Here is a 115,343-nt window from a genome sequence, read left to right as displayed (position 1 = left end):
TCGGTGATCCATAAAGGAACGATATCAGCAGCTGGCGCAACGGCTGCAATATCTTGAGCTTCAGTTAAATGACCTTGAGCCTCAATAGAGCCTTTGACTAGTGAAGGCGCTGCAGGATCTGCAAACAGTGGCGTAGCGCTTTGCGCTTGCGGCTCAGGCTGCTTAACGCTGATATTGGCTGTCACCTGTAAGGGGAGCATATCAAGCTCGACGGTTTCAGCATCATTGAGCACTACAACCTGCCTAATCACATTTTGCAGCTGCCTAACATTGCCAGGCCATTGATAGTTCTTGAGGCATTGCCTTGTCTCTGCGCTAAAGTGCTTGAACTGCTTACCTTCCTCTTTGTTGTATTCTTTTAGCAACTTAGTTGCCAACAGAAGAATATCTTTGCCACGCATCCTTAACGGAGGAAGCTCAATAGGGATCACGTGCAAGCGGTAAAAAAGATCTTCTCTGAAACGACCCGCTTTAACTTCATCCCACGGTGCTCGATTGGTGGCACTGACAAAACGTACGTCAACTTTCTCCTCTTTGGTACCACCGACTCGTTGGAACACTCCGGTCTGAATAAAGCGTAACAATTTACTTTGCAGCTCCAGATCCATCTCGCAAATTTCATCAAGAAACAAGGTGCCATTGTGAGCTCTTGTGGCTGCACCATCACGATTAGCCACAGCCCCAGTAAATGCACCTTTGGTATGACCAAAAATTTCACTTTCGATTAGGTCTTTAGGGATTGAAGCACAGTTCAATGCGACAAATGCTTCATCTCTACGGCTACCAGCATGATGGATGGCATTGGCGCACACCTCTTTACCAGTACCACTTTCACCCACAATAAATGCCGACGCTTTACTGTTAGCAACGCAATCTATCGTTTTATAAACCGTTTGCATCGCTAGTGACTCACCAACGAACCCCATGTAATGTGGCTTAGGCAGGCTGCTCTCATACTTGGCGACCAAATTAACCAGATGACGCTGCTTGAGGGCATTTCTAACTGTAATGGAGAGGCGTTTTGCATCGAAAGGTTTAACAAGAAAATCGAAAGCGCCCGCTCGCATCGCATCAACCGCGAGATCAATCGTGCCATGAGCGGTGATCATAATAACGGTAATGTCTGGGTATTTTTTTTGAACGATATCAAGAATATCCATACCAGACATATCTGGGAGTTTAATATCCAACACCAGTAGATCGGGTTGCCATCGTTTTAACTCGTTCAGTGCATCCTCACCATGGTTTACATGAGTCACTTTAGCACCGTCCGCACGAAGGTACTCTGTATATAGTGCTCCAAGCGACATGCTATCTTCTACCAGTAACGCGGTAAACGAGCTAGTTATATCCATATAGAAGTCAACCTATTGATAAATTTAAAAAAGCCAAAAACAGATAAGCTATCATAACGAGTGTGGCAGTAGATACCAAGGCCTGCTAGTTAAGTCTAGCAGTTATTAGCTAGCTTTCTTGTCACCTCTTAGAGCCTTACAAATAACCTATTTATTTAGCATAGTTTTAGGTTAAGCGAGCCTTAAATACCTGTAAAGTTTGCTCCCCAATATCAATGACATTATTCAATAATTGAGATAACTGGCTAACATCCCCAGCCTTAGCACTCTGCTCAAGTGATTTAGCCGCCACACTAAGCGCCTGTGCACCAAAACTTCCCGCACTGCTTTTAAGTGTATGAGCCTGTATGTCGACCTCATCTAAATCACAATTTCCTAACGAATCATAGGCATTCAATAATGACTTTAATACAGTGAGCCTCTCTTCAGCCTCATTGAGGAATACGCTAAACATTCTAGCCATAGCATCCTCTCCTAACATACTTGAAAGCTCTATTAATGTCGCTTCATCAAGGATATTGTTAGACGGATCATCATCAGTACTATTTATTGCTTGTTGCCCAAGTTCATTTTTTTCAATCACGTTTATCTCTCCAGCTTGAGAAGATATTTTGTCAGGCTCTGTATTTATTGTAGATGTAACCGGAGAGCTGAGGACGACTGTCTCACCAATAATTGCTTTGCTGGTATTTAGAATACTCTGCGCTTCTTCTTTAACCTCTAAAAAACTATCGCCACTTTCCTTGGCTATTGTTTTCGCCTCAGCCATCCAATAGTTAACCGCTTTTATCAATTGTGCTCGATTTACAGGTTTAGGGACAAAATCTCTCATCCCCGCATTCATACACAGATCTACATCCTCTTTTTGCACATTAGCGGTCATCGCAATAATAATCTGCTGTGGATTGTTCAATAGGATATGCTCTGTTGCCTCAACCCCATCCATCTCTGGCATCCTCATGTCCATTAGGATCAGTCCATACTCTTTCTTGGCTGCCATAGTGACAGCCTCTTTGCCATTATTAGCAATTTCAACACTAAAACCGGCCTTATTGAGCAACGCACTCGCCACGATCTGATTCGCGGGGCTATCCTCAGCTAATAAAATGGGCAGTAGCTGACGGTTTTCGTTACTTAACCCCTCTTCAATTGCTGCCACATCATGACTAAAACGATGTTCACCGCTCAACATTGCCAACATCATATCTCTACTAAGCGGTTTATTAACGACTTGCTCAAGACCAACTTTAGCCAACAACTTTGACGCTTCAGGCACAACAACAGTCATTAACGCCGCCATCAACCCCTCTTCATTAAGGTAAGATTGTTTAATCTTTTGAGCTTGCAGTTCTGTCAACTCAACAAGACTGTGTTCGTCAATCAGCACTAAGCTAAAACGTCCTTGTACATTTACATTATTAAAAATACTTTTGACACCATCGACACAAATTGCGCTAACGCCATATTGACGATATTGTTTTTCAAATAATCGACAGTAAGTTGAGTTATGGTGGACTAACAATACTCTTGCATCAGTAGGCATTTGGCGTGGCATTGATAACTCAGCTTCTTCTAACTCTAATTTAACATCGAAACTAAAGCAGCTTCCTCGCCCTTGTTCACTGCGTACAGCAATGCTCCCTTCCATACGAGTAATAAGCTCTGCACAAATGGCGAGCCCAAGCCCGGTGCCACTGTAGTTTGTGTTGTGCTCGTCATGCACTTGGCTGAATTCTTTAAATAGCGTGAGCTGTGCCTCCTCTGAGATCCCAATGCCTTGATCTGTTACCGTACAACAAAGCTGAGCCTTGCCTTGCTGACTTTCAAGCAACCACATCTCTACTGCTATGCAGCCACCAGAAGAGAACTTAATCGCGTTATCAACTAGATTTTGTAACACTTGGCGTAAACGCTGACCGTCTCCAATGAGGCTCTCTGGCACATTACAGTTCACAAAGCTAGCTAAGGTAATGCCCTTATCTTGCGCCTTGGGCGACAAGATCTGTAACACCTGAGTGACTAACTTAGCAGCAGAGAAACTACTTTTCTCCAGCAACATTTGCCCCGCTTCAATTTTTGAAAAATCTAAAATATCATTGATAGTACTCAGCAGTGCGGTTCCTGCTTCTTTAGCAGTATTAGCGTAGATCCGCTGTTCCTTATTCAGTCGAGAATCAAGTAATAGATCAACGCTGCCCAGCACTGCATTCAGTGGTGAGCGAATTTCGTGACTCATGGTGGCTAAAAAGCGTGACTTAGCTTTACTGCCCTGTTCTGCTTGCTCTTTTGCCAATTTAAGCTGGGTCTCGTATTCCATCCGTCTTGAAATATCACGGATAAATGCAGTTAGCAGCATCTCTTCACCTAATTGCACTGGGATTAGAGTTAGCTCAATAGGGAGCAGCTTACCGTCAAAGCGAGTAGCAAATATTTCAGTAGCATTTTTAAACGCCTTACCGGCACCTGTAAGGCGATACTCCTCTAAAATCTCCCGAAAAGTGGCTCTTGCTCCCCCTTGAAATAGGCAAGTCTCCATTCTCTCGCCCACTAATGCACTTGAGTGTGCTTGAAACATCAAACACGCTGAATCATTGACCTCTTGGATTTCACCAGTAATATCGATAGTAATCAATCCATCCTTACTGCCCTCCAATGTGGCTAATAAGATTGACTCTGTGCGTTGAGCTGCGACTTGCGCCCGCTTAACATCACTAAGGTCTTTAACTAAGCCTAAAAATAGTAATTCGCCATCGAGTATCATTTTCGAAATCGATAGCTCAATAGGAAACAGTTCTCCCTCTTTATGCTGTGCCATTAACTCTCGACCTTTCCCAATGATTTTAGACTCGCCACTATCGAGGTATTTACGAATATAAACGTCATGCATTCCGCGCTCAGCTAACGGTAAGAGCAAAGATACATTTTGGCCAAGTAGTTCACTGTCCTTATAACCAAATAGGCGGCTTACTGCGGGGTTAACTTCACTTATCTCTCCATGAGTATTAATAATGATATAGCCATCCAAAGCCGTGCCTAATATTGTACTAAGGCGGGTATTTGCATTTTCAAGTGCGTGGGTTTTTATATCTATTTGCTCAACCATTTGGTTGAATGCATGAGCCGCTTGACCGATTTCATCCTGAGAGGTTACGGGCACTTTAACTTGCTTCTCGCCGGAAAATACACGAGTAGATGCAGATTTTAATTGCAGTAAGTTGCGCGTCAAATAATGGCCTAACAACCAAGAAAACAGCGCCACTAGCACCATCTCCAATGCGGCGATCAACAGGAACTGTTTGGTCGCATCGGCAATAAAAATATCCAGTTTTGAAATCTCGACCCCAAGCTCTACTCGACCATAAACAATTCCAGACTCAGCAACCATGGCCTCTATGTCCAGAATCCCGTCATCGACAGTCGTGACATTACTGTCCCTGGCCGCCAAATGGACTCCGCTATTCGCCCCGGCAGTCACCAACAGATCATCACGATTAAATACATTGACATATAAGACCTGGTTAGTCGAAATAAGCTCGTTTGCGAGGTTGTTCAGCGTTGAAAGGTCTGTGCTCAATACCGCATCTTTTGCGGCAGCAGCAAACAAAGATGCCGTCGACTGAGCACGCTTCTCAATTTCAGACTCATTAGATGACTTTAAATAGTCAATACTGGTATACACCAACAGCATTAACAGTACCCCTTCAATAATGGCAATACCCAATATTGTTTTTAACCGAAATGACATTAGTTCTCCTCCTGTTTAGGAGCATCCTCATCCGTCTGAATCGATAGTTGATCAAGCTTAAGTGCTCTAACATCATTCCAGTCACTATCAGCAGCAATTTCAAAACGGTTAAAGCCAAGACTATTTAACAATGACAATCCCTGTTCAGATTGAGAAAGAGCCACTAGCTCTGCGGTTAGCTCTTTACGGGCGGCTTCAGAGACTCGAGGGTGCACAGCAATCGCGTGGGGAGTATATTTAGGAGTGGTCCAAAGGATCTTTAACTTAGATTGAGTCTCAAGCGGTAAGTTATTAAAAGTTCTGCCCACACCACCACCCACCTTAAATAGTCCTTTCGATACCGCCATATAAACGGAGTCATGGGAGCCAACATACTTAGGTGTAAAGTCGATGCCACGCTGTTTTAAGTTAGCCCTAGGGATCATACTGGCAGCAAATGCTCCTGGCGCAGGAAACGCAATGGTCTCTCCCGCTAGCGCCTCTAAATCTTGAAAACTCGCATCTTTAGCGACCACGATAATCCCTTTAAGCTTTTTATCTTTCTCCTTAACCAACGCCTGATAGCCCTGTGACTGATGAAACTGAGCGTAATGATGGGGGTTCATATAGGCAACGTCATACTCCCCGGTCGCGAGCCGATCCTCAAAAGTGGGAATATCTGGCGCGGTTGCAAAACGCAACTCAAGTTTTGCATTTTGCGACACTTCTTTAAGTAACGGTCCCCAAGCTTTAGCAAGTGTACTTGCCGCTTGCTGTGGAACAACGCCAAATACGAGAGTCTCTTTAGGCTGACTGGCTACGGATTCTTCAGCGCTAACCCCGGAAGAAAGCGGCATAAATACCACAGCAAAGATAGACAACAGGCTAAAAACCGCAGAATTTCTACGGCACATAATGATATTTCTGACCTTGTCGTTAAATAAATGCATGCCACTCCCCTCAATTAAATTCAATTCATGTTTTTACAGAACTGAGCAATAACTACGCCAAAAATAAAAGTGGTCCAGAGTAAAAAATAAACCCTATAAATACTATATATAAAACAATTAGATGTAGTGTTCAATCTGGTTTTATCAATATGGCACTTCTATTTTGCAAAATGCAATTTCCCAATGAGTATTACTATGTCTAAAAGAGGTTATGGAATGGCAATAGACAAGAAAGCCAAATAATTCAAAACGTTATCATCGAGCATAAATACAGTGGCATAACGTTTGCACTTTTAACTTTCATAGCCCTACAAAATGTGAACAGATTGATGAAGGTATCAAACAGCGCACAAACGAAGCACTCTCTTAGTATCATGCTTGTCGAAGATTGCGATAGCGAACGCTGCTTGCTAAGTGCCTTGGTGACGGCAATGGGTCACCATAGCGTCGATTTTTCCAATGCGGAATCGGCAATTGAATACCTTAAGGCCCATCACGTTGACCTAGTGATCACCGACTGGATGATGCCCGGTATGAGTGGTATTGAATTGTGTAAAATACTCAAGCAATCATGCGATAACCCATACACAATACTCCTTACGGGAAATAGTGAAAATACACATATTGTAGAAGGAATCAATTCTGGTGCAGACGACTTTGTAGCGAAGCCCTTTAATAGTGCGGTGTTAAAAGCCCGAATCCATGCTGGGGTACGAATAATAGAGATGCAGTCCCAATTATCACAGAAGAATAAATCACTAAATCAGATGCTATTAAAAGAGCAGCAATACTTAAATGTCGTTAAACAAGACTTAGCATTGGCGGCGCAGTTACAACAAGCATTACTGCCCAATAACTGCCAACTCAGCCAACAATGGCAAGTGACTTGCGAATTTAAACCTGCCCATGATCTCGCTGGTGATATTTTTCAGTGCTTCAATATTGACGACCAACATATTGGTTTTTATCTACTCGATGTCAGTGGCCATGGCACCGCCGCTTCTATGCAAAGCTTTACTTTAGCGCAAAGCTTAGCCAACAACCAAGACGCATGGCAGGCCTTAGATGTGTGCCAGTTAATTAATACGCTCAACCGTGAATTTGACGACCCACAAAACAGCGGCCGTTTTGCCACTATGATAATAGGCATTGCAAATGCGGTCACAGGTAAGGTTGAACTGGTCAATGCTGGTCATCCAGCACCTATTGTGATTAGTCCACAACACGCCTATTTTGCCGATCAGCTACAGCTAAACATTGCAGCACAACTACCATTGGGGATCCGCAAAAACTACCAATACAGCAGTAGTCAGTTATTTTTATCTCAACATGAACATCTACTGCTCTATTCTGATGGGATCTATGAGTGTCGCCACCCAAAGCATGGATTTTTCGGCCAAGAGCGACTACTGAAGATTATAAACGATGCTAGAGAACTCTCGCCCGGTTCTTTGCTACACCACTTAACCCATAGCTGCGACTTATGGCAACAACAGCAAGCTCAAGATGATATCTCTCTGATGCTTATTTCAAGTCAGTCACTAGCCAGTTTAAACCAAACGCCTATTCGCCGTGTGCTTGCTTAGCGTAAAATGAATTTCAACAAGGAATTACCCTATGAATAGTCTACAGATAAACCTTAACAAAACACTATTAGCTAAGCATTCACTGTGCTTAGAAGTCGATCAGTTCATGCTACAAAATCAAATCAGTTCATCACAAAGATTCAAGGTAATCACCTGTATACTCGAAGCCGTGGCGAATGTCATTAACCATTCAGCCAGCAGCTCAAAAGAGATAATATTAATCTTACACAGCGGCGACAACAAAGTGATTGTCGATTTACTTGATAATTCTCCGCTGCATGGCAACAAATCTCCACTGCAATGTCCAGATACTAATGAACAATCAGGTCGCGGTTTATGGATAATGCACAACTGGATGGACAGTGTCAGGGTGCAAGAGTCTGTGGCGGGAACTCACCTGCAACTAAGTTTATCAACCCAATGATGCGCTCAATACTCGAACTAACTCAAGGATCAATAGTTGAAAAATATGCTGTGTTTATGCTCACGATTAAGCACATGAAAGCGATACACAGCGTATTAACCAGCACATTACAGTACCCTAGATAATTATCCGCTGCTAATCCCGTCGAACTCCAGCTTAACCTAGATTTTCAATCTGCTCATTATGCTTTGCATTTTAAGAACTCTGCGTTAGCAACTAAATCCCTATATGCAAAGAAACATACTTAACCAATATAATACAACAACTTAAGAACTGGCATTAGAGTTGCACTGTATAAAGCAATGTTAATAAATCCGAGTGCTTATTAGCAATAATCTCTAACAGCATTTTAAGGAGCTTAAAATGAAATTCTCCCAACTCGCACAGAACAACGCATGCAAAATCACCTTGCCAGTTGAAATGGTAATGACCCAAACACCAACATTACGTGCTGCAATTTTACAGCGAATAGATATGGGGATGACCCAGTTAGTTATCGATCTACACCAGGTTAATTATATCGATTCAAGTGGTTTATCTGTATTGATTTCAGCTCTCAAAAAAGTCGAAGAGCACGATGGCGAAATTGTATTGCTCTCACCAACTTCCGGCGTCCGTGCACTTATCGAACTTACCCGCCTGCATCAGGTGTTTTCTATTTATGAAGATGAAGCAGCGGCAATTGACTACATATGCAATGAACTTGTTAGCTAACAAGTTAAGCATTAAGGATAGCGCTATGAACCCCAATCACAGCACGAACTTTTCAAGCACCTCTCATAGCAGTAAAAAGCAAAAGGATGCAACAAAGTCGATAACAGATGCGCCACAGTACCAGGGATTGACGACATTGCTAATCATCACTCTAGCAGCCTTATTATCTGGCTGTGTACTGCCACATCATCCAGAAGAGATTGATATCTGTGACAACGTGGATGACGACATGACACTGTGCCACTTCTACCCTAGCGACACGCCTTATATGCGCAGCAAAATCAGTGAACGAGCACCTAAAAATATAACTCAAAAAGCCAATGACCCTATGGGTACCACTTGGTTAATGGATACCGCTCAAGCACAGCAAGCATTGCATTTGCCGCAAAATATTCGTTTATCAGTAGGCGATAGATTGAAAGTCAATGTACTCAATGGTGAAGAGTTTAGTGGCAATGTAGAGGTCAATAATGATGGTTATATCTATCTGCCATATCTGCAGCCCATTCATGCTAAAGGGCTTGATGTTCAGCAACTATCCGCAGCAATAAGCAAGCACCTTGTTGAAGAAGATTTCATGCTAAAAAATAGTGTGCGACTCAGCATAACCCCACTCAAGTGGGCCCCCGTTGAAGTGACCGTCTCAGGTGGGGTGTTTGAACCAGGGCAGCATCAGATCAACAAGAAAACAGATACAGAGATCATCGATGACGATGGCAACCACAGTGGTGATCAAGCATCAGAAAGAAGTATCGCTGCAGCCCTAAGAGCCTCTGGTGGTGTGCGCCCTGATGCTAATATCAGTGAGGTCATGGTGATTCGAGAGCAGTATAGCTTTAAGCTCGATCTATCAGGTGTGATCCACGGCTATCCGGTGCCAACCATGACACTTATGTCTGGCGACCACATACATGTGCCACAGCATGATTATTTTGATGACGCGTTAGCAAGACCGTCACAAATTACCGTGCCAGGGATCCGGGTCTTTTTATCCAACCTAACTCAACCAGCGAGCAGTAACTCGCAATCGGCAGTAGATACCGATGCGACGCGCTTTCCCTATGGCACTCGCCTCCTTAATGGCGCAATTGCCGCAAACTGCGTCGGCGGCGCTCAATCAACCAATGCCAGCCGTCACCTGCTATTAATCACCAAAAATCCGTTAACTGCTGAAGTGGATGTGATTGAGCGCTCAATGGACTCGCTTATCCGCAACTCTTGGGTAACTGGCATGAACCCTATACTGATGCCTGGTGATGGGATTGCTTGTTATGACTCACGAGTTACCAATATGCGTGAAATTGCTAGAACCGTTACTGAAATACTGGTTCCAGCAACTTTATTAGAACTGCTTTAACAACGAGTTAATAAAGGAGGCGACTATGAAAAATCAACAATTAAGACCTCTACTTTGGCTTAAGCGCCTGTTCGTAGATGGTAGTCAAATGCCAGTTAAAGAGCGAAGAGATGCGTATCTAAAAATGAACTTTACTCTGCTTGCTTCTGTTTGGCTCCTAGTTCTGCTTTTTGTTCTCTTAAGTCCTAGTCGTTATGTCAGTAATTGGACCCTTATTTTACCAGGTGCTGGCGCAGGTGCCGTGGTGAGTTTAGACAATGTCGGCCAAGCAAATAGCTCGGTGAGTTCACCTTATTTGAGCTCAGCAATCGATCCCAGAATAAATTACAAGTCCATTGCCACCAGCAAAACACTTTTAAATGCGGCGGCGAAAACCATGAATATAAAGAACAGTGAATTTACTAAGCCAAAATTGAAACTGCCAAATCAAACCGGTTTAATGCAATTTAGCATCAACTCAACCAGTGCCGAAGATGCGCAGCAGCGTGGCTGGGCTCATTACCACAGCTTACAAGCACTGCTTTCACAGCTACGAAATGACGAAGTACAACAACGCGAAGATGCTATTCGTGTGGGAATGGCAAGTTTTGCCAATAAGGTCAGCCTAACACAAAGCAAGCTGTTGGAATTTCAATCAGAACATGGGCTTGTTACACTCGACCAGTTTAAAGAGCTCGCATTAACTATGGAGCGCTTAAGACACAACCGAGTCAACCTCGAGTCAGAGTACCAAGGCGTCATCGCCAGTCAAAAAATGCTAGAAATACATCTGTCACTCACCCCTAAACAAGCAGCGGGGCTACTGACACTCAAAAATGATCAGTTGTTTCAACAGCTACTTATCGGCTATACCAATGTCACCGCAAAACTGACCGAGTATTCAAGCCGCTATGGCAAGCGTCATCCACAAGTGGTCACTCATAGAGATGAACAGAAATCCATCCTTGCCGCGATATCAAAGCGTTGCATGGTATTACTGGGCTACACTGATAAGCGTCTAATGCTAATGCTATCGGCTGATGATTTAGATGGTCGTGCGCAATTGATGCAACAGTTACTCACACTGGATACACAGGCAAAAGGGTTAAAACGCCAGATAAGTTCACTATCGCAGCAGATCCATGATTGGGACCATCGTTTATATGACAGCAATGATGATGCGGCAAAGCTTGAAGATCTTCAAAGAGAACACCAAGTTGCAACAGCGGTATTTACTTCGGCACTGGCAAAAATGGATGTTGGTAAGGCCGATATATATTCTTCGTTTCCTTTGGTACAGTTAATGTCTGCGCCAACATTAGCCGAGTCAACGGATAAACTCGCCATCTTACTGGCGCTCGTCGGCGGTATTGCCGCATCGATATCAATCATCGCAGGGATGGGAATGCTATGGATCCGCAAGCCTATGCTCCAGAAAATTCTGACGAACGCCTAGTTTGGTATGCCATCACCGGCACCTACCTATTTTGGTTTTTAGGTGCCATGTATGTGGTTGCCCCGGTGGTTGGCTGGATACTCCTGTTAAGGCTGGTAAAAAGAGCGGCACTTAAGCAACAGAATTATGTTGTTTCTCATACTCAACATTTCTGGGTAGCAGCGATGTTGCTGATGCTACTGGCGCTGGTGATTGGTCATCTCACTGAAGGGCTAGGGCTTACCAAACTCATCAAGTCGAGTATTGGTTGGGCTAAAGGCTGGGCACTGTTAGCCATCTTCCCACTCATCGGCTCGCTGAATATCCGCCCGCAATTAATCTATCGAGCAGGCTGCATCGTATGTAAACATACGCTTATTTTACTGCCCATTTTTGTACTCGCTTGGGTATTGAAACTGCCTAGTACACTTTACACCTCCCCTTTAAGTATCATTGGTGGACCAGGCCCTGAGTTTTTCAGTGTCAGTCTCTATGAGCTCGATCCTGGTAGCGGTGCACCCAGATGGCGATTATTTACCCCTTGGGCGCCAGCGCTAGGTATGATGGGGAACCTATTCTTTATCTTTGCCACTCAAGAGCGATCAAAACGCTTCCGCTTCTACGGCTTTAGCGGCAGTTTAAGCATGGTTCTACTGTCGCAATCTAGGCTCGCTTTCGTTTGCTACCTACTGCTTGCGGGCTTTTTCATGTTCATCCGCTACTACCGTTCACCTTGGTTATATTTTGCGGCAAGCCCCGCTTTACTGCTACTAGGATTAACAGGTCATAGTGTGATCGAAAAAGTAGAACAAACCATATATGCCTTTAAAAATGCCCGAGCAGGTTCCACCCGAGTACGCCAAGAACTCGCAAATATTGCGCTTGAGCGCTGGGCTAATGAAGCCATTTTTTGGGGCCATGGTATCGTTGAAAGAGGTCCACACTTGGTAGAGTACATGCCTATTGGTTCACATCACACTTGGTATGGTTTACTGTTTGTTAAAGGATTAGTCGGTGCTATGGCGCTCGCCTCAGCAATGCTAGTGACCATTATTAGCCTGCTGCGTTATATCTTTAGCAATAGCATTTCGGCTGTCGCTATTGCCATTATTTTACAACTATTCTTATACACCTTCGGCGAGAACTTAGAGATTTTGGCCTACCTATTTTGGCCAGGCCTAGTCATTGTTGGCATTGCACTTAAGTACAATAAATCTGAGTCCAAAACCGAACTTAAAGCTGAGGCTGATTAAAACCCGGCTATCACCACATTGTTCATTTTGATTCGCAATTTGCGACTACCGCTACCACTCACACACCACCAAGTTAACACCACCATTGCCAGTCGTAAAACACTACCTAATATCAAAGGCTTACGACCGAATCCCCGCCTATAAAAAGTTGGCATGATACCTGTAATATTCAATAGGTAACAGTCGATAACTAAGGCCACTCAGAAATTTTTTAAGGCCAAGCATCAGTGATTAGTTAACAGCAGTGACAGTGGACGTCTATTAAAGGCTGTCGTATTCATTAACAACCTCATATCAGGTGGTTTTATGCAAACGATATTACAACTAAAAAGCACCATTGCCACCTTATTCAGTAGTGCGTTGGGCAAGAGCCTATTTTGGTTGGGCTCAGCTCAGGTGCTCGGCCGGATAGTACGTCTCGGGGCGAGCATTATCATCGCTCGCTTGCTCACTCCAGAAGTGTTTGGGCTGGTGGCCATTATCCTCACAAGTTTCGAGATTATCTGCACTCCAACTCGTAGAATTTCGTCAGCCGCATTGATTCAGATGGATGATAACAAATTCAGTCATGCGCTAACCAGTGCCAATAAAGTGAACTGGTTAGCCGCTATCACCGCCTTCGTTGCCATGAGCTTACTCAGCTGGCCGCTTGCCATCTACTACGATGACATGCAGCTCATACTTCCTATGATACTCATGGCAACAAGCTATTTGTTACTCCCCTTTGGCATGCTTTATGCCGCGCAAAATCTTCGACTCAACCGCATGAGAGTAGTCGGCCGCGCAGTACTTTGGCAAACCGTTTTTGATGGGATGTTAACCGCAACACTCGCTTTACTCGGGCTCGGGATCTGGGCAATTATTTTGCCTAAAGTAATTGTGATATTTGTTTGGATTGGGGTTCATCGATATCACAACCCCTTGCCCGGGGCTTCTTTCAAAAATACAACACGACTCAAGAAAACTCGGTTACACGGAGCTACAACAGCCACTAAGCCAGATACTCAGCCTCAATCAGCAAGATTCGGCTTAGCCCCGCAAACGGCTGAGATTTTTAAGTTTGGTATACATGTCGGCTTAGGTGACTTAGCCATCGCCATGCGGCAGAATATCGATTACATACTAGTGGGTTACTTTCTCGGCATAGAAGCATTAGGAGTCTACTTCTTCGCCTTTAATGCCAGCTTAGGCATTAGCCTTGGGCTTATCCAAAGCTACGGCACTGCACTATATTCTCACCTATGCCAAAAAGGCCACGATACCGAGAGTCGCGAGACTAGCCTGCAAGGTAAGTACTTTCAATCGCTCAAATTTATCATGTTGCTCACCGTGCCCCTTATAACATTGCAAGCTGTACTAGCACCTTTTTATCTGCCATTGATCTATGGTCAAAAGTGGCTAGATGCAGGTGCCCTACCTATTTTCATCTTGCTTTGCTTAAGCGGCCTATTTCGTCCACTTGGTGAGGCTGCGAGCCAATATTTAATTAGTTCAGGTCAGAGTAAATACAACCTTATCTGCAACAGCATTTTTACGCTGATGCTGGCAGTGACCATAGCACTATCCAGTTTTTCAGGACTTATCGCTGTAGCTCTCGGCATTTTATTGGTGCACCTAGTTGCTATGCCCATCTTCACTATTTATCTCAAATTCACACAACAGCCAACAACAGATAAATACTCAATAAACTGCAATAAAAAAAGTCGGTTAATGCAGACAATCCCCAAACGCTCTCGGGAGACTCACTATGACTACTAATGACCAATATACCAAAGCGACAGCGGCCAAAGTATCCGTTGTCATGCCTATTTACAATGTTGAAGCCTTTGTAGAGGATGCAATCAAATCCGTGCTAGCTCAAACCTTTAGTCATTTTGAATTGATTCTAGTGAATGATTGCTCACCTGATAGTAGCCTTGCACTTTGCCAAAAATTTAAAGACTCACGTATTCGCATCATCAGCCATGAAGTGAACCAAGGACTTTCTGCAGCACGTAATACAGGGATCCGCCACGCTATTGGTCGCTACGTTGCTTTTATTGACTCTGACGATATGTGGCATCCAGAAAAACTCGCTCAACATGTGCTGCATTTAGACAATGCTCCAGAGGTGGGGATTAGCTTTTCTCGTTCGGTGTTTATCGACTATCAAGGCAATACAATCAATGTTTTCCAGATGCCACAGTTAACAGATATAAATGCGAGTGATCTGCTCTGTCGTAACCCTGTCGGTAACGGCTCTGCACCAGTTCTACGCCGTGAAACCTTGTGTGACATACGTTATCAAGCACTAAACAAACGCCATCCACACAGTTGCTATTTTGATGAGAATTTTCGTCAATCAGAAGATATTGAATGCTGGCTTAGAATTGTTGCCACCACCCATTGGAAAATGGAGGGCCTACCAGCGCCGCTAACCTATTACCGTCTTAATAACCAAGGTTTATCCGCTAATTTTCAAAAACAGTATGCTTCATGGGAGAACATGATCAATAAAGCCATCCACTATGCACCAGAGCTGCTAATACAGTACGAGAATCGCGCCAGAGCCTACCAATTGAGGTACCTCGCAAGGCAAGCCATACGTAATCATGATGGCAAAGAAGCCGTTGAGCGGATAAAACAAGCACTGAAAACCTCACCATCAATCATCAGACACGAGACAGGGCGTACTATCGCCACGCTTGCAGCGGCTTATCTGTTAAAGCTATTACCGAAAAGCACTTATAAAGGTATTGAGTCTATGGCGCAATCCGTACTGGGACGTATGCAACGAGCCAAAATATCGAAAGACGGCGTAACACCTGAGTTGATGAAAAACCTGTAAATAACATCCCTTATATCTATATTAGCCATCGCACCTAGTGCTTTGGCTAGCCTTTTTCTTAAACACTTATCCCCGAATCACACACCCTAGAATAATTTGCAACGCGCAATGCAGGATGCAAAAAACATTTAGATTAGTTTTAAAAACATCAACGAAAACTATCTATCTCACTGTATTTAATACAAATATCACCTTTGGCCTATAACCTGCAAAGTTATGACTAACGTTAGCATTAACAACAACTATTACTAACCAGCTTTAGCAGTAGATAGCAGTCACTACATCACGCGACAAACATTGAGGCCGATTATGATAAAACCACAAACGCGCCCCACCAGCACAGCAGTTTTGGCAATTCGTATTGTTGATCTATTCGCTGCTAGCGTAATGATAGTCATCACCAGCCCATTGCTCGTTTATGGCCTACTCAAAAGCGCAGTAGCAAATATAAACGCATTTGAATTAGTGTTCATTTATGGCGCAAATAATAAGACAGTCGGCCTCTACCAGTTTACCTATTCAGGGAAGTTTAAGAGCTTGCCTGTGTTGATTAACTTGCTCAGAGGTGATGTTAGCCTGCTCGGTAAAAAGATGGAGTTTGCCTTTGAAGCAACAGATACAACCAGCAAGTTGTTTAGTCGAAGCGAGAAAGAGCAAATTGTTCAGGATTTAGCAACCGCATCACTTAAACCAGGTCTTAGTTCGATTGAGCAGATAAATAGCGCCACCGGGCTGAGCTTTGAATCATCACAACGCTCACTATTAAAGGCACATAGCAGCTTATTCAACTACCTTTCAGCCTTAATCAGGGGCATATTTGTCACTACTCTCACCCGCAATTTCATGCCCCAGATTAAACATAACAATGGACCAATATCGGTATTTGGGATCTCCTTGGATAACTGGACTCTGAGCGACCTATTAAACGATATCAAACAAGCCTGCCAAGCAAATAGTAGCGTCAAATTACAGCAATACAGCTTTGTTAATGCCGACTGCCTAAATATTAGTTGTCACAACGAGGCTTACCGCCGCAGTTTAAAACAGAGCAAACGGATCTTTGCCGATGGGATTGGTGTAAGACTGGCGTGTCTCTCAAAGGGCCATCCACTTAGAGACAACCTAAACGGCACAGATATGTTCCCTAGATTATGTGAATTAGCGGCAGAGCAGCAGCTATCAATATTCCTATTGGGCGGCGAAGAAGGTGTTGCCGCGGCTACGGCGGAAAATATGCTGCAACATTATTCAAACCTAAAGATAGCTGGTGTCCATAATGGCTACTTTGATATGAGCGGCAATAGCGAAGAAAACAACCAGATAGTAGCCCAGATTAATCAGTCAAATGCAGACATACTGCTGGTTGCAATGGGCGCACCACTGCAAGAGAGATGGCTCGAAGATAACAAGCCGCAATTGAATTGCAGTGTGGGGATTGGCGTAGGAGGCTTGTTTGACTTTTACTCTAACCGGATCAAACGCGCTCCTCTATGGTTGAGACAGATGGGCATGGAGTGGAGCTATCGACTGCTGCAAGAGCCTAGTCGAATGTGGCAACGCTACATCATAGGTAATCCAACGTTTATATTTAGAGTTTGGCGCGAGAACCGTCAGCTAAACAAAGTTCAGGCTGCGCAGCCAAAAACGGTTAAAGCCAAAACCAACATTAAATACACACCAAAATTTAATGTCAAGCAGGCAAACACACGCAGAGCGATGCACAACATGCGTAGGCGGCTAAACCGCTTTACTAAGCGCCTGTTAGACATCACCATTTCTGCGGCTTTACTCGTCCTATTAATGCCATTTTTTATCATTTTATCGCTGCTGATCCGTATTGAATCGAAAGGCGCAGTGTTGTTTTGTCAAACCCGAGCGGGACGTAATAACCAGCCGTTTACCATGTGGAAGTTCCGCTCAATGTACCAAGACGCCGAGCAAAGACTGACGGCAGTACAAAACGATAATGAGATGCAGGGCGGCGTGTTATTTAAGATTAAGCATGATCCGAGGGTCACACTCATTGGCAAGTGTATTCGCAAAACGTCAATTGACGAACTGCCACAGCTCTGGAATGTACTTAAAGGTGACATGTCGCTTGTCGGCCCTCGCCCCGCGTTAGTCAGTGAAGTTCAACAATACAGTCAACATGATAGAAACAGGCTGATGATTAAACCTGGGATCACTTGCATTTGGCAAGTCACAGGTCGCTCAAATATTCCGTTTAAGCAACAAGTCGAGCTCGATATCGATTACATCTACCAGCAATCAGTCACAGCAGATCTTTGGCTATTGATAAAAACTATCCCTGCGGTGCTGTTCGCCCGCGGCGCATATTAGGAGCTCAGTATGCAAGCAATCATATTCGCCAACCGTAGCGGCAATGAACTAGCTCCCTTAGATTCACATTACTGCCCAGCACTGCTGCCAGTGGGTAATAAGCCTGTGATTGAATTTACCCTTGAAGATCTAGCCGATGCACAAATAAGCAAGATTAGGATTGTTATTTCGACTCAGTCAGCGCAGATAGAGAAGCTCATAGGTAACGGAGAGAAATGGGGCTTAGAGGTTGAATACTTCCTAAGTCGTGAACAAGAAAATGTATCAAGCGTTTTACCACGACTATCACTAAATCCAGATGAGACGACTCTATTAGCTCGTGCAGATATACTAAGAAGCCCGTGCATAAAATCATTTACTCAGTTCAGTAAGCAGATGAATAATAACCATGTTATTGCTAAACAGGCTAACCAAAACGCGGGCTTAATGTTACTTCCTGGCGCTAGGCATTTCACCGAAGATCTCGATTGGCCGTTATCAGATTGTCAACTTAGAAGCAATGAGCAGCAAAGCATCATCCAAGTCTTGCACGGTGACTGCTATATGCTTAATAACTTACAAGATTATATGAACGCCAACCAAGCTTTAGCGTCAGCAAAATTAACGGGAATAAATCCTAGGGGGCGTTATTTTAGCAGCGCAGCAAAAGAAAACGGCTTCTATGTTGGCGCCAAAACAAAATCAGCCTCACTCACCGTGCATAATGCTTGGGGGGTTATTGGTAACAACACTTGGATAGATGAAAGTGTTGATATGCAACAAAGCATTGTGGTCGGTAAAAATTGCTTGGTTGAGAAAGCTTGCAGTCTAAAAAATTGCCTTATATTGGACAATAGCTACGTCGGTCAAGGGCTCAATGTTACCAATACAATTATCAGTAAAAGTTTACTGATAAAACCTGAAAGCCAAGGGCACTTAATACTTGAAGACCCTAGTATTATTTCAGAAAACTGCAACTTCAATAGTACTCAACAGCAGAAGCAACAAACCACATTCATCGATAAGCTACAGGCCTTTGTATTATTTTGTTTAGGGCTGATTTTCGCGCCACTACTGCTGCTGCTGTCCTTTTTAGCCCACCCTAAAAGACCAATAATGAGAGAAACTCTTTTTTTCCAGGGCGTTAAGAGAAACAGCTACCGCTGGAATATCAAACTGTTATTCATCGCTCGCTTGCCGCAGCTCTATTGGGTCATGACTGGGAAAATAGCCCTATTTGGTGCCAGCCCATTTGAGCAAAAAATAACAACAAAAGACCTGCTAGAACACGTCGAGAAGCCCTCATTACTTGGCCTGTACGGGCCGTTGCAGTTGGTTATTGATGAACAAGCGCCGCTCGAAGAGCGGCTACTCATTGAAGCTGAGTACCTCTGCACTGACCAACGGAGTAAGTACTGGCGGTTAGTCGCCAACTCCTTATTAGGTAGACGCAAGCAGCCCTGTGCATTGACTAACAAAATACCTAACGACACGGCACCAAGCGACAACACACCTTAACAAGTAGATAGCCAATAGCTTGATTAACACTATTTCAGTGAGGCACTTACTACTCCTTATAGCCATTTAGTACAGAGAAAATAAGAGAGAACATTATGAAAACAATCATTACTTACGGTACGTTCGATCTATTTCACTATGGCCACGTTCGTCTATTTAAACGTCTTAAAGCCCTAGGCGACAAACTAATTGTGGCAGTATCAACCGATGAGTTTAATGCGCTAAAAGGTAAAGCGGCATTCTTTAGCTATTTGCAACGGGCCGAAATTGTAGAGGCATGTAAATACGTAGATATGGTGGTACCAGAAACTCATTGGCAGCAAAAAGCCAAAGATATCTGCAAGTACGATATCAGTATTTTTGCTATGGGAGATGACTGGAAGGGTGAATTTGATGAGTTATCAATACTGTGCGATGTTGTTTACTTAGACAGAACGGGTGAGATCTCATCCACAGAGATAAAAAATAGCCTTGCGGACCGAGGGGCTCCAAAAAACCAACTAAGTAATGGTACTGATGGCAATAGCTTGGATAACATCGACAACAAGGCCGGTAAATAATGCAACGCTCTTTAAGCAATAATGCGCTGCTTTGGCTGAAAGCCTGTACTCGAAAGCTGGTATATCAGCTATCGAAGCTGCTTCCCCGTAACCCAAATAAAGCGGTGTTTGGTAGCTACAAAGAGTTATTTTCAGATAACAGTAAGTACCTTTACAAGCATTGGCAACAACAGGCATTTATACGTTGTATTTGGATCTCTGGTAATCAAGACGTTATCAAACAACTGAATGGAAATAAGCAAGAAGCGTATTACCGCTGGTCTCTACTTGGGATCTACCATGCACTAACTGCCAAATACTATTTCTATAACAGTTACATCGGCGACATTAATCAATGGCTTGCTGGCGGCGCGATTAAGATAAACCTTTGGCACGGTTCGCCAATGAAAAAAATTGAGTTTGATATCGACAATGGCCCCATGGCAGAAGTATTCAATCCTCAAGGCCGTTTGGCTCAATTTAAGCAATCAATGCTTGCCCACCAGCAACATGTAAAACCGGACTTAATGCTAAGTCCAAGCCCTTTAATCGATACCCTATTTTGCAGTGCATTCAGGCTTGAAGCGTCGCAACTACAACGCAGCGGCAACCCAAGAACGGACTACTATCGCACCGAAACAAATCAACAACGGTCATCGCAGCAAAAACAAGCTCACTCAAAAGAGCTAGCAGCGCTTCGCCAACAAATCCAAAGCAAGCAGTATCAACAAGTCATCTTGTATGCGCCCTCATGGAGAGACAGTTACCAAGGTGATAACCCATATCGCAATGCATTTGACTGGCAAGCGTTATCCCTACATATACAACAACATAATCAACTGTTTCTACTACGGCTGCATCCCAATGAAGCCGCGCTTGCAAAGCAGTTTAGTCATTACCCTAACATCATTAATATTTCTACAATGGGAGATGTTTACGGCCTACTTGGTAATGTTGATCTTCTCATCACCGATTACTCTTCTCTGTTTATCGATGTATTACCACTAAATATTCCCGTTAGCTTTTACCTGTTCGACAAAGTCCATTATCAACAAAATTGCCGCAGTATGTATGGCTACGCCAACTCAATGCCTAATATCGGCCCAGAAAGCCTTAGTTTTAAAGAGCTACTAACGCAACTCCAGCCAGCATCAATCAACCAACTAACAACGCAATACAAAGAGCCTTATTTAGCAGTAAGTAAGATGTATTGGGGAGAATCAACCACAAGCTCGTTTAAAGTGCTTGAGGACTGGATCAAAAGTCGTCACTAACTTAGCTTCCAACTCTTGCAGCCAGTTCTAGCGACTAAGTTTAGAAGAGCCGCTATCTTTATCCGACAGTATTGGCAGAACACTCTTTGATAACGGCCAGTCAATCCCTATGTTTGCGTCATCCCAAGCCACGTGTCCTTCATCTTCTGGCACATAGTAATCGGTGCACTTATAGATAATGTCAGCATACTCACTTAAGGTTAAAAATCCGTGAGCAAATCCGGGCGGAATATACATCTGCAAACGGTTATTAGCTGACAAGACTTGCCCGACCCATTGACCAAACGTTGCGGAATCTTGACGAATATCAACCGCCACATCAAAAATCTCACCACTAACAACCCGGATCAACTTGCCTTGAGGTTTGCTTTTTTGAAAATGTAAGCCGCGTAACACATGTTTTGCAGAGCGACTCATGTTCTCCTGAACAAAATGTGGAGCAATCAATCCTGCTTCAGCAAACAATATCTTAAACTCGGACTCACGGTAAGTTTCCATAAAAAAGCCGCGCTCATCGCCAAATACCTTTGGTTCAATTAACAATACATCGGCAATAGCAGTGGAGATAAGCTTCATCAATCAACGTCCTTTACTGAATTAATAAGTGAGTAATGCGTTAGGTAACGCATTGAACAGATGAGAGGCAAGAATATACATCCAATCACCGACATCAAGCCAATTTTATTTACGCTATAGTGAGTGCGTTCAACACATAAGAGGAGCTAACCCTGAAAATAATCCATCACGGCGCAATCAACGGTGTCACAGGCTCATGCCACCAACTGGACATTAATGCTCAATCTAGCATACTCATTGATTGTGGATTATTCCAAGGCGCGGAAACGGCAGGAAAAACAGCGATTGAGCAACTGCCGATAGAGTTTGATATCAGCAATATTCACGCATTGATAATCACTCACTGCCATATTGACCATGTCGGCAGAATACCCTATCTACTGGCCGCTGGTTTTAATAAACCCATCTATGCCACCGTTGCGACTGCAGCGCTTTTGCCGATGGTGATTGAGGATGCCTTAAAAATTGGTGTCACTCAAAACCACCGCATAATAAAGCTCTACCTAAAAAAGCTTAACCAGCTCATTAAACCGGTTGAATATAACCAATGGTTTAGCTTAGATTTCGACTCGGTGTCTACTAGGGATGTCTTACCTCAAACGAATAGCGCTGCAGATGATATTCACCAAGCTGACATTACGTTAATAGAAAGCCCTCAAGTACAAAGCATTCATATAGACAGCCCCAAAATACACAGCAGCTATACCCAAGCGAAAGCCAAATTCAGAACCGCTGGGCATATTTTGGGCTCTGCCTATGTTGAGATAGAACTGTCTACAGCCTCCATAGTTCGAAGTGAAATAGAGCATAAGCCTAAGAATATACATAAAGCTAACCATAGAGTGGTATTTTCAGGGGATTTAGGTGCAACTCACACACCACTACTTGCCAGTCCTAAAAGTCCGTATAGAGCAGACACATTGGTGATAGAGTCAACATACGGCGATAAAAACCATCAAGGACGAAAACAGCGCAGCGAGAGCTTAAAAAAAGTAATAAAAAAGTCTGTAGCTGATAATGGCGTAGTATTGATCCCAGCCTTTAGTATTGGCCGTACCCAAGAGTTACTTTACGAACTTGAGCAGCTTATATACCGATACCAAAGTAAGAATGAGATGTGGCAACAAATAGAAGTCATCGTCGACTCGCCCATGGCTGCAAAATTTACCGAGCGCTATATAGAATTTAAGACATTGTGGGACAAAGAAGCCAAGCAGAGATTAAGCCAGCACCGACACCCTTTAGACTTTGAGCAGCTTTACACTGTAGGCAGTCATCAAGAACATTTAGCCACTATCGAATACCTCAGTAAACGTAATAAACCTGCAATCGTCATCGCCGCCAGCGGCATGTGCACTGGCGGAAGAATTCAAAACTACTTAGCTAAGCTGTTAGGCAATCCTACCACCGACATAATATTTGTTGGTTACCAAGCTACTGGGACCACAGGGCGAGAGATCCAAGCTTATGGCCCCAAAGGCGGTTACTGCATCATAGATGGGAAAAGAGTCGATATAAAAGCAGGCGTGCATACAGTAAGCGGTTACTCCGCCCACGCAGATCAACGTAACCTAGTTAACTTCGTCAAAGGTATGCGAGTTAAGCCAACGCTTATACGTATAGTTCACGGTGATAGCCAAGCTAAAAGTGCATTGGCTACTGAATATAAAAAGTTACTACCAGATACAAAAGTCGAGATAGGAAAATAGCAAACAGCGTAGAAAACTTACAAAACACAGGCTAGCGGGACAACGTATTCCCTCCGTAGGTTGGGCTTTAGCCCATCATTTACCCCTCTATGTAGGTTGGGCTTTAGCCCATCAAACATCATAATAAAATATAGTCACTGACGGCATAAATGCCGACCTACAATTGTAATACCGACCTACAATTGTAATACCGACCTACAATGCTAAATATCAATCTACAATTGAAACGCAGACCGATAAATGATCATCGCAAACGCCAATATAACCAATTACCCTGCAAGCCAACTGAAAACCAGTCCTCCTGTAGGTTGGGCTTTAGCCCATCAATAGTCACAATTGACCGTCCCAGTGACGGCATAAATGTCGACCTACAATTGTAATACCGACCTACAATGCTAAATATCAATCTACAATTGAAACGCAGACCGATAAATGATCATCGCAAACGCCAATATAACCAATTACCCTGCAAGCCAACTGAAAACCAGTCCTCCTGTAGGTTGGGCTTTAGCCCATCAATAGTCACAATTGACCGTCCCAGTGACGGCATAAATGCCGGCCTACAAACTCAAAATGTAAAACGACTTACAAATAAATAGAATTCCAATACGGATAATCACCAATACGGTTAACTATTCCCTTTCTTAACGGGTTAGCCACTATATAGCGACTTATTTGTATCCTGTCATCTTCACGACGTAAAGCACGATCATAAAATGAGGATTGCCACATACTTCCACTTTGATTAGCGATTTTGTTAATAACAAAACTACTCGCTCCTTTCAAAGCCCCTACCGTTTTAGATAACTCAGCTCCAGCGTTTAATCTTAGTAATCCATGAAAATGGTCAGGCATCAACACCCAAGTTAACCATTTACTATTATACTGGCGTTCATTTAAATCAATCTGCAAACAGAATGTACGAGCCATATCAACGTCGTTGAAAAAAGCCAACCTATCTTTTGTATTAAAAGTGATAAAATACTCACCGCGCTCCTGAGAAAAACGCCCTTTCCTTAAGTCACTCCATGACATAGTTCATCTCCAAACGCATTACCCTGTAGGTTGGGCTTGAAACCAATAAACAAAGTCCCCTTGTAGGTTGGGCTTTAGCCCATCAATCAACACAATAAACTATAGCCACTGACGGCATAAATGCCGACCTACAATTGTAATACCGACCTACAATGTGAAATATTATTCTACAATTGAAACGCAGACCGATAAATTATCATCACTAACACCAACATAACCAATTACCCTGCAAGCCAACAGAAAGACACTCCCCTCTGTAGGTTGGGCTTTAGCCCATCAATCAACACAATAAACTATAGTCACTGACGGCATAAATGCCGACCTACGAAGAAAGGCCTCTCCCTATCCGTCCAGCTTTATACTCCACCACATACCACTCAACAGTTTTTCTTATTCCAGATTCGAATGTTTCTTTAGCCGCCCAACCTAATTGCTTTTCAATCTTGCTAGCATCGATAGCATATCTAAGATCATGCCCAGGCCTATCTGCTACGAATGATATTAAGCTAGCAAAACCATTAACTTGATTATTTCCCCCGAGCTTTGAACTCGGATTTTCAGGCACTAGCTCCTCTAAAATATCACAGATGACTTTAACAACATCGATATTCTCTTTTTCGGAGTTTCCACCAACATTATAAGTTTCCCCTAAATTTCCTGCTGTCATCACCAGATAAAGAGCACGAACATGATCTTCTACATATAACCAATCTCTAACTTGCGTACCTAGTCCGTAAATAGGAATTGGTTTACCAGCTAGTGCATTCGTTATAGTTAGCGGGATTAGCTTTTCGCTATGTTGGTATGGACCATAGTTGTTAGAACAATTTGAAAGCACTACTGGTAATCCATAGGTTCTGTGCCATGCCCTAACAAGATGATCTGCTGCAGCTTTACTCGCTGAGTACGGTGAACTTGGTGCATAAGGAGAAGTCTCAGAGAACTGTCCAGCTAAGGGTAAATCTCCATATACTTCGTCAGTTGAAATATGATGAAACCTAAAATGTCTTTTTTTATCACCCTCTAGCTGTGAATAATAATCTCTACATGCTTCAAGTAAGGTAAAGGTACCAACAATATTTGTTTGTATAAACTCAGCCGAACCGCTAATGGAGCGATCAACGTGACTCTCTGCTGCTAGATGCATGATGGCGTCAGGTCTATACTTATTCAGTGTATCTAGCATTAGCTTGCTATTACAAATATCACCCTCGACAAAATGGTAACGCTCCTCATTCTCTAGGTGAATTAAACTTTTGGGAGAACTCGCATAGGTCAACTTATCAACATTTACGACATCATCTCGTGTCTCTTCTACTATCAATCGTATTAATGCCGAACCAATAAAGCCTGCACCACCAGTGATTAAAACAACCAAGTTTATCCCCTAAAATTTATAAATGTTTCCCTATATCCCAGAATATAGTGCTGATAAGTATATTCTGTTTTTACAACATTCAATATAAGAAGGTGATTAGGTTATTATATTGCTGTTCATTAAGAGCAGTATGCAATCAAAACATGCAAGATTATCCACATTATGGAAGAAAAGCTTATCTTCTCAAGCATAAGCATTTACCCTGTTGGTTGGGATTTAGCCCATCAATCATCATAATTGATCATCCTAGCTGACGGCATAAATGCCGACCTACAATTGCAGTACCGACCTACAATGCTAAATATCAATCTACTGACGGCATAAACGCCGACTGATAAATGAGCATCGCAAGTGCCAATATAACTATTTACCCTGCTGGCCAACAGAAAAATAGCCCCTGTAGGTTGGGCTTTAGCCCATCAATCAACACAATAAACTATAGTCACTGACGGCATAAATGCCGACCTACAATTGTAATACCGACCTACAATGCTAAATATCAATCTACTGACGGCATAAATGCCGACCTACAATGTGAAATATTATTCTACAATTGAAACGCAGACCGATAAATGAGCATCGCAAGCGCCAATATAACCATTTCCCCTGCTAGCCAACCGAAAGCCCCCCTCTGTAGGTTGGGCTTTAGCCCATCAATCATCATAGTAAAATATCGTCACTGACGGCATAAATGCCGACCTACAAAAAGTAACCGTACAATCAATCATACTTACCTATGGTTAAACGCTCCCTGTAGGTTGGGCTTTAGCCCATCAATCATCATAGTAAAATATCGTCACTGACGGCATAAATGCCGACCTACAAAAAGTAACCGTACAATCAATCATACTTACCTATGGTTAAACGCTCCCTGTAGGTTGGGTTTTAGCCCATCAATCATCATAATAAAATATCGTCACTGACGGCATAAATGCCGACCTACAATTGTAATACCGACCTACAATGCTAAATATCAATCTACAGACGGCATAGATGCCGACCTACAGTTGCAATACCGACCTGCAATGCTAAATATCAATCTACAGACGGCATAGATGCCGACCTACAATTGCAATACCGACCTGCAATGCGAAAACCCGAACTGATAACGTAAGTGACGATCTTAAAAAATAACGAACAATATTCCGAGCCTGGAAACAATTTAAAAGGCAAAAAAAAACCAATAGCTAAGCTATTGGTTTTTTTTAATAGGTATTTATACCTTGGTCAGATTAACCGCCAGTGCCGCCACCGCCAGTTCCGCCAGTCCCACCTGTTCCACCGGTTGGTGGCTCAGTTGGATCATCAGGCTCTTCTGGTGGGTTAGAAGGGCTAGGATCTGGAATCACGATATCAGCAGGAGGCTCTGTTGGGTCATAGTCAGGATCCGTTAAAGTGTCTAATTCCTTAGAAACTTCTTTCACCTCAACATAGATCTCTTCGCCAGCGTCATTCACTGGGTAATCAGGGTAAGAAACCAAAACTGTAGCTGTTAAGTTGTTAGCTGCGGTTGCAAGATCTGCAGGGTCTGCTTCAGGGTTAGCAACTAACGTATCAGATAACACAACATTCGTTGCCGAAATCAAGCTAAATAGCTCGCTCTCACCTGATTCTTTAATTTTAGCTAAGCTGCCTTCTACATCTTGTAAGAATTCAGTAACAGAAATCCCAGATACAGTAGTCAAATCACCAAGACCCAACGAGTTTAAGACTTCTTGTGCTGACGACTCATCATATGGTGCATCACCCAAGGTATCTGCAATCAAAGTTGAAATTGGAGATGCCGTAATTCCTGCGCCGCTAGCTGAAGCTAAACCCGTTGGAATTTTGTAAGTAACGTCGCTCATGTCTTTACCGTTTGAGGTATCAACAGCATTTTGAGTTGGTAAAAAGGTAAACTGACACTTTTCAGGGTTAGTAACAACTTGAAGGTCAAAAGTTACCTCAAGAGTAGTGTTACCATTGTAGTCAGTTTTATTGAGCGTACCGCTCGTACCGTCTTCACAAGTGTAGTTTGAGTCCATTCCCCAAACAGCTCCGTCAAACGCTTGAAGCGAAACAGACTGTTTAGGCGGTAGATCATTATCGTCACTACAACCTGCTACAAAGCAAGCTGAAATGCACAAGGCTAAAATTTTATATTTCATTGAAATCCCTTAAGTCAATGTTGTTATTCGCAAGCTACAATAGCTTAACATTTTATGGGTGAATTGATATAGCTCAAGCAACTAAACATATAATTTAAATCCAATTTAACCAGAATTGCACAGCTGCGCACTGTAACATATGGGTAAAATGCCAAAAAACGTGTTTAATATTCAGCTTGATCTATTGCGTAGGTAGCAACGGAACTTGACCGTCGCAAAATTAACGGAATACTGGAGTATTGTTTTAAGCCACCATCTTCATTACACAGCTCAATACTCTCTAGCTGGCGCTGTCAATGAAATTTAGTTAAGCAGTAAAAACTTTCTACATACTAAGTTTCTACTGCTTCGATAACGTCAGATACATCTACAAGCAACGCTTGAGCTATGAAGCACTACAAACTATAGACCGCTCTATATTTTGTCATTAATACCGATCACGATTAAAATATGCTTGATCCAAATTATGATACAACGAAGGCTCTTGCCCACTGTTACCGCTAATATAGTTTGGCTTACCTTTCTCTGCTATCAATGTTTCCACATAATAACTCCACTGCTCAATCCCCTTAACTTGGAAACCATATTTGGGATTCATCGACTTTTTAAAGTTAAGTGGTACTGAGAAGCCAATAGCAATGAAATCTTCCTCTTCACGGTCATCAAACTTTGTACGGCGATACTTTAAACCGACCTGCACATTGTCAAACCAATGTAATGACCTAAGCGTAAAGCCCTTATCGCCAGCCCAATACTGACCAGCAGTCAGCTCTACATCCCAATTTAACGGCGAGTAACGGTAGCGATACTTCATTAAAATAGGCTGATGGTTAATAGTATAAGGCTGGCTACCAGATACTTTTTCGTCAAAATCACCTGCTAATAAGGTAACCCGGTGTAAAGCATTATCACTTTGCCAGCGAGTCTCATTCAATAAACCATCGGAGTTACCGTAAATACGACCGTATGAGAACTGAGTAAATACATTAAGGGGCAATGAAAATGCTTGGTGGAATAAACGGCGATCTATGCCCTCATTTATACCAAAACTATTGCGGATGTATTTGCCATCTTCAAAGTCGTCAGAACTGGCAATGGTGTCAGACATATATCTAAAGTCGACCAAAGCACCTGGCCACAAAGACATTTGCGCATTAAGACTCATCACTAATTGGTAGTCAAATGCGCCATATTCAGTACCGACTAAGCTAGCAAGGGCCGGAGCAACAATCAGCCTAGGAACAAAGTGACTACTGGACTCATTTTTAACTAGCCAGTCAACATTATCGTTAACAAACCAATTAGAGACCAGATTGCTATCTTTAGCGCGTTTATAGCCACTAATATCTATCTCTTTATTGTCAGAAAAATCAAGTGTGACAGTTTTAACCACTAAGCCAAAATTAGTCATATTAATGCTAGCTTTGGTATGTAAATGTTCGCTAACCAGCTGTGCCATTACTTGCATGGCGTCATCTTCATTGCGGTTATAAAGATTATTCTCAAATTCAATCACTAACCTGTTAGCAATAAAATCATCAAAACCGATACTCACCGATTCAAAACCATAATCCGCTAAGAAATTAGCGAATGCATTAAGATCAGCCTTAGTGATCACCGAATCTGCTTTATGCTGCAAAGGCTCACGCACGATTGGCTGGTAACTTTGCGCCGTAGCGGCTACTTGAGCCTCATCATCTTTAGCTTCTATGCTTGGCTTAATAGGCGTAGCAGAACTAGCTTTAGGAGTTACCGTTGCAAGCGTTGACTGACTCGCTTGCTGCATCAACACCTTAGTTGATTTGCGCGGTGGAGTAGAGCCCATCGGGATAGTTAAGTTAAAGCTAAACCACTCATCTTCTACGTTATGTTCTTTGTCGCTGCTGTATAACTGCGCCGCCGCAGACACTTGCCAACCTTGTGGTAACCACTCTTGTGGCATAAACAACTTAAGCCCAGCATTGACTGCATTTGCATCATACTCAGCGGCTACTTGCAGAAAATCTACCGGCTGGTACTCAACAGAGCCAAACACGCCATTCATATAATCAAACGCATTATCTGATTTAGCGTAACCTACACTCGAACGAACACTACCAAACTGACTTAAATCAAGCTCTTTAGACGCACTAATATAATAAGCTTCAGAGTAAACCGCTGAGCCACCAATATCTTGGCCGCCCACAGCAAGTTCAAACCAGTTTTCAGGTATAAAAGGAATTTTGTATTTGAACGAACCAGACAAATCTCTAAAGCCACCACATCCCGACTCGCTATAGCAGTTACTAGACCACTCTTTTGTACCGAGTCTGCCTACAACTTCCAAATTAGGTAGTACACCAACGCCAAATTTTAAATCTGTTGCTTCTACAAAGCCGTCTCGGTCGAAATAGTTATCGCTATAACTAAAGGCGAAATCACCGTAATCTACCACTGCCGCATTAGGGGTGTTAAATACACCTGTATAGGCTTGCATAGAGTAACTATTATGTAGGCGGCTTGAATCAGACTCTGATGACGCTGCAGCGGAATTATCCTCCGCTTGACTAGCGCAAACAAAAGATGAGCTTATCGATGCTAAAATTATTATCGTTATTTTATTGAGGTTCATTAAAAATCCTAGAAAACTAGTCAATCAAAAATAATGGCTAATACAAAACTAATACTCTAATAGTTAAATAAATCTAAATAGGATGTGCAATCATCTAATTGCCACTAGCCTCTGGCAGCATATAACCAACATACTTACTGTGGCCTACTAGAAATGCACACTTGAGTGAATGCTCAACCATGGCTAGCGCTTGAATGAGAGTTTTAAGCAGCCGTCATTTCTGTTGTTTGAGCTAAAGACATTGCGATGTCACCTGCTAATAAGTATTAGTAGCTCAACAATAAACAGTGAGCCATCGCAACGGTTGAAATGAGTAATTTGTTAACAGCTAAACTTCAATTAATCCGTTAGAAAGTTCCGAAATTAACCCTGTTTACGCAAGCAAACTGACTATTTTTTCAGAGTTGAATTTGTTTAAAGTCGACTGTTTAAATACTAGATCGCAAATACCATCTTTAGGTACAAATCCCGTCGGTGTAGAAAGCAAAATCTCTCTAATTTCTTGATGATCATGGCGGTGGCATGCATGATCTAACCGACTTAAAATCATCGAGTATTGACTCCAAGGCAAAGAAAGCTCGTTGGCAGCCATAATACGCTCATGCTCAGTGCCCACAACATCATCACCAATGAGCAACTCTTCATATAGCTTTTCACCTGGCCTTAACCCCGCATAAGAAACCTCGATGTCACCATCTGGGTTTTGATCATCTTTAACAGTAAAACCGCTTAAATGAATCATTTTAACTGCCAGATCAACAATCTTTATTGGCTTTCCCATATCAAGTACAAAGACATCTCCGCCTTTACCCATAGCACCTGCTTGTATAACTAATTGCGACGCCTCAGGAATCGTCATGAAAAAACGCGTGATATCAGGATGAGTAACGGTAACGGGGCCATTTTTAGCAATTTGTGACTTAAACAAAGGCACTACCGAGCCCGAAGAGCCTAATACGTTGCCAAAACGCACCATACAAAAGCGAGTACGGTGAGACTCTTTTGCCAATGCTTGCAGAGCGAGTTCGGCCATACGCTTAGTCGTACCCATGACATTTGTAGGCCTAACTGCTTTGTCTGTTGATATAAGAACAAAAGTTTCAACGTGAGCTGCAATAGCGGCTTTAGCAGTATAGAGCGTGCCAAATATATTATTACGTACACCTTCAACAACGTTATACTCAACTAATGGTACATGTTTATAGGCTGCGGCATGATAAACGGTCTGCACGCCAAATGATTCCATAATCGCCTGTACACGATTTTGTTTTTGTACAGAACCTATTAATGGTAATACCTCTAGCTCAATATCCAAAGATAAGGCCAGTGCAGATAATTCTCGATCAATCGAGTAAAGGCCAAACTCTGACAGCTCAAATAATACAAGCTTTTGTGGCTTTAGCTTTAATACTTGGCGGCAAATCTCAGAGCCAATAGACCCACCTGCACCTGTGACCATCACCACTTTATTGGTGATATTACTGCACATAAGCTCGTGACGCGGAGGCACAGCTTCCCTACCTAATAAGTCGTCAATCTCGACTTCTTTAATATCTGAATATTGCTTTTTACCACATACGAGATCAGACATACCCGGTATAGTTAAAATCTGCACCGCTAATGGTTCTAGTTTTTTTAGAATACTCTGTCGCTGGCTTCTACTGGCACTCGGTAAAGCCAGTAATACTTTAGTTGCAGACTTTTGCTTGATCAGTTTTCTTATAATCGTAGGCGAATGTACGTGCACTCCCTGTATTATATTACCCTGTAACGATTCATCATCATCGACAAACGCAAAGGCGTGATATTCGTGACTTTGATTAAGAGACGTTAATAGTTGGCGACCACTAACCCCAGCCCCATAAATAATGACAGCCTCTCCCTGCTTTTTATTGCCGTTGCCAATAACAGAGCGAATAAGGAAGCGAGAACCGCCAATAAAAGTAAACGCAAAAAAGGAAAAAATAATCGGAACGGTTCGGGGAATCGTCCACTCAGCATAGTAAGATAAAATAACTAATGAAGTTGCAGCAATCACAATACCAATAATAATGGCAGAAAGTGCCTGTAATCCCATATAACGAAGCACTGCTCGATACAGCCCTAAACGTACGAAAGCAAAAATACTAATAGGTAAAATAGCCGAGATTAATAACCAATTTTCAGGTACTGTTAAAACGGCGAAAGAGTCCAGTCTGGCGAACATGGCTAGCCAGAAGGAAAAAACCAGAAAAATCATATCCATACAAACGCTAAAGATACGTTTATTGCGCCTTTTAAGCGCAAATAAAACTTTTAAAGCAGCCATAAAAAACATCCATTTAGTTTAAAACTTACTACAGGTCCATCTGAGTGCTTAACAGATTAAGACTTATCAGGATAGGATGCAAATAATACCACACGTCAAAATTTTGACTAGAGTCAATCCCACCAAAAACAACAAAAATACGCAGTTATTCACACTAAACGCTCTGTATTAACAAACCCAAGTGTTACTAGCGGTAAATTGGTCACCATTCCGCCATTAAGCGGTGTAGATACAAAGTGCCTTTTAGTTACCTTGCTAATCTTTAACTGGATAATCGAGCAGGAAGTTAAGTATTTGCTCAACACAACCAAAGCTGGGCAATATGTCGCAAAAATTACTTTTAACCAGCTAAATACTCCAGACCAGTCACTACCAATGAAATTTAAAACTACATAAGCTGAATTGACTTATGCTTTACTGTAATAAGTTTCTACAGCTTTGATGAAGCCAGATATATCCTCTACCGCAAGGTTATTAATGCCTGCTGCTGCGGCTCGTCCTCCGCCAGTGTTAAACTGACTACAAACGTCACCTGCGCCCTGTTTATTGGTTAAAGGGGCGCGCAGCGAGGCGGTATAGCTGTTATCTTTATTTTCCGTCAAAACAATGTGTGCTTTATCTGGCGAGTTGTTAGCCAGTAAGTTGCCATATACACCGCTGATCCTGCGCGCCCATGCAGCATCAGCAAGCTCATACACAGCTACGGTTTCGCTTGAGTAACGCGACTCTACAGCTAAAGCGTTATTCATATCTGCGGCATAGGCCGTTTGCAATTTATGGTATGGCGAATGAATATCAGCGAGAACCTCAAAAGGAGACTCGTATGCGAGCAGAGCGGAAAAAAGCTCTGCAGGATGAAAATGTAAGTCTTCAAAAACGGCGCCATAGCCGTTGTAGTTAATTAACGTTCCTAGTTCTTTAAGCAATTCTGCTTGATGTGTGCTCAAGTCCGCCTTTTCCGCTAAATCATCAGCAACTTTAATTAAATTGTCACCATAGGCCGCAGTAATCGCCCACAAATGAAACTGACCTTGCAATAAGCGGTCAATAATTAAAGCAGTACAAGTATCTGGGTTTAAATCGATATGTGCATCTAAATTTTTAGCGTCGGCAATAACACCTGAGCGATGATGATCCGCGTAAAAAACATCAACCTTATTGGCCAGTAACTGCGCCAGCGCTGCACTGTTTTTCTCCATCGAGATATCCAGCACGGTTACATTTTTTGCAGTATCGCAAGGTACTTGTTGCAGCAAAGCAATATCACGTTTAACCCCAGTGACCAACTCATTGTCAGCTGGCGACGCCAACCGCAGCTGCAATAGTGCGATAATGCCGTCTGCATCACCATTAAATACATCGTAATTCATTTCATTCCCTTTAAAGCGACTTTTTTATTGCCAAAAAACCGCTCAAATGCAAGTAATCCACTACTTGTTTAGCACACTCTTCAATGCTGTGTCGCTCGGTGTTGATATGCACCTCTGCTGATTCAGGTGCCTCATAAGCCGAGTCAATGCCCGTAAAGTGCTTTATCTCTCCCGCTCTGGCTTTTTTATAAAGCCCTTTAGGATCTCGTTGTTCACAAACCTCAAGTGGCGTGTCAACAAACACCTCAATAAACTGCTTTTCAGGCAGCTGTTCCCGCACCATGGCACGGTCTGCAATAAATGGCGAAATAAAAGCCGTAGAGACTATGAGCCCTGCATCTAAAAACAATTTTGAAACTTCACCAATACGGCGGATATTCTCAACTCTATCAACATCTGAAAAATTCAAATCAGCGTTCAAACCATGACGTACATTGTCGCCATCTAACACATAAGTTGTGCATCCAAGGTTATGTAGCATTCTGTCAACTGCATTAGCAATGGTAGATTTACCTGAGCCACTCAGCCCTGTAAACCAAAGCACTGCACCATTATGGCCATTAGACGCTTCACGCTCGTTACGTAAAACACTCGCTTGATGCCATACAACATCGGTGGATTTATCGAGAGAATCCATCTCTTTATAAGGAGACATAACAATCCTTAACTCAGTTAAAACGGGAAAAATATTGGCACCATAGTCAATACAATAAGTGCATAGGTGATGCTTACTGGTAAGCCTAATTGAACAAAATGACTCAACTTATACTGGCCAGCGCTAAACACCATTAAATTGGTCTGGTAGCCATAAGGGCTGATAAAACTGCCACTGGCTGCAAATGCAACCGTCATAACAAAAGGTAAAATGTCGACCCCAAACCCAAGAGCGACGCTATAAGCGACCGGAAACATTAACGCCGCAGCAGCATTATTGGTGACAAGTTCGGTCATTAACCAGGTGGCGATATAGATAATAATTAGGCCTAAGTAAACGTGGTCTTTATCTACACCTGCATTTAACCAAGTAGTTAGCTGCTCAACTACGCCGCTATTCACCAAAGCATGTGACAGTAAAATAGCCGATGACACAATCAGCCAAATACCAGTAGGAAAGCGCCGCATCAGTTCATTAACCGTGACACATTTACTGAAAACCAGTACGCCAAGAAACAGCAACATGCCTTCTAATAAGCCAATAAGACCAACGGCTGATAAAGCAACAGTGGCGATAAAGCCACCAATCGACAACCAGGATTTAGCACCATTAATACGTGATTCTGGCTCAACGCCGCTAATAAAAATAAAATTCTTAGCGATATTGCGACGGTTTTTAAAGTCTTCACCCACAGCTAAAACCAAAAAGTCGCCGGCACAAAGTGTCACTTCACCGAGCTTACCCGAGAGGTTGGCACCATCTCGGCGTATCGCCACCACGGCAGCATCGAACAAAGCTCTAAACCCAGCAGCCTTTAGTGTTTTACCCACTAAAACACTTTCAGGCCTCACAACCACTTCTGATAAGTTACTACTCAATAAACCATTCTGTTCTGAGAACAACGCCAAACCAGAAAATTGGCTCAGCTGCAGCACTTTAGTGATATCACCACTAAAAATAAGTCGATCACCAAGCTGCAATACCTCAGAAGGTGCTACCGGACTGATTAAGTTACGCTTTCTAACCACTTCAATTAGAAACAGCGATTCTAAATGCCGTAAGCCATTTTGCTCCACACTGCGACCAATTAACTCTGAGCCCTCTACAATTTCAGCGTCAATAAAGTACTCAGCAGTACTGCGTTGGTCGGTTTCAATATGTGGTAACCAACGACTACAAACAAACAACACTAAGCCACAGCCAACAACTAACATTAACCCAATCGCCGTGAACGAAAAAAAGCCTAGCGAATAGCCAACTGTATCGATAAATAAGCTATTAACAATCAAATTGGTTGAGGTGCCAATTAGTGTCAGCGAACCGCCCAAAATAGCGGCATAAGATAAAGGTAATAGTAATTTAGACGCCACATGATGCGGATTGTTACGCACCGGAGACAGCAAAGTCGCCACCACCGCCGTATTGTTTAATACAGCGGAACATATCGCGGTCACGCCAAATAAGCGTAACCATGTTGAGCGGTAGCTTTGCACTATTACTTTTGATGCAAGGATTTTAAGTAAGCGGGTTTTTTCAAGCGCAAAGGAACAAAACACTAACAAGATAAGTGTGATCAGCCCAGGGTTTGCAATGCTCGACAATAATTGTTGCTGGGACACTAAATTAAATGCCACCAACAGCAACAGCACGCCACCAAAAATAGGTACGGTACGAGTTTGATAGCGGATCAAACAACCGATTGTGGCGATAAACAAACCAAGGGTTAGATAGGCATCAAGCGACATATCAATCACTATAGAAAGAAAAAATAACAAAAGAAACAAAGCTTACGGTAAACACCAACCTCAATGTTGAGGTTGGTGTTACGTTAACCTAAACGATTTTCTTCGCGCCCCAATGTGGGAAGTGTTTGCGCACCAAAGCATTCATCTCAACTTCAAACTCTGAATACTGATGTGCCTTAACCTTCGCTCCATCGAGAACGTTACAAATCATCCCTGCACCAACAGTTACGTTCGTTAGGCGGTCGATAACAATAAATGCACCCGTACTGCGGTTGTCATTATATGCATCAAACTGCACCGGCTCGGTCACTGCAAAATGACAATTACCGATTTCATTGAGTGCAAATTGCGAAGCTTCTTGCTGCTGCAAAGTATTAACATCAACTTTATAGTTAATCGCATCTACATAACCGTAAACAGACTTACTACCAACTTTGATGACATATTCACGATCTAAACAAAGTGACTCTTCTGTCATCCATACAATGTCAGCAGAAAAATGCGAAGACGAACTAGGCTGCTCATGAGGCCTTACTAACATATCGCCGCGACTCACATCGATTTCATCAGCCAGAGTCAGCGTAATGGCCATACCAGCACTGGCTTTTTGTAATTCACCATCAAAGGTCACTATCGATTTAACCTTGCTCTCTTTACCTGACGGCAAGGCAACAACGGTATCGCCGACGCGGATATCACCGGATGCAATGGTGCCGCAAAAACCACGAAAATCTAAGTTAGGACGGTTAACATATTGCACCTGAAAACGAAATGCGCTGCTGCGGTCTTTATCAACTGAAACCGTATTCAACAATTTAAGTAAGGTCGAACCGGGATACCAGTTCATCGCTTCACTTTCATTCACAACGTTATCGCCCTTTAGCGCCGAAATAGGCACAAAACGAACGTCTTCAAAGGCTAAGTCCGTAGCAAACTCACGGTATTCCTGTTTAATTTTCTGATACACGTTTTGGTCATAATCCACCGCATCCATCTTATTAATAGCTATAACCACGTGCTTAATGCCAAGCTTGGAACAGATAAAGCTGTGACGACGCGTCTGAACTTGTACCCCGTGGCGAGCATCAATCAAAATAATCGCTAAATCACAAGTCGATGCGCCAGTAGCCATGTTACGAGTGTATTGCTCGTGGCCTGGAGTGTCAGCGATAATAAACTTGCGCTGCTCGGTGGCAAAATAACGGTATGCCACGTCAATGGTGATCCCCTGCTCACGCTCTGACTGCAAACCATCAACCAACAAAGCAAGATCAAAAGCTTCGTCAGTGGTATTAAAACGTTTAGAATCCTTTTCAATCGCTGCCATTTGATCTTCAAAAATCATTTTGCTATCAAATAACAGGCGACCAATTAGAGTAGATTTACCGTCATCGACACTGCCACAAGTAAGCACTCGAAGCATATCTTTGTTTTCATGAACTTTTAAATAAGCTTCAATATCAGAAGCAATTAAATTAGCGCTGGACATTTTTATTCCCTTATCTATGCGCTTCGAGCATTTCAAGAACGCGCATAGTTAAATCTATATTATCTAAAGGCACCCGCTCGATGCGGGAGGGTATTTTAGCCACTTAATGTTTATCAAATACCAAGGGCTTTATCTTTTCCCGGCTAAGGCCGGTCCTACTTCTAAAATTACTTTTCAATCTTAGAAATAACCTTCAATTTTTTTCTTTTCCATTGAGCCAGCAGAGTCATTGTCAATAACGCGCCCTTGCCGCTCTGAAGTGGTACACAGCAACATCTCCTGGATAATCTCTGGTAGTGTTTCCGCTTCCGACTCCACGGCTCCAGTTAGTGGATAGCAACCTAATGTTCTAAAACGCACCATTTTCTCTTCAGCCACTTCGCCTGCTTCCAGCTCCATGCGTTCGTCATCTACCATGATCAAAGTACCATCGCGTTCAACCACTGGACGTTTCTTAGACAAGTACAGCGATGGAATTTCAATGCCTTCTAAATAGATATACTGCCAAATATCCAGCTCGGTCCAATTAGACAGTGGAAATACGCGAATACTCTCGCCTTTGTCGACTTTGCCATTATAGATATTCCAAAGCTCAGGACGTTGGTTTTTAGGGTCCCAACGGTGCTTATTGTCGCGGAAAGAGTAAACGCGCTCTTTAGCGCGAGATTTCTCTTCATCACGTCGCGCACCACCAAAGGCGGCATCAAAACCATGCATGTCCAGTGCCTGTTTAAGCCCCTCGGTTTTCATGATGTCGGTATGTTTAGCACTGCCATGAGTAAACGGACTAATATTCATCTCTAATCCGCGCGGGTTTTTATGCACGATCAAATCAAAGCCATGTTTTTTGGCCATTTGATCACGAAAACCTATCATTTCCTTGAATTTCCAGTTGGTGTCAACATGCATCAAAGGGAACGGAATTTTACCTGGGTAGAATGCCTTACGCGCCAAATGCAACAACACTGAGGAGTCTTTACCCACAGAATAAAGCATTACAGGGTTGTTAAACTCAGCAGCTACTTCACGCATAATATGCATTGACTCAGCTTCTAGAGCTCGTAAATGAGTGAGTTTACTATTTTCCATTTGAATAAATTACCTTTAAATTTTTGCTGCTTTGGTGACAACAACGTTAATCGCATCACACATTGTTTTAATTTCTGCCGCAGTTAAAGTTGGGTGAACCAAAAACATTAAAGACGTCTCACCTAACTCAACTGCATTTTTTAAGCGCTCTTTAGGGCGCCATGGAGTGTTATCAAACGCTTTCTCTAGGTAGACCTCCGAGCAACTTCCCTGAAAACAAGGAACACCAAGCGCTACTATTTCCTCTACAATTCGATCTCGACTCCAACCATCATTCAACCACTGCGTATTAACAAACAGATAATGCTTATACTCTGCATGTTCAATGTAATCGGGCACAGTAACTGTACGAACCAATTTGCTACCAGCAACAGCCTCGTCAATTGATGCTGCATTAGCTTGTCGTAGTGCACTCCAATCTTGCATGCGTGTTAACTGAATTCGACCGATTGCGGCTTGCATTTCGGTCATACGCCAATTGGTACCAAATGATTCATGTAACCAACGGAATCCTGGTGGATGCTCGCGTTCATAAATAGCTTCAAAGCTTTTACCGTGATCTTTATATGACCACATTTTTGACCAGAGCGCTTTGTCATTCGTAGCTACCATGCCACCTTCGCCACCTGTAGTCATGATTTTATCCTGACAAAAACTCCAAGCACCGATATGGCCAATAGAGCCAACACTCCGACCTTTATATTTTGCACCGTGAGCTTGAGCGCAATCTTCAATAACATAAAAGCAATGTTTAGCGGACAAAGCCATAATCGCATCCATATCTGCAGCCATGCCCGCAAGGTGCACTACAATTACAGCTTTGGTTTGTGGCGTTAACACAGCTTCAATTGATTCTGCTGTAATATTTTGACTATTTAAATCTATATCAGCAAAAACTGGTATTCCGCCTGCTGTAACAATTGAAGAGACAGAGGCTAGAAATGTACGAGGAGTAGTAATAACTTCATCATCAACACCGACATTTAGCGCTTTCAACGCAAGGTCTAAAGCTAGAGTACCATTAGCTAAAGCAATTGCATTATCACAACCAACCCAAGCCGCAAATTCTTTTTCGAATTTACGGCACTCTTGGCCAGTCCAATAATTAACTTTATTTGAGAGTAAAACATGAGTAACAGCCTCAGTTTCTTCTTGTGTAAAAGAAGGCCAGGGAGAGAATTTTGTATTCAGCATTATTTGACAACCGTTCTAAATATATAAATGAGATCTTTACTTAAAGACCACGTCATAATGTACGACAAATTAATTTTTACTTTATCAGGCCAAATTACACTTTTGTTAAACTCTTCGGGGTTATCTCTTTGCGCCAACAATTCTTCTTCATCACGGTATTTTAAAGTTGCAGGCCCTGTAATTCCTGGTCTTAATGATAAAATACCTCGCTGATTATCAGCTAATTTGTCAGCAAAACCGGGAACATCTGGTCTAGGCCCAACGAAACTCATATCGCCTAAAATAACATTCCATAATTGAGGAAGCTCATCTACTTTAGTTTTTCTAAAGAACATTCCTGTTTTTGTAATTCGAGGGTCTTTGCTTGTGGTAACCGAAGAATCGAAACCAGAGACTGATATCATGGTTTTAATTTTTATTACTCTGAATAGTTTTCCATTTAAACCTACACGCCATTGTAAAAAAAATCCATTTGATGATGTATCTAAACTAGCAATAATCCAGGCTAACAAGATTAACCAACCAAAAAATAAAAGGCCTAACAAGGAAAATATAATATCAAAACTTCTTTTGATAAATGCTTGTCGTCCATTTAATTTAACCATATCAATTAAAACCATTGAGTTTACCATGTTTCGCTTCAATAAGGTCTAAAGCGGCTTTTATTTTGATTGCATCTCTATCTTTACTATAATCAATAGACTTATACTTAAAATTATTTGGCAAATCAAATTTTACAGTTGTTATTATACCTTTACTTTTTAGCCATAAATGTACTTTATCAATCTCTCGTTTAGGGTTCATACACAAATCTTCATAAAAAAGCTGAAACATGTTACCAGCATACGTACTATCATCTAAGCGACGATTGAGCCAATAAACCTGAGCAGCAACTTTTTCATGATTAGATAGATAATTAACACCTAAGCACTCCTTAGGTACTATAGATATCCAATCTGAACTATACTTTTTCATAGAGTTGAACAAAGACAAGGCATTTGAAACGGGATCTCTACGCAACCTTATAAATGAAGCCTTTGGAAAATGGTTACAAACCTCTGTGGGGTGTAATGTATGTCCAAGAAAAGCCGTTAAAAATGGGGTTGAATTATTAGTCAAAGAAAATAAAACTGAATTTATATAGCTAGTTCGCTTATCAATATGAGCAGGCTTACCTAATGTATAGTCCTTGTCTTCTAAGTTAAAATCAAACCAATAACTCCAAAAATCCAAACCTTCTGCAGGCCCACCCACACCAGAAACTAGACCATGTTGAGACTTGAAATTAGATTTATGCTTCAAAGATATTAAAGATGATAATAAACCACCTAGTAGTGGTAACTGATAAAACAGAATCCAAATGTTAGATAAGTACTGAAATGTCAACCTATGGCATAATGATTGATAAGTTACAGTTGAACCACTTCTTGGTAAAGCCAATAAAAACACAGCATTACTAAGATTTTTTCTTTTATGTTTTTTTATTAAAAAAGATTCAAAAGGCCTAAAAATAAACAGAGGTAACTTTTGAAAAAGCTTACATGACTTGACTAATAAACTCCCTCTTTTCATAAGTTTTCGCCTTTCATACTTTTTCGCCTGATTTCTTCTTGTAAAAGTAAAATAGATAACTTTTTTAAAATCGAAATTCCACTATTATCTATCATCCACTTGAATGGATACAACAAGCTAACGATAGCTCCGAACCAAGGTTTATATACTAGATTAAGATCTGCATATGCCTTTCTGAAATTAAACTTACTCATTAAAAACTGATGAATATTAGTATCATGACTAATACTTCTTGTTCCGTCAGAAATATACTTAAATTTCAGGTCATACAGATAATGCTTTTCCATTTCATGAAATAATAAATAAGAAGAAAATTTTTTCATAGAGTCAGGAGTAGACCACATCGTTACATAGAAACAAACATTTCTCTCAATATAATTTTCAGAAAAAGCGACCATTTGATTAGTATCATTCTCAAACACCCCGAAAAAGTCAGTATTATCGGGTAAGCTATTTATTGATAATAAAAACTCTGACTTTGTAAAAATGCGCTCGTGAGTTTTATAACGACTGTATGCGCTAATATATATATCATATCCAAAATTTAAAATAACTTCTTTATCTATCAACTGTACAAAGTATGTAGAACTAGCCTTTTTAACCATATATCTAGTTTTCTTAGGTAGATTCTCTACCGGTTCAAAATTATCTTTAATTATATGCCACCAACATTGATTTTCAGTTCTATCGAAGTTTTTGTCCCAACGAATAAAGTAACAATCACTAGCTTTAAGAATTTCGTAGGCTTCACATGGTTTTAAATCTGCCTGTTTTAATGGAGGAGACAAAGGGAAGAGGCCTTTTTGATTATCTCTAAAACAGATCCCTTTATTACTTTCAAATTTATAGCCGATCAAGAGTTACTCCATTTGAAATTATTACTTTATAAAACATTAGAAAAAGCAGATGTATTAGAAACCAACAGAATATCTAATTACTGAAACGGTTCTCATTTAAACTTTTGGTTAATTTAAACCCATGAGTTTTAACAATTCAGTATTAACTTTCTTAACATCAAACTTTTCTTCAGCAATTATTCGACTACTATGAGCCATATCATTCCATTTATCAAAATTCTCAATAAACCAAATCATTTTTACAGCTAATTGGGCTGAATTTTGTTTTTCAACTAAAAAGCCATTAACACCATCAACTACTGTCTCCTTGCAACCTGGGACATTTGTCGTAATTATTGGACGGCCAATAGCCATAGCCTCCAGAACTGTTCTAGGTAAGCCTTCATGATATGAAGGTAAAACAAAAATATTACATTCTTTCAAGAATGGTCGAACATCATCGGTCGAACCAAGGTAATCAATTACTTTTTTCGAATTTAAATACTCAAACTCTTGAAGAGATATACCATCTGGTGAAGCATCTTCTGCGCCTAGTAGTTGGAAAATTGCTTTGGGATATTTGAGCCTAACGATATTGGCAGCTGCTATATACTCCTTAATACCTTTATCACCGAGTAAACGTGCAATAAGTAAAAATTTAGGTATTGAAGTAAGAGGTTCTTTTGAAAAATGAGATAAGTCAACACCGGACCCATTTACAACAAAAGCCTTTTCCTCATTAATTATGCCTAAATCAATAAAAACTTGACGATTATCCAGGTTCTGAAAAATAACCTTCTCAGATTTTTTTAGCGCCTTTGTATACAAAAAAGCAACTAATCTTACCAAAATATTTTTAAGTCTATTTCCTTTTTGAAAAGCGAAACCAAGTCCAGTGACCAAGGCATAAAAGCGACATTCAGGTATTAATCTAGAAGCTAGACCTCCCCAGATTATAGGCTTAATTGTATAGGCAAGAATGACATCTGGTTTTTCATGTTTGAATAATGATAATAATTGCCAAAAGGTTTTGAAATCTTGAAAAACATTCAGCCCATTTCTGTTGATATCTAGATCAAAGTACCTTGTCCCAAGAGATTCAATATTTTTAATTTCAGTTAATGTAGCACCAGACGCTAATGCGACAACGTCGTATTTAAAAACCATTTTTTTTAATAACTCCCCCCTAAAATTAATTAAAGAACGAGGTTTAGCACCAACAACTACGATTTTCTTTTGACTAGACATTAATTCACCGGTTTACTAATAAATAGACTAATTTTTAGATAAACAAATATGCAAAACAAAATTATATTAAATTTTCAGATTGATGTTCAGCGTTCCAGTACTCTTCAACAGCTTTAATACCATTCCCCGAGCACGGTCACAATGCCTACCAGATGACAGATTTTATTGAGTAGGAAAATATGAAATCAGGTTTAATAGTTTTTATCGTCTTACATAAAAACATCAATGCCTTCATGTCATTTAAAACATTGATTTTATTTCTGGTTATTGGGTAGGCAATATACTTACACGCTTCAATAGTTTGAACCTCGGAAGGTATTGCGCCAAGTGCTATATGCCCAGAACTAACTAGCAAGTGTTCTAGAGCCTCTCTAAAGTTGTAAATAGAACTAGGTTTAGTGCCAATAATTAATTTTCTACTCTATAATCGGTTTACTAGGCTTGAAAATTACTAACACTCTAAATAGATATTTATAGAATATCGGAAGTGTTAAACTAATATTACCGTTAGACTTTCTCAAAGAAATACTTTTGCTTTTTTTCCTCACACGGTTTCCAGAAACACCATGACCACAATTAAGGTTTTCAAGATCTACTAGAGAACTATTCAAGCCAAAATGGTTTACAAGGAAAGTGTCACAATCAACAACAATTTCTTCATACTCGATAAACTTATAGCCATTAGAAAAAAAACGACCTATTAGGCAAGTAAATAAATTGGCAAAAAAAGCACCTACAAAACTTCTCAATAGGAAGATGTGGGGGATCCCCTCAACCTTAACCCCTTTATTTAAATCTTTATTAGAGCCTTTTAACAATGATTGGAGTAACAAATCTGAATTTTTATATAAATGGACAATTGTGACATTAACCCCTAACCTTTTGAAAATTATAGGTCTCATGAAAGTTTTACGGCTTATTTTTGATGAATCTACAATATCAACATTAGAATTCGACTTGAAATAATTGGTCCAAAACTGATCATATATACTATTATACGATTTTTTGAAAAGACCTCTTAAACCTTCATACTTTCTAGTTTCAATAGCTAGTTTATTGATTTTACCATTGTATTCCTTAAAAAAAGGTTTCCAATATTCACACTCTAAAATCGGTTCACCACATGAACAGTATTCGTTATTATGTATACAATCGAATAAGTTTGTTGCCTCACCAATTCCTTCTAGTCCATCAAAATTAGTTAGGAGAGTGTCTAAAACAGTAGACCCACTTCTACCATAGCCTGATATATAAAAACAATTCATCTTAAACCTTTTATAACATTTAGATCAAAAGTAGGATAAATATAAAACCCAAGCTTAATCCTACATAATATTAAGCCAGAAACATTCTGGACGATCGTTGTTATAAGTTGTGCTAAGACAGCCCCATGCAAGCCCCAAAATTTTGTGAAGAAATAAAATAAGACAAGGCAGCACGTATTCACAACCAATAACAAACCCTTTACATTCCGTTGATTATCCGTCAGCGTCAGCAATAAGAAGACAGGCCCACAGCAAACATTTATTAATTGTCCTAAGCAAAGAAAAATCAAAAAACCTGATGCGACGACAAAGTCAGCTCCAAATAACAATAATATTTTCTCCGGGAATATAATAATCAACAAAACTAATGGAAGAGAAAAGATTAAGGACAAAAAAGAGGAGACTCTGACTATTTTTTTTAACAAAACTACATTATTACTAAAAAAATTTTCAGATATAAACGGTGGGATAATGGTATTAATAACAATTAAAACAAAGCTTACTGTAATAGTTATTTGCATACAAACTTTGAATAATGCCAGATCAGCCATTGATAAATTCAAAGGAGCAATTAATGTAGTGCTAATAGAGAATATATACGTAGTGATAGCGATCAAAAAAAAGTCTTTTGAACTTTGTATATATCTACCTTCCAACGTTGAGTCATTTAAATATTTAGTTTTACTTTTACCGAACCTGGCAGCACAAAAACGAGCACCAAAATAATTAGTAATAATCAGACTAATGAAATATACCAGAACAACGATTAACATTGGATATGCCCCATCCCCTGATAACGCACTGAATGCCCCCCCCCCTGATAACGCAGTGATTAAATACAAAAAAACACAAGATATTGCCAATGTAAAACCCGGTTCCATAAAACATGACATCAAAGGTTTTTTAATTCCTTTAAAAAAGCCTGACATAGCTAAATTAGTAGAACTAAAGAGTAAACTAAAAATCAAAATACTAATAGAGATGATATCTATCACTTGATAGCTAGAATAATTTAAAAATAAAGAGGCAAACAACAAAACGCTTACAAAAAGAAGAATACAAAATGACAGTTTAATTTTCACAATGTTTTTATTAAAAAATTCCTTTAAATAAATACTAGATGGCTCCTCCCCTACAACTTTCATTATTAACTTGTCTCTTCCAAAAGTAAGAATTAAGGAGCCAAATAAAATTAGGGTTTGCGAATAAAAAACATATCCCATTTGCGCCATGTCCAGGAACCTAGCAATAAGAATAAAAAATAGTATACTCCCAAAAGCGGCCGTAATTCTAAAAACAAATGTTAACAAAATTTTCAAAACCACCCCTTTTTTTTATCTAACAAAATATATTTAACAATTGAAGGGAGCACGAGCAACATAAAAAAACAAGGTTGGCGTAATAAGTTATGGGTCAACAAATATGGAGACAGCGCTAATAATATTACAAGAAAGTCCGTATCCTTCCTTATCAATACAAAATAAAAAATTATCAAGAATAAACCTACAATACCATAGCAAAAGAGTAAGGTACCAATGACTGAATGCAATTCTGACTGATGTTCTTCATTAACCAAATATGAATCAAATCTATCTACTGCCCCCTCTCCGGCACCAAAAATTAAGTACTCATAGTTGTTATATATCCGGTCATATCCTCTTTCCTCCCAAAAAGAGTGTTGAGCAGTTTCTTTTTTTATAACTCTTTGAGTTAAACTATCATTTTTCAATAGAAAAAAAGTAACCAAAGATGGGATAACTAAAATTGAAGTAACAGTAAGTATAAAAAAAGTTTTCTTATAAAATCTATAAGCAATATAAAACAAGATAATAGGTATTGCTAAAAAGGCACCAAATGAGAGAGTTATAAAAACCAAATACAATCCAAGCAGCATCGAAAATATAAATTTTAATTTATCTAGCAGCATAATATTATTAAAATTTCGAATTACTATATATGAGCAGGCTAAACAAATTAAAATAACAAATGCAGCTAGCTGATTTGGATTATTAAAAGTCAAACTTCTTCTCATTTGGCTTTCTGGATACAAAAAACTCATCAAAAACAACATAAGTATAATTACCAAGTGTAATGTAATTACATCACTTACTGTAACCTTACTTTGAGTTACAACCAGCACCAACAAAATAACAAACAAGAAGTTAAAAATATAAAAAAATGCGCTTAAAGCGATTCTATTATCTTGTTCAAACAGACTCATGCTTAAATTAATAAAAATAGCATATAAAAGAAAAAAAAGTATAAGCTTTAACTTTTTGTCATAAAAGCATGAACTCAAGTTATTCTTTACCCCATATAATGGAAGTATAATAAAACCAAATAATAAGAATAAGTCTGCAGCCTGTGGTAAACCACTACTCCATAAATAAAACGGTTTCAATAAAATGTAGAGCGAAAAAATAATAGCTAACATTATTCGTTAGCCTTTACGCAGAAAATTAATATACCAAGACATTACATTATTTAGCCCGCTAAATATATCAAATTTTGGTTCATACCCGAGGTTTGTACAAGCCTTATTGATATCAGCCTGAGAATGACGAACATCTCCGTCTCTAAAAGCTCTGTAAATCAAATTTCCTTTTATTTCTATACCATTTTTGATTAACTCCACTTTTATAGCTTGCACAAGTTGATTTAAACTTGTTCTATCTCCTACCGCTACATTATAAATTTTATCTTTTAATTCACTTGAAGCTGTAGCTGCAAGTATATTCATTTGAACAGTATTGCCAATATAACAAAAATCTCGGCTAGTCTCACCATCACCATTAATAAATATATCTTCGCCTTCAATCATTGCTGCAGTCCATTTGGGAATAACTGCAGCATAAGCACCATTAGGGTCTTGTCGCTGACCGAACACATTAAAATAACGAAGGCCAATGGTCTTAAAACCATATGTACGTGCATATACGCCAGCATAAAGCTCGTTTACATATTTAGTCACTGCATAAGGTGATAATGGGTTTCCAATATTTTCTTCTACTTTGGGTAGCGCTGGATGATCACCATATGTTGAACTTGAAGCCGCATAGGTAAAACTTTTAACCTGTTCATCACGCGATGCGACAAGCATATTTAAAAAGCCCGAGATATTGACTTCATTTGTAGTAATAGGGTCATTTATAGAACGTGGTACTGAGCCCAATGCAGCTTGATGTAATACGTAATCAACACCTGTAACTGCTTTTTTACAATCATCTAGATTACGAATATCTCCTTGGATGAACATAAACCTTTGCCATTGCTCTGTTGTTACTAAGCTTTTAACTTCATCGAGGTTATGCTGATGGCCAGTGGCGAAGTTATCTAAACCTACTACGGTTTGGTTAAGTTTTAGCAGTTTTTCTAGCAGGTTTGAGCCGATAAAGCCTGCTACCCCCGTAACAAGCCATGTCTTAGAGGCAGCCAATAAATCAGTTTGTACTTCTTGGTACTTTGTCATAATGTCTCGCTTAACTAAATGATGTTTAATGCTGAAAATAGAAATCAAACATCATTAATCTTTAATAATCAGCACTTCTTTCTAATTTAAAAGACTACAAACGCATATCCGCAATTTCAGCAGATAGAATATATTTTAAATCATAAATAATTGATTCGGCATTGGTTAATGATTTTAGCTCGACTTGCGTCATGGCTTTGAACTCATCGTGTGCAACAGCCATAACCATACCGTCGTAAGTAGCTGCAGGCTTTTCTGCCAACACTTCGATTCCGTATTCGTGCTTTGCTTCAGTTGGATTAACCCATGGGTCGTAAACGTCTACATTAACGTTATACTCATTAAGCTCGGTAATAATATCGACCACTTTCGTATTTCTTAAGTCTGGGCAGTTTTCTTTGAACGTGAGCCCCATTAGCAGGACATTAGCGCCTTTAACCTGAATACCTTTTTTAAGCATGGCTTTAACTAATTGAGAAGCAACATAACTCGCCATATTATCGTTGATGCGTCGGCCCGCTAAAATCACTTCAGGGTGGTAGCCAATAGACTCTGCTTTATAAGTTAAGTAATACGGGTCAACACCAATACAGTGACCACCCACTAAGCCTGGACGAAATGGTAAAAAGTTCCATTTAGTACCAGCAGCCTTTAGAACTTCTTCAGTATCAATATCCAGTTTGTTAAAAATTAGCGCTAATTCATTAATTAAAGCAATGTTTAAGTCACGCTGAGTATTCTCGATAACCTTTGCCGCTTCCGCCACTTTAATTGAAGAGGCCTTATGAGTGCCAGCTACAATGATGGTACCGTAAAGTGCATCAACAAAATCTGCAACCTCAGGCGTCGAGCCTGCTGTCACCTTTTTGATTGTTGTCACTCTATGTTCTTTATCACCAGGGTTAATACGCTCAGGGCTGTATCCCGCAAAGAAGTCTTTGTTGAAGGTTAGACCTGAAACGCGTTCTAATACAGGAATACAGTCTTCTTCAGTAGCACCAGGGTAAACTGTTGACTCATAGATAACGATATCACCTTTTGTGATGACTTTACCTAGGCTTTCAGATGCTTTAATTAACGGCGTTAAGTCTGGACGTTTATGGTCGTCAATAGGGGTTGGCACAGTCACTATGTATACATTGCACTGTTTAAGTTGTTCTAGATTAGAGGTGTAGTGCAAGAACTTTGCTTCGGCGAGCTCTTCAGATGAACACTCTAAGGTAAAGTCGTGCCGGTCGCTAAGCTCATTGACTCGCTGCTGGTTTATATCAAAACCAATTACATTTCTGGTTTTACCAAATTCGACAGCCAAAGGCAAACCAACATAACCCAGGCCAATGATTGCAATTTTTGTATCTTCTAGAGAAAAATCCATATTTAATTCCAGAGCAGTTAAAAAGTAAATGGATATAAATTTAAATAGTCTTTTCTATTTAAATTCTAAATTTAATATTAATTTGTCACTTTGACTTACTATACTTATGTATTAAACATCCCTATTGAGAACAGATAGCAAACTCTACGTACTATTGAAGGACATTTGTCTAAAGCATCCGGACGAATATATTAGGTCGCAAGAGAAATTGATTAGCGCTGAGTGGTTCATGACAAGAAACTATTAGCCCATGATTAGACCTGGATATAGCGCCGTCCCTTGTATTCACAGCTTTCTTTAAATCGGTTGATTAGGCTACGCACTAGCCTAATCTAATAATTAGTTATTCTATTTTTTATCACTTTCATAACTGTAGTTATAGTAACCATAGCCATATGATGCGCTCGCTTTTTTCTCTACCGCATTGAGAATAAAGCCTTTGACTTCAACGCCGGCAATGTCAAAGCGGTTACGTGCAACGTCAATCTCTTTGACTGTGTTTAGTCCAAAGCGGCCTACCATTAAGGTTGTGCCTGCGATAGCACCAACAATACTTGGGTCTGTCACCGCTAATACTGGCGGTGTATCAATAATCACTAGATCGTATTCACTTGATGCCCACTCAAAAAAGCTCGCTAAGCGTGGGTTCATGAGCAGTTCAGAGGGGTTCGGTGGCACTTGGCCACGGGTAATTACATCTAGGTTTTCTATACCTGATTTTTTAATAACGCTTTCCGCTGGTAATTTGCCAGATAGGAACTCTGAAAGCCCATTATCCCAGTCAAGATTAAAGTGCCGCTGAAGGTATCCTTTGCGCATGTCACCATCTATTACTAGTACCTTTTGACCGCTTTTAGCGATAACAGCTGCAAAATTGGCTGATATAAATGACTTACCGATTTCTGGTGAGGCGCCTGAAATCATCACCACATTATTTTTCGCTTCCATCATGGCAAAATGCATACTGGTTCTAAGACCGCGTAATGCCTCAATAGATAAGTCAGCAGGGTTAAATTCAGCTAATAATGATTCACTGACCTGTCGTTTACTTCTATGTCTGTTTCTTTTATATTTCTCATCAATAGTATTTTGCGACTCAGATAAAGGAATGCTGGCATAAACTGCTAAGCCTATTGCTTCGATTTCGTCTGGGTTTTCGATGCCTTTATGTAGTGCAGCTTTAACTAATACAACAGCAATTGCCAGCATGGCGCCTAAAAGTGTTGCGAGTACAACAATAAGTGGCTTTTTAGGTTTTATCGCCTGTGAATAGGATTGCGCCTTGTCGAGTATGCGTACATTGCCTACCGTGCCAGCTTTTAAGATACTTAGCTCTTGTACTTTATTCAGTAATTGAATATATATTTGTTGATTGACTTCAACATCGCGCGTCATGCGGAGCACTTCACGTTGTGTTTTCGGTAACTGTTGTACTCGCCTGTTTAGGCGCTCTTTTTCAGCAAGTAAAACCTGACGTTTATCTAGCAAAGATTTATAAGCTGGATGGTCTTTAGTAAAGCGCTGGCTAATTTCACTCTCTTTAAAGGTTAACTCGTTTAATTGCGCCTCAAGCTCTACCATGACTTTTAGGGTTGATTGCGCTTCTAAGCCTAAGTCTATTGAGTCATTGTCTTGACGGTAACGATTAAGCGTGTCTTCGTAGTCGGTTAATTCAGTTTTTATACTTGGCAAATGACTTTGCAGAAAATTTAAACTTTTTTGCGCTTCCGCCGAGTCTCTAGCCACATTTTGTAGAAAATAGTTCTCACTTACATTATTAAGAATCTCTTCAATCAGCTGTTTTTCTTCGCCCGCAAAAGACAACTGCAGTATGCCCGTTTGCTTGCCACGCTCACTTACACTGAGATTTTTTTGTAACCACTGTATAGCATCCAGTTTTGAGCGTTTACTAACTGCAAACTCATCACCCTTGCTGCCCACTAGCTGCTGAACAAACAAGCTATAGTCACCTTTAGTCGCTAGCTCGCCAACTAAGCCGGCTAATACTTTTCGGCCTTCTTGATTATAAAGTGTATATGCACCTTTGGCGCTATCATCAACACTCAGAATAAAATTCGCTACAGTATTATTAGGCGTTTGAAAACGACTAATTTTGATGGCATTTGATTCACCCGTGAGTCTACTCAGCCCTTTACCAATAACGGCTAAGTATTGAGGCTGTGCTAAAGTGGTTAGGTTTAATTTGTCTACGGTTTTGCCTAACACCATCCTTGATTTTATAATTTCAACTTCGGTGGTTGCCGAAGACTCACTGGAAAACATATCACCCATGTCACCGACCAGCGCTGACATACCGCTACTTTTTTGTTCAACTTGGATCAATGCATCAGCTTTATACACTGGCGTAGCCAATAGCGCGTAGATCACACCGATTGTTGTGAATAGTGACGTTACTGCAATAATTAACCAGCGAGCGTCGAGTAATATGCCAAATAACTTTCCTAAATCAATATCACCATTAGAATTGCTTTGGGGTAACGGCTGTGACTGGTTTGCTTGAAAGGGGGTATTACTGCTCATAGCGTTAATATAATCCAAATTATGTCTTTAATAAGTGGCGCACTTGGTCATTATTATATTGGTAGGTGGCCTACATTTATTTTGTTTAAGCTGGGGGTATATACCTAATTAATGTTTGGTATATACCTCATTTTACTTAGTTATTTTTGCCGACCATGCTTTGGCAGATGAATCGATTAGCTTGTAAGCGTGCTCAAATGCTTCTTTGCTTTGCCTATACGGGTCGGGGATATCCTTTTGGCCCAGCCATTGGCCAAAAAGCATAGTTTTACCGCGAGCCTCGGGGGCTATTTGTGATATCGCTTCAATGTGGCCTTTTTCCATCGCGAGAATTAAATCGTACTCACGACACAATTCACGGGTTAATTGTTGAGCTTTATGGGCATCTAAAGAGCAGCCATTTTCTGTGGCAATTAAGTTTGCTGTTTTATCTGCAGGTTTACCCGATAACCCGCTTTTAGCCGTTGCAATACCCGCAGAGTTAATAGTCTTGCTCGGCAAGTACTGTTTCAACAACTGCTCGCCCGTCGGTGAGCGGCAAATATTACCAACACATACAACCAAAATTTTATTGAACATATACAACCTAATACTGAATGCTAAAATCTAAACTCGAGTTTTATTGGAATTTACCAGTTTCTAATGCGTAACGCACCTTCTGTTAAGTTATTGAAGCCATTGATAGTCGGCACAAGCTGGCCTACCACTCTGTTCCAACGAGTAACTGGCGCGGCAGTGACATACACAATGTCGTACGGTTGTATATTAAACTCAGTGCCAATGATCATGGCTGTTGGGTTTTCAATGTTTAGTTGGTAAACATTAGCAGCTACATTAGCCTGTTTACTCGCGCGAATAACAAACACCCCGGTAGCATCTGCCGACAGCTGATTCAGTCCACCTGCTGCGCTCAGAGCCTCTGTTAAACTCATGCCCGCTCTATCAATTTTTACGATTTGAGGCTCATTTACTTCGCCCATAACAAATACTTTTTGCGCGTCGTTACGTGGTACATGTACGATGTCACCATCTCGTAGCAATCTGTTTTGGGTTAAATCACCCTTTTGCATTAGTGCATAAAGCGAAATCAGCTCTTCTTTACCATTTCGTGTTAGTACTACGTTGCGCCAGTCTGCGTCTGTTGCTAGGCCGCCTGCTTGATTTACTGCATCAAGTAAAGTGAGCGGCACATTACTAATGGCTTGTTTACCTGGCTTGCTGACTTCCCCTGTTATGTAAGCTTTTTGAGAACGAAAATTTGCAACGTTTACATCGACTTGTGGAGTTTCGATATATTGCGATAATCGCTTAGCCATCTCTTTGCGAATTTCTACAACGGTTTTACCCGCTACGTCTACAAAACCAATATAGGGGTAGAATATCCTGCCGTCTGCGTGCACCCAGTTACCTGATTCAGCGGCACTACGGTAGGAACCTGCTGGGATTGTCAGTTCAGGGTGATCCCATATTGTCACATTTAAAATATCAGCCGGACCAACAAAATACTCGTAGCTAGCTAATTCTGCATCTAACTCTGGGTTAGCCAATGCGACTTTAGGCGCACTCGCCATTTTTTTAAGCTGCTGTGGTGTAAGAGCATACACGTTGACTTTTACTTTGTTATCTACAGCATCAAGTGTGTCTACATTGTTCGGTTCAATATCAGTCGCTAGGTGCTGACCGGGAATGACACAACCAGAGAGCAACAAGCTGCAAAAAGTAAGTGCTGCGATTTTGATGTTTAGTTTTTTTGTTTTCATTGATTATTTCACTAATTATTTTATCCCGCAGGACTGCGACCAAACTAAATGCCTACAAAAGGCAGGTAAAAACTGGGTAATGCTCATCGACTCACACCTGTGAACAGCCCTTGATCTGCAATAAGCAGTCTAGATACAGGAGTTGTGTGATGGCAGTATTTAGGAATTTTTTTGAGTTATCTTACTACAGGCCTGGGTGCCAGCAGCAATGAGAAGCAGGTTCAACACGTACTTAAGTCGGCTATGGCTTATGTTTAGACACGCTACCGCCCATGGATTGTGGCTTCCAAATTGCCGTATCATCATGTAAAAAGCATGCACTTTTTACACTCGTCCTTGTTAATAGCGTGTGATTATACATATTTAATCAACAAATAATGACAGTTTTTTGGCGTTTTTTTCGAAAATAGTCTATAGGACTGAATTTTCGAGTAATTCAGTGATCGCACGAGCAATATTGCACCATATTTATTGCAAACTCAGTCGAATCAATCTTGATTTTCAGGCACAAAAAAAGCCGACATCATGTCGGCTTTGTAAAACATTAACATTTTTATGATAACGGATCTGTAGGTAACTGCACCTAGTCTAGCTTACCATTCCAGCCTAACAGGTTCTCTAGCTCCTCAGATTTGTATAGCAATTGTTACGCTCAGAGTGTTAGATAATCGGAAAATCCCCCTTTAGTTCAGTGCTCTTAGCGAACAACAATTCTCTACTGACCAACTAAACGCCTCGAACACAACACGCATATCCCAACCGATGCCTCTACCTAATAAATAACGGAACAATTCAAAACTTAGAGGCATTACTATACCTAAACATAATAGAAGCTTAGGATCATTAGCCAGCAACATTGTTGAGCATTGGACGGTATTTTATTCTTTAGTTAAAAAGAGCTTCAAAAAAGACGAAGCTAAACTAACCCTCAAAACTTAGTAACTTGAATAACCTTCTAGCAAAGATTGACAGCAACTAAGGAGCAAATATAAATAATCCTTGTAGCATACAGTTCAAAGTTATTAAGCACCCATCTCTTTATATAGCCGAGCACTGTCCTTAGATATTTTGGTTGTGTTTCATTATCATATAGGCATAAAAAAGGCCAACAATCAAAGTTGACCTTAATAGGATCATATTATGAAGCTAACAGTACAACGTTTGTGCTATGACCGAGGAACTGATAATTCGCAAATTCTATCCGCTACTAATGAATCACTTATGCCCTTAGCAAAAACACTATTAAAATTGCATTCACTGTCTATCGGTTCTTTAAAATAATCAGTAATTCCGTTCGAAAGCTTTACGAAGTCACTAAAAACCGATGAATTTTCTTTAAAATAATCTGGAATATCGTGTTCAGGAAATTCATACAGATATAGATTTGAAATTGAGCCACATAACGCTAATAGGGATGAATAATGCCCAAGGTAAATGGGAACATGAGGTAATTGCTCTTCTGAGAGAGAGAAATTGTGGCTTTCATACAGCGAAATATCAGAGCGAGGGTGAAGCTTTACTACTACTGGTATATTGGCTTGAGCAGAGAATGAGGACAACTGTCTCAGAAAATCAGCCATTTGTTCACGCCCCATCCGGCCATCTTCGACCAATGTTTGGGCAACGTAGCAGATTTTATTCTGTTCTAGTTCCTTAGACTTAATGGGCTCAACCTTCAATAATTCGTGATATCCAATTATAGACATACAATCCTTGCTATAGCCAAAATTACTAGAATGATATTCTTTCCAAAACTCTCCATAGACTAGAACATGATCAGAATTAATTTTATTATAGAAAGTAATCGCCTTTGTATAATCGATGGATTTAACGAAGTGCTTTATAAATGCATTGAACACACCTATAAAAGGCAAACCAATGGCCTTAGCTACCACACGAGAATATTTGACATAACGCAAGGTTTTGATGATTTTGAGTATAAAAAGTGAGCGCTCTCTTTTAAGGTGAGAAACATACATACCATGTTGGATCATTATAGATTTCAGTCCTAGGGATCTAGCTACAGAAACAAAAGCAGTATCCCCAAGCCTTTGAGCATTATGAACTAATAAAGTTACTTGGTTTTTTGTTAACAGACTCGCTATTTCTTTAAAAGAAATATGGCGAACTTTAATGCATGTGACACCAATTTCGGTTAAAAATGAATATGCATCTGAATTATATTCATCATAAAAAGCAATGACTTCAATACTTCTTGACCTAAACTCTTTAATTAACCCTCCTATGTAATTCATATGGTTAACTAAATTAACGTCATAAACAGCAATTTTCATTATTTCAGCCTTTGTAATTCTTAAAACCACTCATAAAACCTTTAAAGTACCTAAACGGAAATACTCCAGTCTTGATAAGAGCATAAGGAAATTTGAGTATAACTTTTATAAATTTCACAATTAGATATTTGATGCTAAAAATAGACAAGCCGTTGGAAATCAACATCTTCTTGCAAAATGCTCCATGCCCAAGCGCATAATCTTCGGTCTTACAAGCTGTATACGCTACTGGATTTATGTGATAGGTGGTAATATTAGGTACATAAATACCTTCTACATCCATGTTCAACATTCGATATACGAAATCGACTTCTTCACAACTAGGAAACTTCGCTCCCAACCCGAGTTGCTCATCAAATCTAATCCCTTTAGATGCTATAAATTGTTTATCAATGAATAACGAAATAGAAGTTATGTCAGCACCAAAATTAGATCTGTTGATTATATGCTCATCTTCCCTTTCAGTGTAACGAGTTAGTTGGTTAGTTCCTGGAACCCTAACTGTTCCCCCTACAAAACAAAACTTACCATTGCTAGCGGCAATTTTTTGTAATATCACATTATTTAAGTCTATCAGTAGATCACTTTTATAAGTCGCATCATCATCTGCAAAACAGACATAGTCACCCGTAGATAATTCTATCCCTATATTACGACTGCAACTTAGCCCTCTTTTTAAAGAGTGTACATATAACACTGGAAAGTCGAAGTTAAAAGTCTCAAGAACATTATATGTTGAGTGGTCAAAACTTTGATCCACTACAATTAGCTCTAAAGTTATATTAGTAGCTAGCTTTATGTTTGATATAGATTTTAAACAATCACTAATAATATCACTACCATTACAAGTAGCTAAAATAAAAGATAACTTCATATATTACCTATAAGGGTTTTCAATAACAATATCGACTTCTGAAGGTAAGTCTCGACGAATAACATAGCCATGCTCGATGAATAAATCGTTTAGATAGTAAAATGGTTCCTGAGAAACTAAGGGGAAGTTATAATAGAAAATGGCTGAGTTAAGATACCAATTAGTGGAAAATATAACTAACAGAGAAACACTCAATAAAATTCGGTGAGAAAATTTGTATTCCTGATTAAAAACCAAAAAGAAGTAGTATCCCATCAGTATTGTAAATACTGATGCGAATATCCTAGTAGTCATTCCTGGGATATAACCAAACCCTATAGTAATAACAACAAGAAGGAAAAGCTGGTTAAACACATTTTTCTTCACTTTCGCAAATAAAAGGATAAGCAATGCAAAAATAGCATAAATCGATGCAACTACAGCTCCTTTCAAAGCAACTACATAAAAGTTCTCGTCACTAACTTTTAGAAATGCTGACTTTGCTTTAGCTAAGAAAAATAAATCAGAGGCTAAAACATAGTCCATCATTAATTTGAAACCAATAAATCCAACGACCGAAATCACTGATATCACAATAGCATTGTGGAAAGTTGCTTTGAAACTTCTTTCTTTAAAAACATAATATAGTATCGGATAGACGACTAATGCTGACACATGAAATGTGCATGCCAATAAAATAAAAATTACCTTGTTACGTCTAGCTGCTGAAAATAATGCCAAAACAACAAAAAAGGAGGAGAACCCCTGTCTCAAATGATTAAGCGTCGCTCCATACTTAAAAAACAAAAACATTAAAGCTATTAAAAGAGCTAATCGTTTCCAACTAACTGAGTATTTTTCTGCAATAATGGCAATAATGGAAAGAAACAGCGTCATTTGAAACAATATATAGCATAATTTCACTAAATACGGATACCCAGCTCCAATGATAAGAGACAAAAAATAATTGAGTAAAGGCAACCCAATTTCAGCACCAGCACCAAAAATAAAACCATCTAAGTTAAAGCCATTATTGAGGAAGTAAATGTAGTTATTATAGTATGTTGTAAAGTCTTGCTCCTCGTACAAAAAAATCGGCTGAGAATAAGCCGATATTGATGTGGAGACAAAAAGGAAAAAGGTGCATACAATTAAATACCAAACACCTGAGTCTTTGGAAATATTAGGCTTTGAAGAACTCAGAAAAAATAAAGACAATGAACATGTGACAAATGATAAAAAAGGAGCGAAACAAATAAAAATTATATTTATTGTTAAAAAATAGAATTTTTTATTGTTAAAATAATTCATCAAATGGAACCCTTTCGAATACCTCAAGCTTCCCGCCATGCGTAGAGTTATATATTTGTTTTCCAGCACAATCAAACATCAGCCCCATCATTTTGTAACTCTTTAAAACGTTATCTAGTTGAGGGTCATGCCAAGTTTTTCCTTTACCGAAATAGTCAGGATGAAAATGATTTTCATCGTCTTCTGTTGATACTATTTCTAGCCCGTCTATTTTCGCACTGCTTGGTATATCATAACTAAAGTCCATTCCTAATAGATAGACTTTTTCAAAGCCCATATAGAATGCTAATTGCAAATTCATCATCGTTACGGACTGTCCACAATACATTCTCTTAGATGCATCTGTAGAAAACCTAGGTATACCAAAATTCGGACTTTCCTCTCGGTAAAATCCAGTATTCATCTTAAAGAAGTAACAATTCTCCTTATTTTTAATTTTGCTTTTATAATGAGTTGGGAAAAACTTATACTCACAATCATAGTCATTAATTTCTGCGGTATTGTCATTCATCACAGCTTTATCTTCTACCACATAAAAAGTTGGCTTAAAGCCACACTCTTTTGTCTTATAGAAAATACCGTTAACACCAAAAGTATATTCATTTTCAAGCTTGCTAAAGTCTACCTTATTTAGAGAAGGGCCGTTACCTAAAATAAAGCAACGCTCTCCTTTAAACTTTCCTTTTAAGGCTCTAATCTTTTTCGTATCTGGTGAACCGTATATAAATGGTTCTTCTAACAAGCTGTAGTCCAGTGAATTACGGTCAAAAACACTAAAAAAAACTTTCTTTAAAAACATCTTAAATTACCTTATGAATTTTTCTGAATAAAACAATTTTACTGACAACTAACAATAACAATACGACTGAAAAGATTACGTTAACAAGAAGAACAATATATAACTCCGCAAATACATTCAGCACTAAAAATTGCAATCCAGCTTGAATAATGAAACAAATCAATACGTACTTAGCCACTAGAATTGCTTTACCTCTGAAGTAAAGCTCATTCATTAGAACCATAGAGCAAGATTGAAATAATGTAGATAAACAAGCTATCCACAAAATTTCTTTTGATATTGCATATTCGGCATAATATGCAGATAAATAGCTATAACCAGAGAACCATAATAATAGAACAGCTATAAATAACAAAATAAATGTAAAACGATAGATCTTATTAATCTTTAGAAGTTCTTTTGAACTCCCGCTCGATAAGTGCCTATTCACTTCAGGAACTATTGCTAAATTGATTGCAGTCACGAATAGTACGGCAATTGCTGAAATCTGAACAGATAATGCATATTGACCTAGTGTAGCTACTCCAAGATAAAAAGCGATAAGGTAGCGTTCTGCACCACTTCTTAGCCACCAACCAATAGCTTGTGGCATAAACGCAATCCCTTTTAACGCTACATTTAAACTATCCTTTTTGGGCACTATAACTATTTTAGAAAATGAAACAAACGTATTTGTAGCTTTCAAGTAAATTGCTTGCAGAGTTAGCCCTACGCATAAAGCTACTATCCAAGAGAGTATACCTTGCTTATAAAGCATCGCGAATACAATTAAATATGTTATAGAGAAAATAACCTGTGCTTTAAGGTATTGATTAGTTTCTTTTCTACACTGTAATAATGCAAGACTAGTTGTAGTATAAGTTCTTAAACATGGTACAAACAAGAGTATATAATAATAAGCTGAAACCTCTTCATAAATTAATATAGGAACAATAATTATAAGAAGTAACAATGAAGATGTTAAAGAATTTGATAACTGTGTATTTAACTGTTTTTTTAAAACATCAGTTTCAAACTTAAAAAAATCTATTCGTGTTACTGCTGCCGTATTATTTATCACTATGATTGAAAGGATTTCTACGGTAACAATCAATAAAGTTAATGTACCGACAAGTTCACTTGAAAATTGATGGGCAAAGACAAATATGGTCGCAAATGGAATCAGCTTAGCTAAACCCTCACTTACGCCATATTTAAAAATTTTTGATAAAATAGGAACCTCACATAAAATGTAAAAACCACTCAAACTTTAGGTTTCAACACTAAATACAGAAAAGATGCAGGAGTAAAACAAGCTGGATCATCCCAAAGTAGCAACTAACACTATGAAGCCACCCAGTTTTTATACCAATTTGCATTATAAATATCACAATCTAAATGTCGCACGCACATTAAATTCGTAAGTAGCATTGCAAATATAAAAACAGCCAGTTAAAACTGTTATTCTTAATTTATTAACGATAGAAACTTATATATTAGATAAAACATTACGGCCAATTTTGTTTAAGCCATCTTTATTATAATGAACATTATCTACAGTATATTTCTTAATTTCATCTTCATTCCACCCCGACAAATCAATTGTATTATCTAAACTCTGTAGCACTAATTTGTCTTGCACTAATTGCTGATTTATACTGCTCGGCCTTTTTCGCCAATAATCGCCATCCCAATCAATTAGCACCGGGTTTATACCTACATATATTAAATTATCTACCTCCTTCAATATAGGTAAAATCTCTTTTTCAATAAACCCAGTAGACATAAACTGTAAGGTTTTCTCACCTAAATAATCATTTAAAAAATCATTTCTATTCTCAAAATAATCTTCCCAACCCTTTGATTTCAAAAAATCACGTTTTAAAGACAACATTTGATTGTATGAAGAAACTGGTCGCGGTGCAAAATCAACAATCCCACAGTGTAAAACAATAACATCATATTTTTTATTTGAATTTTCATAATATGAAATAAAATCTAATATGCTTGTAAACTTATAGGGGCAAAACTTGTAATCTACATCATACTCGTTGAAGCTCTGTAAATATGAATAAAATGGGTTACGCTGTTTAAATGGACTATCAATTTCAGTCCCTCTAGAATCCGTATATATTAATATTGATTTTTTATTCTTTCTTAAAATTAAAAATGCTCGATATATAAACCTGCATATCTTCAAATTTAATGTTACAACTATTTTTTTGAAAACTTTCATGAAGGATCACTTAAACAGCCTTGAATTCCACCGCTTGCACTAATACAAGCACCTTGAACAAACCCTGCACTTTCAGAGGATAGAAACACTGCTAACTTAGCAACTTCTGTAGGTGTCCCTACACGCCCAAGGGGATGAAACATCTCAAGTTTTTTGTATTGTTCCTCTTTACCATCAAAGCCAGCCTTAAGCATCTCTGTAGCAATTGCAGCAGGTTCTATGGCATTAATTCTTATCTTACTCCCTATATCTAACACCATATTACGCGTCATCGAACTTAGCGCTGCTTTTGTCGTAGCATATGCAACAAACTCTTTCTTTGTTTGTGTTGCATGGATGCTGCTGATATTAACGATTGAGCCAATATTAGTTGTCAAATCATCTAGAAATAATTGCGACATAAAGAATGGAGCTGATAAGTTTACATTAAAACTAGTATTCCATTGCTCTCTTGTTAAGCTACTAGTATCTGCAAGAATTTGTATTGCTGCATTATTAACTAAACTACTTATACCTGTTCCGTTAGTTATCTCTTTTACTTTTTGATAGAACTCCGTTGCATATAATTCGTTTACAACGAATTTTTCTAAATCAAGCTGTAAGAAGTAAACGTTGTCAATCTTATCATTACTAACTTTAATGTCCGTAGCAATCACATGATAACCTTCATCGGCAAACTCTTTTACCAAAGCTTGGCCTATACCACCTAAAGCACCTGTAACTAGCGCCCACTTCTTATGTATGCGTGTATGTTGCATTGGAGTTCTCTTTTGTACTGCAAATATTTGATAACTATTTGGTATTTAAAAATTCAGCAATATGCGATATAGCTTTATAAGTCGCACGCCTTACGCCTTCTTTAGTATTGCTACCATTGTGTGAGCCAAAAACACACTGTGGCATATCACGTAATGGGGAATTATCAGGCAATGGTTCTACTTCAAAAACATCTAAACCCGCAGCTGCGATGTGCCCACTAAGCAATGCATCAATTAGTGCAGCTTCGTCAATCAAAGGACCTCTTGCAACGTTTACTACCATCGCTCCAGCTTTCATTGCACTGATTACTTTAGCATCTAGCATATGGAAATTATGTTTATTCAATGCGCAAGTGAATACGAGGAAGTCTAACTCTTGAATTCCGTCAGGATAACTCTCTCTAGTAACATAGCTATATCCCTTGTCACCTACAACCCCTGGGTCGTAAACGGTAACGTCTACATCAAATCCGCCTAAACGTTTGACCAAACTTTCGCCAATATCTCCGAACCCAACAACACCAACATGTTTTCCTGAGACGCTCATACCTGCAGGTTTAGGCCAGCTATTATTATTACGGATTTCACGGTCAATAAAATGAGTTTGACGCGCCAATGCAAGTAGCAATGACATACCAACGTCAGCGACTTCACCACCAAACATATTAGGAGTATTAATAATTGGTATCTCTAGTGCTTCACATGCAGAAAAATCTACATTATCAACCCCTATACCCCACTTTACTGCTGCTTTTAAATTGCCCTTTACTCCAGCTTCAAAAACACGTTTAGTTGCAGGATCATCTCCAATGATCCAACCATCAAAGTCAGGCAGTAATTCTATTAATTCTTCTTCACTTAACACTTGTGTTGTGTTTGCGGGAACTAGTTCAATGCCTTGCTCTTTCGCTGGCTCAATAAATTCTTTAAACATTCCCAGCATAGGTGGACAAGTGACTAAAACTTTTTTCATTGTATTATTACCTTAAACTTTAACCAAACCTTTGTCTTTCATATAATGGGTCATTACTACAGCTCTGTCCCAATCATCTGGGGTGTCAATGTCTGAACATTCCAAAGCTGGTGAAACCATCATAGTTGGACGACTACCAATTCTTGCATTAGTACTTTTGAAGCTTTCTCTATTGAACAAATAAAGGTTAGAGTTTTCTTCATACCACGGCTCTAAATCTTGAGTAGGTATTAGATTATCAGGGTCATGATTAATCGCTTCACATTTACTGCTATAAAATCTGGTTTGAATTTTATTTACGGTAAATAAAGAATCTGCTTTATCATTTTCAAGGGCTGCTGAATACTGGTCCAGTGCTTGTTTAATTGTTTTTGATGACAATAATGGATTGGTAGTATGTGTCATTAAATAAATATCAGCTTCAATGTTTGCAACGTCATCAGCTAAAACTAGATTCATCGAGACTTCATCACCACATATTTCAGCCTTTCTATCACGTATAAGTATTCTATCAGTACCTATAAGTCCATTCTCAGCTAATATGTCACGAGCATCGGTATTAATGACTATCTGATCGATTTCCTCGACAGCTAAAAGACTATCTAAAATCCATTTAAAAAGTGGTTTACCACAAAAGTCTCTGAAATTCTTTCCTTTAACACGGGTACTATTTGCCTTCATAGGCAGCAGTGCTACAACTCTTTTATTTGACATACTTCTTACCTTTTAAATTTATCATCATAACTGGAGGATACATCCATATTAGTAACACGTGGGTAAAAATACTTCATTTTCATTTGATGAGACAATTTACGATGAATATGGTTACCTGCGTAGGCTCCGTGGTACTGAGCTATTCTAAAATGAATTATCGACTTGAACTCGTCTTTTAAACATCCTTGATGAAATGCCGCTTTTAGGTCTTTAACAACCCCTACACTTATGTACTTAATCATATCCCAACAAGTTACATGCACTTGTGGCATTATCTGTTGAAGTGCAATTGCTTCTCGTTCATATCGAATTTTTACTTTAGCCCACGACTCATCATGAATATGGTATACTCCAGCGTCCGCTACGTATCCAATTTTTTTACCTACCTCAACTAGGTGCTTCGCTAGATACATATCTTCGCAACCAGTTAACTCTTCATTGAAGCGATTGGTTTCCCATATATCCCTGCGTATGGCAGCATTGGCATTATTACAGAAGAAACCAATCTGCGGCACGTTAGATTCACTTGGAAAATATTTTCCAAAAAGTAATCGCTCACTAAATTTAGTCGTATCTCTACCCAACTGTCTTCCATAAGTATAGCTACAGTCCTTTTCTAGGGGGCGAACTAAATTTGTTATCCAATATTTGTCACACGGTATACAATGCCCACTAATCAATACAAGATAAGCACCATCGGAAAACTCACACCCTTCATTTAATGAGCGGCCGAATGTAAAATCTTCCTTCTTAATATATGTTACTCGGCAACCATAGCTTTCTGCGATCTCTAAAGTTCTATCAGTTGAACCAGAGTCAATTATTACGGTCTCAATATCATAGAGAGTTCTATCTTGATCTTTTATAGCCGAAAGTAACTCTTCTAAATGCCGCTGCTCATTTAACGTTCTAATAATTATACTAACAAGTGGTTTACTGGTCACTTACAGCTCCTAAATCTACAACAAAAACATTACCTGACGAGGGATATAAATTAAGAGATTCCTCCGACATACCTTCTCTTGCACTAGTAACATATAACCAGCGTTCATCAACCAATATGCAATTAGTTGGTCGTGGAACCGGCAACTCTATTTTATATTTTAGCTTTGCATCTTTGTCGAATACTCTGACACAAAACCCGTCCCACATAGAAATATAAATATTACCATTTCTATCGACGCACCCACCATCAGGAGTATAATTTTCATCGGAAAAATCTTTCCATAATGTCTTTACTATTTTATTTTTAAAATCTTTGTTTAACGAGTACACCCGCTGCTCTAGCGAATCTGATATTAAAATATTTTCCTCAAGCTCAATAAAAGTATTCGGAATACTAAATGACAGGTCTTCAATTTCGTTAACTTTACCCGATTCTAACCTATACAGGTTTCCACTTTTATCACCTGGTTTAAAGTACATCGTACCGTAGAGCATAGAACCATCTTGTAATTTAACGGCATCATTAGCTCTAAATCCACTAGATTCTGTATAAGGTGTGTCGTAGAGAAGTTCAGTTACGTGAGTATTTAAATCAAAATGACCAATTCCAAAACGATCCACAAACGTTATGATTTCGTCTTCCACAGACAGAACTGCGCTTGGCATCGAACCTATTGAAAAAAAATCATATGAGTCATTTAAGAGATCAACATTTTTCCTATATATTATAGAGTTAATAATATCAACCCAATAGATGTGGCGGCTACTTTCATCAAAGTAAATACCTTCACCTAAAATACAGGAAGTTGGAGCAAATACCTTGTTTATCAAATTAACGCCCCATTCCAAATAGAACAACTTTAATTGTTTTTAGTAAAATCTTTACGTCTAACAATGTACTATGATGTTTTATATAAAATATATCGTACTTGTGCTTCCATATTGCATCTTCAACAGAAGCTCCATAAGGATAGCTAACTTGAGCAAGGCCAGTAATTCCGGGCTTTACAGCATGCCTAAACCGGTAGTAAGGGATATCTTTTTCAAGTTCTTCAATAAAAACTTCCCGCTCAGGCCTCGGCCCTATTATAGACATTTCTCCTTTGAGAATATTAATAATTTGAGGGAGTTCATCAATACGAGTCTTACGGATAAAATTACCGACCTTCGTCACTCTGGCATCATTTTTACTTGCCCATTGAGCGCCTGATTTTTCCGCATCGCTCCGCATAGAACGAAACTTTATAACTTCGATTTGGTCATTGTATAGCCCCGTTCGTCGTTGTTTGTAAAAAACTGGGCCAGGACTTTCAAGCTTTATTGCTAACGCTGTGATGATACCAACAGGAATAGCAATTATACAAAGTAGAAAACTAGTGAATAAATCCAAAACTCTTTTCGCTAGCTGAGTACGTTTTGTCGACAAAATTGAGAAAGCTTTCTGATGAAGAAAATAACCACTATGAAGGAGTTTTACTTCCGTATATCCAAGACGTGAATCTAAATAGCTAACTAAAGGTTCAGCCCACGCCCCCATCTCAGTCGCTTTAACTAAAAATTCTTTCTGTTTTGTATTTAAATATGAACTTTCGAAATGGCAAATCACCTTGCAAGAAAAGTCCAAAATCGAGTAGTCATTAAAAATTATTATAAATGGATAGTTTTCTACGATCTTCGCTATTTCAACTTCTCTATTTTCAGGACAGTAAACGTATATTGTATTTTGTTTTAGAGCATCTGATTTAGACTTGAAACGTTTTTCAATCTGCTTTACTGATTGATAGGTTATCGAATCAGGTCTATCGCTAAGTTTCGAATTCATATATATGCCAGGCTTTAGTAAATTTAATTTTATATGGGACTTTATAGTTAGACATCAATCAACGTTCTACCTTTGCCTAATCCGATATAGATACCCTTAGAACAGCTATTGACCGCTAAAAGGTCATTTTATCTATTTTAGAACCGCTCTTAATAACAATCAAAAAAGAGTATAATTACGTTGATTCTTATAGAGCACTTAATATATTCGCTCTATGATTTCTTTCAATTGCGAGAAAAACGTCTCATTAACACAAACATAGTTCCTAGTATTCCCCCTGCTAATGTACCCAATACACAGAGTAAAGCTCGCATTGGCTTTGACTTCTCTTCAGGAATGAGTGCGGGATCAACCGTTTTAAATACGTATTCATCTCGGACCTCCGCGAACATAATTGTTTTTGCTTGCTCTTCTATAAGTTTGTAAAGAACAGTGCGAATATCTGCAACATTAGTTTGAGCAATTTGTTTATTAAGAAATTCGCGACTGCGATTAGCTTCTGCAACATCTCGTTCTTTCATCACTTGGTTAATATCTTCAATAAGCCAAGTCACCCACTGCTGAGCAATCGTAGGTGATAAATGCTCAACAGAAATTGTAACCATACCAGTGTCTTTAACGAGATTGATAGAGACAACGTCCTTGAATTCTTTATAAGCCTCTTGCATTGATGGTTTCGGTTTATAAGGAGCTTTTACTTCTCGAACCCAAGTATCATTAACTTCGTCATAAACCTCTGGATCGTATACTAGGGAATTATCGTGTAGATTCCACTTTTCAACAGCCATAAGGTTGGCAAGTATATTGTGCTTCTCTATAAATTGACTGGTGAATTGGCGCGACTTAATCACCTCAATAGCCATTTGTGTATTATCTACACCAGCACCACCGCCTAGGTTTATTCCCGCCATACTAGCAAGACCACCAAATTGCCCAGCTAATGCGCCTAAACCTCCAGCCTGCTCTTCGCTCGCTGGAGCTAATAATGCTTCGGATTTGTATATATTTGGCTGCAAAATGGCAAAAATAACTGACGATATTGCAAAAACGGTAGTTATTGCAATGACAGCCCATTTACCCTGCCAAACAACTGAAAATAGTTCTCTGAGATCAATTTCATCGTCTGTCATAGATTGCTGGAACTGTGCTTCTGTGTAGTTTTTTTGTATTTGTCTGGTCATTGTTTAAAGCTCCTAGGGTTTAGTTCCTAGGTGAATGTTCCATATGTTATTTAAAATTTGGAGTTGAGTTTGATAGTTAAATCAACCATTTAAGGGCGTTATTCTTTAAAAGCAATAAACAGAATCTTAATCTTTATATCAAAAGCAACCGACTTCTGCACTTCTTAATCTTGAAATGCGTATAATTACACCAAGGCACCTTCCCTGTTTATTAGGCTAAATCTTAAGCTTTAGGATTGAGCCTAATTCTCTCAAGTCACCTTTTAAAGGTTGGCAACAGTAGCAAACGCGACTGCTGTGTTGTATATGATGCTGGTGACTTGTGTCCAGAGTGTTAGGTTGTCTTTGTACTCAGTATCGAGTGGCACGATGATAGTATCGCCTGGCTGCAAATTAGACTCACTGCTAAACCACATAGATTTGTTTGGAAGCATTACAGAACCATCCGCTTTAATGATATAAGTTCTATCATCATCAGCACGCTCTCGAGCACCACCAGACATCGCTAGGTATTGGTCGACAGTTTGACCTTCTTTAAATCTATGTGTAGCGGCATGTTGCACTTCCCCCATTACCGCAATAGTTTGCTTGGTCGATGGGATGTAAAGTACGTCTTTGTCTTCAAGCTGAAGATCTGCCTGGGAGATACCAATTGAAATTGCTGAGAGATCAACCACTAATCGACCTACTGCTTGGATAGTCTCAAGATCAGTAAGCATCATCTGAGCATCGCTGTAATTTACGACGTTACCGTCTTTTGATACACCACGTGTGGCGATATCACGGCGAAGTTGGTCAGCAAGCTTTTTAATCTCTAACTGTTCTTGTTGACGCACAGATTCCCGTACAAAAACGGTTGAAGGTAAGTATGCATATTCGGTAAAGCCGCCCGCACGGGTAAGCACATCACCTAATGTTTCTCCACGGCGAATGTTATAAGTGCCTGGGAACTTCACTTCTCCGCGTATTTCAACTGACTTATTTTCTTGCCAATCTGGCGTTGTCATTACAGTAAGAATGTCGCGACCTTTGAGCAACAGGTTTTGCGAAACATCACCTTGAAGAGCAACATCTAATGCAATGTTTTTGTGACTAATTGAAGAACCATCGATGGTTGTATGTGTACTAGTCAGTTCCGCGCGCGTTGTGTAAGCGCCTTCTTCTAGTCCACCTGCTGCAACCACTAAGTCTTGTACTCTGGCATTAACCGCCAGAGGGTAAATACCAGGGTTATTTACTTTGCCGTTAATCGCAACAGCTTGGACGCCAGTCCCCGCTCGGCCTTGACTGTTTAACTTCATAATGACGGGGTAAAGTAACTCACCGCGGTTCATCACGCTGCTTAACTTTATCAAATCCCTATCTTCAAAAAGGTTTACCAACATTTTGTTGACCTCGCCTTTTATCGCCGTACTTTCATCCTCTTCGGCTTTACTATTAATGGCAATGCCACCAAGTTCAGCTCGGTCAGCAAATTTCTGTTGATTTAATTGAGAGAAACCCGCCTTAAATAGATCATTACCGATAAGTGAGTCACCGGCCAATGACTGCACCTTTTCTACTCGCTCTTTTACTAATTTATTTAGCTCATATCGATTTTGGGTCATATCGCTAAAATTGAAGAAAATGATTTTATCTCGAGGAGCCAACGTAAGGTTTTCAGAAAGTACTTTGCCGTTTATCGCCTTTGATGGTGAGAACTGATAAACCTGAATATCTCCCTGTTTATTCATTTCACGTACAACAACTGCGTATTCCAAATCTGCAGAAACAGTTAAGTCACCCCATATGGAAGGTACAAGATCGCTAATTTTTTGTCCTTCAAACCATTGGTATTTGCCTGGTCGAACAACGGCGCCAACAACGGTGAGCGCATCTTCGTATTGCGAAGTGGCATTTTTGACTCGAATGACATCACCAGCAAGTGCTTTAGTGTTCTTACCAGCTTCTGATGTTAAATCTACGTTTACTATCGTTCTAAGACTGTTTTTGTTAAAGCGCTCTACACTACTACGCTTTGGATAAGCGCCTGGTTTAACGCCAGCCGCCATCTCAATGACTTGCGCCATTGTTTCGTGTTTCTTAAGTTCATAAATAGCAGGGCGTCTGACTTCGCCGGTAACACTTACAAGTCCACCAACCGATGGGATAAACACTACGTCACCAGAACGTAAACGAATATCACCAGATGCATCCCCGCGTAGTAAAAGGTCATACAAATCCATTGCGCCAACTAGCTTACCATTGCGCTTCACTTGAATATTACGCAGTGAACCAATTTCATTGACGCCACCAGCAACAAAAAGTGCTTGAGTGATTGTCGAAAGACTAGAAACGGTATATGAGCCAGGCTTATAGGCATCGCCAGCAACAAAAATACGGATCGAGCGAAGCTCCCCCATAGTGATATTCGACTCTATACCAATCATCTGCTTCTTAATGCGCTGCGATAAAGATGCTCTCAATTCGCTAAAGCTTAGCCCTGATACATTAACGGGCCCAAGCTCTGGAAACTGAATCACTCCTTCGCGGTTAATGACTAAGTCATACTCTTTGTTTTCTTTGCCATATAACTGAACCTTGATGTTATCTCCTGGACCAACTAAGTATTCGCTCGGCACTGGCACGTCAGATACGGGGGCAAAAGTCGTCGGTTCGCCAGCAAACAGATCATAACCAAATCGCTGAAGTTCAGTTTTTGCCGCGTCCTCTTCAAAGGTAAGCTCTTTCTCTTTATTAGGGTTATTTGAGAAGTTCGGATTTTGGCTAGAGTTTGGAATCAAGTTTCCGTTACGATCATACTCAGCACGAGAGTTAACCACTTGTGGGTTTTCTAATTGCTGTTGTGAGCCACTACTACCACCTAGCATTGAAGGATCAATGCCATATTGTTTAGCTAAGCGCTGCTGCTCTGACGCCGGTAAGTTTTTAAACTGCTCAATCATCTGCGGAGACGGAGTTACTGCTTGCACTTGCCCGCATAATAGGAGCAATGCACTAGCACCTGCGATGACAATCTTTTTGGTTTTATGTAACACCGAGTTTTATCTCCAAACAAAAATAAAGAAACAATAATATTGATTAAAACAACTAAAGCTAATCGATATATCTAATTATAATATGACGTGATCGACATATAGTGGGTGCAAGCAAGGACTGTTAACTAAGTAATTGATCTTAAAGTAAGGCATTAAAATAAATTACAGACACGCTACCGCCCATGGATTACGGCTTCCAAATTGCCCTTCCGCATGACGGAAAATTCATTTTATGTAGTACAGAAACATCTAGCTATTGGCTAATACCAAAAGAGATTTAGTGACCAAACGCTTCATTTAACAATAAAGAAACAAGCGAGTATTTGATGTTCCAAATTATTTTGTAGCGCAAGATTATACATCAGCAAAGTGGTCAGAACAGTAACTCTGCAATATTCTCTTGCCAAATGCTTAAAAAAAAATCATTACGTTACTTTTATGACACTCGTCAAAAAGCCTTAAAAACATACAGCTATCATTTAATCGTTAAGAGACAATAAAAACTGCAGCAAAAGTCTCTATTTGCATCAGATAAGTCAGCAAACTTAAGCTTACCTTGGAGCTATATCGGAAATAAAAGAGTCACTTGGTCATTTGATCCAACCTGTAAGTGCATTTTCAGCTCCAATTAAACAAAAGAGCGAATATTCTTAATCTCGCTAATTACAACTGCAAATTAAGGAAAAGACATCGAGCTTTACAAGCTGAACTGAAACTATAGTCAATGTCTTACATACATAGTGGGGTTTAGACTACAACTGTAAACTTCAGCCAGCGAGCTTAACGGTAGAACGATCTACTGAGACCCGCTGTTGTTTGCCCATTATATCAAAGAGCACATAACAGCGCTTCTCGCCATTCTTCTCTTGAAAGATCCCTTCAAGCTCAGCAAATGGCCCATCAACGAACTTAACTTTATCTCCAGACTTCACCGGGCAAACCAGCTCTTCTTTGCAACGAGTCTCAGGTAACAGTTCGTTTATCCACTTATGCTCACGTGCTTTAATAGCACCAATGACGCCTTCATCTATCGGCGTCATTAGCTCTTTACACCCTACGATACGGATCACTCCGCGTGTATTGTGAATACGAGAAACACTGGTGACTTGCGGGTCAAAGTGAATAAAAAGATAACTTGGAAATAAAGAAACACGTCGGACAGTGACCTTCCCGTTATGAGTCTTTTCTTCGGGATATGTTGGAATGTAGGTTTCAATCTCTTGAAGAGCCAAGTTTTGTTGAGCCCGAGCTTCGCCACGGGGCTTACAATATAACAAATACCAAGCTTTCATTAACATTAACTCCAATCATCAAAAATAGTGACGTCCTTTCACGGCATTGCATTTTATCAAAAAAACCAACAAGGAACCAATGCAAATTTAAACAGGTATACCTGCTTGGCTGGCAATTATACAGAAGAGGAACAGCTTCTCTTTATAGTGTTCATTAAGTCAGCAGTCGCTCCCTTAAAATTGACTTAAGGCACCTTAAAAGGGTATATAAGGTAGGCTTTATCGCATTTGGCGCTATTTTTAGCTTCAAATAATAAAAATTAGAATATAAGCCCATAACAGAGCGGTCAAAACTGCTACATATACGCATTAAAAATAACATTTTAAGTGTGTATATCCCGCAGATTTGGTACGCGACTATTTATAAAAATATATTTCTGTGGCGTTTATTGACTCACAGGCAATCACAAGCTGAAGGTGGAAGAACAAATGAGCGGAGTAAAACCCCAGGGGACGATGCTTGGGCATCCGAAGGGATTGTTCCTGTTGTTTACAACAGAGCTATGGGAACGATTTAGTTATTATGCAATGCGCGCCATTTTGGTGTTATATCTTGTAGATAAAGTACAAACTGAAGGTGGACATGGTCTAGGCTGGACTCAGGGTGACGCAATTTCACTCTATGGTACCTTTACAGGTCTTGTTTATTTAACCCCACTTATCGGTGGTTGGTTGGCTGATGCTTATTTAGGTCAACGTAAAGCAATTATCATTGGCGGCGCGTTAATGGCTGCTGGCCAATTCACTCTTGCTCTACCACATAGCTGGATCCCTGGTTCTGAAACCATGGTGTTTTATATTGGTCTTGGTACATTGATTATTGGTAATGGTCTATTTAAGCCAAACATCTCAACCATGGTTGGTGACTTGTATGAAGAGGGTGACCATCGTCGTGATGGCGCATTCACTATCTTCTATATGGGTATTAACGTTGGTGCATTCCTCTCAGGTATTATTGTAGGCTCAGTTGTTGCAGCTTATGACGGTAACTTCCAAATGGGCTTCTTATGTGCGGGTATCGGTATGGTACTTTCACTCATTATCCAGTTCGTATTCGCGCAAAAACTTCTAGGTGATATTGGACGCTACCCTGCTGCCAAGCTCGAGAAAGAGAAGAATGAAGCGGCTGGTGATGTTCGTAAAGAACCACTAACAAAAATTGAGCGTGATCGCATTAAAGTGATTATGGTCATGGGTCTGTTCACTATTATCTTCTGGGCTGGCTTTGAACAAGCCGGTGGTTTGATGAACTTGTTCACTAACGACTTTACTGACCGTATGATTGGTGGTTGGGAAGTTCCTACCACTTGGTTCCAGTCGCTTAACGCAATGTTCATTGTCATCTTCGCGCCTGTTATCGCTTCTATCTGGATCCGCTTAGGAAAGAATGAGCCTAACTCTCCAGTTAAGTTCGCTTTAGGCCTAGTGCTTTTAGGTATTGGTTTCCTATTCATGATTGGTGCTGTTTTAGAGATGGGCGGTGACGCTGATGCTAAATCAAGCATGTGGTGGTTAGTGGGTGCATACTTCTTCCACACCATGGGTGAACTTTGTTTATCTCCTATTGGTCTTTCAATGGTTACTAAATTGGCTCCACTGCGTATCGCATCATTAATGATGGGTGCATGGTTCCTATTCGTTGCTATCGCTAACAAAGTGGGTGGCGTAGTCGGTTCATTTATCGGACATGGCGGCGAGAAGGAAGAGCAACTTGCTAATGCAATGGCTATCTTCGCAGGTATCGCAATCACTTCAGCTATTTCAGGCATCATCCTTTACTTCATGGCAGATAAGCTTGTTGATTGGATGCACGGCGCTGAAGGTCATGCAGAAACAGAAGAAGAAGCTCTTGAACAAGAGATTGCTGTAACAGCAGATCATGAAGGGATAAAGCAATAGGTTCTAGGTTCTAAAGTAGAATGTAAATGCCTCGTAGTAATACGAGGCATTTTTGTATCTATAACATTAAAAGAGCTAACGATTTGTCTTTTAACCGCTTTTAGCTATTCGAGTTAACGCTGCTAGCATTGATGATGGCTGCTTTGCTTCATCTATAAGTTCTAATACCAATTACATTAAGTATTTCACCAGTTCAGAGCCCCTCAGTCTTTTCAATTCAAAGCGCATTGGTAAAGAAATGGTTATTCCCTTTTAAGCCAATGCAAAGCAGAAGTGGAAAGCCTGAGGAACTCACGTAGTACGGCTGAAGTTAAACAAATTGGCAAAACGCTGTATGCTTCGCTATGGGATTTGGATATACGACTAAATGGATTTAGGAGGTAGAGCGAAGCAGGATGCCAGAGCCGAGAATAACTATTAGCTCAAATCCCACTACTTGACTACAGCGTTTTGAATTCCCGCTGAATGGTCAAACTTTTAATGCAATTGGTATAAAGCACTTTTCTTATCAACCAATTTCTATTGCGATATAAAACGGAGTAACTAACTCTGCAGCAGAACCTTTTGAATAATACATAAACCAAGCAGAGCTTTTGGTGTTTGCCTATCGACTCCCTCGCAATATTTGATGGGATTGATAGCGCGGCTCTAGAATGTCATCCCCTTTACTAAGTCGCCGTTAGCTGAATAAACCCACCTGCTGGTATATTCTCGTCGTGCACAAGTCCATGAAACTCATTATTTAACAGCTGAAGTTTATGCTCACTAACATTGGTTAAAACACACAACTGCTCGCCGGGCATTAATGTACGAAATTGCACTGAAGGCGCTCCCCAATCACTGACACCTAGTTGCATAGAGTCCGCAATGGCAAGTGGTGCAAGCCCTTCTCTGTTGCGAAGGTAACAGCGAAACTCGCTCCCAGCTTGAGCTATTGCGACGCGATAACTCGACAAGTCAATCACCACATAAGTCATATCAACATAAATATCTAATCCAGACTTAGACATTCTATCGTTAAGATAGGTGAGCATGTTGTACGGCTCTGTGATGACCTTAGATAATTTATTGCGATAACGCTTTAGTTTATGATTTACAAAACTCTTTAACAGTACGCTAGCGAATGCCGCGCGGTTGTCGTGAGGATAGAAGTGCGCCATATACATCATAATATGCGAATCATCGAGCATTGCTGTATCAATAAAGTGAGCACTAACTTCATCGGTGTTAAATAGACTGTAGTCGATCTGAGCCTTAGAATATTCTATGCGGCTTGGGGGGAATAGTTGCTGCTGCACGCTTTTTGCTGCTTGCTCACTTTGGGCTAACAATTCAAGGTTTTGATTGAGCTCCAGATAAGACAGAGATTCTAGTTCGTCAAACTGTAATGATTCTTCAAGTGTGCCATTAACACATTCTTTGATAGCATTTTCGATAACAAAAAGGTCTGAGACGGGTTTAACGAGGTAATCATTGGCACCATGTCTAAGTGCATCTACCACATCTGACATGGCTTGATTACCCTATATAATAATCGAGGGCGTGCCTGGGCTATATTGATTCATAGCTTTCAGCATTTCTAAGCCGCCTAGTTTCGGCATACTCAAGTCAGCCAGTACAACATCAAAGCGTTGCTTCTTAAAATAATCTAAACCAATTTCACCATTATCAGCCTCGAGAACAATCGCACCTCTGCTCTCTAAAAAGGCCGTAACAATCTTGCGGAAAACGGGATCGTCCTCCACTAACAGAATCGTTAATTCTTTTAGCGCCATTTGCTGTCCTTAACTCACAACAGCGTCAACTCACATCCTTGTTTTCAATGTTTCCGCTTATTGCCGGCTGGTTCTTCTATTAGTTGCCGACAAATTCATTATTTACTCAAGTTCCTGCATATATTCATCAAGCAATTCATCGTCATCTTCGCTCAAAGGAATATCACCATCATATACTTTGTAGTCCATGTGTTGGAAATACGCGTCTTTGACAAAAGTATATGGGTCTAAAGCATTGTCAACTAACCTCTCCTGATCAATTGCTGATGCTCGACTATGCAGATTTTTAAGACCCCACTTTAACACTGACTGCCAAAATGTCAGCTCTGATAATGGGAAGTATAGATCATCAACCCAATCAGAGGCGAGCTCTCTGGTAACATAAGGCCCAAAGAATGGCGCCATGAAATAAGGTCCGTTGGGCACACCGTAATAACCGAGTACTTCATTAAAGTCATCTTGCTTACGTGTCATGCCCATCATTTCAGCAACATCAATAACCCCGAGTAACCCAAGAGTGGTATTGACGGTAAAGCGACCACCAGCATTCACTGCCCAACCCCATTTACCTTGCAATGTGTTATTGACAATGCTGCTAGGTTCTTCGAGGTTAAGCACGAAGTTGTTAATGCCACTTTTAACCGGAAGCGGGATATAATCATTATAGCCGTGGGCAACAGGTCGGTAAAAATACCGATCCATATACAAATAGTTGAGATCCCACATCGCTCGGTTAAACCCTTCAATCGGGTCACGAGGATCATTGTAGGTGACAGTGACACTCTCACCTTCCTTGATGTCCTCCGCAGCAACTATGGTAGAAAACCCAAATATCGCCAGAGAAAGCACAATCCATTTACACTTCATAATTGTCTCTTTGAATAGGTCAGTATTTCTTACTCTTTGTTTCTACTAAAGCCTTTGTATGTTACTGCCGATACAGTCATAAGAACGCATAATTTAGCTAAATCTAAGGTTATCGACTAACAAAGCTATAAAATACCAGTAAGACGGCTAAGGATACTCAGTAACACAATAAGATCAAACATAATTTTGTGATAAAACATGTCTATTTAATTGGATAAAATAGGGCTCTCTTTTGGATAACATTACCCATTCAGCTTTAAGTCATGCCAGTCGCGCCACTGCGCCCGAAAAAGTACCGCTTTCAGCTCGGCCAACGTCACAGATCCCGGTTACCGCGACACTTGATAAAAATGGTGTACAAGTGCACTTTTTAGGACATACATATAACGCAAAATTAGCAGCGGCATTAAGCCCACAGCAGTTTTCTAAAGCCCAAGCATTCCTATTAAATATAGTGCAGCAAAACACGCTCGTCAGTAATACCGCTCAAATACAGCTGCTCACCTTAGGCCAAGCTGTCTATTTTCCGATGCCTAAAGCGATGCTTGCGCTAGCTAACCGCAATAATGTCTCCGAGCGAAAATTGGTCAAACTTGGGAATAAGAATGAAGGCTACTTGCTACCAAATGCAAAGGTTTCAGATAGTGAATTACAATTTAATAATGGCTCCAAGCTAACCCTCCCCATGTTGACCTCATTAGCTAATGGGGAGTATTCAGTCGCAGTAAAAACACGAGAGCAACAGCTGTTCCTTAAGCTCACACCGATCCAGACAAAAATACCGATAACACTCGACAGTTCTCATAGCAGTAATGAAGAGGCTGCAGAACCCGCTTTGCTATCAGAGGCGTTAAATACCAGTAAAACCAACGTCAATCACCAGTACAGGACGCTCTTTTCCCAGCTAGAAAGAACACCACTGCCGCAGATCGCTGAATCAAGATCATTGACAGCTAAATTGCCACTAGATAGTGCCAACCAAAAGAGCACTCCTGGGCCGCAAAACTTTCTAACCTCGGCATTAGCAAAAGCGGGGAGCCTTCCCAGAACATCTATTAAACAAAGCTTGCCAACACAGAATCTGGCAAGTGAGATGTTCAAACTATTGCCGATGCTCAACCCTGAGTCGCTGTTATCACTGAGTGAACCCAAGAAGTTAAAACAAGCACTACTTAGCCTTAATTCACTCAATATTAGTCCATCAAGCTGGCAAGCAGGTACACCAAGTCATATAAACACCTTAAGCTTAGTTTGCCAGCTATTACTAGGCCAAAGAGCAATCGAGAACGCTACAGTGCCTCTAAGCACTGAATTAACAAATAGATTAGCTGCCTTACAAACTCGCTTGGGATTTTCCCCTCAGATATTATCGATACTAGCAGCGACAGAGACTCATAAACCATTGGGAACACTGCTCAATAACCTAAGTCTATATCAACATCAATCGGGCGCTGTTGACGGTATTAACCATTGGTATTTCGCCCAGCCCTATTCAATCAATCACTACCAAGAGCAGTTTGAAGGCCACTTTGAACAATCTAATGACCCACAAGAGAGTACTAACCATTGGAAGCTGAGACTAAAATTCAATCTTTCATCGAGCCCACTATTAATAACTGCCAATGCGAATGGTCTGGACACGCTTGATAATACATTGCGTATTGCCGTTGATTTTGCCAGTGACAATCAAAACTTGTTAAACAAAGTCAAGTTACTCAGTCCTAAACTTACCAGTAAGATTGAGCAATTGGGTCTATCGGTAGTAGCAATAAACACACAAAAACAAGCAGTACCAGCAACTTTGCTACCAGGTGAACATTACTTGGTGAAAGTAAAGGTCTAACAGTGAAAGTGAGTCCAGCTCTAATAACAGCTATAAACAAGCGTCGAATAGATTGATCAATATGAATATAAAGGGAGAAGCCAATGAGCCAACATGAACAGTCTACCAAGGCTGTGGCAGTTAAATACGATCAAGGCGCAGCGCCAAGCATTTCTGCAAAAGCTGAAGATGAATTGGCTCAAGAGATGATTGCGCTTGCAGAAGAGGCTGGGATCTTCATTCATAAAGACGAGCACCTATGCGAGTTTTTACAAAAAATGGATGTTGGCGAAGCTATCCCTAAAGAGCTGTATTTACTTATCGCGGAACTGATTGCTTTCGCCTATGTACTTGATGGCAAATTCCCTGAAAAGTGGAATGGTATGCATGAAAAGATTATGGAAGAAGTTTAACGGCTCGGCTAAGCAACACTGAGACAAACAAGCAGTGGCTTTACGACAACAAAATTTTGAAGTGAATATAAGAGGCTCAGGTTCTAAGTTCTAAGTTCTAAGTTCTAAGTCCTAGGAATGAGTGAAGTGACCATCTGACACTTTACGTTACTTGCTATTAACCGCTTACTTTTCCCAGAACCGAAGCGCCCTCGAAGTGAGATAGCGAACGGCCTTATGATTTCCTATGTAAGCGGATCAATAACTCTGCTTCAGCCTTAGGCAATTCACATTCTTGAATAAGCTCATCAATACCTGCGCCTAAGTCGACCATTTTCATCGCTCTGGAATACAATCTAGCTTGTGGATCTTGCTGATTTGTCTCTTCAAGTTTGGCATCTTGTTGTTGCAACTTCTTTTCAAGTTCTAACACTCTGCGGCCAACCCCAATAGTGCCACTTCTAAGCTCTTGCAGTTCACGTTTTACTGCTTCTCTTTGCTTATCGCCATCTTTGACCAATATTGTTAACGCTTCGACTTTCGCTCGTAGCTTTTTAGCTTGCTTACTAATAAGCACAACCGAGCCAATGGATAACACCACAAACACTAACGCAGTACCGATTAGAATTTCTTCAGCAATCATTTATGGCTCTTTTCAATTAAAGGGGTGAAGGCAAACATGCAAAACTAAAACAAACGCCCCGCTTAAGGCTAGCGGAACGTTTGTTGACTCACTGAGGCTCGAAAGTTTATTCCAGCTTTCTATTTCGACTAAAGCTGTTCTAGTCTTACCGCCCTAGCTTTAGCGATTAAATCTGTGTCAGTTCCATCCACTCTTCATCTGAGAGTAACTTATCAAGGTCAACTAAGATCAATAGTTCGCTATCACGATTACTCACGCCTTGAATAAACTTAGCGCTTTCCTCGGTACCAACATTTGGCGCATTATCGATTTCAGATCGGCGCAGATAGACAACTTCTGCAACGCTATCAACCAAAATACCAATAACTTGTTTTTCAGCTTCGATGATTACAATGCGTGTCGAATCGTTTACGTCTGCAGACGCTAGGCCAAAGCGAGAACGAGTGTCGATAACAGTCACGACGTTACCGCGCAGATTGATAATTCCGAGTACGTAGTGCGGCGCACCTGGTACTGGGGCAATTTCAGTGTAACGCAGCACTTCTTGAACCTGCATGACATTGATGCCATATGTTTCATTATCTAGCTTGAAAGTCACCCATTGTAACACTGCATCATCATTGCCAGCCGCAACGGCTACACTATTTGAACTTGTCATAATCGCCTCAATCAATAGTTCTGTGACTATCTATTTAAATATTATATTAATACCAATCGTAGTAAATAACTGCTCACTCTAGCTTGTTAAAATACTCGATAACGTCGTTAAAAATTTTAATTGTAGAATAACTACTTATCAAAAATTTCTGCCTTGTTCTCAAGTGTTTTTCCTGCGCTATTTCTGAACACCTATTAATGTGATTGGTATAAGCATATCTTTCTATGCGCTTCAAACCAATTACTTTAATACCGAAATACTACAAACCTATGCACTTTATCGGCATTTGGCATTTTTTCTAAACGAGCAATTGCAAATTTTGCCAACCTAGCGCCTAAACGACTCAGAGTAACCAAGAGCTAGCCTTGACTGCCAAGGCCTGAATCAAGCATCGCAATTAACGCATCTACATTCAAAATACCGCACATTTGCTCTTTAACTACCCCGGCAAGCCATGGTCTTTTACCCGCTTGGCTGCGCCAATTAACTTGCGACTTATGTATTTTCACGGTATTGACCAATGACTCACAGGTTAACCCCCAGCTACTATCTTGCAAGACCACAATATATTGATAGTTAACATTTTGTGCTAAATCATCGTATTTTTCAGGCATTACCCAAGCGCAAGTATCTACCACATTCAGTTGAGAGTCTCGGTGCTGCTGTACGCCTAAGTACCAACTAGGTCGCCCCATTAAGTGGTTTATGCGTTCAAGGTTCACGATGCCGCCTAAACTCACTAAAGGCACTGCTAACGTCAGCCCAGCAACTTTAAAGAAAAGCACTTGAAACTCATCATCCAATTGCTCTATCAAGTCTTTTGTAATGCTAGGAGGCGGATACTTATTAATCTGCTTAAGATTAAAGGATTGATTACCCTCAACCTCTTCTGCTTTGGGCGCTGCAGTCATAGACTCATGGACAATTGAATCGCCTACTGCGGCTATCGTGTCGGTGTCTTCAAGCGTTTTCGGCTCCACTTGAACCTTGCTAGTTTGAGGTTTTTCAAACTTATCAAGCACAACTGAACTTTGCTCTTCTTCGATAGCAGAGACTGGCGCTAACAGCTGTTCCAAAGCTTGGCTACTGACCCGCTCTTTAACCGCATACTCTTTAACTTCAGCCTTTGATTGACGTTGCTGCCCGTAAGGTAGCTCTTTAGCTCTTGGTATTACTGGTTCTACACAAGCGACCTCAGCATCATCAGTTAACAATAAAGTGAAGTAATCACTGACTGCCTCATCAACCAATTTTGACATGGGAGAAATCCTTCGTAAGCAAGTCATCAAGCAGTCTGTCGTAAGCTTTTACGCCGCGGCTGCGTGGAGCGTAATGTGAAGCGGGTAAATGGCTCAAACTTGCATCTCTAAATTTAGTATCTACTGGAATAACATCAGACCAGAGGTTATTTTTATAATCTTGGTTCAGCTGTTCCAAGGCCGCTGTGGCCGCACGGGTTCTTCTATCAAACATAGTTGGCACAATTGTATAGCTATACTCGACTTTCTTTGAACGTCCCATCAAGATCATCGTTTTAACCATTCGATCCAGTCCTTTAATCGCCAAGAACTCAGTTTGAACAGGCACGATAATATGTTGGCTAGCAGCAAGCGCATTAACCATTAACACGCCAAGTACTGGCGGGCAATCGATAAGAACCACATCATATTGGTCCTCTAAAAGCGCTAGCGCTTTAGTTAAAATCAGCCCCATTCCCTCTTGATGTCCAAGACTACGATCTAAGGTAGCTAATGCCATTGTGGAGGGGATTAAATCGAGATCAGGTACATTGGTCGGCACAATATAATTGCCAATAGTCTCTTTGGTTAACTTAGTATTGGCTAAGAACAGATCATACAAAGAGCTCGGTAACTCTTCACTGTCTATCCCTAAGTAATAGCCTAATGATGCATGAGGATCGGTATCGACCATGAGCACTCGTTTACCACGCTTGGTAAATGCGCCAGCTAAACTAGCAACAGTCGTTGTCTTACCAACGCCGCCTTTCTGGTTTGCTATGGTCCAAATTTTCAAAATGATCCTTATGATGGCAGCGCCACCGTCTTTGACAGACTTTAACTCACACTTAGCTAACAGCTACTCTTCTAACGCCCGAGTTGTGATCCTGATCCCGCCATGGGGCAGACTTATCAACTTAACGCCCTCTTCAGTAATGTTAAGCATCTGAGCTTGGTCAGGGAAACTGTAAATTGTCTCAGGGACTATCTCATTAGGGACATGCTCAGTCACACTAGAATCTTTTTGCAATGCAGTAGCCTGGACAGGTTCAACACTAGAGGAGTCATCCTGTCGCAATAAACGATTATCTACCAAAGGTACTGTTGATTCTGCAGAATCGATAGCTAACTGACCAACTTCTGTATTAATAATATTCTTATCTGCGGCAACACCATTCTCAGCTTCGGCCTGGTTAGCTTGCGTTGTAGAGCTTTGAATGAGTTGCTCAACGCTGCCATCACCGATTGGCATTGACGTCAGCTCTCCGGCACGAGCCCGAGCGACAAATGACTGTACAAATACTGGATTTTCCGCCATCCAATTGGCCATCACCTCAGCTTGTTCATCGGGCACCATAAACAAAATCTGACTTTCTTTTAATTCAGCGACTTCATCTTGCAGTAATTGATTCTTATACCTGAGTTCAAAATAAAGAGAACCTAAAACAAAGGCGGCAATACTGAGTAAAAACATCACCAACAATGACGCAGTATTCACCGCGCCTTTGCTGTTAGCTCTACAATCATAGTGCCGTTGTTTATTAGCCATGTGCCGTCTCTTTGAGGATTGACTCGGCCATCTGTTCAATACTAATTGATTTAGTCGCTAATCCAGCATTGGTTACGGCTTGCGGCATGCCGTAAACCACACAACTGGCCTCGTCTTGCGCCCAGATATTAGCACCCGCAGACTTAAGCATACGCGCGCCTTCGCGACCGTCTGCTCCCATACCAGTAAGCACCACCGCTAATACATCGCCACCCAATAACTTAGATGCTGACGCAAAGGTGATGTCAACACTGGGCTTATAATTCATCTCTGGTTTGCCTGCGAGTACTTTAATACGACCAAAACTGCCACTACGCTCAAGCATCATCTGCATGCCGCCAGGTGCCAGATACGCGCATCCGGCACGCAGTTGGTCGCCAGTTTGCGCTTCTTTTACTTCAATTTTGCACAAGCTATTTAAACGAGTCGCAAATGTCGGCGTAAATGCAGCAGGCATATGTTGAATAAGTAAAATAGGGTGCGGGTAATTTGCCGGAAATTGGGTTAACACTTTTTGTAGTGCTACCGGTCCTCCAGTCGAGGTACCAATAAGTAAGGCCTTATACTTTTTACCACTTGCACGAGTGACTGCGGTTGAACGACTAGTGGGTTTATCAGTTACCAATGATTGTGCTGGTATACTTGAAGCCGCTGTACGTGTTAATGCTACCGTAGGTGCCGAAGTTACTCGCGGTTTAACCGCAGTTGGTGATGGCCGAATAGCTGGCCTAAATAAACGGCGGCGACCTAAGGTTTTAATGCGTTGCTGCAATAATGCAATTGCATCGTCTTTATTAGTGGCAATGTCTTCGAATCGTTTTGGCAGAAAATCAAGTGCACCTGCCTCCAGCGCATCTAATGTTGCTTTGGCGCCGTCATGCGTCAATGATGAAAACATCAGAATTGGCAGCGGATTACTGGCCATTATTTGCTTAACCGCTGTGATCCCGTCCATCACTGGCATCTCAATATCCATGGTTATCACTTGCGGCTTAAGCTCTGCCGCAAGCTTAACAGCTTCAGCACCGTTAACCGCAGTGCCAACCACTTCTAACTCTGGATCTTGACTGACAATCTCACTTACGCGTCGCCGGAAAAAACTTGAATCGTCGACAACTAGTACTTTAATGCCCATTTAAATTCCTATAACGCATGGGGTTCCTGCTTTCGCACCACGTAAAAAGGACAAGTCGAAAATAAACTTTCTTCTTGTCCTATCAATAAGACGTTAGCCTTTATTACGTGCGTAGTGCTTTAGTAATCCAGGAACGTCCAAAATCAGCGCGATACCACCGTCGGAGGTAATTGTAGCCCCCGCCATTCCTGGGGTACCATGTAACAAGGTGCCGAGTGGCTTTATCACCACTTCTTCCTGTCCAATAAGGGAATCAACAACAAACCCTATCTGCATCGTGCCTAATTGCACAATAACCACATGTCCATGCTGTCTATCTCCATGGATCCCGCCAGTTTGAGTTCGAGTGAGCCAGCTCTCTAAATAAAACAGCGGTACCGCTTTATCACGAACAATGACAGTTAGTTGACCGTCCACCACATTGGTTTTAGTCAAATCTAAGTGGAATATTTCGTTCACACTAGACAGAGGCAATGCGAACACTTGCTCAGCAACTTCAACCATTAATGTTGGCATGATAGCAAGCGTTAATGGCACTTTAATCTCTAGGCGTGTGCCTTTGCCTTTAAGCGAGTCGATAAAGATGGTGCCGTTTAACTGGGTGATCCGCGTTTTAACAACGTCCATCCCTACGCCACGACCCGATATGTCTGATATTTCGACCTTGGTTGAGAAACCAGGCGCAAAGATCAAATTGTAGGCTTCTTCGTCGGTCATACGGGCTGCGGCATCTTCATCGAGCACACCACGATCTATGGCGATATTTTTAAGCCTCTCGGGATCCATTCCAGCGCCATCATCCTCGATTTTGAGTAGGATATGATCACCTTCTTGGCTCGCAGACAGGGTAATCGTTCCGCTACGAGCTTTTCCGCTAGCTTCACGATCATCAGGCATCTCAATGCCATGATCGACTGAGTTTCTCACCAAATGCACAAGTGGATCAGCTAACGCTTCAACTAAGTTCTTATCAAGGTCGGTATCTTCGCCCACCATAACAAGATCAATCTCTTTATTAAGGCTACGGGCTAAATCTCTGACAACACGCGGGAAACGGCCAAATACTTTCTTAATTGGCTGCATGCGGGTTTTCATTACCGCGCCTTGAAGATCTGCAGTGACTAGGTCTAGATTGGCTAGAGCCTTCGACATCTCTTCGTCATCACGTGAGATCCCAAGACTTAATAACCGATTGCGAACTAATACCAGCTCACCAACCATATTCATGATCTGATCGAGTCGTGAAGTATCTACACGCACTGTCGTTTCAGCTTGCGGCATATTATTGCCAGTGGCTTTGGGGGCTGATTTAGCAACAGGCTTTGGTTCGGCTTTAGCAACTGGAACTGCTACCGCCTTTTGTTGCGATGTCGTAATCGCTTGCACCACTGACGCTTGTGCTGCAGAAGTTTCAACTTGTGCCGGTTTATCTACATCTACAGCAGCAGGTGCTGCACCAGAGCCATGCAGCTCATCAAGTAAACGTTCAAACTCGTCATCGGTTATCTCATCAGAGTCAACAACATGATTAGGTTCTTCAATAACAGCCGCAGCTGCAGGCGCCTTAAACTGGCCTGAACCATGAAGCTCATCCAGTAATGATTCAAATTCGTCATCAGTAATGTCGTCTGAACTCTGCACTGGATCAACATGACTCACGGGAGCATCAACACCAGGTCCGTTGCCACTACCGTGCAATGCATCGAGTAATGCTTCAAATTCCGCGTCATTGATGTCGTCGATACTACCGCCTGCTGTCATATCGGCAGTTTCTGCAGCGATAGGGGCTTGTGGAACAATGGGCTCAACAACGGTTGCTTCTTCAACTACCGCAATACTTTCAACCTCGGCAACACTCGCTTGAGTATCTGCCATCTCAGAAGGCAGCAATTGCCCTGCACTGAGGGTTTTTAGTTGCGCTAGCAAATCGGGATCTGCTGGAGACTGAGGTTGACCTGCTTGAGTTTCGGCAAACATAGAGTTAATTGCATCAACAGCTTGCAGGATAACATCCATAAGGTTGGCGCTAACATCTCGCTTGCCCGTACGCAAAAGATCGAAGGTATTTTCGGCTTCATGGCAGACATCAACCATTGGTGTCAAGCTGAGGAAACCGGCACCACCTTTTACAGTATGAAAGCCTCTAAAAATAGCGTTAAGCAGATCAGTATCGTCAGGATTATTTTCTAACGTGACCAATTGTTCCTGTAGAAGCTCTAAAATCTCACCAGCTTCGATCAAAAAGTCCTGCAGTATCTCTTCATCAACATCAAAGGACATTCTTTTGACTCCCTTAAAAACCTAAACTCGAAAGCAGATCATCAACTTCATCTTGACCCGTCACAACATCCTGACGTTTTTCTGCGTTCATAATAGGACCTTCGGCTTCAACATCACGCGATGGTGCACTTTCATCAGCAGTTGCTGGTTGCTCACCAAAGACTGTCAACATCGATACTAAGCTGTTCTCAACTTCTCTGACGAGATCAATCACTCGGCGGATCATTTGGCCTGTTAGATCTTGAAAATCTTGTGCTAGCAATATTTGATTAAGAAGTTCTCTTACTCGGTTCGCATCCGATTCGCTTCTTTCAACAAATTGCTGAATATCATGACATAACGCTTTAAATTCAGTCAGCGGTAACTCTCGGCGCATGAGTTTATCCCATGCAGGTTTTACCGCTTGAATATTGTCGCTTAATGCATTTGCTAAAGGTAAACACTCTTCTACCGCATCCATGGTCTTATTTGCAGCTTGTTCCGTCATGTCAATGACGTAGGTCAAGCGCTCTTTAGCATCTGGGATTTCAGTATTGGCAAGTTCAATCAAGCGGTTATCCACTTGAAAGTCTACAATTGCGCTATGGAGCTGGCGGGTTAAACGGCCAACTTCATCAAAGAGTTCTTTTTGGATCGGTGAAGCAATTTCTCTCACCAATTCATCGGCTTTTGCTTGCTCGCCATCGCGAAGTAACGCGACGAGGCTCTCAGCTTGCTCGAGAGTAATGAGCCCTGACGTATCTTGCTGCATTGCTCATCCTTGCTTAACCTAGTCGCTCGAAAATTTTGTCTAACTTTTCTTTAAGCGTTGCTGCGGTAAAAGGCTTAACTACATAGCCATTAACGCCAGCTTGCGCTGCTGCGATAATTTGCTCACGTTTAGCTTCAGCCGTTACCATCAATACAGGTAAATGTTTTAGCTCATCATCGGCACGTATCGCCTTTAAGAGATCAATACCTTGCATTCCTGGCATGTTCCAGTCGGTTACGACAAAATCAAAATCGCCCTTCTGTAACATAGGTAAGGCTGTTGAACCGTCATCTGCTTCTTGAGTGTTGTTGAATCCCAAGTCTCGCAACAAGTTCTTGATGATACGTCTCATTGTTGAAAAGTCATCAACAACAAGAATCTTCATATTCTTGTCCAAGGTTTCCTCCGCGGAACTTATCTTTTAGTGTTTGTTTATTGTTATGTTTGCGTCCAGTGCTTGAGTTTACCCTTGAGCCTTAGCATCGCCTGACTATGGATCTGGCTAACTCTAGACTCACTGACCTCAAGAATGGCCCCAATCTCTTTTAAATTTAATGCTTCATCGTAATACAGTGACAATACCAGAGCATCACGTTCTGGTAATAGCTTTATCGCGGCCACTAATGCTGAATGAAATTCAACTTCAGCTAGCGACTCATAAGCAACATCATCATGGTTATCTTCGTGGTTAACCACATCGACCGCGACACCTAAATCTTCAATGCCAACAACTTTGCCCACTGACACATCATTTAGAATGCTGTAATACTCGTCGAGCGACATCTCTAAACGCTCTGCAATCTCTGGATCTCGTGCATCGCGGCCAAGCTCTTGCTCTAGCTCATCAATCACTTGCGCAACTCGGCGCTGATTGCGATGTACTGATCGCGGTACCCAATCACCGCGTCTTATTTCGTCTAACATAGAGCCGCGAATTCGAATACCTGCAAAGGTTTCAAATTTCGCGCCTTTACTACCATCAAACTTTGATGATGCCTCTAACAGCCCCATCATACCTGCTTGCAGCAAATCATCTAACTGCACTGACGCCGGTAAGCGCGCCAATAAATGATGGGCAATTCTTTTTACTAGCGGTGCATACTGTTCAACGATAGAGGTCTTATTATCTAAACTAGTATACGCGGCCGCTTTATTCACCTGACTTATCCTCTTGATAATCAGGGCGTTGGACTAATCGTTCAACAAAGAATTCTAAGTGTCCACCCGGTTGAGAAGGTATCGGCCAACTCATTATCTTGTTCGCAAGCCCGTGATAAGCAATCGCTGCAGGAGACTTAGGGAATGCCTCAACAATTAGCTTTTGCTTTCTAACTGACTTACGTAAATTCTCATCGAATGGCACAGTAGCAACCAGCTCAAGCGCAACATCTAAGAATCTATCTGTTACTTTACTTAACTTGGCAAACAACTCCATCCCTTCACGTAAACTGCGCACCATGTTAGCAACAATCTTAAAACGGAACACACCGTGTTCGCGGCTCAAAATTTTAATCAATGCGTAAGCATCAGTTATCGATGTTGGTTCATCACAAACAACGATTAATACATCTTGTGATGCACGTGAGAAACTGAGCACCATGTCTGAGATCCCGGCGGCTGTATCAACGATTAAGATATCAAACTGGGTTCTCATTTCACTAAATGCACGAATAAGACCTGCATGCTGTGCTTGAGTGAGTTCTACCATCGCCTGAGTTCCCGACGTCGCAGGAATAATCCCAATGCCCTTAGGTCCTCTTAAGATGACATCATCTAATTCGGCATCTCCGGACAAAACATGAGATAAATTTTTCTCAGCACGTAAACCTAGCATCACATCGACGTTGGCTAAACCTAAATCGGCGTCCAAAACGAGCACGCGTTTGCCCTTTTCTGCTAACGCTACGGCGGTGTTAATTGAAACGCTGGTTTTACCAACGCCACCTTTACCACCAGATACGGCGATAACTTTTACTTTTTCATTATTTGGCTGATTCATCATACGTAAACCACTTGCTTGATCGGGAGTCATGTTTTTACTCAAATGCATGGGTCATCTCATGTGACCGCTCACTGTTCTGTAATGGTTCTAATTCTTGGTTATCTAACACGGCTAATGCTCGGTTGGCTAAAGCTAACGTGTCAGCCACTTGCATATCTTCAGGAACACGTTGTCCATCAGTCACATAACTCAAAGGTAACCCACTTTGAATCAACACACTGAGCGCTGGCGCCAATGATACTGATTCATCTAACTTAGTCAGTACCGCGCCAGATAGCGGGATACGGGTAAACTGTTTTACGGCGTCTTCTAGTACTCGACGCTGGCCTGTTGCAGACATTACCAGATAACTACGAATAGGTATTGCGCTATTTGCTGTCAAATTATCGAGTTGCTGAAATAAGCGCAGATCTCTCTGTCCCATACCAGCGGTATCTATTAAAACTAACTTACGGTTTCTAAACTGATACAAAATCTGTTCTAACTCATTAAAATCATGAGCCTGCTTAACCGGGCATCCCATTATTTTGCCATAAGTTGCCAATTGCTCAAAGGCTCCAATGCGATAATGGTCAGTTGTAATCAATGCGACTTGATCTGAACCATGATGCGCAGCAAATCTTGCGGCCAATTTGGCGACAGTTGTGGTTTTACCTACACCTGTTGGACCAACAAATGCGACCACTCCACCTTGGCGAACAATGTCGTCGCCTTGGTTGTCTAACATATTGGCTAAACTGCGCGGCAATGAGGCCACCAATTCAGCGGGTGAATAATGTTCGCTCAAATTAGACAGCTTTTTAGCCACTGCCGGTGAGAACTCAGCTTCTAATAGCTTGCTCTCTAACATCGCGCCAACGGGATCAACGCGCTTCTTTTGCTCAGACATTAGGGTGCTAACTTGATGTGTCAATAAACTGCGAATTGACGCAAGTTCCTCTTTCATCGCATCCATTTCAGCACTGTTATTTTGTTTTTGCGGTGCGAAGCTATCCGGCGCTCTATTGGGGGTAAACTCGGCCTTCATAGGCTCTTTAGATTTAACCACTTGTGCCTGTAACCCTTTTGCCCACTCAGGCATATCAAGCTCTTCGCTACGAGTTGCTGAGGTGTGCTGGTTTACTCGGCTTTGTTGGCGTTCAAGCAACGCTTGCAGCGAATCTGGCGCTGGCGTTGGTTTAGCACGAGACTCTGCTTTTACATTCGCTCGCGAGCCAAGTGTTACTTTTTCATCACTAAGGTCAGTAAAGGCCGCCGGTGACGGCGCTGCTGCTATTTGGGGCTTAGGATCGTCATAGTCCACTGCCGCAACGATTTCTATTCCGCCAGTGACTTTTTTATTCGACATGATGACAGCATCAGAGCCCAAAGTTTCTTTAACTTGGGCTAAGGCCGAGCGCATATCTTTTGCTAAAAATCTCTTAATCTTCAATTATTCGCCCTCTACTGTCCAACAGCGGATACGATGCGTATCTGTTTCTCATCAGGTACCTCTTGGTAGGAGATCACCCTCAGATTTGGAATCGTATGCTTAACAAATCTTGATAATGTTGAACGTAGCATGCCTGATGTTAATAAAATTGCTGGTTGACCGACCATTTCTTGGCGCTGTGTGGCATCAACCAATGACTTCTGCATACGCTCTGCAAGGCTTGGTTCAATATTAGGACCGTCACCTCCAGTTGCTTGCATAGACTGATGCAACATTTGTTCCAACTCTGGCGCCAAAGTAATGACAGGGATCTCAAGTTCAGGGCCGCTGATCTCTTGGACAATCATTCTCTTTAAGGCTATTCGCACAGCAGCAGTTAGCACTTCGGTATCAGCACTCTTAGGTCCGTACTCTAATAATGTCTGCACTATGGTCTTCATATCTCGAATAGATACGCCTTCATTTAGCAGGTTCTGCATCACTTTAACCACAGTGCCAAGCGGCATTACATCTGGGATAAATCCATCAACCAGTTTCGGCGAACTCTTAGCGAGCATATCTAATAACTGCTGCACCTCTTCGTAACCGAGTAACTTGGAGGCATTGTTGGTCAGTAATTGACTGATATGAGTGGCCACTACTGTCGCAGAATCAACCACAGTGTAACCTAAGGTCTGAGCATGCTCTCTGAGCTCTGGGGCAATCCATACCGCTTCCAAACCAAAAGCAGGATCGGTAGTTTCGATACCCTCTAATTTACCGAATACTTGACCTGGATTGATCGCAAGCTCGCAATCGTGACGAATTTCACCTTCACCAGAGGAAACCCCCATTAGCGAGATCCGATATGCATTTGGCGACAGGTCTAAATTGTCACGAATATGCACCGCTGGCACCAAGAAACCCAGTTCTTGAGATAACTTCTTACGCACCCCTTTAATTCTGCCAAGCAATTCGCCACCTTGGCCTTTATCCACTAATGGGATTAAGCGATAACCCACTTCAAGGCCAATAGTATCAACGTGTTGAACATCGTCCCAGCTAAGCTCTTTAGGCTGGGCATCACGTTTCTCGACAGGTCCTGATTTAGCCAATTCCAAAGCACGTTCTCGGTCAGTCTCTTTCTTCTTGTTAATGAAATAGGCTGAGGCACCGGCAATAGCGGCCAGTGATAAAAATACAAAATGAGGCATACCAGGTACTATGCCCATCACAAACATAACAGCGGCAGCAATGGCGAGAGCCTTCGGGCTGTCAAACATCTGACTCATCATCATTTCGCCCATATCGCCAGATTCATTTTGACGAGTCACCATTAAGGCGGCTGCGATTGATAATAAAAGACCAGGTATTTGTGCAACAAGACCATCACCAATGGTCAGTAGCGTATAAATCTCAATCGCATCGGAAAAACTGAGGCCATGTTGAGCCATACCAATGACGAAACCGCCAAGAATGTTAATCACCAAGATTAATATCCCTGCAATTGCATCACCTTTTACAAATTTTGAAGCACCATCCATCGCACCATAAAAATCAGCTTCACGGGTCACTTCCGCGCGTCTTGCACGTGCCTCTTCTTGACTAAGCAGCCCTGCATTTAAGTCGGCATCAATAGCCATCTGTTTACCAGGCATAGCATCAAGGGTAAAGCGAGCACTAACTTCAGAGATACGACCTGCACCTTTGGTGACAACTGCGAAGTTAATAATAATCAAGATTAAAAATACCACTAGGCCGACGGCATAATTACCACCAATAACGACTGAGCCAAATGCCTCAATCACTTTACCGGCAGCGTCACCGCCATTGTGACCTTCTAGTAATACAACGCGTGTGGAAGCTACGTTTAATGCTAATCGCAGTAATGTGGCAACTAACAAAACACTAGGAAAGGCGGCAAAATCTAACGGCCTGTCACTATAGATAGCAACAAGTAGCACAACTAATGCTAGTGCGATATTGAATGCAAACAGAATATCCAGCAGAAAGGCAGGCATAGGTAAAATGATCATAGCCAGAGCGGCTAGAACCAATAATGGGGTACCCACGCCTTTAAAATGTGCGGGCTCTAATTGTTTTAATTGCCCAAGTCTTGCGTTAAATTCCATTCACCCTAAGTCCAATCTTTGACGCCTCTTGGCTGTACTGCAAATTTAGTACCAAAATTTTAAAGCGTTAACGAGTAACAAAACCAACAGGATCAAGCTGCTCAAATTGTAGAGCATGCACACTATAACCTGAAAAGAATGAGCAAAGAATGGAAAGCCAAGTAAGTGAGTGTTTTTTAAACACCTTCTGCTTTAAAATGAGACTTCAATATAAGGTTAATCCACAATTCCATTGATAATGCAGCCTGTTTAATGTTTAAGCTCATCAGGGATCGGTTGCTTTGTAGGAATAGCATTGGGGCGACGCCCTTTGCCTTTTTGGTATTGACGTAACTGAAATACGTAGGCTAGCACTTGAGCGACTGCTGTAAATAGCCCTTCTGGGATCTCTTGATCTATTTTGGTCGTGTGGTAAATAGCACGCGCTAATGGTGGTGCAGTAACGATAGCCACATCATGCTCGCGGGCAATTTCACGGATTTTAAATGCGACTTCATCAACCCCTTTGGCCACCACAAACGGTGCAGTTGACTTGGCAGCATCATATTTGACCGCCACGGCATAATGTTCAGGGTTAACCACAATGACATCAGCATTCGGTACTTCCCCCATCATGCGTCTTTGTGCCATCTCTTGTTGTAACTGACGAATACGCCCCTTAACTTCGGGCTTGCCTTCGGTATCTTTGTACTCATCTTTAACTTCTTGCTTGGTCATCTTTAACTGTTTGGCGTGATGCCAAATTTGATAAGGAACATCGATAGCAACAATAATAAAGGTCGATGCACACAGTAAGATGAAAATCCAAGAAACCAGATCTAACGCATGATAAATATTGCCAGGAAGATGATCTTGCGACAGCATCAAAATGTCATTCAAATAGATTTTCAAAACCACATAAGCGGTAATTGCCACCACTGAAAACTTAGCAATACCTTTGGTGAGTTCAACTACAGCTTGTACGCCAAACATTCGTTTCAAACCTGCGACAGGACTCATTTTACTCGGTTTTGGCATACAGGCTTTGGCTGAAAAAGACATTCCACCCAACGCCACGTTACCAGCAAAGGCAATCACAGCTAGCAATAAGATAAAACCTAGCAAAGGCGCTGCCAATTCACTGCCCACCATGCTCCAGATATTCATCATCTGCCGAGTATCAAAAATCTCATCACGGGTTAATGTAAATAGGTTGGTCATAATGGTGTGCATCGCTTTAGCAATGCTTGGCCCGGTCATAACAAGCCCAACTGAAGCAGCAATAAGAACGGCAGAGGTTCCTAAATCTTTGGAGCGTGCAACCTGGCCTTTATCTTTAGCCTGTTGCAACTTTCTGGAGGTTGCTTCCTCTGTTTTTTCTTGGCTACTGTCATTTTCAGCCATGACAGTCCCCCGTCATGAGTGGAGATAGCACTATGATAAAACGCGTGAGTAACCTCATCAGTTAAGCCCACCATCTAAGGTGCACTGTAGCTCAAGGACGTTACACAGCAGAATTTGTACCTCACGCCACACTTCATCAAAGTGAGCCATGATAGGGGTCAATGTTAACCACAGAATAAACAAACCACTGACCATGGTTACAGGGAAACCAATGGCGAAGATATTTAACTGTGGTGAAGCTCGAGTCATTACCCCAAAAGAGAGGTTGATCGTCAGTAGCGCCACGATGGCCGATAGCGACATGGTCAGCGCTGCGCCAAACATATAACCGACAAATTCAGTAAACATACGATAACTTGCGAGGCTCAGACCTTCCATTGATACAGGAATTGAATCAAAACTCGCCACCACCATTTTGATGAGTATTAGGTGCCCATCTACCGCCAGAAATATCATTGTTGTGAGCAAAAGAAAGAAGTTCGCAACAACAGGTGTTTGTTGTCCTGAACCTGGGTCTATCATGGAGGCGAAACCTAGACTGGTCTGCATACCGATGATCTGCCCGGTTAATACAAATGTCTGCATTAGCAGCAGGGTTGAAAATCCCATGGAAACGCCAATGATGATCTGCTGAAAAGTGACAAACACTGCGCTCAAGGAAAAGAGCTCTATATCGGGCATTGGCGGTAGCACGGGCACTACAGCTGCAGTGACGGTCAGAGATAACAATAATCTAACCCGCGACGGTGTGGTATTAGCACCAAATACCGCCATCACCATAAACATGCTAGAGATCCGCGTTAATGGCCACATGTAGCCAGCAATCCCACCCATTATGGTATCAAGTAAGATATTCATAATTACAGCACAATGCTTGAATGCTGACGTTTTAACATAAGCGGTTCAGACAGTTGCAACAGCATGATTAACCGATGACCTGAGGGATCATATTGACCATCTGCATAAAAAACTCCATCATCGTTTGTACCAGCAGATGCCCCATCAGCATTAAGCCTAAAAGCGTTGTTAGCAATCGTGGGAGGAAACTTAATGTTTGCTCGTTAATCGAAGTTGCAGCCTGAAATACCGCCACGATCAAGCCAACAATGAGCCCTGGCACAATGATCATCGAAACAATCGTCACAATAACCGCTAAGGCTTCTCTAAAAATATCAATCAGTGCTTCAGGAGTCATAAGCTACCTACAACCCAAAACTGTTAGCTAACGTGCCCATCACTAAACTCCATCCGTCAACAAGTACGAATAGCATGATCTTAAACGGCAAAGAGACAATCATAGGCGATAACATCATCATCCCCATAGCCATCAAGATACTGGCGACCACTAAATCTAATACCAAAAATGGCACGAATAGCATAAAGCCGATCTGAAATGCCGTTTTCAGTTCACTGGTGATGAAAGCGGGAATAATCACGCTCATTGGCGCATCTTCCGGTTCATTGATATTTTGGTACCCCGAAATTTCGATAAAAGTATCTAAATCGGTTAACCGAGTTTGGGATAGCATGAAATCTTTCAGTGGCCCTTTACCAGTATTAAAAGCATCCTGAATCGGCATGCCCTGCTCAATATAAGGTTTGACCGCTTGTTCATAAATCTTATCGAATACCGGAGACATAATAAAAAATGTCATGAACATACTGATACCAATTAAGATTTGATTCGAGGGGGCTTGCTGTAACCCGATTGCTTGACGCAAAATCGACAAAACCACAATAATACGGGTAAACGAGGTCAACATAATGACAGCTGCGGGGATAAAGCTCAGTGCGGTCATCAGCAGTAAAATCTGCATGGTTACCGAATACTGCGTAGAACCATCAGCCCCCGTTGATACAGTTACTGCAGGTAAAATTCCCGTTTCAGCTAACACTGTAGGGGATATTAATGACAGTGCAAGGCCGCCAAATAACACAATCCATTTTATCATCGGGACGACTTCGCTTGACGTAAACGACTCGCAAAGGAGTCAGTGGAGATCTCAACGGGATCGCTAAGCTTATCAACTAAATTAACTTGGTGCGGGGTAACCCCAAGTAGATATTGTTGCCCGTCAACTTCTACGAGTACCAGCTTCTCTTTTTGACCCAGTGGCGTAACAGCCAGTGTTTTCAACACGCCTTGGCTGCTGGGTACCAAATTGAGTCGCTTCACCATATAAGCCAAAGCAAAAATTAATAGTAGGACAACAATCAGCCCTCCTACCATACTGGCAAGTGTGGCTACACTTGAAGGCGCCGCCGATTTTTCTGCGGTAGCGGCAACGGTGCCAAGACTAGCTAATGCAAGCTGAAAACTCATTGCTAATCCCTTTATTTAAGCTTTTTGATACGCTCAGTCTGACTGATAACGTCGGTTAAACGAATACCGAATTTGTCGTTAACAACAACGACTTCACCATGAGCGATTAAGGTGCCGTTAACCATCACATCGAGAGGTTCACCCGCAACACGATCGAGTTCTACAACCGAACCTTGGTTTAACTGTAGTAGATTACGAATATTGATAAAACTGCGACCCACTTCCATCGAAATGGTGACAGGGATATCCATAATCGCATCAAGTTTTGAGGCTTCCTCCTCGCTTAACGGAGCTGCATCGCTGCTAAACTCATCTAGCTCTACAGCTTGTGCTTCTTCAATTGCTTGCTCTGCCATTGCTGCAGCCCAGTCATCACCTGTATCTGTACTCATTTACTTTTCACCTTATATATCAGAGCGTTCGCGTGGCTTACCTTTATGGGTAACCAACTGCAGTTCCGACTTAACCGTTTCTGGCCTTTGTATTTGTTCACAAATCTTTAATGCAAGATTCTCTTTAGTTTTCCCCATCTTACAACGATAAGTGGGAAGATCTTCAACTTTCAAAATAATGTGCTCAGGCAGCTCAACAGGGATCACATCCCCAGCCTTAAATTCAAGCACATCACGTAATGTCACCTGATGCTCTACAACGGTAGCGTCAATACCGACGTCAACATCCATGATCTCGTCTCGCAGTGCCTGCGACCAGCGCATATCAGTATCTTGAGTATCACTTTGCACGCCAGCATCGAGCAGCTCTCGAATAGGTTCAATCATCGAATACGGCATAGTTATATGGAAATCACCACCGCCACCGTCGACTTCGATATGGAATGAACTGACCACTACCACTTCGGTTGGGCTAACGATATTCGCCATCGCAGGGTTAACTTCAGAGTCAAGATAATCGAACTCAACATCCATCACCGGCGCCCAAGCTTCTTTATAATCTTCAAAGATAATTTTCAGCAGCAGTTGCACAATACGACGTTCAGTGGGAGTAAACTCTCGACCCTCAATCTTGGCATGAAAACGTCCATCGCCACCAAAGAAGTTGTCCACTAAAATAAACACAAGCCTTGCTTCCATGGTGATAAGCGCTGTCCCTTTTAGCGGACTAAAGCGCACCATGTTTAAGCTTGTCGGTACAAAAAGAGTGTGTACGTACTCACCGAATTTGAGCATTTGTACGCCGTTAATTGACACTTCAGCCGCTCGGCGCATCATGTTAAACATGCTTATTCGCAAATGACGAGCAAAACGCTCGTTAACAATCTCCAGCGTTGGCATTCGGCCACGCACAATACGGTCTTGCGAAGAGAAATCATAGGCACGGGCATCAAGCTCACCGTCCTCTATCATGTCCTCTTCGACGTCATCTACACCGTGTAGTAGCGCATCAATTTCGTCTTGGCTTAATAAATCACTCACGATATTGCCTTTGCCTATATAAAAACGTTTGGTTTACAAAAAGAGCCGTGCAAATTTACTGCATTACAAAGCCGGTAAATAATACTTTTTCAACGACTTTACGACCAATAATTGGCTGCAGAGTATTTTGTACATTAAGCAATGCTAAAAGTCTCAGTTCATCTTTGCCCGCTAAGGTACTGAGTTTCTGGACATCTGCGCCACTAAAGGTGGTCAATAACGCATCTTCAATTAATGGAATGTGCTTTTTAATCAATACATCATCATCTTTACCGCGGACCATCAACTGTACTTTGATTTCAACAAGTCGAGTGCGGCCGTTGCCGGGTAAATTAAACAGAAAAGGACGTGGCATTGCAGCGTAAAAAGCTTCTCTTTTATCTGATGCTTTCACTTCAGCGACGGCTTCTCCACCGCTATTTTCTGCAGCCGTTTCATCGCCACTTAATAGCAACCAAAGGGTCGCTGCGATGATAACAATAAGTACAGCGGCGATGCTGCCAAATAGAATTAACTTTTTCTTACTTTTCGGCTCGTCACTGACTTCGAGCTCTAATGATTCTTCTTCTGCCATCTGCTTTCCCTAACTGGACTTCTATGCGCTTGCTTTACTCGATCAATCTCCCAAGTTAAGCCAAGTCTTTAACTTGTGCTATAGGTTACCTGCTTATGCGTAATAATCTATACCTGAAGCAGAAGTTGTTGCCTGATTTGCGCTAACAATCAACTCTTCTGCTGAAATTTCATCCATTTCACTGTGACTATTACCTTGGCCGTCTCTATCACCTTGGAATGATTGGTCATTACCTCGGTCACCTTGTGATACTTGACCATCGGTTAATTGCATACCTTGCTCGGCTAACATTTCACGTAATCTTGGCATTGCTTGTTCAACGAGATCTCGAGTTTGATGCTGGCTCACCTGGAACTGCACTTGAGTCGAATCTCCCTGAACTTGGATCCGTACCATCATACTGCCAAGCTCTGCAGGATCGAGTCTGATCTCTGCCTGTTGCACACCTTGACTGACCATGGTCATCAGCTGTTGCTTCATTACTGGGGAAAATCGTTGGATCATCTCCTGCATTTGAGTAGCTTGATCAGCATGTTGTTTCAGCGCTAATTGTATCTGCTGTGGTTCTACACGAGTTAAACTCTGCTGAATTTGTAAATTATGGGCTTGCAGGCCAGATACTGTCTTAATATCTTGGGTAGACAGTTCTTCATTGCCACTAGCAAGGTTTGCCTCCAACCCCATTTGAATAGGCGTGAGCCTCACTGATAGCTCTGCGCCTTTAAGCTGTTCTGCGGCCGAATTATTGGCATTATTAGCCAATTTGCCATTTTTACTATTTCCTATCTCAGCGTTTTTTGACGCGCCTTCGCTTAGATTAACGGTTGCAGTGCCAGATTGAATAGCCCCTTCTTTGCCTAAAATATCTCGAGTCTCAGCACTGCTCTTTGCAGCAACGGGTTGCTGCACTGTCCCATCTGAAACGGCGCCATGAGTAAATGGCTTAGCCTCGCTTATCGTGCTATTACGTTTTGCTTCCGCTTCACCGCTATGAGTGTCAACTTTCTGAGGTGAGATCTTTAGCTCATCAGCGTTATCCATTGCAGGTGCATTAGGCGCTGGTGCAATCGCATACTGCGCTAACAGCGCACCATCGGCATCTAGAATCTTACTTTGCGCGAGTAATGCCTTAAGTTCAGTTTCAGGCATTTCATTCAAGGCTTTCTCGGATATGCCGCTGTGTAAGCTTAATGCTTGCATGATCTCATCGGTCAATTCAGTATCTTCAGCTGACTCACTATCGTCAGCTTTGGTTTCGTCAATAGCACCGCTCAAGATGGAAAGCTCATCGGTTAGCTCATCACTTGACGGCAAACCTTCGCCGTCAGCGGCAATTGACGGATCATCAGCGCTGCTTGAAAAGTTATTGGCGAGATTTATTTGCGCGAAAACCTGACTGACATCATCACTCTTCTTCGTGGTCTCAGTGTTATCGCTGTCTTCTATATCTCTGCGCTGCTGTTTATCCGAGGAAACTTCCGATAACACAGCTTCGCCATCGACTCTACCTTGCTCAGCAGTAGCCCCCTCTTGGCTCGCTTTTTCAAGTGCCGCAGAGAAGTTATCACCTTCAACGCTCTGCTGTGGATTGCCGTTAGCAACCACCTTTTTTGAGCTGGCGCCATCGGCACTACTGAGTAATATATTGGTCATCTGCTGCATAACTTCTCCGTCAGCGTCCCCATAAAAGCAAAAATAGACAATCAGCTTTGGTAATTGGCGTCAAAATATCGGCTTGTAAGCTCACTTTAATTACCTAATATCTAATTAAAAGCAATTATGATGCCAACAGAGTTGTCCAATATAACAGAGGGTAAAAACTAGCGGCGGGACTTTCGGTAGAACTGCTGCGAAGCGAACTCATCAACCATCTTTTGCTCTTTACGCTGTTCTGCAAGTTGCGCTTTTTCGGCCTTATTCGCCAACAACAATTCTACCGCTTTACGCTTTTGCTGTTTCTCTTGCCAATGAGTTAGTCGATGTTGCTGCTGAGTGTTTGCTTCCTGAACAGAGTTAACTTGTTGCACGATAGCATCATCGACTTGACGCACAAATTGATGAAACTGATGGTAATAACTTGCACTGATATTCTTACCTTGTTGCTGCTCCATCTGCTTCATGTAATCTAAACGATAGTCTTGCAACGCCTTTAACTGACTTTGTCTGCGCTGTAACTCTAACTGAGCTGCACGAAGTTGCAGGGATGCTTGCTCCTCTGCCTCTTGGTTTAATTTAAGAACGGTAAAAAGTGGGTCAGCTTTGGCCATTTATCTATTACTCATTGATTATGCTCAATGCTAAACCTGACACTGCGCACCCAACTGGCTCAACATAAGCGTGCTACTGTCAAAGGTAATAGCATCTTTCATGGTTTGGCGTAAAAATGCATTCATAGCGGGTTGTAGGCGAATTGCATTATCAATTCGAGGGTCGCTACCTTGGGTATAAGCACCAATAGAGATAAGGTCTTTGTTCTGCTGATAAAGCGAATAAACCTGCTTTACTCGGCGCATCGCCTCTAAGTGCTCTGTCGTTATCACCATAGGCGCGACACGACTAATGGACGCCTCGATATCTATCGCAGGATAATGACCTGAATCTGCCAGCGAACGGGAAAGAACGATATGGCCGTCAAGGATCGCTCTTGATGCATCGGCGATAGGATCTTGTAGATCATCCCCCTCTGTCAGCACGGTGTAAAATGCGGTAATCGAGCCCTGCTTGCCGCCACCGTTGCCAGCACGTTCCACAAGCTTCGGTAGTTTAGCGAATACTGAAGGCGGATAACCTTTAGTGGCTGGCGGTTCCCCGACCGCCAAAGCTATCTCTCGCTGCGCCTGAGCATAACGAGTTAAGCTGTCCATAAGTAATAGTACGCTATAGCCCATGTCACGAAAATACTCGGCAATTCGAGTCGAGGTTTCACAAGCACGAAGTCGCATCAGTGGTGAGGTATCAGCCGGAGCTGCGACAACCACAGAGCGCGCGCGGCCTTCAGGGCCTAAAATCTCTTCAATAAACTCTTTGACTTCACGGCCACGCTCTCCTACTAACCCTACCACAATAATGTCGGCGGTAGTGCCTCGGGTCATCATGCCTAACAGTACACTTTTACCCACACCAGAACCGGCAAATAAACCCATTCGCTGACCTTTGCCTACGGTCAGCATTGAGTTAATGGCGCGCACCCCCACATCGAGCGGTTCACTAATGGCACGTCTTGCTAAAGGGTTTATTGCAGGAGCATGAGTCGGTGCTTTTTGGTCCGTTTGCAAATTGCCTAAACCATCAATCGGCAGGCCACTGCCATCAAGCACTCGACCTAATAATGCCAGTCCGACGCTTAAGCCTGACTGCTGCCCGAGCGGCGTAACTTTAGCACCGGGCAGTACGCCGCTAAGCTCTTCAATTGGCATTAAGTACAACAGCTCATCATCAAAACCAATCACTTCTGCCACAAGCTCACCAGACATGGTTTCTATCGAGCAAAGACTGCCGACTGAAGCCCGGCAACCGGTAGCCTCTAGCGTTAAGCCCACCACACGAACGAGTTGACCGCTGGCTTCGGCCACAAAAGGATTCACCTTACTATGGTGCTGCGCAAGTTTACTGCGCAGTCGGTGTTGGCGTGTTGGCATGTTCACCTTCGGCGGCAGGGGCGGATTCTTGAGGTTGAGGCTCTGTCTCCATTGCAGGAGCCGAATTAGACTCTGCGCTCTCAACAGCAACTTGCTTACTTGCTCTTTGATTAAGCAGCGCTTCCTCTTGCTGCTCTTTTTGCTGTAATAGATCTTGCTGAGTTTTTTCTAACTCAAAAAAGACATGTTGAATTCGTGTATCGACGGTCATATCGATATGGCTGCGCCCGCTACTTATAATACAGTCACCAGCGGATAAGCTTGGATCGGCTTCGATATCCCAGCGGTTTTTTTCTAATTGCGCTGCACTATAGAGCCCGCTAATCAATGCTTCGTCATCAGGCGTCACTCTGATGTTCACTTGCTGCAGTTTAATCGGCAGCGAATCGACACCTTGGCGTAGCGCACTTAATATATGTTCAGGGTGGGTTTTAAGCTCGTGGCCGATAACGGCTTTTGCCAGGCTCATGGAGGTTAATAGTAGCTCTTTCTCAATTTCAGTATCGAGTATGCTCAAAGGTTGCTCAAATTGTTCAAGTAAGGCTTCAAAACGTTGTAGTATCTCACCAGCAGCTTGCAAACCAGCCTCATGCCCCTGCTCTTTCCCCTGTTCAAAACCTTCGCTATGCCCCTGCTCTAGCCCTGCTAAACGGCCTTTTTCGAGCCCTTCGGCATGACCCGCCTCTTGTCCTTGGACAAATCCTTCTCGCTCAGCATCGGCGCGGATATCTTCAATCTCGGTCAATGTCGGCGGTAAAATAGCGTCAGCTTCGCCACCATCCTCAATGTCGATACTGGAGCCATGTCGACCAAACATATTGAGTGATGAAGTATCTACTGCTTGGCTAATATCGGGCAAATCCCAGTGACCAAACTCATCGGTGGTATTAACCGTCGCCCCTTTAGGCTCTTTTGAGTCAGCCATTATAAGAACTCTTCACCACTGCCACCGCCGAGCATTAGCTCACCGCTTTCGCTTAGACGACGTGCAATCGATAGGATCTCTTTTTGCGCCACTTCAACTTCGCTGATCCTTATTGGTCCCATCGCTTCTAAATCATCACGCAGCAATTCCGCCGCACGTTTAGACATGTTGCCAAGGAGTTTCTCTTTGAGTTGATCGTCTGTACCTTTTAGGGCTTTCATTAGAACATCTTGCTGCACTTCTCGAAGCAGTACTTGAATGCCCATGTCGTCGACATCACTTAAGTTCTCAAACACGAACATAAGATCTTGGATCTGCTGCGCCATCTCTTCATCAGATTCTCGCATCGTTTCCATAAGATGGCTTTCAACGCCAGTATCAAGATAATTCATAATATTTGCAGCCGCTTTAAGGCCGCCCATCTTCGCCGCCTGCGCGCCACCTTGGCCGGCAAACTGTTTCTCCATGATATCGTTGAGCTCTTGTAGTGCTGCAGGCTGCACCTCTTCAAGGTTAGCGATTCGCATCATGAGATCTAAGCGAGTATTTTCAGGGAATTGAGCAAAGATTTCTGCCGCCTGATCAGGTTCCAAGTATGACAAAACAATAGTTTGGATCTGTGGATGTTCGTTTTGAATGATAGTTGCCACTTGTCGGGCATCCATCCACTTCAGGGAGTCGAGACCTTTAGCCCCACTGCCCATTATGATCTGTTCAATCAAGTTGCCCGCTTTGTCTTCGCCTAACGCAGCGGTTAAAGCCTTACGGACGAACTCTTCGCTATTGAAACCGATAGATGAATACTTTTGGATATCGTCTAAAAATAGTTTATGTACACCAATGACCTTTTCCTGGCCAAAGTCCTGCATTGCCGCCATTGCCATACCGACCTTCTGCACCTGCTTAGGTTCAAGGTGCTTCAATATAGAAGCGGCATCACTCTCACTTAGGCTCAACAACAATATGGCCGTTTTTTCGATACCATTTAAATCTTCTGGCTTAAACCCTGGTGCAGGTGTTACTGCTTGCCCCTCTACGGGAGTATTATTTGTCATCTTCAATTAACCAATTTTTCACGACTTGAGTCGATAGTTCAGGTTCATTCGCAACAATCGCGCGGATGGCTTTAATCATGTCATCATCTTTATGCAAGTCAGGAATTAAAATCGACCCGTCATCGGCATAGCTGTATTCAGCTTCTGGGCGCTCCAACATGCCTAATGTATCGGCAGCATATTGGTCTTCAATCTCAGCCAGTTCATCGCCCATCTTTGGCTCTTCTGGCAGTTTGGCACTATCAGGGTAAACAATACGCTTTAGCATTGGACTGATGATAAACATCACTATCGCTAGCGCAACTAAGGTACCTAAGCCTAATTTGACTGCACGCCAAAACCAAGGTTGTTCCCACATTTCAGGCGCTGGCGCATCTTCTATTAACTGATCCATAAACGGCACAGTAACGACTTCAATCATATCACCGCGTTGGGTGTTAAAACCAACAGCACCTTCGAGTAAACGGCGAATGTTCGCCAGCTCTTGCTCAGTGCGTGGGACGCGTGAAACACTGCCGTCTTCAGCAGCGGGGGCATTTTTGAAGTCAACTGCGACAGAAACACTGACACGTCTTAATGTGCCTATTTGCTGACGAGTGTGGCTGATAGTGGTATCAAGCTCAAAGTTACGCGTGGCTTCTTTATGACTGCTACCACTGCTAACAGACGTTGTTTCGGTACCCACCTCTTGTGGAATATCGGAATTCATCGGCGGCTGATTAGACAATGCGCCAGGGATCCCACCAGTGGTACCGCCATTAGAGTTGTTCTCTACAACCATCTCACTGCGCAACGCCGGTAAGTCGGGATTGTAACGCTTAGCCGTTTGCTCTACGGCCGTAAAATCCATACTAACGTCAACTTGCGAGGTAAAGTTTTCAGGCCCTAGAATCGGCATCAAAATTGACTCTACCTTGTTACGGTATTCAGATTCTTTTTGTTGAACAATTTCAAGCTCACGACGAGCAATCGCTGACACGCCATCTTGGCTTCCTGAATTAAGAAGGCGACCATTTGAATCGGTAACAGTCACTTTATTCGGCTCTAGATTGTGAACCGCAGATGCAACGATATCGACTATCGAATCCACCTCTTCTTGACCAAGGCCACCACGGCGAGTATTAACAACCACGGTTGCGCTTGGCTTAGAGCGATTTCGAGCAAAGACATTTTCTTTTGGCAGGGCTAAGATAACTTTGGCGCGGCTAACACTTTTAAGCTCTTCAATAGCGCGAGCAAGGTTTTGTTCTTGGCTATGCTTAAGGCGAGCCTGTTCCATTCGCTGGCTAACACCGAATCCACTGTCTTTACTTAAGTAGTCATCATTGGCAGCGGCTTGATCTAAACCAGCACGGCTTAGCATCATCTTCACATCTTGATACTTATCTTCAGGGACTTTTACCACATCACCTTGGATCTGGTATTTGATTTTATTTTTATCGAGTTCATCGAGTACTTGAACCATCTCTTGGGTGCTCATTTGCCCCAAGGGTCGATATTCAGGCTCTTGCGCCCAAATCATCACAAAAACGGCTAATGCTAAACAGATAGCCAAGGCTAATATCATGGTCACTTGGCGTAACATGTCGATATTGCCAATCGATCCCATCACACCTGGCTTATGCTCCTCTTGAACACCACCAGACTGCCCACCGGCAGCGACATTTGAACCTGTTCCTACGACCATTTCTGTACTCACGATTGCTACCTGCAGTTAAGGCCTAAACAGGCATACTCATAATGTCTTTATAAGCTTCTACGAGCTTATTTCTTACTTGTACGGTTGCTTCAAAAGCAACGCTAGATTTTTCACGCGCGATAACGGTATCAGATAATGTCACTGTGGTATCGCCCATATCAAGGCGAGTGGCCAAATTAGATGCATTTGACTGAAGTTCGCTCACATTTCCAACAGCTTGAGAGAGCAGTTGACCAAAATCAGCACCAGAAGTGTTGTTCACTTGACGGGCAACACTTGTTTGAGCGCCTTGAGTGCCTATTTGACCGTTAAGTGACTGCATCTCTTGCAGTAAAGAATTAGCGCCGATTTGCATAACTATCTCCCAATGTCGTTTTCTTGACGAAAATCTTAATTGAATTAGATAAAGCAGAAATCGTGCCAGTATGTAGAAAGGTGATAATTAGGTTTGAAGTAGTGGATTGAGCTTCAAGCCATAACGGCAAAGCAAAGCGACGGCATAAATGTCTACCTACGTTAACAGCAGCGACTCATTATGGAGAAAGCAACAGTAAAATCTGACACTTTTACTGTTACTACTCTTTGCTAGCACGGCTGAGAACACAATCTAACCTTGAAATAGCAGGCAGCGTATTAGTTACCCAATGCGTCCTTGTCAGCGCTTAAGCCGGTATTTCAATCCCGGAATCACGCATTTTGGCCATTTTATAGCGCAATGTGCGCGCGCTGATCCCCAGCTTTTCTGCAACCTCTTTACGGCTACCGTTACACTGGCTAAGCGTCTCCAAAATGATTACATGTTCTTGGGCTTTAAGTTCATTCCCTAAACCGTCAAGCTCATTGCTCTTAGCCTCCTCTTCTACCGAGTTTACCTCCGCGGCTAAAGAGATATCGCACGAATCGATAATAATATCAGCAATGGTGATTGCATTCCCTACACTTAAAATAAGTGCTCGCTGCACCACATTATCAAGCTCGCGCACATTACCAGGCCAGCGGTGTGTCAATAATCGGCGTGATGCGCATTCTGCCAATTCAGGCACTTCCGTTTTATTCATCGCCATTGCATGGCGACTAATTAAGTGCCTTGCCAAAGGTAGAATGTCAGCAGGACGCTGATTCAGTGCTGGCCACGTAAGAGGGAAAACATTTATTCGATAGTAAAGATCTTCTCTAAATTCACCAGCCTCCGCCAGCGCTTTTAGATCTCGGTTAGAGGTTGCTAGCACTCGGACATTCAGCTTAATGGTTTTGCGCCCGCCTAGACGCTCAACTTCGCGCTCTTGAAGCACGCGCAATAGCTTAGCTTGCAGACCCAATTCCATTTCTGAAATTTCATCCAGCAGTAATGTGCCTCCTTGAGCTTGTTCAAATTTTCCAGGGCAAGCTTGGTATGCCCCTGTAAAGGCCCCTTTTTCATAACCAAACAGTGTTGCTTCTAGCATGTTCTCGGGTATTGCTGCGCAGTTTATTGCAACAAATGGTTCAGCAGAGCGGTGACTATGCTGATGTATGTAACGCGCAAGCACCTCTTTACCGCTGCCACTTGGGCCCATTATCATCACAGAGGCATCAGATACCGCAACTCGCTGCGCTAAAGATAACAGTGCCAGGCTCTTTTCATCGGCCACAACAGGGCTGCCTTCAATAGATTTTTCAGGGAGGTAACGTGATACTTGATTAAGCAGCACTTCTGGCGAAAAAGGTTTAGCTAAATAATCTACTGCGCCCAGTTTCATGGCATTGACGGCGTTATCAATGGTCGCGTAAGCCGTCATCAATAACATCGGCACTTTAGGATGGTGCTGCTGCAGGTAATTGAGTAAACCAAGGCCACCAATTCCTTCCATTTGCACATCGCTTATCACCATGTCAAAGCTGTCGTTTTTAAGCGCTAAAATGCCCGCTTCAGCCGACTCTACATCAACGCAATCATATTGGGCTAACATCAAGGTATCTAACAATGCTTCTCTTAATGATGCGTCATCTTCAACTAACAGTAATTTTCCTTCAGACATGCTCTATGCTCCAACTACTGTATCAGTGATAACTTGGGATTTCGCCAGTGGGAATTTAAGTGCAGCAGTGCAGCCTTTACCTACATGGCAGCTAAACTGCATCATGCCACCATGGTTATTAACGACAGATTGCACAACAGCCAAGCCAAGCCCTGTGCCTTGCGCTTTAGTGGTAAAGAAGGGTTCTAGCACCTGTTGCTGCATGTCGCTATCCAATCCTTTACCATTATCAATGACGTCAATATGCAGGGCTGTTGCAGTATCGTAGGTCTTGATTACGATCTTAGTCGCGCCCGCTTCAATACTGTTGACCACTAAATTGTTAATCGCAGAACTTAACGCAGAATCATTGGCACGAATACACTGTGTCGCATGATTAATAAAATCGAGCTGGCAGCTTTTTTGTGCCGCTATTGGCTGGCAATTATTCAGTACGCTATCAATAACATCTTCGATATTAACCACCACATCTAACTCTTGTTGACGACCTTTCGCCATCAATAGCATGTCATTAACTTGATGCTCTAGCTCGTTGAGCCTATCAACCAACTTCCCTTGAAAGCGCTGTCTGGCGCTATCTGAAATCTTCGGACTGGCGAGATTTGATGCATACAACAATGCTGCGCTCAGTGGCGTGCGAACTTGGTGAGCCAGCGTTGCCACCATTTTTCCTAAAGCCGATAGCCTTTGCAGATGAGACAAGTTCTTTTGTAGTAAACGAGTCTCTGTCAGATCGGTTAGTACAATCAGTTGACCGGGCTCAGGCGTTAACGGTGTGATCGCAAGTTTTACCCGTCGGCCATTGCGCAGTGATACTTCATGGCCATCATCATCTTTCGGTGAGAAGGCTTGATTGATCACTTTAAACCAGCGCAGTCCTTCTAACGGCCCCCCTAGCAGCTCCGTCGCAACGGGATTTGCATCTGTTACAATTCCGTCGCCATTAATGATCACTACGCCTGACGGCATCGCCTGCAGAATATGCTCCATACGGTTGGACATATTCGCGGCTTGCTGAACATCGACCAGTTGTGGGCGATTGCTAGCAAGCGGATCAAAGTTTGGCTGAGGAACTGCGGACATAAGGACTCCGTCAAAAAACTGTATATGACGGAGTTAAAGCAGGTTTTGTGCCACTTTATTAACAGAGGCTAGATGGCTTATTCAGTCAGCATTTATGCCGTCAGGTTAGGTACTTGTTTTGTAGGTCGGCATTTATGCCGTCAGATTGCTGGTCGATTGTAATCATTGATGGGCTAAAGCCCAACCTACAGGCCATAAAGTTATGACGCTGCTATCTTTTGTAGGTCGACATTTATGCCGTCAGATTGCTCTTTTCTCGTTTTTACGTTAAGCGAAGCGTTCCGTATGGCTGTAGGCCGTGCGTCTAAGGCTTTACCGTCTTTGCTAATGCCTAGCGCTTAATACCTACGTTCCTTAAGAACTACACAAAATGAGTGCAAAAAAATGCGACACCAGAAGCGTCGCATTTTTTCTACAGAAAGTATGAGTGGAAGGCTAATCTTTACCTAAACCGTACTTACGCATCTTCTCAACTAGAGTTGTGCGGCGGATACCAAGCATTTCAGCAGCACGAGCAACTACGTTATCTTGTTGATCTAATGCTTGTCTGATCATGTCAATTTCAAGTTCTGCAAGCAGATCTTTTAAGTTTACACCTTCAGGCGGCAGTTCACTTGGGAAGCGAGACTCAGGGATATCAATTGGCTCTTCATCATTAAAGATAGAAGCCAAAGCATCACGCTCTAATTGCTCTTCACTTATCTCAACGCAATATTCAGGCACATCAATATGACGATACTTAATTGGTAAGTCATTAACGTCTACCAATCCACCAGGATACAAAATGGTTAAGCGCTCGACTAGATTAGATAGCTCGCGAACATTGCCAGACCAAGCATGCTCTTTAAGCGACTCTATCGCTCTTTGAGTAAAGCGAACACGTCCACGACCTTCGTTATAGACACGGCTAACAAGTTCTTGCAGCAGTAATGGAATATCTTCTTTGCGTTCACACAAAGCAGGCATTTCAATTGGGAATACATTCAAACGGTAGTAGAGGTCTTCTCTAAAGTCGCCCTCTTCGATCATGCTTTCAAGGTTACGATGGGTTGCAGCTACCACGCGAACGTCTGCAGCAATAGACTTACTGCCGCCAACACGTTCAAACATACGCTCTTGCAATACACGTAACAGCTTAACCTGCATTTGCAATGGCATATCACCTATTTCATCAAGAAACAGCGTGCCTTTTTCTGCGAGCTCAAAGCGACCTTTACGGGCACTAATCGCGCCAGTGAAAGAGCCTTTTTCATGGCCGAATAGCTCACTCTCAAGTAACTCTGGCGGAATTGCACCACAGTTAACCGGAATAAAAGGACCGTCACGACGCTCTGAAATATAGTGGATATTACGCGCAACAACCTCTTTACCAGTGCCTGATTGCCCTAGTACTAATACAGTGGCGTCGGAGCTGGCAACCTGACTAATGAGGTGACGCACGTTGGCTACGCCCTCACTGCGCCCCACAAGACTGCGAAACAGTTTCGTTTGATTGGCACTAGTCGGCACATCAGCTCGTTTCACTTGACCATAGACTTGGCAGAAGTGAAGAAGCTCTGTGAGCTGCGGATAATTAAGTGGTTCTTCGATACAGCCAAGAATATTAGACGCCTTAACGTCTGCAACTTCTCCCAACAGCAAAAATGGCTGCCAAGGAAGCGCTCCAGCTAAAGACTGGATAAGTTCTTTTGATTGATTTTCAGCAGGTAAAACAATCGCACGAAAGCGCGTTTGTTTAGTATGCAACTCAAGTTTATCGAAACCGATCAACTCGACTTGCTCACCTAAAAATTCAAATACACAAGACAAGCGATTAATTCGCTCTGACTGGTTACCGACAAGTAGAATTCGTTGATCTGTTTGCATCATTCCGAAGGCCGTTAGGCTTATATGTATCAGCGCATTAATTATTAGTGTTCGTTGCTTATTTCAAGCCAGTAGCTTCTATCAAAGAAACCTTATCAAATTCACTACCAGATTGAATAGTGTATTATCAGCTCGCCATTAGCAAGCCTCTGATGAATATTATGAGAAACCGAAACGTTTTTGCTCAAAAACTCATCAACCACTAGTTTCGCGATGCCAAGATTTTGACGAGTGTCAAAAAGGAGTGTAGCTACACTCCTTTTTAGCCTTTATAAACAAAGACACTCTTATTAGCTTTCAGACGATAGCTCATGAAGCTCAGTCGGAATAGCATCCCAAGCTTCTTTAATGACACGTAAAATATCTGTCGCATCATCAATTGCTTGTACATCGTTATTAATGTTTGCATCAGAGATTTTTTGCAACATGAAGTCATAAAGAGCACTTAGGTTATTCGCAACATCTCCTTCAGCGTCCATATTAAGGCTGCTATTGAGTCCTGCAACAATGCTAACGGCTTTGCCTAAACTCACACCTTTAAGCTCCAAGTTGTTCTGCTCAATGGCATAACGCCCTTGTGCTAAACGCTCTAAAGCGCCAGAAAACATCATTTGAATCACTTTATGGGGTGAAGCAACTGCAATACTGCTATCAAGAGAAACTTTACGATATGATTGAAGCGAACCTCTCATAAATACCTACCTATTTGAATCTATTGTTTTATATAAATTAGTTTGGCGTTTACCTTTGCGCATTCCGCGTAATAAGGCTTCGCGATCAGCTAATACTTTTTTGGCTCGATGTTCAAATTCTGTGGTCTTGTCTGCCTGTTGTTGCAGGTAGATTCGATCTTCAAATTGACTATCGGTCACTAGCTGACCAATCAAAATTTGACGCGCACTAATCACATCCTGCAATTTAAGTACCAGAGTGTCGCTTTCGTCATCTTCAAATTGAATTTTTTCTAGGTTGTCGAGTAGTTCCGTCATTGCGCTGTCAACCGCAGCTAACTGTTCAATAACCTCAATTACTGGGATAAGTGGTGTATTCATAGGGTGTTCACTTCAATAGTTTCTCGTCATGACGACTGACTTTAACGCTAGATTGGAGTTCGGGCAAAGTATTGTGTGTCGCTAACAACTTTCATCTGTAAATATCACTAAACAGGTCAACGTCCGTCTCTGCCACTTCTGTTAAGGCATACTATTGCCATCCATAAACGACAACAATTAAATCATCTGATAACTGTTAGCTTAATGCTATTTTTTTGGAACCACACCTGGTAATGAAGCCAGCCGACTAGTTAAGTCTGCGGACTGCGCGCTTAAGTTTGCTACCACCAAATCCATAGCATTGAACTGTTTTAACAGCCTTGCCTCATAAGAAACCATTTTACGAGTCAATTGTTCACGGCTGTCAGTAATACGCGAAATTTGGTTATCTAAGGTTTCATCACGGCTATCAATAGTACCGCCAGTTTGGACATAGGTTTCCACTAAGCCATCGAGCCTTGCAGCAAGACCTGTGTCCTCGGTGCTAAACATATCTTTGATTTGTGTCATATCGTTTTCAAGGGCGCTATTGAGAATTTTGTCATCAATTTCTAACGTCCCTTGTTGAGTAGTTTTAACCCCAATATTGGCTAGCATTGTTGAGCCATCTTCAGAATCATAACTACTCGAGAGCACACCTCGAAGTTGGCTTTGAATACTGCGGATCATTGAATCACCCTGCAAAATCCCAGCTTTCTTAGTGTCAGCATCATAACCTGACATGTTGGAAATCGTATCCATTAACTCATTATAAGACTCAACAAAACCCTCGACACTGCTTTTCACTGCGTCTGAATCAGCAGAAACTGTTAACTGAGTGCTTTTACTTAAGTCGGCGTCAGTTAAAGTAATACTGACCCCAGTAATTACGTTATCGACCGTATTGCTGCTTGAAGTTACTTTTAGCCCATCAACATAAAGCACAGCATCTTTTGCAGCGCTAAGTTCAGTCATAGTAAAAGTGTCGGCCAATCCCGTACCACCATCGGTGTCAGTTGCGGTCACCGTTATTTGTTTATCAATACCTGTTTTATCCGATGTCATCACTAATTGTGGGCCGTTATCACCATTAATAATGGTCGCAGTAACGCCAACATTGTCTTCAGCATCGTTGATTTTTTGCATCACAGTTTCTAGTGAATCACCAGTTTCTACCGCAACAGTGAAGTCCTCTCCATCTACACCGAAAACTAATGTTCCCTCACCTAGAGCTGCCGTGGCATCAACCACTGGCGCAGAGCCAAGTTTTTGACTCTCTGCTAACTGTTCAACTTCAACTTTATAGCTACCAGGAACCGCTTTCTCATCTGCGGTTGCACTTATGAAGCCACTGTTAGAGAGCTTCACTTTACGAGCGATAAAGGTATCTGGGTCAGTTAATTTCTCTAAGCTATCTTGAAATTCGGTTAAAGCACTTTTAAGTGCCCCCATGGCAGATATTTCGGCATTTAACTTACCTTCATCGGCATCGAACTTGGCAACTTTGGGCGCACTCTCAGCTTGCACTAACGCAGATACAATGCCATTAATGTCCATTCCTGAACCAATACCAACTGATGTTAAACCCATAACAACCTCAATACTTAATTACTAAAAAGTCCCAGTTAAAGAACCATAACAGAAAACCTGCAGCAACAGATTTGAGCTCAATCACTCTCTATCTACTTTATACTTCAGTAGACATCAATAAGCCATCCATCTCAGCCATTTTCTCATGCAATTTAATGGCCAACTCTAACGCTTCTTCGTTAGGGATCTGCCTGATCAATTCACCAGTGTCTATATCTAGAACACTGACCACTTGAGTTCCAAGAGAGTCGTCAATTTTAAAAGTAAGCCCTTTACGTAACATAGCCATCATATCAGACAGCTTCTCAGCAACCTCTTCCATCTCTTCAGGCGATTCAGCCGCTTTTTCCTCTTGTATCTTCTCTTGTGCTAACTCTTCTGATAGTTGCTCTTGCGCATTGACCGTATTGCCATCTTGTATTTTATTGACGGTCTCAGTTCTTGCGAGAGCATTAGCTGACCCCTTATCTTGGTTCACTAACCCATTCTGATTTATATTTGTATCGACGACTGTTGGAGCAACATTGTTGCTGGTTAAATTCAGTTCCATTTTCACCACACCTTAGTTTCATGATTATAAGGACTATCAATAGCTAAAATCACCATTGCTGGCAGTAAATGCTCCTCATAAACAAACTATTTTATACATTTCCCTTAAGGAGGTATTAATACAAATGAGCAAGTTTTTAGCGAATTATAACCACAAAGGGAGAGTCGTTGCCGACTCCCCCTTTAATCAATTAGCCAAATAAATTCAGCTCTTCTATCAACATAAGGTCAAACCTTATTTTCGACTTCAGTGACTACTTTAAGCTTACAGTAGTGACAGTGCTGCTTGTGGCAACTGATTAGCCTGTGCAAGCATCGCTGAAGAGGTTTGCGATAGAATTTGCTGCTTAGTTAGCTCCGCTGTCTCTTTGGCAAAATCAACATCTTGAATACGGCTACGTGCATCAGATACATTAGACTGAACGTTACTTAAGTTGTTGATGGTAAAGTTCATACGGTTCTGTACCGCACCTAAGTCAGCACGTTGTGAATCGATACCCGCGATAGCGGCATCGATTACCGCAATCGCGCTTTGTGCACCATCGGCATCAGTAATATCTAAACCTTCAACACTTGCAAGTGTTGAAGATGATGCAGTACCGACTACATCTGTAATTGTCGCTGCTGTACCTGATAAAGCGATATTATTCTGAGATGTCATTTCAACAGCAGCAAACTTAACCTTACCTGCTACAACAGCAGCTGCACCATCTAAAGTTGCCGTGTTAGCCGCCCCACCTTCGAGCGCAATTGAATCCACGCCTTTAGCGGTAATACTTACAGTACCGTTGTCATTTGACG

The 115,343-nt window shown here is 41.5% G+C and carries 95 protein-coding genes and 1 pseudogene (2 of these 96 running past the window's edge); 16 read left to right on the top strand and 80 right to left on the bottom strand.

Annotated elements, in window-relative coordinates; genetic code table 11:
• From SWP_RS07190 to SWP_RS07180, 3 genes are all read right to left on the bottom strand, one after another.
• Positions 1-1,355: the 5' portion of a sigma-54-dependent transcriptional regulator gene (locus SWP_RS07190; RefSeq protein ID WP_044555750.1), read on the bottom strand. Its footprint begins 145 nt before the window's first position; only the first 1,355 of its 1,500 coding nucleotides appear in the window; its start codon is at positions 1,353-1,355; its stop codon lies beyond the left edge, outside the window.
• A gap of 166 nt (positions 1,356-1,521) precedes the next feature.
• Positions 1,522-5,100, bottom strand: a complete 3,579-nt coding sequence (locus tag SWP_RS07185; RefSeq protein WP_020911775.1) for a PAS domain S-box protein — start codon at positions 5,098-5,100, stop codon at positions 1,522-1,524.
• Entirely contained in the window at positions 5,100-6,029 is a 930-nt protein-coding gene (locus SWP_RS07180; protein ID WP_020911774.1) for a phosphate/phosphite/phosphonate ABC transporter substrate-binding protein, read from the bottom strand. The genes SWP_RS07185 and SWP_RS07180 overlap by 1 nt, the downstream gene beginning before the upstream one ends.
• A 329-nt stretch (positions 6,030-6,358) precedes the next feature.
• On the opposite strand from SWP_RS07180, the gene SWP_RS07175 reads away from it, so the two are divergent.
• The 12 genes from SWP_RS07175 to SWP_RS07120 all read left to right on the top strand — a co-directional run bounded on the left by SWP_RS07175 (position 6,359) and on the right by SWP_RS07120 (position 21,254).
• Positions 6,359-7,615 carry a SpoIIE family protein phosphatase gene (locus SWP_RS07175; RefSeq protein ID WP_044555749.1) on the top strand — a complete coding sequence of 419 codons (1,257 nt, stop codon included), beginning with the start codon at positions 6,359-6,361 and terminating at the stop codon, positions 7,613-7,615.
• Between the two features lie 31 nt (positions 7,616-7,646).
• Complete coding sequence (locus tag SWP_RS07170) at positions 7,647-8,039, top strand: ATP-binding protein (RefSeq protein ID WP_020911772.1); 393 nt, start codon at positions 7,647-7,649, stop codon at positions 8,037-8,039.
• A gap of 363 nt (positions 8,040-8,402) precedes the next feature.
• Entirely contained in the window at positions 8,403-8,753 is a 351-nt protein-coding gene (locus SWP_RS07165; RefSeq protein WP_020911771.1) for an STAS domain-containing protein, read from the top strand.
• Between the two features lie 25 nt (positions 8,754-8,778).
• A complete protein-coding gene (locus tag SWP_RS07160) occupies positions 8,779-10,110 on the top strand; it encodes a polysaccharide biosynthesis/export family protein (RefSeq protein WP_020911770.1) in 1,332 nt (443 codons plus the stop codon).
• A gap of 25 nt (positions 10,111-10,135) precedes the next feature.
• Positions 10,136-11,545: a GumC domain-containing protein gene (locus SWP_RS07155; RefSeq protein WP_020911769.1), complete on the top strand. Its 1,410-nt coding sequence runs from the start codon at positions 10,136-10,138 to the stop codon at positions 11,543-11,545.
• Positions 11,500-12,777, top strand: coding sequence for an O-antigen ligase family protein (locus SWP_RS07150; RefSeq protein ID WP_020911768.1), 1,278 nt, complete (start codon positions 11,500-11,502; stop codon positions 12,775-12,777). Before SWP_RS07155 ends, SWP_RS07150 begins: the two co-directional genes overlap by 46 nt.
• 306 nt (positions 12,778-13,083) lie before the next feature.
• Complete coding sequence (locus SWP_RS07145; protein WP_020911767.1) at positions 13,084-14,535, top strand: oligosaccharide flippase family protein; 1,452 nt, start codon at positions 13,084-13,086, stop codon at positions 14,533-14,535.
• Positions 14,525-15,604, top strand: a complete 1,080-nt coding sequence (locus SWP_RS07140) for a glycosyltransferase family 2 protein (protein WP_020911765.1) — start codon at positions 14,525-14,527, stop codon at positions 15,602-15,604. The genes SWP_RS07145 and SWP_RS07140 overlap by 11 nt, the downstream gene beginning before the upstream one ends.
• A 309-nt stretch (positions 15,605-15,913) precedes the next feature.
• Positions 15,914-17,944, top strand: coding sequence for a WecB/TagA/CpsF family glycosyltransferase (locus SWP_RS07135; protein WP_020911764.1), 2,031 nt, complete (start codon positions 15,914-15,916; stop codon positions 17,942-17,944).
• A gap of 9 nt (positions 17,945-17,953) precedes the next feature.
• Complete coding sequence (locus SWP_RS07130; protein ID WP_020911763.1) at positions 17,954-19,441, top strand: sugar phosphate nucleotidyltransferase; 1,488 nt, start codon at positions 17,954-17,956, stop codon at positions 19,439-19,441.
• 95 nt (positions 19,442-19,536) lie between these two features.
• A complete protein-coding gene (gene tagD / locus SWP_RS07125) occupies positions 19,537-20,001 on the top strand; it encodes a glycerol-3-phosphate cytidylyltransferase (protein ID WP_020911762.1) in 465 nt (154 codons plus the stop codon).
• Entirely contained in the window at positions 20,001-21,254 is a 1,254-nt protein-coding gene (locus SWP_RS07120) for a CDP-glycerol--poly(glycerophosphate) glycerophosphotransferase (protein ID WP_020911761.1), read from the top strand. Before tagD ends, SWP_RS07120 begins: the two co-directional genes overlap by 1 nt.
• Positions 21,255-21,281: 27 nt before the next feature.
• Here SWP_RS07120 and rfbC read toward each other — a convergent pair whose 3' ends face one another.
• Positions 21,282-21,830, bottom strand: a complete 549-nt coding sequence (gene rfbC, locus SWP_RS07115) for a dTDP-4-dehydrorhamnose 3,5-epimerase (protein WP_020911760.1) — start codon at positions 21,828-21,830, stop codon at positions 21,282-21,284.
• 152 nt (positions 21,831-21,982) lie between these two features.
• On the opposite strand from rfbC, the gene SWP_RS07110 reads away from it, so the two are divergent.
• A complete protein-coding gene (locus SWP_RS07110) occupies positions 21,983-23,539 on the top strand; it encodes an MBL fold metallo-hydrolase RNA specificity domain-containing protein (protein ID WP_044555748.1) in 1,557 nt (518 codons plus the stop codon).
• A gap of 585 nt (positions 23,540-24,124) precedes the next feature.
• Here SWP_RS07110 and SWP_RS07105 read toward each other — a convergent pair.
• The 38 genes from SWP_RS07105 to rfaH form a co-directional block, all read right to left on the bottom strand.
• The gene (locus SWP_RS07105) at positions 24,125-24,574 is read right to left on the bottom strand and encodes an REP-associated tyrosine transposase (RefSeq protein ID WP_020911758.1); all 450 of its coding nucleotides are present in this window, start codon (positions 24,572-24,574) and stop codon (positions 24,125-24,127) included.
• A gap of 322 nt (positions 24,575-24,896) precedes the next feature.
• Positions 24,897-25,952: a dTDP-glucose 4,6-dehydratase gene (gene rfbB / locus SWP_RS07100; protein WP_020911757.1), complete on the bottom strand. Its 1,056-nt coding sequence runs from the start codon at positions 25,950-25,952 to the stop codon at positions 24,897-24,899.
• A gap of 1,232 nt (positions 25,953-27,184) precedes the next feature.
• Entirely contained in the window at positions 27,185-28,099 is a 915-nt protein-coding gene (locus SWP_RS07095; protein ID WP_020911756.1) for a hypothetical protein, read from the bottom strand.
• A gap of 427 nt (positions 28,100-28,526) precedes the next feature.
• Positions 28,527-30,710, bottom strand: coding sequence for a YjbH domain-containing protein (locus SWP_RS07090; RefSeq protein WP_020911755.1), 2,184 nt, complete (start codon positions 30,708-30,710; stop codon positions 28,527-28,529).
• A 373-nt stretch (positions 30,711-31,083) separates the two neighbouring features.
• The gene (locus SWP_RS07085; RefSeq protein WP_044555747.1) at positions 31,084-33,018 is read right to left on the bottom strand and encodes a polysaccharide biosynthesis protein; all 1,935 of its coding nucleotides are present in this window, start codon (positions 33,016-33,018) and stop codon (positions 31,084-31,086) included.
• Positions 33,019-33,425: 407 nt separating this feature from the next.
• Entirely contained in the window at positions 33,426-34,388 is a 963-nt protein-coding gene (locus tag SWP_RS07080; protein ID WP_020911752.1) for a hypothetical protein, read from the bottom strand.
• A gap of 10 nt (positions 34,389-34,398) precedes the next feature.
• Complete coding sequence (cysC, locus tag SWP_RS07075; protein WP_020911751.1) at positions 34,399-35,043, bottom strand: adenylyl-sulfate kinase; 645 nt, start codon at positions 35,041-35,043, stop codon at positions 34,399-34,401.
• 17 nt (positions 35,044-35,060) lie between these two features.
• Complete coding sequence (locus tag SWP_RS07070; protein WP_044555746.1) at positions 35,061-36,788, bottom strand: SLC13 family permease; 1,728 nt, start codon at positions 36,786-36,788, stop codon at positions 35,061-35,063.
• 88 nt (positions 36,789-36,876) lie between these two features.
• The gene (gene cysN / locus SWP_RS07065) at positions 36,877-38,277 is read right to left on the bottom strand and encodes a sulfate adenylyltransferase subunit CysN (RefSeq protein WP_020911748.1); all 1,401 of its coding nucleotides are present in this window, start codon (positions 38,275-38,277) and stop codon (positions 36,877-36,879) included.
• 180 nt (positions 38,278-38,457) lie between these two features.
• The gene (gene cysD, locus SWP_RS07060) at positions 38,458-39,366 is read right to left on the bottom strand and encodes a sulfate adenylyltransferase subunit CysD (RefSeq protein ID WP_044555745.1); all 909 of its coding nucleotides are present in this window, start codon (positions 39,364-39,366) and stop codon (positions 38,458-38,460) included.
• Between the two features lie 15 nt (positions 39,367-39,381).
• Complete coding sequence (locus SWP_RS07055; protein WP_020911746.1) at positions 39,382-40,560, bottom strand: DegT/DnrJ/EryC1/StrS family aminotransferase; 1,179 nt, start codon at positions 40,558-40,560, stop codon at positions 39,382-39,384.
• A complete protein-coding gene (locus SWP_RS07050) occupies positions 40,560-41,180 on the bottom strand; it encodes a sugar transferase (RefSeq protein ID WP_228371122.1) in 621 nt (206 codons plus the stop codon). The genes SWP_RS07055 and SWP_RS07050 overlap by 1 nt, the downstream gene beginning before the upstream one ends.
• Positions 41,167-42,132 carry a sulfotransferase gene (locus SWP_RS07045; RefSeq protein WP_020911743.1) on the bottom strand — a complete coding sequence of 322 codons (966 nt, stop codon included), beginning with the start codon at positions 42,130-42,132 and terminating at the stop codon, positions 41,167-41,169. Before SWP_RS07045 ends, SWP_RS07050 begins: the two co-directional genes overlap by 14 nt.
• Entirely contained in the window at positions 42,129-42,989 is an 861-nt protein-coding gene (locus tag SWP_RS07040; protein WP_020911742.1) for a hypothetical protein, read from the bottom strand. The genes SWP_RS07045 and SWP_RS07040 overlap by 4 nt, the downstream gene beginning before the upstream one ends.
• 108 nt (positions 42,990-43,097) lie before the next feature.
• The gene (locus SWP_RS07035) at positions 43,098-44,216 is read right to left on the bottom strand and encodes a glycosyltransferase family 4 protein (RefSeq protein WP_044555744.1); all 1,119 of its coding nucleotides are present in this window, start codon (positions 44,214-44,216) and stop codon (positions 43,098-43,100) included.
• A 416-nt stretch (positions 44,217-44,632) separates the two neighbouring features.
• Positions 44,633-45,481 (bottom strand): hypothetical protein, encoded by an 849-nt coding sequence (locus SWP_RS07030; protein WP_020911740.1) that lies wholly within the window; start codon positions 45,479-45,481, stop codon positions 44,633-44,635.
• The gene (locus SWP_RS07025) at positions 45,478-46,713 is read right to left on the bottom strand and encodes a lipopolysaccharide biosynthesis protein (protein WP_020911739.1); all 1,236 of its coding nucleotides are present in this window, start codon (positions 46,711-46,713) and stop codon (positions 45,478-45,480) included. The genes SWP_RS07030 and SWP_RS07025 overlap by 4 nt, the downstream gene beginning before the upstream one ends.
• An 83-nt stretch (positions 46,714-46,796) precedes the next feature.
• The gene (locus SWP_RS07020; RefSeq protein ID WP_020911738.1) at positions 46,797-47,915 is read right to left on the bottom strand and encodes a hypothetical protein; all 1,119 of its coding nucleotides are present in this window, start codon (positions 47,913-47,915) and stop codon (positions 46,797-46,799) included.
• A 6-nt stretch (positions 47,916-47,921) separates the two neighbouring features.
• Positions 47,922-48,950, bottom strand: a complete 1,029-nt coding sequence (locus SWP_RS07015; RefSeq protein WP_044555742.1) for an NAD-dependent epimerase/dehydratase family protein — start codon at positions 48,948-48,950, stop codon at positions 47,922-47,924.
• A gap of 94 nt (positions 48,951-49,044) precedes the next feature.
• A complete protein-coding gene (gene tviB / locus SWP_RS07010; protein ID WP_020911736.1) occupies positions 49,045-50,325 on the bottom strand; it encodes a Vi polysaccharide biosynthesis UDP-N-acetylglucosamine C-6 dehydrogenase TviB in 1,281 nt (426 codons plus the stop codon).
• A 348-nt stretch (positions 50,326-50,673) separates the two neighbouring features.
• On the bottom strand, positions 50,674-52,866 hold the full coding sequence (locus SWP_RS07005) for a polysaccharide biosynthesis tyrosine autokinase (RefSeq protein WP_044556321.1): 2,193 nt from the start codon (positions 52,864-52,866) through the stop codon (positions 50,674-50,676).
• A 132-nt stretch (positions 52,867-52,998) separates the two neighbouring features.
• On the bottom strand, positions 52,999-53,445 hold the full coding sequence (locus SWP_RS07000; protein WP_020911734.1) for an arsenate reductase/protein-tyrosine-phosphatase family protein: 447 nt from the start codon (positions 53,443-53,445) through the stop codon (positions 52,999-53,001).
• 50 nt (positions 53,446-53,495) lie between these two features.
• A complete protein-coding gene (locus SWP_RS06995; RefSeq protein WP_044555741.1) occupies positions 53,496-54,626 on the bottom strand; it encodes a polysaccharide export protein in 1,131 nt (376 codons plus the stop codon).
• A 1,166-nt stretch (positions 54,627-55,792) separates the two neighbouring features.
• Positions 55,793-56,920, bottom strand: a complete 1,128-nt coding sequence (locus SWP_RS06990) for a polysialyltransferase family glycosyltransferase (RefSeq protein WP_020911731.1) — start codon at positions 56,918-56,920, stop codon at positions 55,793-55,795.
• 4 nt (positions 56,921-56,924) lie between these two features.
• Positions 56,925-57,794, bottom strand: coding sequence for a glycosyltransferase family 2 protein (locus SWP_RS06985; protein WP_020911730.1), 870 nt, complete (start codon positions 57,792-57,794; stop codon positions 56,925-56,927).
• A gap of 3 nt (positions 57,795-57,797) precedes the next feature.
• Complete coding sequence (locus tag SWP_RS06980) at positions 57,798-59,084, bottom strand: EpsG family protein (RefSeq protein ID WP_020911729.1); 1,287 nt, start codon at positions 59,082-59,084, stop codon at positions 57,798-57,800.
• Positions 59,071-59,883, bottom strand: a complete 813-nt coding sequence (locus tag SWP_RS06975; protein WP_020911728.1) for a 6-hydroxymethylpterin diphosphokinase MptE-like protein — start codon at positions 59,881-59,883, stop codon at positions 59,071-59,073. Before SWP_RS06975 ends, SWP_RS06980 begins: the two co-directional genes overlap by 14 nt.
• 1 nt (position 59,884) lies before the next feature.
• Positions 59,885-61,129, bottom strand: coding sequence for a lipopolysaccharide biosynthesis protein (locus SWP_RS06970; protein ID WP_020911727.1), 1,245 nt, complete (start codon positions 61,127-61,129; stop codon positions 59,885-59,887).
• Positions 61,130-61,351: 222 nt separating this feature from the next.
• Entirely contained in the window at positions 61,352-62,098 is a 747-nt protein-coding gene (locus tag SWP_RS06965) for a hypothetical protein (protein ID WP_020911726.1), read from the bottom strand.
• On the bottom strand, positions 62,095-62,856 hold the full coding sequence (locus tag SWP_RS06960; RefSeq protein WP_020911725.1) for an SDR family NAD(P)-dependent oxidoreductase: 762 nt from the start codon (positions 62,854-62,856) through the stop codon (positions 62,095-62,097). Before SWP_RS06960 ends, SWP_RS06965 begins: the two co-directional genes overlap by 4 nt.
• 34 nt (positions 62,857-62,890) lie before the next feature.
• Positions 62,891-63,829, bottom strand: a complete 939-nt coding sequence (locus tag SWP_RS06955) for a phosphoglycerate dehydrogenase (RefSeq protein WP_020911724.1) — start codon at positions 63,827-63,829, stop codon at positions 62,891-62,893.
• 12 nt (positions 63,830-63,841) lie between these two features.
• A complete protein-coding gene (locus SWP_RS06950) occupies positions 63,842-64,543 on the bottom strand; it encodes an acylneuraminate cytidylyltransferase family protein (protein WP_228371121.1) in 702 nt (233 codons plus the stop codon).
• 5 nt (positions 64,544-64,548) lie between these two features.
• Positions 64,549-65,487: a glycosyltransferase family 2 protein gene (locus SWP_RS06945; protein WP_020911722.1), complete on the bottom strand. Its 939-nt coding sequence runs from the start codon at positions 65,485-65,487 to the stop codon at positions 64,549-64,551.
• On the bottom strand, positions 65,477-66,319 hold the full coding sequence (locus tag SWP_RS06940; RefSeq protein ID WP_020911721.1) for an SMP-30/gluconolactonase/LRE family protein: 843 nt from the start codon (positions 66,317-66,319) through the stop codon (positions 65,477-65,479). Before SWP_RS06940 ends, SWP_RS06945 begins: the two co-directional genes overlap by 11 nt.
• Position 66,320: 1 nt before the next feature.
• A complete protein-coding gene (locus SWP_RS06935; RefSeq protein WP_020911720.1) occupies positions 66,321-67,310 on the bottom strand; it encodes an exopolysaccharide biosynthesis polyprenyl glycosylphosphotransferase in 990 nt (329 codons plus the stop codon).
• A gap of 224 nt (positions 67,311-67,534) precedes the next feature.
• Positions 67,535-68,491 (bottom strand): Wzz/FepE/Etk N-terminal domain-containing protein, encoded by a 957-nt coding sequence (locus SWP_RS06930; RefSeq protein ID WP_020911719.1) that lies wholly within the window; start codon positions 68,489-68,491, stop codon positions 67,535-67,537.
• A gap of 263 nt (positions 68,492-68,754) precedes the next feature.
• Positions 68,755-71,529, bottom strand: coding sequence for an SLBB domain-containing protein (locus SWP_RS06925; protein ID WP_020911718.1), 2,775 nt, complete (start codon positions 71,527-71,529; stop codon positions 68,755-68,757).
• Positions 71,530-72,296: 767 nt separating this feature from the next.
• Entirely contained in the window at positions 72,297-72,821 is a 525-nt protein-coding gene (gene rfaH / locus SWP_RS06920) for a transcription/translation regulatory transformer protein RfaH (RefSeq protein WP_020911717.1), read from the bottom strand.
• Between the two features lie 429 nt (positions 72,822-73,250).
• On the opposite strand from rfaH, the gene SWP_RS06915 reads away from it, so the two are divergent.
• Positions 73,251-74,720: a peptide MFS transporter gene (locus tag SWP_RS06915; RefSeq protein ID WP_020911716.1), complete on the top strand. Its 1,470-nt coding sequence runs from the start codon at positions 73,251-73,253 to the stop codon at positions 74,718-74,720.
• 668 nt (positions 74,721-75,388) lie between these two features.
• On the opposite strand, the pseudogene SWP_RS06910 reads toward SWP_RS06915, so the two are convergent.
• Both SWP_RS06910 and SWP_RS06905 read right to left on the bottom strand, forming a co-directional pair.
• Positions 75,389-76,495 (bottom strand): annotated as a pseudogene (locus SWP_RS06910) (response regulator).
• Positions 76,496-76,597: 102 nt separating this feature from the next.
• Positions 76,598-77,362: an MlaA family lipoprotein gene (locus SWP_RS06905; RefSeq protein WP_020911713.1), complete on the bottom strand. Its 765-nt coding sequence runs from the start codon at positions 77,360-77,362 to the stop codon at positions 76,598-76,600.
• A 232-nt stretch (positions 77,363-77,594) separates the two neighbouring features.
• Between SWP_RS06905 and SWP_RS06900 the strand changes: the two genes are divergently transcribed.
• Positions 77,595-79,205 (top strand): hypothetical protein, encoded by a 1,611-nt coding sequence (locus SWP_RS06900; protein ID WP_020911712.1) that lies wholly within the window; start codon positions 77,595-77,597, stop codon positions 79,203-79,205.
• Between the two features lie 83 nt (positions 79,206-79,288).
• Positions 79,289-79,597, top strand: a complete 309-nt coding sequence (locus SWP_RS06895) for an EscU/YscU/HrcU family type III secretion system export apparatus switch protein (protein ID WP_020911711.1) — start codon at positions 79,289-79,291, stop codon at positions 79,595-79,597.
• 214 nt (positions 79,598-79,811) lie between these two features.
• Here the strand turns inward: SWP_RS06895 and SWP_RS06890 are convergent, their stop codons facing one another.
• The 36 genes from SWP_RS06890 to SWP_RS06715 all read right to left on the bottom strand — a co-directional run.
• Positions 79,812-80,216, bottom strand: coding sequence for a DUF2802 domain-containing protein (locus SWP_RS06890; RefSeq protein ID WP_187148558.1), 405 nt, complete (start codon positions 80,214-80,216; stop codon positions 79,812-79,814).
• Between the two features lie 169 nt (positions 80,217-80,385).
• Positions 80,386-80,877, bottom strand: a complete 492-nt coding sequence (locus SWP_RS06885) for a chemotaxis protein CheW (protein WP_020911709.1) — start codon at positions 80,875-80,877, stop codon at positions 80,386-80,388.
• 359 nt (positions 80,878-81,236) lie between these two features.
• A complete protein-coding gene (locus SWP_RS06880; RefSeq protein ID WP_020911707.1) occupies positions 81,237-82,136 on the bottom strand; it encodes a chemotaxis protein CheW in 900 nt (299 codons plus the stop codon).
• On the bottom strand, positions 82,120-82,911 hold the full coding sequence (locus tag SWP_RS06875; protein WP_020911706.1) for a ParA family protein: 792 nt from the start codon (positions 82,909-82,911) through the stop codon (positions 82,120-82,122). Before SWP_RS06875 ends, SWP_RS06880 begins: the two co-directional genes overlap by 17 nt.
• Positions 82,912-82,974: 63 nt before the next feature.
• Entirely contained in the window at positions 82,975-83,664 is a 690-nt protein-coding gene (locus tag SWP_RS06870; RefSeq protein WP_020911705.1) for a hypothetical protein, read from the bottom strand.
• Complete coding sequence (locus SWP_RS06865; protein WP_020911704.1) at positions 83,657-84,799, bottom strand: protein-glutamate methylesterase/protein-glutamine glutaminase; 1,143 nt, start codon at positions 84,797-84,799, stop codon at positions 83,657-83,659. Before SWP_RS06865 ends, SWP_RS06870 begins: the two co-directional genes overlap by 8 nt.
• A gap of 93 nt (positions 84,800-84,892) precedes the next feature.
• Positions 84,893-87,079: a chemotaxis protein CheA gene (locus tag SWP_RS06860; protein WP_020911703.1), complete on the bottom strand. Its 2,187-nt coding sequence runs from the start codon at positions 87,077-87,079 to the stop codon at positions 84,893-84,895.
• A 13-nt stretch (positions 87,080-87,092) separates the two neighbouring features.
• Entirely contained in the window at positions 87,093-87,830 is a 738-nt protein-coding gene (locus tag SWP_RS06855) for a protein phosphatase CheZ (protein WP_020911702.1), read from the bottom strand.
• A gap of 13 nt (positions 87,831-87,843) precedes the next feature.
• Positions 87,844-88,227 carry a chemotaxis response regulator CheY gene (cheY, locus tag SWP_RS06850; RefSeq protein WP_012143382.1) on the bottom strand — a complete coding sequence of 128 codons (384 nt, stop codon included), beginning with the start codon at positions 88,225-88,227 and terminating at the stop codon, positions 87,844-87,846.
• A 41-nt stretch (positions 88,228-88,268) separates the two neighbouring features.
• Positions 88,269-88,988, bottom strand: coding sequence for an RNA polymerase sigma factor FliA (locus SWP_RS06845; RefSeq protein ID WP_020911700.1), 720 nt, complete (start codon positions 88,986-88,988; stop codon positions 88,269-88,271).
• Complete coding sequence (locus SWP_RS06840; protein ID WP_044556319.1) at positions 88,981-89,862, bottom strand: MinD/ParA family protein; 882 nt, start codon at positions 89,860-89,862, stop codon at positions 88,981-88,983. Before SWP_RS06840 ends, SWP_RS06845 begins: the two co-directional genes overlap by 8 nt.
• Before the next feature lie 4 nt (positions 89,863-89,866).
• Positions 89,867-91,264 (bottom strand): flagellar biosynthesis GTPase FlhF, encoded by a 1,398-nt coding sequence (gene flhF, locus SWP_RS06835; RefSeq protein WP_044555739.1) that lies wholly within the window; start codon positions 91,262-91,264, stop codon positions 89,867-89,869.
• 11 nt (positions 91,265-91,275) lie between these two features.
• On the bottom strand, positions 91,276-93,375 hold the full coding sequence (gene flhA, locus SWP_RS06830) for a flagellar biosynthesis protein FlhA (RefSeq protein ID WP_020911697.1): 2,100 nt from the start codon (positions 93,373-93,375) through the stop codon (positions 91,276-91,278).
• A 249-nt stretch (positions 93,376-93,624) separates the two neighbouring features.
• Positions 93,625-94,758 (bottom strand): flagellar biosynthesis protein FlhB, encoded by a 1,134-nt coding sequence (gene flhB, locus SWP_RS06825; protein ID WP_020911696.1) that lies wholly within the window; start codon positions 94,756-94,758, stop codon positions 93,625-93,627.
• A gap of 57 nt (positions 94,759-94,815) precedes the next feature.
• On the bottom strand, positions 94,816-95,616 hold the full coding sequence (gene fliR, locus SWP_RS06820) for a flagellar biosynthetic protein FliR (protein WP_020911695.1): 801 nt from the start codon (positions 95,614-95,616) through the stop codon (positions 94,816-94,818).
• Positions 95,617-95,683: 67 nt separating this feature from the next.
• Positions 95,684-95,953, bottom strand: a complete 270-nt coding sequence (fliQ, locus tag SWP_RS06815) for a flagellar biosynthesis protein FliQ (protein ID WP_020911694.1) — start codon at positions 95,951-95,953, stop codon at positions 95,684-95,686.
• A 7-nt stretch (positions 95,954-95,960) separates the two neighbouring features.
• Positions 95,961-96,710 carry a flagellar type III secretion system pore protein FliP gene (gene fliP / locus SWP_RS06810; protein ID WP_020911693.1) on the bottom strand — a complete coding sequence of 250 codons (750 nt, stop codon included), beginning with the start codon at positions 96,708-96,710 and terminating at the stop codon, positions 95,961-95,963.
• Positions 96,707-97,081 carry a flagellar biosynthetic protein FliO gene (fliO, locus tag SWP_RS06805; protein ID WP_020911692.1) on the bottom strand — a complete coding sequence of 125 codons (375 nt, stop codon included), beginning with the start codon at positions 97,079-97,081 and terminating at the stop codon, positions 96,707-96,709. Before fliO ends, fliP begins: the two co-directional genes overlap by 4 nt.
• An 11-nt stretch (positions 97,082-97,092) precedes the next feature.
• Complete coding sequence (gene fliN, locus SWP_RS06800) at positions 97,093-97,473, bottom strand: flagellar motor switch protein FliN (RefSeq protein ID WP_020911691.1); 381 nt, start codon at positions 97,471-97,473, stop codon at positions 97,093-97,095.
• A 12-nt stretch (positions 97,474-97,485) separates the two neighbouring features.
• Positions 97,486-98,514 carry a flagellar motor switch protein FliM gene (gene fliM, locus SWP_RS06795; RefSeq protein ID WP_020911690.1) on the bottom strand — a complete coding sequence of 343 codons (1,029 nt, stop codon included), beginning with the start codon at positions 98,512-98,514 and terminating at the stop codon, positions 97,486-97,488.
• Between the two features lie 55 nt (positions 98,515-98,569).
• Positions 98,570-99,088 carry a flagellar basal body-associated protein FliL gene (gene fliL, locus SWP_RS06790; RefSeq protein WP_020911689.1) on the bottom strand — a complete coding sequence of 173 codons (519 nt, stop codon included), beginning with the start codon at positions 99,086-99,088 and terminating at the stop codon, positions 98,570-98,572.
• A gap of 93 nt (positions 99,089-99,181) precedes the next feature.
• Positions 99,182-100,750: a flagellar hook-length control protein FliK gene (locus SWP_RS06785; RefSeq protein ID WP_020911688.1), complete on the bottom strand. Its 1,569-nt coding sequence runs from the start codon at positions 100,748-100,750 to the stop codon at positions 99,182-99,184.
• Positions 100,751-100,908: 158 nt separating this feature from the next.
• Complete coding sequence (fliJ, locus tag SWP_RS06780) at positions 100,909-101,355, bottom strand: flagellar export protein FliJ (protein ID WP_020911687.1); 447 nt, start codon at positions 101,353-101,355, stop codon at positions 100,909-100,911.
• Between the two features lie 30 nt (positions 101,356-101,385).
• Entirely contained in the window at positions 101,386-102,726 is a 1,341-nt protein-coding gene (fliI, locus tag SWP_RS06775; RefSeq protein WP_020911686.1) for a flagellar protein export ATPase FliI, read from the bottom strand.
• Positions 102,695-103,651 carry a flagellar assembly protein FliH gene (fliH, locus tag SWP_RS06770; RefSeq protein WP_020911685.1) on the bottom strand — a complete coding sequence of 319 codons (957 nt, stop codon included), beginning with the start codon at positions 103,649-103,651 and terminating at the stop codon, positions 102,695-102,697. Before fliH ends, fliI begins: the two co-directional genes overlap by 32 nt.
• The gene (gene fliG, locus SWP_RS06765; RefSeq protein ID WP_044555738.1) at positions 103,651-104,706 is read right to left on the bottom strand and encodes a flagellar motor switch protein FliG; all 1,056 of its coding nucleotides are present in this window, start codon (positions 104,704-104,706) and stop codon (positions 103,651-103,653) included. Before fliG ends, fliH begins: the two co-directional genes overlap by 1 nt.
• Complete coding sequence (fliF, locus tag SWP_RS06760; protein WP_044556318.1) at positions 104,696-106,393, bottom strand: flagellar basal-body MS-ring/collar protein FliF; 1,698 nt, start codon at positions 106,391-106,393, stop codon at positions 104,696-104,698. The genes fliG and fliF overlap by 11 nt, the downstream gene beginning before the upstream one ends.
• Positions 106,394-106,427: 34 nt before the next feature.
• A complete protein-coding gene (gene fliE / locus SWP_RS06755) occupies positions 106,428-106,760 on the bottom strand; it encodes a flagellar hook-basal body complex protein FliE (RefSeq protein WP_020911682.1) in 333 nt (110 codons plus the stop codon).
• Between the two features lie 307 nt (positions 106,761-107,067).
• On the bottom strand, positions 107,068-108,423 hold the full coding sequence (locus SWP_RS06750; protein ID WP_020911681.1) for a sigma-54-dependent transcriptional regulator: 1,356 nt from the start codon (positions 108,421-108,423) through the stop codon (positions 107,068-107,070).
• A gap of 3 nt (positions 108,424-108,426) precedes the next feature.
• On the bottom strand, positions 108,427-109,506 hold the full coding sequence (locus tag SWP_RS06745; RefSeq protein ID WP_020911680.1) for a sensor histidine kinase: 1,080 nt from the start codon (positions 109,504-109,506) through the stop codon (positions 108,427-108,429).
• Between the two features lie 435 nt (positions 109,507-109,941).
• Positions 109,942-111,375, bottom strand: a complete 1,434-nt coding sequence (locus SWP_RS06740) for a sigma-54 dependent transcriptional regulator (RefSeq protein ID WP_020911679.1) — start codon at positions 111,373-111,375, stop codon at positions 109,942-109,944.
• A gap of 287 nt (positions 111,376-111,662) precedes the next feature.
• Positions 111,663-112,064 (bottom strand): flagellar export chaperone FliS, encoded by a 402-nt coding sequence (gene fliS, locus SWP_RS06735; protein WP_020911678.1) that lies wholly within the window; start codon positions 112,062-112,064, stop codon positions 111,663-111,665.
• A gap of 6 nt (positions 112,065-112,070) precedes the next feature.
• Complete coding sequence (locus tag SWP_RS06730) at positions 112,071-112,424, bottom strand: hypothetical protein (RefSeq protein ID WP_020911677.1); 354 nt, start codon at positions 112,422-112,424, stop codon at positions 112,071-112,073.
• 207 nt (positions 112,425-112,631) lie between these two features.
• Positions 112,632-113,993 carry a flagellar filament capping protein FliD gene (fliD, locus tag SWP_RS06725; protein ID WP_020911676.1) on the bottom strand — a complete coding sequence of 454 codons (1,362 nt, stop codon included), beginning with the start codon at positions 113,991-113,993 and terminating at the stop codon, positions 112,632-112,634.
• A gap of 97 nt (positions 113,994-114,090) precedes the next feature.
• The gene (locus tag SWP_RS06720; protein WP_020911675.1) at positions 114,091-114,543 is read right to left on the bottom strand and encodes a flagellar protein FlaG; all 453 of its coding nucleotides are present in this window, start codon (positions 114,541-114,543) and stop codon (positions 114,091-114,093) included.
• A 264-nt stretch (positions 114,544-114,807) separates the two neighbouring features.
• Positions 114,808-115,343, bottom strand: the 3' end of a protein-coding gene (locus tag SWP_RS06715; RefSeq protein WP_044555737.1) for a flagellin. 853 nt of this gene lie beyond the right edge of the window; 536 of the gene's 1,389 nt are visible here — the last part of the coding sequence; its start codon lies off the right edge, out of view; its stop codon occupies positions 114,808-114,810.

This window comes from Shewanella piezotolerans WP3, assembly GCF_000014885.1.
GTDB lineage: Bacteria > Pseudomonadota > Gammaproteobacteria > Enterobacterales > Shewanellaceae > Shewanella > Shewanella piezotolerans.
The sequence above is the reverse complement of the archived record's forward strand: the minus strand, read 5'-3'. Positions and strand labels throughout refer to the sequence as shown.

Excerpts from the sequence above, each read along its gene's own strand:
- SWP_RS07185 (WP_020911775.1), bottom strand. The coding sequence starts at position 5,100 with ATGTCATTTCGGTTAAAAACAATATTGGGTATTGCCATTATTGAAGGG.
- SWP_RS07180 (WP_020911774.1), bottom strand. The coding sequence starts at position 6,029 with ATGCATTTATTTAACGACAAGGTCAGAAATATCATTATGTGCCGTAGA.
- SWP_RS07175 (WP_044555749.1), top strand. The coding sequence starts at position 6,359 with ATGAAGGTATCAAACAGCGCACAAACGAAGCACTCTCTTAGTATCATG.
- SWP_RS07170 (WP_020911772.1), top strand. The coding sequence starts at position 7,647 with ATGAATAGTCTACAGATAAACCTTAACAAAACACTATTAGCTAAGCAT.
- SWP_RS07165 (WP_020911771.1), top strand. The coding sequence starts at position 8,403 with ATGAAATTCTCCCAACTCGCACAGAACAACGCATGCAAAATCACCTTG.
- SWP_RS07160 (WP_020911770.1), top strand. The coding sequence starts at position 8,779 with ATGAACCCCAATCACAGCACGAACTTTTCAAGCACCTCTCATAGCAGT.
- SWP_RS07155 (WP_020911769.1), top strand. The coding sequence starts at position 10,136 with ATGAAAAATCAACAATTAAGACCTCTACTTTGGCTTAAGCGCCTGTTC.
- SWP_RS07150 (WP_020911768.1), top strand. The coding sequence starts at position 11,500 with ATGGATCCGCAAGCCTATGCTCCAGAAAATTCTGACGAACGCCTAGTT.
- SWP_RS07145 (WP_020911767.1), top strand. The coding sequence starts at position 13,084 with ATGCAAACGATATTACAACTAAAAAGCACCATTGCCACCTTATTCAGT.
- SWP_RS07140 (WP_020911765.1), top strand. The coding sequence starts at position 14,525 with ATGACTACTAATGACCAATATACCAAAGCGACAGCGGCCAAAGTATCC.
- SWP_RS07135 (WP_020911764.1), top strand. The coding sequence starts at position 15,914 with ATGATAAAACCACAAACGCGCCCCACCAGCACAGCAGTTTTGGCAATT.
- SWP_RS07130 (WP_020911763.1), top strand. The coding sequence starts at position 17,954 with ATGCAAGCAATCATATTCGCCAACCGTAGCGGCAATGAACTAGCTCCC.
- tagD (WP_020911762.1), top strand. The coding sequence starts at position 19,537 with ATGAAAACAATCATTACTTACGGTACGTTCGATCTATTTCACTATGGC.
- SWP_RS07120 (WP_020911761.1), top strand. The coding sequence starts at position 20,001 with ATGCAACGCTCTTTAAGCAATAATGCGCTGCTTTGGCTGAAAGCCTGT.
- rfbC (WP_020911760.1), bottom strand. The coding sequence starts at position 21,830 with ATGAAGCTTATCTCCACTGCTATTGCCGATGTATTGTTAATTGAACCA.
- SWP_RS07105 (WP_020911758.1), bottom strand. The coding sequence starts at position 24,574 with ATGTCATGGAGTGACTTAAGGAAAGGGCGTTTTTCTCAGGAGCGCGGT.
- SWP_RS07095 (WP_020911756.1), bottom strand. The coding sequence starts at position 28,099 with ATGAAATATAAAATTTTAGCCTTGTGCATTTCAGCTTGCTTTGTAGCA.
- SWP_RS07090 (WP_020911755.1), bottom strand. The coding sequence starts at position 30,710 with ATGAACCTCAATAAAATAACGATAATAATTTTAGCATCGATAAGCTCA.
- SWP_RS07085 (WP_044555747.1), bottom strand. The coding sequence starts at position 33,018 with ATGGCTGCTTTAAAAGTTTTATTTGCGCTTAAAAGGCGCAATAAACGT.
- SWP_RS07080 (WP_020911752.1), bottom strand. The coding sequence starts at position 34,388 with ATGAATTACGATGTATTTAATGGTGATGCAGACGGCATTATCGCACTA.
- cysC (WP_020911751.1), bottom strand. The coding sequence starts at position 35,043 with ATGTCTCCTTATAAAGAGATGGATTCTCTCGATAAATCCACCGATGTT.
- SWP_RS07070 (WP_044555746.1), bottom strand. The coding sequence starts at position 36,788 with ATGTCGCTTGATGCCTATCTAACCCTTGGTTTGTTTATCGCCACAATC.
- cysN (WP_020911748.1), bottom strand. The coding sequence starts at position 38,277 with ATGTCCAGCGCTAATTTAATTGCTTCTGATATTGAAGCTTATTTAAAA.
- cysD (WP_044555745.1), bottom strand. The coding sequence starts at position 39,366 with ATGGAAAATAGTAAACTCACTCATTTACGAGCTCTAGAAGCTGAGTCA.
- SWP_RS07055 (WP_020911746.1), bottom strand. The coding sequence starts at position 40,560 with ATGCTGAATACAAAATTCTCTCCCTGGCCTTCTTTTACACAAGAAGAA.
- SWP_RS07050 (WP_228371122.1), bottom strand. The coding sequence starts at position 41,180 with ATGGTTTTAATTGATATGGTTAAATTAAATGGACGACAAGCATTTATC.
- SWP_RS07045 (WP_020911743.1), bottom strand. The coding sequence starts at position 42,132 with ATGAAAAGAGGGAGTTTATTAGTCAAGTCATGTAAGCTTTTTCAAAAG.
- SWP_RS07035 (WP_044555744.1), bottom strand. The coding sequence starts at position 44,216 with ATGTCTAGTCAAAAGAAAATCGTAGTTGTTGGTGCTAAACCTCGTTCT.
- SWP_RS07030 (WP_020911740.1), bottom strand. The coding sequence starts at position 45,481 with ATGAATTGTTTTTATATATCAGGCTATGGTAGAAGTGGGTCTACTGTT.
- SWP_RS07025 (WP_020911739.1), bottom strand. The coding sequence starts at position 46,713 with ATGGCGCAAATGGGATATGTTTTTTATTCGCAAACCCTAATTTTATTT.
- SWP_RS07020 (WP_020911738.1), bottom strand. The coding sequence starts at position 47,915 with ATGTTAGCTATTATTTTTTCGCTCTACATTTTATTGAAACCGTTTTAT.
- SWP_RS07015 (WP_044555742.1), bottom strand. The coding sequence starts at position 48,950 with ATGACAAAGTACCAAGAAGTACAAACTGATTTATTGGCTGCCTCTAAG.
- tviB (WP_020911736.1), bottom strand. The coding sequence starts at position 50,325 with ATGGATTTTTCTCTAGAAGATACAAAAATTGCAATCATTGGCCTGGGT.
- SWP_RS07005 (WP_044556321.1), bottom strand. The coding sequence starts at position 52,866 with ATGAGCAGTAATACCCCCTTTCAAGCAAACCAGTCACAGCCGTTACCC.
- SWP_RS07000 (WP_020911734.1), bottom strand. The coding sequence starts at position 53,445 with ATGTTCAATAAAATTTTGGTTGTATGTGTTGGTAATATTTGCCGCTCA.
- SWP_RS06995 (WP_044555741.1), bottom strand. The coding sequence starts at position 54,626 with ATGAAAACAAAAAAACTAAACATCAAAATCGCAGCACTTACTTTTTGC.
- SWP_RS06990 (WP_020911731.1), bottom strand. The coding sequence starts at position 56,920 with ATGAAAATTGCTGTTTATGACGTTAATTTAGTTAACCATATGAATTAC.
- SWP_RS06985 (WP_020911730.1), bottom strand. The coding sequence starts at position 57,794 with ATGAAGTTATCTTTTATTTTAGCTACTTGTAATGGTAGTGATATTATT.
- SWP_RS06980 (WP_020911729.1), bottom strand. The coding sequence starts at position 59,084 with ATGAATTATTTTAACAATAAAAAATTCTATTTTTTAACAATAAATATA.
- SWP_RS06975 (WP_020911728.1), bottom strand. The coding sequence starts at position 59,883 with ATGTTTTTAAAGAAAGTTTTTTTTAGTGTTTTTGACCGTAATTCACTG.
- SWP_RS06965 (WP_020911726.1), bottom strand. The coding sequence starts at position 62,098 with ATGAAAGTTTTCAAAAAAATAGTTGTAACATTAAATTTGAAGATATGC.
- SWP_RS06960 (WP_020911725.1), bottom strand. The coding sequence starts at position 62,856 with ATGCAACATACACGCATACATAAGAAGTGGGCGCTAGTTACAGGTGCT.
- SWP_RS06955 (WP_020911724.1), bottom strand. The coding sequence starts at position 63,829 with ATGAAAAAAGTTTTAGTCACTTGTCCACCTATGCTGGGAATGTTTAAA.
- SWP_RS06950 (WP_228371121.1), bottom strand. The coding sequence starts at position 64,543 with ATGTCAAATAAAAGAGTTGTAGCACTGCTGCCTATGAAGGCAAATAGT.
- SWP_RS06935 (WP_020911720.1), bottom strand. The coding sequence starts at position 67,310 with ATGAATTCGAAACTTAGCGATAGACCTGATTCGATAACCTATCAATCA.
- SWP_RS06930 (WP_020911719.1), bottom strand. The coding sequence starts at position 68,491 with ATGACCAGACAAATACAAAAAAACTACACAGAAGCACAGTTCCAGCAA.
- rfaH (WP_020911717.1), bottom strand. The coding sequence starts at position 72,821 with ATGAAAGCTTGGTATTTGTTATATTGTAAGCCCCGTGGCGAAGCTCGG.
- SWP_RS06915 (WP_020911716.1), top strand. The coding sequence starts at position 73,251 with ATGAGCGGAGTAAAACCCCAGGGGACGATGCTTGGGCATCCGAAGGGA.
- SWP_RS06905 (WP_020911713.1), bottom strand. The coding sequence starts at position 77,362 with ATGAAGTGTAAATGGATTGTGCTTTCTCTGGCGATATTTGGGTTTTCT.
- SWP_RS06895 (WP_020911711.1), top strand. The coding sequence starts at position 79,289 with ATGAGCCAACATGAACAGTCTACCAAGGCTGTGGCAGTTAAATACGAT.
- SWP_RS06885 (WP_020911709.1), bottom strand. The coding sequence starts at position 80,877 with ATGACAAGTTCAAATAGTGTAGCCGTTGCGGCTGGCAATGATGATGCA.
- SWP_RS06880 (WP_020911707.1), bottom strand. The coding sequence starts at position 82,136 with ATGTCAAAATTGGTTGATGAGGCAGTCAGTGATTACTTCACTTTATTG.
- SWP_RS06870 (WP_020911705.1), bottom strand. The coding sequence starts at position 83,664 with ATGGCTAATAAACAACGGCACTATGATTGTAGAGCTAACAGCAAAGGC.
- SWP_RS06865 (WP_020911704.1), bottom strand. The coding sequence starts at position 84,799 with ATGGGCATTAAAGTACTAGTTGTCGACGATTCAAGTTTTTTCCGGCGA.
- SWP_RS06860 (WP_020911703.1), bottom strand. The coding sequence starts at position 87,079 with ATGTCCTTTGATGTTGATGAAGAGATACTGCAGGACTTTTTGATCGAA.
- SWP_RS06855 (WP_020911702.1), bottom strand. The coding sequence starts at position 87,830 with ATGCAGCAAGATACGTCAGGGCTCATTACTCTCGAGCAAGCTGAGAGC.
- SWP_RS06840 (WP_044556319.1), bottom strand. The coding sequence starts at position 89,862 with ATGACTCCCGATCAAGCAAGTGGTTTACGTATGATGAATCAGCCAAAT.
- flhA (WP_020911697.1), bottom strand. The coding sequence starts at position 93,375 with ATGGAATTTAACGCAAGACTTGGGCAATTAAAACAATTAGAGCCCGCA.
- flhB (WP_020911696.1), bottom strand. The coding sequence starts at position 94,758 with ATGGCTGAAAATGACAGTAGCCAAGAAAAAACAGAGGAAGCAACCTCC.
- fliR (WP_020911695.1), bottom strand. The coding sequence starts at position 95,616 with ATGAATATCTTACTTGATACCATAATGGGTGGGATTGCTGGCTACATG.
- fliQ (WP_020911694.1), bottom strand. The coding sequence starts at position 95,953 with ATGACTCCTGAAGCACTGATTGATATTTTTAGAGAAGCCTTAGCGGTT.
- fliP (WP_020911693.1), bottom strand. The coding sequence starts at position 96,710 with ATGATAAAATGGATTGTGTTATTTGGCGGCCTTGCACTGTCATTAATA.
- fliO (WP_020911692.1), bottom strand. The coding sequence starts at position 97,081 with ATGAGTTTTCAGCTTGCATTAGCTAGTCTTGGCACCGTTGCCGCTACC.
- fliN (WP_020911691.1), bottom strand. The coding sequence starts at position 97,473 with ATGAGTACAGATACAGGTGATGACTGGGCTGCAGCAATGGCAGAGCAA.
- fliL (WP_020911689.1), bottom strand. The coding sequence starts at position 99,088 with ATGGCAGAAGAAGAATCATTAGAGCTCGAAGTCAGTGACGAGCCGAAA.
- SWP_RS06785 (WP_020911688.1), bottom strand. The coding sequence starts at position 100,750 with ATGCAGCAGATGACCAATATATTACTCAGTAGTGCCGATGGCGCCAGC.
- fliJ (WP_020911687.1), bottom strand. The coding sequence starts at position 101,355 with ATGGCCAAAGCTGACCCACTTTTTACCGTTCTTAAATTAAACCAAGAG.
- fliI (WP_020911686.1), bottom strand. The coding sequence starts at position 102,726 with ATGCCAACACGCCAACACCGACTGCGCAGTAAACTTGCGCAGCACCAT.
- fliH (WP_020911685.1), bottom strand. The coding sequence starts at position 103,651 with ATGGCTGACTCAAAAGAGCCTAAAGGGGCGACGGTTAATACCACCGAT.
- fliG (WP_044555738.1), bottom strand. The coding sequence starts at position 104,706 with ATGACAAATAATACTCCCGTAGAGGGGCAAGCAGTAACACCTGCACCA.
- fliF (WP_044556318.1), bottom strand. The coding sequence starts at position 106,393 with ATGGTCGTAGGAACAGGTTCAAATGTCGCTGCCGGTGGGCAGTCTGGT.
- fliE (WP_020911682.1), bottom strand. The coding sequence starts at position 106,760 with ATGCAAATCGGCGCTAATTCTTTACTGCAAGAGATGCAGTCACTTAAC.
- SWP_RS06750 (WP_020911681.1), bottom strand. The coding sequence starts at position 108,423 with ATGTCTGAAGGAAAATTACTGTTAGTTGAAGATGACGCATCATTAAGA.
- SWP_RS06745 (WP_020911680.1), bottom strand. The coding sequence starts at position 109,506 with ATGTCCGCAGTTCCTCAGCCAAACTTTGATCCGCTTGCTAGCAATCGC.
- SWP_RS06740 (WP_020911679.1), bottom strand. The coding sequence starts at position 111,375 with ATGATGCAAACAGATCAACGAATTCTACTTGTCGGTAACCAGTCAGAG.
- fliS (WP_020911678.1), bottom strand. The coding sequence starts at position 112,064 with ATGAGAGGTTCGCTTCAATCATATCGTAAAGTTTCTCTTGATAGCAGT.
- SWP_RS06730 (WP_020911677.1), bottom strand. The coding sequence starts at position 112,424 with ATGAATACACCACTTATCCCAGTAATTGAGGTTATTGAACAGTTAGCT.
- fliD (WP_020911676.1), bottom strand. The coding sequence starts at position 113,993 with ATGGGTTTAACATCAGTTGGTATTGGTTCAGGAATGGACATTAATGGC.
- SWP_RS06720 (WP_020911675.1), bottom strand. The coding sequence starts at position 114,543 with ATGGAACTGAATTTAACCAGCAACAATGTTGCTCCAACAGTCGTCGAT.